The sequence below is a fragment of the Jeotgalibacillus marinus genome (assembly GCF_040801915.1).
In the GTDB taxonomy this organism is placed as follows: domain Bacteria; phylum Bacillota; class Bacilli; order Bacillales; family Jeotgalibacillaceae; genus Jeotgalibacillus; species Jeotgalibacillus marinus.
The window spans coordinates 230686-345749 of sequence record NZ_JBFMIA010000001.1; the positions used below are offsets into that span (position 1 = coordinate 230686).

At 39.1% G+C, this 115064-nt stretch carries 125 protein-coding genes and 1 other RNA gene (2 of these 126 only partly in view); 23 read left to right on the forward strand and 103 right to left on the reverse strand.

All coding sequences use genetic code 11. The annotated features are described in order from the left end of the window. Positions 1 to 474, reverse strand: the beginning of a protein-coding gene (gene comGA, locus AB1471_RS01205; protein WP_367777692.1) for a competence type IV pilus ATPase ComGA. It extends 597 nt beyond the left edge of the window; only the first 474 of its 1071 coding nucleotides appear in the window; it begins with the start codon at positions 472 to 474; its stop codon lies beyond the left edge, outside the window. Between the two features lie 335 nt (positions 475 to 809). On the opposite strand from comGA, the gene AB1471_RS01210 reads away from it, so the two are divergent. After that, on the forward strand, positions 810 to 1061 hold the full coding sequence (locus tag AB1471_RS01210; protein WP_367777693.1) for a DUF2626 domain-containing protein: 252 nt from the start codon (positions 810 to 812) through the stop codon (positions 1059 to 1061). A gap of 85 nt (positions 1062 to 1146) precedes the next feature. Here the strand turns inward: AB1471_RS01210 and AB1471_RS01215 are convergent, their stop codons facing one another. Beyond that, positions 1147 to 1782, reverse strand: coding sequence for an MBL fold metallo-hydrolase (locus AB1471_RS01215; RefSeq protein ID WP_367777695.1), 636 nt, complete (start codon positions 1780 to 1782; stop codon positions 1147 to 1149). A 197-nt stretch (positions 1783 to 1979) separates the two neighbouring features. On the opposite strand from AB1471_RS01215, the gene AB1471_RS01220 reads away from it, so the two are divergent. After that, the gene (locus AB1471_RS01220; protein ID WP_367777696.1) at positions 1980 to 2153 is read left to right on the forward strand and encodes a DUF2759 domain-containing protein; all 174 of its coding nucleotides are present in this window, start codon (positions 1980 to 1982) and stop codon (positions 2151 to 2153) included. 33 nt (positions 2154 to 2186) lie between these two features. Here AB1471_RS01220 and AB1471_RS01225 read toward each other — a convergent pair whose 3' ends face one another. The 9 genes from AB1471_RS01225 to rpmG all read right to left on the reverse strand — a co-directional run bounded on the left by AB1471_RS01225 (position 2187) and on the right by rpmG (position 11175). Continuing rightward, positions 2187 to 2513: an MTH1187 family thiamine-binding protein gene (locus AB1471_RS01225; RefSeq protein WP_367777697.1), complete on the reverse strand. Its 327-nt coding sequence runs from the start codon at positions 2511 to 2513 to the stop codon at positions 2187 to 2189. Then, positions 2514 to 3629 (reverse strand): YqgU-like beta propeller domain-containing protein, encoded by a 1116-nt coding sequence (locus AB1471_RS01230; protein WP_367777698.1) that lies wholly within the window; start codon positions 3627 to 3629, stop codon positions 2514 to 2516. It lies immediately after the preceding gene. 130 nt (positions 3630 to 3759) lie between these two features. Further along, the gene (locus AB1471_RS01235; RefSeq protein ID WP_367777700.1) at positions 3760 to 4959 is read right to left on the reverse strand and encodes a M14 family metallopeptidase; all 1200 of its coding nucleotides are present in this window, start codon (positions 4957 to 4959) and stop codon (positions 3760 to 3762) included. An 88-nt stretch (positions 4960 to 5047) separates the two neighbouring features. Beyond that, the gene (locus AB1471_RS01240; RefSeq protein WP_367777701.1) at positions 5048 to 6961 is read right to left on the reverse strand and encodes an LTA synthase family protein; all 1914 of its coding nucleotides are present in this window, start codon (positions 6959 to 6961) and stop codon (positions 5048 to 5050) included. Positions 6962 to 7399: 438 nt separating this feature from the next. After that, positions 7400 to 8368, reverse strand: a complete 969-nt coding sequence (locus tag AB1471_RS01245) for an ROK family glucokinase (RefSeq protein ID WP_367777702.1) — start codon at positions 8366 to 8368, stop codon at positions 7400 to 7402. Positions 8369 to 8384: 16 nt separating this feature from the next. Continuing rightward, a complete protein-coding gene (locus AB1471_RS01250; RefSeq protein ID WP_367777703.1) occupies positions 8385 to 8588 on the reverse strand; it encodes a YqgQ family protein in 204 nt (67 codons plus the stop codon). A gap of 143 nt (positions 8589 to 8731) precedes the next feature. Next, positions 8732 to 10267, reverse strand: coding sequence for a rhomboid family intramembrane serine protease (locus AB1471_RS01255; protein ID WP_367777704.1), 1536 nt, complete (start codon positions 10265 to 10267; stop codon positions 8732 to 8734). 102 nt (positions 10268 to 10369) lie between these two features. After that, complete coding sequence (locus AB1471_RS01260) at positions 10370 to 10930, reverse strand: 5-formyltetrahydrofolate cyclo-ligase (protein WP_367777705.1); 561 nt, start codon at positions 10928 to 10930, stop codon at positions 10370 to 10372. A gap of 95 nt (positions 10931 to 11025) precedes the next feature. After that, positions 11026 to 11175 (reverse strand): 50S ribosomal protein L33, encoded by a 150-nt coding sequence (gene rpmG, locus AB1471_RS01265; protein ID WP_041090274.1) that lies wholly within the window; start codon positions 11173 to 11175, stop codon positions 11026 to 11028. 227 nt (positions 11176 to 11402) lie between these two features. Here rpmG and AB1471_RS01270 point away from each other — a divergent pair, with 227 nt between their 5' ends. After that, a complete protein-coding gene (locus tag AB1471_RS01270) occupies positions 11403 to 11771 on the forward strand; it encodes a hypothetical protein (RefSeq protein ID WP_367777706.1) in 369 nt (122 codons plus the stop codon). 9 nt (positions 11772 to 11780) lie between these two features. Then, positions 11781 to 12227: a hypothetical protein gene (locus tag AB1471_RS01275; RefSeq protein ID WP_367777707.1), complete on the forward strand. Its 447-nt coding sequence runs from the start codon at positions 11781 to 11783 to the stop codon at positions 12225 to 12227. A gap of 26 nt (positions 12228 to 12253) precedes the next feature. On the opposite strand, the gene phoU is transcribed toward AB1471_RS01275, so the two are convergent. The 9 genes from phoU to AB1471_RS01320 form a co-directional block, all read right to left on the reverse strand. Further along, a complete protein-coding gene (phoU, locus tag AB1471_RS01280; RefSeq protein ID WP_367777708.1) occupies positions 12254 to 12913 on the reverse strand; it encodes a phosphate signaling complex protein PhoU in 660 nt (219 codons plus the stop codon). Positions 12914 to 12950: 37 nt separating this feature from the next. Beyond that, entirely contained in the window at positions 12951 to 13766 is an 816-nt protein-coding gene (gene pstB, locus AB1471_RS01285; RefSeq protein ID WP_367777710.1) for a phosphate ABC transporter ATP-binding protein PstB, read from the reverse strand. A gap of 28 nt (positions 13767 to 13794) precedes the next feature. Further along, entirely contained in the window at positions 13795 to 14673 is an 879-nt protein-coding gene (pstA, locus tag AB1471_RS01290; protein WP_367777711.1) for a phosphate ABC transporter permease PstA, read from the reverse strand. 2 nt (positions 14674 to 14675) lie between these two features. Then, positions 14676 to 15620, reverse strand: coding sequence for a phosphate ABC transporter permease subunit PstC (pstC, locus tag AB1471_RS01295; RefSeq protein ID WP_367777712.1), 945 nt, complete (start codon positions 15618 to 15620; stop codon positions 14676 to 14678). An 84-nt stretch (positions 15621 to 15704) separates the two neighbouring features. Further along, positions 15705 to 16667, reverse strand: a complete 963-nt coding sequence (locus AB1471_RS01300) for a PstS family phosphate ABC transporter substrate-binding protein (protein WP_367777713.1) — start codon at positions 16665 to 16667, stop codon at positions 15705 to 15707. A 301-nt stretch (positions 16668 to 16968) separates the two neighbouring features. Continuing rightward, positions 16969 to 19050 (reverse strand): peptidoglycan D,D-transpeptidase FtsI family protein, encoded by a 2082-nt coding sequence (locus AB1471_RS01305; RefSeq protein WP_437342318.1) that lies wholly within the window; start codon positions 19048 to 19050, stop codon positions 16969 to 16971. Between the two features lie 342 nt (positions 19051 to 19392). Continuing rightward, positions 19393 to 20001: a superoxide dismutase gene (locus AB1471_RS01310; protein WP_367777715.1), complete on the reverse strand. Its 609-nt coding sequence runs from the start codon at positions 19999 to 20001 to the stop codon at positions 19393 to 19395. 156 nt (positions 20002 to 20157) lie between these two features. Beyond that, positions 20158 to 20640 carry a DUF456 domain-containing protein gene (locus AB1471_RS01315; RefSeq protein WP_367777717.1) on the reverse strand — a complete coding sequence of 161 codons (483 nt, stop codon included), beginning with the start codon at positions 20638 to 20640 and terminating at the stop codon, positions 20158 to 20160. A gap of 122 nt (positions 20641 to 20762) precedes the next feature. Continuing rightward, positions 20763 to 22394, reverse strand: coding sequence for a Na/Pi cotransporter family protein (locus tag AB1471_RS01320; RefSeq protein ID WP_367777718.1), 1632 nt, complete (start codon positions 22392 to 22394; stop codon positions 20763 to 20765). Positions 22395 to 22653: 259 nt separating this feature from the next. Between AB1471_RS01320 and AB1471_RS01325 the strand changes: the two genes are divergently transcribed. The 3 genes from AB1471_RS01325 to ispG all read left to right on the forward strand — a co-directional run bounded on the left by AB1471_RS01325 (position 22654) and on the right by ispG (position 25230). After that, on the forward strand, positions 22654 to 23424 hold the full coding sequence (locus tag AB1471_RS01325) for a DUF1189 domain-containing protein (RefSeq protein ID WP_367777719.1): 771 nt from the start codon (positions 22654 to 22656) through the stop codon (positions 23422 to 23424). 272 nt (positions 23425 to 23696) lie between these two features. Then, positions 23697 to 23999, forward strand: coding sequence for a protein YqfZ (yqfZ, locus tag AB1471_RS01330; RefSeq protein WP_367777720.1), 303 nt, complete (start codon positions 23697 to 23699; stop codon positions 23997 to 23999). Positions 24000 to 24123: 124 nt separating this feature from the next. Continuing rightward, positions 24124 to 25230, forward strand: coding sequence for a flavodoxin-dependent (E)-4-hydroxy-3-methylbut-2-enyl-diphosphate synthase (gene ispG / locus AB1471_RS01335; protein ID WP_367778105.1), 1107 nt, complete (start codon positions 24124 to 24126; stop codon positions 25228 to 25230). A 53-nt stretch (positions 25231 to 25283) separates the two neighbouring features. Here ispG and AB1471_RS01340 read toward each other — a convergent pair whose 3' ends face one another. Next, positions 25284 to 25640 carry a hypothetical protein gene (locus AB1471_RS01340; RefSeq protein ID WP_367777721.1) on the reverse strand — a complete coding sequence of 119 codons (357 nt, stop codon included), beginning with the start codon at positions 25638 to 25640 and terminating at the stop codon, positions 25284 to 25286. Between the two features lie 131 nt (positions 25641 to 25771). Here AB1471_RS01340 and AB1471_RS01345 point away from each other — a divergent pair, with 131 nt between their 5' ends. Beyond that, positions 25772 to 26347, forward strand: a complete 576-nt coding sequence (locus AB1471_RS01345) for a hypothetical protein (protein WP_367777722.1) — start codon at positions 25772 to 25774, stop codon at positions 26345 to 26347. Between the two features lie 32 nt (positions 26348 to 26379). Here AB1471_RS01345 and AB1471_RS01350 read toward each other — a convergent pair whose 3' ends face one another. From AB1471_RS01350 to AB1471_RS01360, 3 genes are read right to left on the reverse strand one after another with little or no spacing between them, the layout of a single operon-like run. Next, the gene (locus AB1471_RS01350) at positions 26380 to 26793 is read right to left on the reverse strand and encodes a Fur family transcriptional regulator (protein WP_367777723.1); all 414 of its coding nucleotides are present in this window, start codon (positions 26791 to 26793) and stop codon (positions 26380 to 26382) included. An 18-nt stretch (positions 26794 to 26811) separates the two neighbouring features. Further along, complete coding sequence (locus AB1471_RS01355) at positions 26812 to 27651, reverse strand: metal ABC transporter permease (protein WP_367777724.1); 840 nt, start codon at positions 27649 to 27651, stop codon at positions 26812 to 26814. Positions 27652 to 27672: 21 nt separating this feature from the next. Next, positions 27673 to 28440 carry a metal ABC transporter ATP-binding protein gene (locus AB1471_RS01360; RefSeq protein ID WP_367777726.1) on the reverse strand — a complete coding sequence of 256 codons (768 nt, stop codon included), beginning with the start codon at positions 28438 to 28440 and terminating at the stop codon, positions 27673 to 27675. 131 nt (positions 28441 to 28571) lie between these two features. Here AB1471_RS01360 and AB1471_RS01365 point away from each other — a divergent pair, with 131 nt between their 5' ends. Continuing rightward, positions 28572 to 28838 carry a DUF2624 family protein gene (locus tag AB1471_RS01365; protein WP_367777727.1) on the forward strand — a complete coding sequence of 89 codons (267 nt, stop codon included), beginning with the start codon at positions 28572 to 28574 and terminating at the stop codon, positions 28836 to 28838. A 176-nt stretch (positions 28839 to 29014) separates the two neighbouring features. Here AB1471_RS01365 and AB1471_RS01370 read toward each other — a convergent pair whose 3' ends face one another. After that, the gene (locus AB1471_RS01370; protein ID WP_367777728.1) at positions 29015 to 29908 is read right to left on the reverse strand and encodes a deoxyribonuclease IV; all 894 of its coding nucleotides are present in this window, start codon (positions 29906 to 29908) and stop codon (positions 29015 to 29017) included. A gap of 32 nt (positions 29909 to 29940) precedes the next feature. Continuing rightward, on the reverse strand, positions 29941 to 31251 hold the full coding sequence (locus AB1471_RS01375) for a DEAD/DEAH box helicase (RefSeq protein WP_367777729.1): 1311 nt from the start codon (positions 31249 to 31251) through the stop codon (positions 29941 to 29943). Between the two features lie 188 nt (positions 31252 to 31439). Between AB1471_RS01375 and vrrA the strand changes: the two genes are divergently transcribed. Then, positions 31440 to 32213: a VrrA/YqfQ family protein gene (vrrA, locus tag AB1471_RS01380; protein WP_367777730.1), complete on the forward strand. Its 774-nt coding sequence runs from the start codon at positions 31440 to 31442 to the stop codon at positions 32211 to 32213. Positions 32214 to 32295: 82 nt separating this feature from the next. After that, the gene (locus AB1471_RS01385; protein WP_367777731.1) at positions 32296 to 33276 is read left to right on the forward strand and encodes a 4-hydroxy-3-methylbut-2-enyl diphosphate reductase; all 981 of its coding nucleotides are present in this window, start codon (positions 32296 to 32298) and stop codon (positions 33274 to 33276) included. A gap of 33 nt (positions 33277 to 33309) precedes the next feature. On the opposite strand, the gene AB1471_RS01390 is transcribed toward AB1471_RS01385, so the two are convergent. The 9 genes from AB1471_RS01390 to ccpN form a co-directional block, all read right to left on the reverse strand. Beyond that, on the reverse strand, positions 33310 to 34431 hold the full coding sequence (locus AB1471_RS01390) for a Nif3-like dinuclear metal center hexameric protein (protein WP_367777732.1): 1122 nt from the start codon (positions 34429 to 34431) through the stop codon (positions 33310 to 33312). After that, positions 34416 to 35126, reverse strand: a complete 711-nt coding sequence (locus AB1471_RS01395; RefSeq protein ID WP_367777734.1) for a tRNA (adenine(22)-N(1))-methyltransferase — start codon at positions 35124 to 35126, stop codon at positions 34416 to 34418. Before AB1471_RS01395 ends, AB1471_RS01390 begins: the two co-directional genes overlap by 16 nt. 99 nt (positions 35127 to 35225) lie before the next feature. After that, entirely contained in the window at positions 35226 to 35612 is a 387-nt protein-coding gene (gene cccA, locus AB1471_RS01400) for a cytochrome c550 (protein WP_367777735.1), read from the reverse strand. Between the two features lie 187 nt (positions 35613 to 35799). Continuing rightward, a complete protein-coding gene (locus tag AB1471_RS01405) occupies positions 35800 to 36942 on the reverse strand; it encodes an acyl-CoA dehydrogenase family protein (protein ID WP_367777736.1) in 1143 nt (380 codons plus the stop codon). A gap of 704 nt (positions 36943 to 37646) precedes the next feature. Further along, a complete protein-coding gene (gene rpoD, locus AB1471_RS01410; RefSeq protein ID WP_367777737.1) occupies positions 37647 to 38777 on the reverse strand; it encodes an RNA polymerase sigma factor RpoD in 1131 nt (376 codons plus the stop codon). A 33-nt stretch (positions 38778 to 38810) separates the two neighbouring features. Beyond that, positions 38811 to 40622 (reverse strand): DNA primase, encoded by a 1812-nt coding sequence (dnaG, locus tag AB1471_RS01415; protein WP_367777738.1) that lies wholly within the window; start codon positions 40620 to 40622, stop codon positions 38811 to 38813. A gap of 44 nt (positions 40623 to 40666) precedes the next feature. Beyond that, on the reverse strand, positions 40667 to 41119 hold the full coding sequence (locus AB1471_RS01420) for a YaiI/YqxD family protein (RefSeq protein ID WP_367777739.1): 453 nt from the start codon (positions 41117 to 41119) through the stop codon (positions 40667 to 40669). 340 nt (positions 41120 to 41459) lie between these two features. Next, complete coding sequence (locus AB1471_RS01425; protein ID WP_367777740.1) at positions 41460 to 42266, reverse strand: pyruvate, water dikinase regulatory protein; 807 nt, start codon at positions 42264 to 42266, stop codon at positions 41460 to 41462. 18 nt (positions 42267 to 42284) lie between these two features. Further along, positions 42285 to 42920: a transcriptional regulator CcpN gene (gene ccpN / locus AB1471_RS01430; protein ID WP_367777741.1), complete on the reverse strand. Its 636-nt coding sequence runs from the start codon at positions 42918 to 42920 to the stop codon at positions 42285 to 42287. Positions 42921 to 43448: 528 nt separating this feature from the next. Between ccpN and AB1471_RS01435 the strand changes: the two genes are divergently transcribed. Next, positions 43449 to 44825, forward strand: coding sequence for a glycine--tRNA ligase (locus AB1471_RS01435; protein WP_367777742.1), 1377 nt, complete (start codon positions 43449 to 43451; stop codon positions 44823 to 44825). A gap of 53 nt (positions 44826 to 44878) precedes the next feature. On the opposite strand, the gene recO is transcribed toward AB1471_RS01435, so the two are convergent. The 28 genes from recO to AB1471_RS01575 all read right to left on the reverse strand — a co-directional run bounded on the left by recO (position 44879) and on the right by AB1471_RS01575 (position 70524). Further along, entirely contained in the window at positions 44879 to 45667 is a 789-nt protein-coding gene (recO, locus tag AB1471_RS01440; protein WP_367777743.1) for a DNA repair protein RecO, read from the reverse strand. A gap of 49 nt (positions 45668 to 45716) precedes the next feature. Next, entirely contained in the window at positions 45717 to 45866 is a 150-nt protein-coding gene (locus tag AB1471_RS01445; RefSeq protein ID WP_367777744.1) for a YqzL family protein, read from the reverse strand. A 136-nt stretch (positions 45867 to 46002) separates the two neighbouring features. Continuing rightward, on the reverse strand, positions 46003 to 46911 hold the full coding sequence (gene era / locus AB1471_RS01450) for a GTPase Era (protein ID WP_367777745.1): 909 nt from the start codon (positions 46909 to 46911) through the stop codon (positions 46003 to 46005). Then, positions 46901 to 47302 (reverse strand): cytidine deaminase, encoded by a 402-nt coding sequence (locus tag AB1471_RS01455; protein ID WP_496350325.1) that lies wholly within the window; start codon positions 47300 to 47302, stop codon positions 46901 to 46903. Before AB1471_RS01455 ends, era begins: the two co-directional genes overlap by 11 nt. 158 nt (positions 47303 to 47460) lie before the next feature. Continuing rightward, on the reverse strand, positions 47461 to 47826 hold the full coding sequence (locus AB1471_RS01460) for a diacylglycerol kinase (protein WP_367777746.1): 366 nt from the start codon (positions 47824 to 47826) through the stop codon (positions 47461 to 47463). Positions 47827 to 47828: 2 nt separating this feature from the next. After that, complete coding sequence (ybeY, locus tag AB1471_RS01465; RefSeq protein WP_367777748.1) at positions 47829 to 48302, reverse strand: rRNA maturation RNase YbeY; 474 nt, start codon at positions 48300 to 48302, stop codon at positions 47829 to 47831. Further along, positions 48299 to 50389, reverse strand: coding sequence for an HD family phosphohydrolase (locus AB1471_RS01470; RefSeq protein ID WP_367777749.1), 2091 nt, complete (start codon positions 50387 to 50389; stop codon positions 48299 to 48301). The genes ybeY and AB1471_RS01470 overlap by 4 nt, the downstream gene beginning before the upstream one ends. A gap of 266 nt (positions 50390 to 50655) precedes the next feature. Next, a complete protein-coding gene (locus AB1471_RS01475; RefSeq protein WP_367777750.1) occupies positions 50656 to 51621 on the reverse strand; it encodes a PhoH family protein in 966 nt (321 codons plus the stop codon). Continuing rightward, positions 51618 to 52799, reverse strand: a complete 1182-nt coding sequence (locus tag AB1471_RS01480; protein WP_367777751.1) for a sporulation protein YqfD — start codon at positions 52797 to 52799, stop codon at positions 51618 to 51620. Before AB1471_RS01480 ends, AB1471_RS01475 begins: the two co-directional genes overlap by 4 nt. After that, the gene (gene yqfC / locus AB1471_RS01485) at positions 52796 to 53095 is read right to left on the reverse strand and encodes a sporulation protein YqfC (protein ID WP_367777752.1); all 300 of its coding nucleotides are present in this window, start codon (positions 53093 to 53095) and stop codon (positions 52796 to 52798) included. Before yqfC ends, AB1471_RS01480 begins: the two co-directional genes overlap by 4 nt. Positions 53096 to 53152: 57 nt before the next feature. After that, positions 53153 to 53632, reverse strand: a complete 480-nt coding sequence (locus AB1471_RS01490; RefSeq protein ID WP_367777753.1) for a YqfB family membrane protein — start codon at positions 53630 to 53632, stop codon at positions 53153 to 53155. Positions 53633 to 53684: 52 nt separating this feature from the next. After that, on the reverse strand, positions 53685 to 54668 hold the full coding sequence (gene floA, locus AB1471_RS01495; RefSeq protein ID WP_367777754.1) for a flotillin-like protein FloA: 984 nt from the start codon (positions 54666 to 54668) through the stop codon (positions 53685 to 53687). 20 nt (positions 54669 to 54688) lie between these two features. Then, the gene (locus tag AB1471_RS01500; protein ID WP_437342313.1) at positions 54689 to 56005 is read right to left on the reverse strand and encodes an NfeD family protein; all 1317 of its coding nucleotides are present in this window, start codon (positions 56003 to 56005) and stop codon (positions 54689 to 54691) included. A gap of 248 nt (positions 56006 to 56253) precedes the next feature. Continuing rightward, entirely contained in the window at positions 56254 to 56700 is a 447-nt protein-coding gene (locus tag AB1471_RS01505) for a GatB/YqeY domain-containing protein (protein WP_367777755.1), read from the reverse strand. Between the two features lie 22 nt (positions 56701 to 56722). Beyond that, complete coding sequence (gene rpsU, locus AB1471_RS01510; RefSeq protein ID WP_039809800.1) at positions 56723 to 56896, reverse strand: 30S ribosomal protein S21; 174 nt, start codon at positions 56894 to 56896, stop codon at positions 56723 to 56725. Between the two features lie 319 nt (positions 56897 to 57215). Then, the gene (gene deoC / locus AB1471_RS01515) at positions 57216 to 57887 is read right to left on the reverse strand and encodes a deoxyribose-phosphate aldolase (RefSeq protein WP_367777757.1); all 672 of its coding nucleotides are present in this window, start codon (positions 57885 to 57887) and stop codon (positions 57216 to 57218) included. Between the two features lie 164 nt (positions 57888 to 58051). Then, on the reverse strand, positions 58052 to 59392 hold the full coding sequence (mtaB, locus tag AB1471_RS01520; protein WP_367777758.1) for a tRNA (N(6)-L-threonylcarbamoyladenosine(37)-C(2))-methylthiotransferase MtaB: 1341 nt from the start codon (positions 59390 to 59392) through the stop codon (positions 58052 to 58054). Between the two features lie 4 nt (positions 59393 to 59396). Further along, the gene (locus tag AB1471_RS01525; RefSeq protein WP_367777759.1) at positions 59397 to 60149 is read right to left on the reverse strand and encodes a 16S rRNA (uracil(1498)-N(3))-methyltransferase; all 753 of its coding nucleotides are present in this window, start codon (positions 60147 to 60149) and stop codon (positions 59397 to 59399) included. 2 nt (positions 60150 to 60151) lie between these two features. Next, positions 60152 to 61108 (reverse strand): 50S ribosomal protein L11 methyltransferase, encoded by a 957-nt coding sequence (prmA, locus tag AB1471_RS01530; RefSeq protein WP_367777760.1) that lies wholly within the window; start codon positions 61106 to 61108, stop codon positions 60152 to 60154. Between the two features lie 20 nt (positions 61109 to 61128). Continuing rightward, positions 61129 to 62247, reverse strand: coding sequence for a molecular chaperone DnaJ (gene dnaJ / locus AB1471_RS01535; RefSeq protein WP_367777761.1), 1119 nt, complete (start codon positions 62245 to 62247; stop codon positions 61129 to 61131). 157 nt (positions 62248 to 62404) lie between these two features. Beyond that, positions 62405 to 64240, reverse strand: a complete 1836-nt coding sequence (gene dnaK, locus AB1471_RS01540) for a molecular chaperone DnaK (protein ID WP_367777763.1) — start codon at positions 64238 to 64240, stop codon at positions 62405 to 62407. A 31-nt stretch (positions 64241 to 64271) separates the two neighbouring features. After that, on the reverse strand, positions 64272 to 64823 hold the full coding sequence (gene grpE, locus AB1471_RS01545) for a nucleotide exchange factor GrpE (RefSeq protein ID WP_367777764.1): 552 nt from the start codon (positions 64821 to 64823) through the stop codon (positions 64272 to 64274). 183 nt (positions 64824 to 65006) lie between these two features. Next, positions 65007 to 66056 carry a heat-inducible transcriptional repressor HrcA gene (gene hrcA / locus AB1471_RS01550; RefSeq protein ID WP_367777765.1) on the reverse strand — a complete coding sequence of 350 codons (1050 nt, stop codon included), beginning with the start codon at positions 66054 to 66056 and terminating at the stop codon, positions 65007 to 65009. 70 nt (positions 66057 to 66126) lie between these two features. After that, the gene (gene hemW, locus AB1471_RS01555; RefSeq protein WP_437342320.1) at positions 66127 to 67278 is read right to left on the reverse strand and encodes a radical SAM family heme chaperone HemW; all 1152 of its coding nucleotides are present in this window, start codon (positions 67276 to 67278) and stop codon (positions 66127 to 66129) included. A gap of 466 nt (positions 67279 to 67744) precedes the next feature. Beyond that, entirely contained in the window at positions 67745 to 69421 is a 1677-nt protein-coding gene (locus AB1471_RS01560) for a sodium:solute symporter family protein (protein WP_367777767.1), read from the reverse strand. A 44-nt stretch (positions 69422 to 69465) separates the two neighbouring features. Further along, positions 69466 to 69768: a DUF4212 domain-containing protein gene (locus AB1471_RS01565; RefSeq protein WP_367777768.1), complete on the reverse strand. Its 303-nt coding sequence runs from the start codon at positions 69766 to 69768 to the stop codon at positions 69466 to 69468. 22 nt (positions 69769 to 69790) lie between these two features. Then, positions 69791 to 69976, reverse strand: a complete 186-nt coding sequence (locus AB1471_RS01570; protein ID WP_367777769.1) for a hypothetical protein — start codon at positions 69974 to 69976, stop codon at positions 69791 to 69793. Positions 69977 to 70251: 275 nt separating this feature from the next. Then, positions 70252 to 70524, reverse strand: coding sequence for a hypothetical protein (locus tag AB1471_RS01575; RefSeq protein WP_367777770.1), 273 nt, complete (start codon positions 70522 to 70524; stop codon positions 70252 to 70254). A gap of 150 nt (positions 70525 to 70674) precedes the next feature. Between AB1471_RS01575 and AB1471_RS01580 the strand changes: the two genes are divergently transcribed. From AB1471_RS01580 to AB1471_RS01595, 4 genes are all read left to right on the forward strand, one after another. Continuing rightward, on the forward strand, positions 70675 to 70824 hold the full coding sequence (locus AB1471_RS01580) for a hypothetical protein (RefSeq protein ID WP_367777772.1): 150 nt from the start codon (positions 70675 to 70677) through the stop codon (positions 70822 to 70824). Between the two features lie 174 nt (positions 70825 to 70998). After that, on the forward strand, positions 70999 to 71667 hold the full coding sequence (locus AB1471_RS01585; RefSeq protein ID WP_367777773.1) for an Ltp family lipoprotein: 669 nt from the start codon (positions 70999 to 71001) through the stop codon (positions 71665 to 71667). A gap of 70 nt (positions 71668 to 71737) precedes the next feature. Further along, entirely contained in the window at positions 71738 to 72520 is a 783-nt protein-coding gene (locus AB1471_RS01590) for a tyrosine-type recombinase/integrase (RefSeq protein ID WP_367777774.1), read from the forward strand. Positions 72521 to 72553: 33 nt separating this feature from the next. Beyond that, a complete protein-coding gene (locus AB1471_RS01595; protein WP_367778108.1) occupies positions 72554 to 72916 on the forward strand; it encodes a tyrosine-type recombinase/integrase in 363 nt (120 codons plus the stop codon). Between the two features lie 69 nt (positions 72917 to 72985). On the opposite strand, the gene lepA is transcribed toward AB1471_RS01595, so the two are convergent. The 3 genes from lepA to gpr all read right to left on the reverse strand — a co-directional run bounded on the left by lepA (position 72986) and on the right by gpr (position 77169). Next, positions 72986 to 74815, reverse strand: coding sequence for a translation elongation factor 4 (gene lepA / locus AB1471_RS01600; RefSeq protein ID WP_367777775.1), 1830 nt, complete (start codon positions 74813 to 74815; stop codon positions 72986 to 72988). Between the two features lie 90 nt (positions 74816 to 74905). Further along, on the reverse strand, positions 74906 to 76009 hold the full coding sequence (spoIIP, locus tag AB1471_RS01605) for a stage II sporulation protein P (RefSeq protein WP_367777777.1): 1104 nt from the start codon (positions 76007 to 76009) through the stop codon (positions 74906 to 74908). Between the two features lie 86 nt (positions 76010 to 76095). After that, the gene (gene gpr / locus AB1471_RS01610) at positions 76096 to 77169 is read right to left on the reverse strand and encodes a GPR endopeptidase (protein WP_367777778.1); all 1074 of its coding nucleotides are present in this window, start codon (positions 77167 to 77169) and stop codon (positions 76096 to 76098) included. A 304-nt stretch (positions 77170 to 77473) separates the two neighbouring features. Here gpr and rpsT point away from each other — a divergent pair, with 304 nt between their 5' ends. Then, entirely contained in the window at positions 77474 to 77728 is a 255-nt protein-coding gene (rpsT, locus tag AB1471_RS01615) for a 30S ribosomal protein S20 (RefSeq protein WP_367777779.1), read from the forward strand. A 184-nt stretch (positions 77729 to 77912) separates the two neighbouring features. On the opposite strand, the gene holA is transcribed toward rpsT, so the two are convergent. Next, entirely contained in the window at positions 77913 to 78941 is a 1029-nt protein-coding gene (gene holA, locus AB1471_RS01620) for a DNA polymerase III subunit delta (protein ID WP_367777780.1), read from the reverse strand. A 318-nt stretch (positions 78942 to 79259) separates the two neighbouring features. Here holA and AB1471_RS01625 point away from each other — a divergent pair, with 318 nt between their 5' ends. Further along, the gene (locus tag AB1471_RS01625; protein ID WP_367777781.1) at positions 79260 to 79394 is read left to right on the forward strand and encodes a YqzM family protein; all 135 of its coding nucleotides are present in this window, start codon (positions 79260 to 79262) and stop codon (positions 79392 to 79394) included. A gap of 95 nt (positions 79395 to 79489) precedes the next feature. Here the strand turns inward: AB1471_RS01625 and AB1471_RS01630 are convergent, their stop codons facing one another. The 11 genes from AB1471_RS01630 to AB1471_RS01680 form a co-directional block, all read right to left on the reverse strand. Next, complete coding sequence (locus AB1471_RS01630) at positions 79490 to 81760, reverse strand: DNA internalization-related competence protein ComEC/Rec2 (RefSeq protein ID WP_367777782.1); 2271 nt, start codon at positions 81758 to 81760, stop codon at positions 79490 to 79492. Beyond that, the gene (locus AB1471_RS01635; protein ID WP_367777783.1) at positions 81757 to 82239 is read right to left on the reverse strand and encodes a ComE operon protein 2; all 483 of its coding nucleotides are present in this window, start codon (positions 82237 to 82239) and stop codon (positions 81757 to 81759) included. Before AB1471_RS01635 ends, AB1471_RS01630 begins: the two co-directional genes overlap by 4 nt. Before the next feature lie 52 nt (positions 82240 to 82291). After that, positions 82292 to 82915 (reverse strand): helix-hairpin-helix domain-containing protein, encoded by a 624-nt coding sequence (locus AB1471_RS01640; protein WP_367777784.1) that lies wholly within the window; start codon positions 82913 to 82915, stop codon positions 82292 to 82294. A 187-nt stretch (positions 82916 to 83102) separates the two neighbouring features. Continuing rightward, the gene (locus AB1471_RS01645; RefSeq protein ID WP_367777785.1) at positions 83103 to 83852 is read right to left on the reverse strand and encodes a class I SAM-dependent DNA methyltransferase; all 750 of its coding nucleotides are present in this window, start codon (positions 83850 to 83852) and stop codon (positions 83103 to 83105) included. Next, complete coding sequence (rsfS, locus tag AB1471_RS01650; RefSeq protein WP_367777786.1) at positions 83849 to 84205, reverse strand: ribosome silencing factor; 357 nt, start codon at positions 84203 to 84205, stop codon at positions 83849 to 83851. The genes AB1471_RS01645 and rsfS overlap by 4 nt, the downstream gene beginning before the upstream one ends. Beyond that, on the reverse strand, positions 84198 to 84776 hold the full coding sequence (yqeK, locus tag AB1471_RS01655; protein WP_367777787.1) for a bis(5'-nucleosyl)-tetraphosphatase (symmetrical) YqeK: 579 nt from the start codon (positions 84774 to 84776) through the stop codon (positions 84198 to 84200). Before yqeK ends, rsfS begins: the two co-directional genes overlap by 8 nt. Next, positions 84766 to 85341 (reverse strand): nicotinate-nucleotide adenylyltransferase, encoded by a 576-nt coding sequence (locus AB1471_RS01660; RefSeq protein WP_367777789.1) that lies wholly within the window; start codon positions 85339 to 85341, stop codon positions 84766 to 84768. Before AB1471_RS01660 ends, yqeK begins: the two co-directional genes overlap by 11 nt. Next, on the reverse strand, positions 85341 to 85640 hold the full coding sequence (gene yhbY, locus AB1471_RS01665; protein WP_367777791.1) for a ribosome assembly RNA-binding protein YhbY: 300 nt from the start codon (positions 85638 to 85640) through the stop codon (positions 85341 to 85343). The genes AB1471_RS01660 and yhbY overlap by 1 nt, the downstream gene beginning before the upstream one ends. After that, positions 85634 to 86479 (reverse strand): shikimate dehydrogenase, encoded by an 846-nt coding sequence (gene aroE / locus AB1471_RS01670; RefSeq protein ID WP_367777792.1) that lies wholly within the window; start codon positions 86477 to 86479, stop codon positions 85634 to 85636. The genes yhbY and aroE overlap by 7 nt, the downstream gene beginning before the upstream one ends. A gap of 18 nt (positions 86480 to 86497) precedes the next feature. Next, entirely contained in the window at positions 86498 to 87595 is a 1098-nt protein-coding gene (yqeH, locus tag AB1471_RS01675) for a ribosome biogenesis GTPase YqeH (RefSeq protein ID WP_437342321.1), read from the reverse strand. 5 nt (positions 87596 to 87600) lie between these two features. Further along, positions 87601 to 88122, reverse strand: a complete 522-nt coding sequence (locus AB1471_RS01680) for a YqeG family HAD IIIA-type phosphatase (RefSeq protein ID WP_367777795.1) — start codon at positions 88120 to 88122, stop codon at positions 87601 to 87603. A gap of 303 nt (positions 88123 to 88425) precedes the next feature. On the opposite strand from AB1471_RS01680, the gene sda reads away from it, so the two are divergent. Further along, positions 88426 to 88560, forward strand: coding sequence for a sporulation histidine kinase inhibitor Sda (gene sda / locus AB1471_RS01685; RefSeq protein ID WP_367777796.1), 135 nt, complete (start codon positions 88426 to 88428; stop codon positions 88558 to 88560). Here the strand turns inward: sda and AB1471_RS01690 are convergent, their stop codons facing one another. Next, positions 88561 to 89340 (reverse strand): phosphatidylserine decarboxylase, encoded by a 780-nt coding sequence (locus tag AB1471_RS01690; RefSeq protein ID WP_367777797.1) that lies wholly within the window; start codon positions 89338 to 89340, stop codon positions 88561 to 88563. 69 nt (positions 89341 to 89409) lie between these two features. Between AB1471_RS01690 and pssA the strand changes: the two genes are divergently transcribed. Together pssA and sigK are read left to right on the forward strand one after the other, a co-directional pair. After that, positions 89410 to 89976 (forward strand): CDP-diacylglycerol--serine O-phosphatidyltransferase, encoded by a 567-nt coding sequence (gene pssA, locus AB1471_RS01695; protein ID WP_367777798.1) that lies wholly within the window; start codon positions 89410 to 89412, stop codon positions 89974 to 89976. A 362-nt stretch (positions 89977 to 90338) separates the two neighbouring features. Further along, positions 90339 to 91049 (forward strand): RNA polymerase sporulation sigma factor SigK, encoded by a 711-nt coding sequence (gene sigK, locus AB1471_RS01700; protein WP_367777799.1) that lies wholly within the window; start codon positions 90339 to 90341, stop codon positions 91047 to 91049. 19 nt (positions 91050 to 91068) lie between these two features. Here sigK and mtnN read toward each other — a convergent pair whose 3' ends face one another. Then, positions 91069 to 91776 carry a 5'-methylthioadenosine/S-adenosylhomocysteine nucleosidase gene (gene mtnN, locus AB1471_RS01705; RefSeq protein ID WP_367777800.1) on the reverse strand — a complete coding sequence of 236 codons (708 nt, stop codon included), beginning with the start codon at positions 91774 to 91776 and terminating at the stop codon, positions 91069 to 91071. A 131-nt stretch (positions 91777 to 91907) separates the two neighbouring features. Here mtnN and AB1471_RS01710 point away from each other — a divergent pair, with 131 nt between their 5' ends. Next, the gene (locus tag AB1471_RS01710; protein ID WP_367777801.1) at positions 91908 to 92111 is read left to right on the forward strand and encodes a DUF2536 family protein; all 204 of its coding nucleotides are present in this window, start codon (positions 91908 to 91910) and stop codon (positions 92109 to 92111) included. Positions 92112 to 92169: 58 nt separating this feature from the next. Here the strand turns inward: AB1471_RS01710 and AB1471_RS01715 are convergent, their stop codons facing one another. The 18 genes from AB1471_RS01715 to cymR form a co-directional block, all read right to left on the reverse strand. Continuing rightward, positions 92170 to 92793: a YrrS family protein gene (locus AB1471_RS01715; protein WP_367777802.1), complete on the reverse strand. Its 624-nt coding sequence runs from the start codon at positions 92791 to 92793 to the stop codon at positions 92170 to 92172. Between the two features lie 231 nt (positions 92794 to 93024). After that, entirely contained in the window at positions 93025 to 93501 is a 477-nt protein-coding gene (greA, locus tag AB1471_RS01720) for a transcription elongation factor GreA (protein ID WP_367777804.1), read from the reverse strand. A gap of 131 nt (positions 93502 to 93632) precedes the next feature. Then, positions 93633 to 94268: a uridine kinase gene (udk, locus tag AB1471_RS01725; RefSeq protein WP_367777805.1), complete on the reverse strand. Its 636-nt coding sequence runs from the start codon at positions 94266 to 94268 to the stop codon at positions 93633 to 93635. Next, on the reverse strand, positions 94265 to 95545 hold the full coding sequence (locus AB1471_RS01730) for a peptidase U32 family protein (RefSeq protein ID WP_367777806.1): 1281 nt from the start codon (positions 95543 to 95545) through the stop codon (positions 94265 to 94267). Before AB1471_RS01730 ends, udk begins: the two co-directional genes overlap by 4 nt. Positions 95546 to 95561: 16 nt before the next feature. After that, positions 95562 to 96491: a peptidase U32 family protein gene (locus AB1471_RS01735; protein WP_367777807.1), complete on the reverse strand. Its 930-nt coding sequence runs from the start codon at positions 96489 to 96491 to the stop codon at positions 95562 to 95564. 4 nt (positions 96492 to 96495) lie between these two features. Beyond that, positions 96496 to 97134, reverse strand: coding sequence for an O-methyltransferase (locus tag AB1471_RS01740; protein ID WP_367777808.1), 639 nt, complete (start codon positions 97132 to 97134; stop codon positions 96496 to 96498). Between the two features lie 206 nt (positions 97135 to 97340). Next, complete coding sequence (gene mltG, locus AB1471_RS01745; RefSeq protein WP_367777810.1) at positions 97341 to 98492, reverse strand: endolytic transglycosylase MltG; 1152 nt, start codon at positions 98490 to 98492, stop codon at positions 97341 to 97343. A gap of 241 nt (positions 98493 to 98733) precedes the next feature. Beyond that, entirely contained in the window at positions 98734 to 99021 is a 288-nt protein-coding gene (locus AB1471_RS01750; protein WP_367777812.1) for a DUF1292 domain-containing protein, read from the reverse strand. 13 nt (positions 99022 to 99034) lie between these two features. Continuing rightward, positions 99035 to 99451, reverse strand: a complete 417-nt coding sequence (gene ruvX / locus AB1471_RS01755; RefSeq protein ID WP_367777813.1) for a Holliday junction resolvase RuvX — start codon at positions 99449 to 99451, stop codon at positions 99035 to 99037. 1 nt (position 99452) lies between these two features. Next, positions 99453 to 99722, reverse strand: coding sequence for an IreB family regulatory phosphoprotein (locus AB1471_RS01760; protein ID WP_367777815.1), 270 nt, complete (start codon positions 99720 to 99722; stop codon positions 99453 to 99455). A gap of 80 nt (positions 99723 to 99802) precedes the next feature. Next, positions 99803 to 102436 carry an alanine--tRNA ligase gene (alaS, locus tag AB1471_RS01765; protein WP_367777816.1) on the reverse strand — a complete coding sequence of 878 codons (2634 nt, stop codon included), beginning with the start codon at positions 102434 to 102436 and terminating at the stop codon, positions 99803 to 99805. Positions 102437 to 102755: 319 nt separating this feature from the next. Beyond that, positions 102756 to 103829 carry an AI-2E family transporter gene (locus AB1471_RS01770; RefSeq protein WP_367777817.1) on the reverse strand — a complete coding sequence of 358 codons (1074 nt, stop codon included), beginning with the start codon at positions 103827 to 103829 and terminating at the stop codon, positions 102756 to 102758. Then, on the reverse strand, positions 103817 to 104017 hold the full coding sequence (locus tag AB1471_RS01775; protein WP_367777818.1) for a YrzR-like zinc ribbon domain: 201 nt from the start codon (positions 104015 to 104017) through the stop codon (positions 103817 to 103819). Before AB1471_RS01775 ends, AB1471_RS01770 begins: the two co-directional genes overlap by 13 nt. 58 nt (positions 104018 to 104075) lie before the next feature. Then, positions 104076 to 106487 carry an SF1B family DNA helicase RecD2 gene (gene recD2 / locus AB1471_RS01780; protein WP_367777819.1) on the reverse strand — a complete coding sequence of 804 codons (2412 nt, stop codon included), beginning with the start codon at positions 106485 to 106487 and terminating at the stop codon, positions 104076 to 104078. Between the two features lie 21 nt (positions 106488 to 106508). Further along, positions 106509 to 107180: a tetratricopeptide repeat protein gene (locus tag AB1471_RS01785; RefSeq protein ID WP_367777821.1), complete on the reverse strand. Its 672-nt coding sequence runs from the start codon at positions 107178 to 107180 to the stop codon at positions 106509 to 106511. Positions 107181 to 107350: 170 nt separating this feature from the next. After that, positions 107351 to 108466, reverse strand: coding sequence for a tRNA 2-thiouridine(34) synthase MnmA (gene mnmA, locus AB1471_RS01790; protein ID WP_367777822.1), 1116 nt, complete (start codon positions 108464 to 108466; stop codon positions 107351 to 107353). 41 nt (positions 108467 to 108507) lie between these two features. Beyond that, positions 108508 to 109650: a cysteine desulfurase family protein gene (locus AB1471_RS01795; RefSeq protein ID WP_367777824.1), complete on the reverse strand. Its 1143-nt coding sequence runs from the start codon at positions 109648 to 109650 to the stop codon at positions 108508 to 108510. An 18-nt stretch (positions 109651 to 109668) separates the two neighbouring features. Then, on the reverse strand, positions 109669 to 110088 hold the full coding sequence (gene cymR / locus AB1471_RS01800) for a cysteine metabolism transcriptional regulator CymR (protein WP_367777826.1): 420 nt from the start codon (positions 110086 to 110088) through the stop codon (positions 109669 to 109671). A gap of 127 nt (positions 110089 to 110215) precedes the next feature. On the opposite strand from cymR, the gene AB1471_RS01805 reads away from it, so the two are divergent. After that, positions 110216 to 111496 carry a replication-associated recombination protein A gene (locus AB1471_RS01805; protein WP_367777828.1) on the forward strand — a complete coding sequence of 427 codons (1281 nt, stop codon included), beginning with the start codon at positions 110216 to 110218 and terminating at the stop codon, positions 111494 to 111496. A 21-nt stretch (positions 111497 to 111517) separates the two neighbouring features. Here AB1471_RS01805 and AB1471_RS01810 read toward each other — a convergent pair whose 3' ends face one another. The 5 genes from AB1471_RS01810 to aspS form a co-directional block, all read right to left on the reverse strand. Continuing rightward, a complete protein-coding gene (locus AB1471_RS01810) occupies positions 111518 to 112462 on the reverse strand; it encodes an ABC transporter permease (protein WP_367777829.1) in 945 nt (314 codons plus the stop codon). Beyond that, on the reverse strand, positions 112455 to 113387 hold the full coding sequence (locus AB1471_RS01815) for an ABC transporter ATP-binding protein (RefSeq protein WP_367777830.1): 933 nt from the start codon (positions 113385 to 113387) through the stop codon (positions 112455 to 112457). Before AB1471_RS01815 ends, AB1471_RS01810 begins: the two co-directional genes overlap by 8 nt. A gap of 141 nt (positions 113388 to 113528) precedes the next feature. Further along, the gene (locus AB1471_RS01820; protein ID WP_367777831.1) at positions 113529 to 114287 is read right to left on the reverse strand and encodes a tRNA threonylcarbamoyladenosine dehydratase; all 759 of its coding nucleotides are present in this window, start codon (positions 114285 to 114287) and stop codon (positions 113529 to 113531) included. 215 nt (positions 114288 to 114502) lie between these two features. Further along, positions 114503 to 114688, reverse strand: a non-coding RNA gene (gene ssrS / locus AB1471_RS01825) — 6S RNA. A 61-nt stretch (positions 114689 to 114749) separates the two neighbouring features. Then, positions 114750 to 115064, reverse strand: the final stretch of a protein-coding gene (aspS, locus tag AB1471_RS01830; protein ID WP_367777832.1) for an aspartate--tRNA ligase. Its footprint extends 1458 nt past the window's final position; 315 of the gene's 1773 nt are visible here — the last part of the coding sequence; its start codon lies off the right edge, out of view; its stop codon occupies positions 114750 to 114752.

Consider the following 115064-nt stretch of genomic DNA (forward strand, 5'->3'; position numbering starts at 1 on the left):
GGAATACAAAGTTGTGGATTTCCCACTTCCAGTCGGCCCTGTAAACAGGAGCAACCCGTGAGAATAACGAACAAGAGATAATAGTTGTTTGGCTGAGCGGGAGAACAATGAAAGCTTTTCAATTGGAATTGATAAAGATTGTGGAAGTAGTCGTAATACGAGGCTTTCTTTGAATGAGGCTGCTGGAAGTGTGGAAATACGGAGTGACATAACTTCTTCATTAACGATTGTATCAAATGAACCACTTTGAGGCTTACGCTTATCACCAATGTCTAAAGATGCTTTAAATTTATAATGTGAGACTAACCTTTCACCGGTGACCGCTGACAGGGAACGATAATGAACTAACTCTCCTTGAATCCTAAATTGAATGAGCATCTCCTCTCCTCTTGGAATTAAATGAATATCTGAGCAATTTCGTTTGTGAGCTTCTGCAAGTAAACGGCTTGCATACCGCTCTGCTCCAAATGACATAAATCGTTTCACATCCTTTCTATAACAGTTCTCCTTTAGTATTCTCCTCCACTCCTCAATTCTCCTTCTTCTTTTTTAAAAACTTTTGGAACAAAAAAGAAAGACATTCAGGCCTTCAGAGTTAAAATCAACAGCTAAATTATCTTCATTCGTTAAAATCGGACATTTTAAAAATCATGGCTCTTAGATAATTAGTAACTACTTCATATAGTCCCACCAGTTTTTTTAAAAAATCACCTAATCGTCACAATCAAAAAAGATGAGTTATTTACTTTCTATTGTGGTATCCTATATAATAGGTTCGATGGAATTGTTCGTATAAAGGAGGGATTTGGATGGATAAGATGTATCGAGTTTTGGGGTTCTGGACTGGAATTTTTTCGATTTTCTTTTATATAGGACACATGCCCAAAACATCATTGCTTTTCCTTGCCCAGACAGGATTTTTCATCCTATTAGGGTATTTGAAATTATCTGAGCGTATGTATGTTTATGTTTTCTTCGTATACTTAACTGTTTTCTTTGCAGGATTTACTTATTGGACAACCTTCATGATGCCACTCGGAGGTCCTCTTGCTTCTCAGTAATATTAAAACCCCTCAGCTATGAACTGAGGGGCTTTTTATTTGTTTCTAATTGGGCTGAACGAGCCGCTTTCGTTCGCTTTTAATACTAAAATCCATTTAAGAACGGGTTTGTATTCATTTCTTGTGAGATTGTTGTCACTGGGCCGTGTCCCGGAAGAACGTATGTATCCTCAGGTAAAGTCAATAGTTTTTGGTGAATACTCTTGATTAGCACATCATGATTTCCTCTTGGAAGATCTGTTCGACCAATACTTCCTTGAAACAACGTATCTCCAGCAATGACAACTCCAGATTGTTTAAAGTAAAAACTTACGCTTCCTGGGGAGTGACCTGGCGTGTTAAACAACTGAAATGAGAAGCCACCGATCGTGCATTCACCTTGTGTGTCGTATAAATAATCCGCATCCCTCGCAGTGATTGGTTGAATACCTTGAAAAAAAGAGGAACCGTTCTTTGAAGAGTCAGACAACCACTTTTTCTCCTCTTCGTGAACATACACAGGGATTTTATAATGATCACGAATCGGATCGACTGCACCAATATGGTCAAAATGAGCATGTGTTAAAATGATTGCTGTAGGTGTTAACTTCTTTTGTTCAATAAATTGTCGTAATTTAGTTTCTTCTTCACCCGGATCAATGATTAGGCAGTTTTGTTCATCATTGTAAACAATATATGCATTCGTTTGAAGGGGACCGAGTGGTATTTGGATCCATTCCATTTCATCACCTCAACGTTAGTGTAGCATGAGTTATATCATATTTGTTCCGAAAAATATCGGATCCTCACGAAAGTGGCACTAATAGTTCTCGACAATGATCTAAAAAAAATATAAACTAATAAAAGAGTACGTATATAAGTAGCACTAATCTCGAACATACTTAACATGAACAACTGTAATGAAAGGAGTGTATAAAGATGAATGGACTAACAATTATTTTATCATTAGTCACTATATTAGCTGCGATCGGTACGCTTTCTTCTTTTAAAGGCAAAAACATTATGGGTATTTTGTTTGGTCTCGCAACATTAGGTGTATTTGGATGGTTTACGATCATGACAATTGTATATGAAGGTTATCCAGTTCTTTAAAAAAAAGAGTTGACGACTATCGTCAACTCTTTTTTATGGCTCCAGCTTCATTAGCTGTTGTTTTACGGAAGCTAGTTTATTTTTCATCGAATGATTGTTGCGATCTCGTCGATCATCTATTCGGATATTCGTCGCGACTCGCTCAATACCATTCTTAAATGGAGACTCATGCATTTCTTGAACAACTTCTAACAACGCCGGGAGCTCACCTTCGATCAACGTGCTCATAGGAGTTAACTCGTAGGTTATTTTTCCTTCTTCAGCCCAGTTCGCTAAAATACGCTGAATGTCCGCTACATAGCGACTTACACTAGGTGTGTCAGTGCCAATTGGTATAACCGTTACATCAATGATAGCCATCTATTGAATTTCCTCCTCAAAAATTAAAAATCGCTCAAGATCCCCATCTATCATATCAATGATCGATGTATACTGAAACCCCATCAAACAATAGGCTCCATCCGGTGAGCATGAGAGTGGTTCATTGTTTACATAGTCTTTAATTACCGTCTCTGCTGACGCTTCTACATCCCACGACACCAGTGCAAACTGATTCTCTTCAGTATTATATTCACCGTCTTTATACGGCTTAAACGTAATAAACGTATTCTCACTTTTGATAAAATCATACTTAGGTATGACCCAATCAGAATACATTTGTACACTAGGAGCTGTAAATGTAGAAATAATCTCACCCTCTCGATCAAATGTATAAGAGAATTCTTTTTCCTCTTTCCCTAATTCAACTGTCATAAAAAAAGGTTGTAATAAATCAAATGCAAGGACAGCCTCTTTTACCTGATTGCTATAATCAATATCAAAAAAATGTTCATAAACAGGTGCTTCAGGAACATTTATTTCAGATGACCATTGCTGATACACAAATTTGTCTAAAGAGGACCATGCAATAAAAGGAGGTGTTCCTGTTATTTCTTCCCACTCTTTTTTATTGATGTCTGCTAACCAAACTTTATATGTCCAATCTGACTCAAAAGCAGTAAATAAAATCTTAGATTCGTCATGTTCATTCCACTCATACAGAAGCTCATACGATTCAATCACATGAGACCATACCTTTTCTTTTGTTTGTAAATTAAAAACAGATACTTCTGCGTTTAAAGTGGAATCAGCCTTATGAAGCAATAAAGACTGTTTACTTGGACTTAGAGAAGCTTGTGTTAACGAACCTTGCTCTGATAGGACGATTTTTGTTTGAGCAGTACAGATGTTATAGGAAATAATGTGATATTCAAGTTGGTCTATTTGAGCAGCATATAAAATTTCATGATTATTAAGCCAACCGATGTAACTATGAAAAGAGGAGGATGGCAAAATAAGCGGATTTAAACTAGCTAGACTTTTGTCGTTTTCATTGTTCGATCTTACAGCAGCTTCTGACTCGTCAAAATGCTGGCTATATCCAACTGAGATCATGCAAATTAAGGTATACAGTACAATAAATCCTACTTTTTTCAACCAACGTCCTCCTCTCCATAAACTTTTATCCACTTCATCCAATCTTATTTCTCGCTATTATAAGGATATACTATATTGACGTTTGTGAAAGGTAAAAGTTTCTTTTTTGGACATTTTTTGAAATTGTTTTTTAGTCACTACCTAACAACTCTACACTTTGAATAAAAACTGGTGCCATCGCAGCGTAAATCTCTGGGAATTGATCTAAATGAAGCGGATTAACCCCACTTCCTAATTCAAACGTAAAGCCTGGTTTTCGAAATTCGTAGATAAACCAGTCTTTATAGCCAGCATGACTATCAACGTAGCGAACAGAGCGATATCCACTCGAGGCGCTAAAAAGAGACGCATAACGCTGCGAAATGGGTGGTTCTAAACCTTCATATCCCCAATAAAATTCCTCACCTTGTGTATGAAGAGCAATCACTAAGTTAAATGGAATTTGTCTTGCTAATTCCGCCATTGCCTGTGATTCTGGTTGATTCAATGGTGCTACGCCGGGATAATCTCGAGGTGCAGGAGCAGATACGTTGTTACTCTCTTTTTCAATCTCCCAACCTGCGGGAAATTGATCATTTAAATCAACCCCTTCAATATTTGCTTTCCATCCTGTAAAATCATGCGATCCATTATTAATTGCTACTACTTTTTGCTCATTATCTTCACTTGGTCCATTGATGACAAGTTCTACCCCATCAGGATTAACCATAGGGATGACGTAAAGTGACGTTTGCTCATAGGTTGCCATTCTCCTTTGGTGCTCACTAGAATCACTATTCGTTAGGTGCCATAGATGGTCATCTAGCAAAGAAACAAGAATAGGAGTAGTAATCCATTCATTCGCATGAAACGATGCATTCCATTGTACTCGATTTGACCCTGTACCTATCTTAATCATGGTTAACTGTCTTCCTTCCACACTCCTACCAACTTCAGACACTGTCATAAATGGATATTTTGATTTTAACTCTTCAATATCCCTTTCTAGCTCCGCATATGAGTAATTCATCGCACGAGAATTTGGTTGATTTTCCACTCGACTTGGAATTCGAATCATCATACCAGCTGTAAGTTGATTAGGTTGAATAAGTGGGTTTATAAAAAGTAGCGCATCAAGTGGTACATTAAATCTACGATGAATCGTCCAATAAGTATCACCTTGCTGTACAGTGTAGGTCCATGCAACGTATCCTGGAATTTTAACTACTTGACCAATGTTTAATTGATTAGGATTTACATTTGGATTCGAATCAACGATTAACAATAAAGGTACTGAAAAAAGTTTTGAATAACGATTAAAGGTATCATTTTGACGCACGAGTATGTCCATCGTCTCCCCCCCTCAACAAACAGTATTCCAGTATCATAGATTTCATGAAAAAAGATCGAGCACCCACTGGGCACTCGATCTTTTTTGTTTATTCTACGTCTACAGGTTCAGTCGTGTCTTCTTTTAGGCGACCATTTTTAGCATCATAAAAACGCAATAAGTCACCATAAATAATTTCGTCATTATAAGCTAACTCTTCGTTTACTCGTTCCATATAAGGAAGACATATTTCACTGTCAATCGCTTCGCCTGTTTCTTTGTCCCAGCACGTTTCACCTGCATAAACAATGTCCTCAGTGATAAATCGACCATCACGTAGGATAACAAAATTATCATTATCCTCTGAGAAAATGTCTTGCCCGAACTGAATCGCGTTGCCTGTCTCAATTCCAACTAAGTTTTCTATCGTTGGTTTTAAATCAATTTGTCCAGCAAGAGTATGGTTTACCTCTCCAACACCTGAATCTGGAATATGAATGAACAGAGGAACGCGTTGTAGCTGCGCCGATTCAAACGGTGTTATCTCACGTTCTAAATATTTACTCATGGCCACATTATGGTTTTCTGAAATACCATAGTGGTCTCCATACATAATGATAATTGAGTTTTCATATAGCCCGGATTCTTTTAAAGATGCAAAAAATTCTTTAATTGCTTCATCTTGATAGCGAACGGTTTGGAAATACCGGTTCAATGTACGTGAGTTCGAATCATACTCACCAATAAACTTATCCTCCTCATCCAAAGTGAAAGGATAATGGTTTGTTAAAGTAATCACTTTCGAGAAAAATGGTTGTTCCATTTCTTTCATATGATCAACTGATTGTTGAAGGAATGGAATATCTTTCATTCCCCAGTTAACATCTTCGCCTTCTCCAACTGTGTAATCTGGCAGTGAATAAAATCGATCATATCCAAAGTTTTCATAGACGGTATTACGATTCCAGAAACTTCCATTATTTGCGTGTAGCGCCGTCGTATAATAGCCATTATCATTAAAGTTTTCGGTAAGAGTCTGGTACTCATTCCCACTATGTGTAAAGAACACGGCACCACGACCGAGTGGATAAAGCGAGTTATCTAAAAGAAACTCTGAATCGGATGTTTTCCCTTGTTCTGTTTGATGATAAAAATTATCCATGTAAACCGTATCTTCATCTTTTGTTAACTCATTTAAAAACGGTGTAATTTCTTCACCATTCATTTCATTGTTGATAACAAAGTTCTGTGTTGACTCTAATTTTACAACAATGACATTACGCCCTTCGGCAATTCCATGCATTTCATCTGATGGATCTGTTTGCTTTGCTTTAATATAGTTATTTACGGCAACGAGATCGTTACTGTCTGCAAGTGCACGTTGAGCTGATTGTCTAGTTTGTAAATAAATATCATAAATGTGGTAGTTATACGTACCAATATTTTTCACTAGCATTTCACGGTCAAACGTTCTCGTTAAAAGCTGCGGACGCTCTGTTTCTGCTAATCCTAAGTTAAAAAAGAATGTTGCTATCGCTACTAAAAAATAAGCTCTTCTGTTAATTTTAGTTGTCTCTCTGAATATGACAAATGATGGTTTTACCTTTGCAAGTACGATTAAGATAACAATGTCTAGAAAATATAAAGGATCTGTCCACCAATTAATATTTCCTATCGCACTTCCACCAAGATCCCCAAAATTACTCGTTTGGAATAACACAGGCACGGTGATGAAATCATTAAAAAATCGATAGAATACCATGTTAGAAAATAAAATGATCGTTAAAATTAAACTCGTTAGAATCACGTATGTGTTTCTCGTTTTCTCTTTCTTAATGAAAAAAGCAAACCCAAAAATGATCAATAAAAAGCTAAGTGGGTTAATAAACAAGATGATTGCTTGCATCATATTTTCAGCTTCGATACTAAAGCTTGCGAAATAAGACACAACCGTCTTTATCCATAAGAACACAATGGCAAGCGTGACAAGTGAAAGCTTTGGCATCACCCATTTTTTGTTCATAATGTTTCCTCCTCTGAAGCTAAAAAGTTAGCATATTTCTCTATTTATTAGAAATTTGTGGATATCAACTTAAGTTCAGTGACTATCTTAACCCGTTTAAATTTAAAAAGCAAACGATTCTTTTTCACAACTTTAGATCATATTTACAAATCCCTTATAATAGACGTATCAAAACAAAAAAAGTTTCTTTATTTCTTAAACTTATAAAAACACGACTAAAGTAACATGTTTTGAGTTTTATTGATTTCCAATAGCTATAACAAAGAATGATAAACTTTAAGCTGCCATGTATAGGGTGGCAGCTTAAATTTATCATCATTAGTCAGCTGCGTGCTGCAAGCCCCTCTATAGTTCAGGTCACTGACTAATGAAAAAAAGATTCATCTTTCAGCGCGCCTTATGATTGCCTTGACGGAACGAGCCGTTTACGCTTTTGTTTTAATGTTTCTCCTTGATTAACCAGGCAGCGCCGATCACGCCTGCATCGTTTCCTAAAGTAGCAACCTCGATTGTTGTCGATTCAGCGACTGTTGAAAAAGCAAACTGCTTAAACTTTTCTCGTAGAGGATTCAACAATGTATCTCCCGATTGTGATACACCTCCACCAATGACAATTTTCTCAGGATTTAAAGCACCTCCGAGGTTGGCTAACGCAAGACCTAAATAGAATGATAGCTTTTGAACCACTTGAGTAGCAACAAGATCTCCCATAGTTGCTGCATCAAAAATCTCTTTTGATGATAGCTGTCCTGTTACTGCTAGAACTTCTCTTAATGTAGAAGGTGCATTACTTTCTTTTAAAGCATCCATCGCCAATCGAATGACTCCAGTAGCTGATGCAACGGTTTCTAAACAACCATATTTCCCGCAATTACAATAATAGCCATTTTCAGGAACAGCCGTGATATGACCAATCTCACCAGCAGCACCTTTGACTCCATGTGCAATATCACCATTTACGATGACACCACCACCAACACCTGTGCCGAGTGTAACACAAACCACATCACGCGCTCCGTCGCCTGCACCCTTCCACATCTCTCCGATGGCAGCAACATTGGCATCGTTTTCAATGACCACTGGAAGCCCTGTTAATTGCTGTAGTTCGTCACGTAATGCGACTGGTTCGTCCCAACCAATGTTCACCCCTGTGTACAGGATTCCAGTTTGCCTATTCACAGGTCCTGGCGCACCTACTCCAATACCTAACACAGTTTCCTTTTTAATTGAATATTGGACCATTTTTAATTTAATCGATGCTGCAATATCTGGAATGATACTGACCCCTTTATTACTCTTATTCGTCGGAATCTCCCATTTTTCCACAATTTCACCTTGATCTAACACGAACGCAATTTTAATGGTAGTTCCACCAATATCAACACCAATAATCAAGTTTTCGTTCATCTTCTCACCTATCCATCTATTTTTGTTTTTCTTCTCCGATTTCTCTTCTCAAAAGTAGAATAGCTGTTTGATATTCGATTGAATCGATCAATTGCGACTGATAAAGATCTCTTATTTCAAGCTCCATCATGTCCAAATTTGTTGCACGGTCACCTACATAGACAAATATACCAAAGCGCTTTAATAATTGCTGAACATCAAAAACTGTTGTTAATGTCATGTCAGATGACCTCCAATTTACTATACATATCTTTTTACAAGTATAAGTGAATTAAGTTCCATGCTCAAGAACAAGTGGCTCGTTCAGCTAAGGCATAAGACGACCTGCACTTCGTTGACCCTTAGAGGTTAGATTCCTATCCATTATTGAGCATCCAGTTCCTGAACAAGTTGTTGGTATGGTTCGTTATCTTGATCAAGTTCGAGCGCTTTTTCTGCGTGTTTTTTCGCTTCTTCTATGTTCCCTATCTCTATATATACGAGTGCTAAGTTAAAATGTGCTTCATGAAAGTCTTCACGTATTTCAATCGCTTTTTCTAGATTTAATTTACCTTCGTCATACCGCAGTTCATTGATTTCAATAAACGATAAAAGAAAATAGGTTTCTTCTGTGGCTTCTCCGTTTTCATTTAACTCAGTCAAGAGATCATAAGCTATATCGTACTCACCATTTTGAATCGATTCTTGCGCGACTGTATTAACAGCCATTGGGTTCGTACTATCAAATCCTCCGTTGAAACCAAAAAATAGTGAGAGAACAACAAAACAGATAGCAACGAGTGAAAATGATAACTGTTTAACAGATCCTTTTTGCTTTGGAAAAGAAACAATACCCGCAGCCAAAAAGCCCCCAGCAAGTCCACCCAAATGCCCAGCATTATCAATTCCGGGAACTGAAAAACCAAACACGACATTGATTCCTATGACAACAAGTACATTCATTCCCATCGTTCTGAAAAACAGCTTAGGATATCGTACACCAAAATATAAGAGGGCACCAAAACAACCAAAGATCGCACCACTCGCTCCAGCTGAAATATTGTATGTAAAAACAAAACTCATTAACGAACCCACAAAACCTGCAAATAAATAAATGAATAAAAATCTACTACGCCCGAATATTCGTTCAATTAAAGGGCCTAAATAGAAGAGGGCAAATGTGTTCATGAATAAATGTAGGAACCCAATGTGGAGCACCATTGGAGTGAAAAAACGCCACCATTCCCCCGCTTCAATCCCCGGGTTGTATTTTGCACCATATTCTATAAGTACTTGTGGATCTGTACTGCCACCATTTTTTTCAAGCACGTAAAACATAGCAAGTTGGATGACGATAAATACATAGGTAAAAAAAGGTGTAGCTGCATTAAATAGTTGCTGTTCCTTTTTATTCGATTCATTTGCATGTGACAGCGCACGTCGTTTACGCTCTTCAATCTCTTCTTCGTTATAAATGTCACTGAGTGGTTCGTTCATAGTAATAGATACGAACGGATGATTGGGATCTAATCGATTCCAATCCGTCTGATCTTCAATCAATGTCGAATGAATGACTGTTTGTTTATTCTTGCCAGAGTGGATTGGCTTTTCTAATAGAAATTCATAATCATCGACTGGAGCGTTTGTAGAAAAATAAATATTCTCTATCGTTAGGTGACGTTTTTGCACTTTTTTCCTTAACTGATCCCCAATTGATGCAATACGATCCAAATCTCGTTGCATGTGATTGCCCCAATCAAGATCTACCCGAACTAGTCTGATCACCTTCTGATTTTTTTTTGTACCACCTTCAAGCCACATTTCATTATGAGATGGTGAAAGTTTAAACAAACGATAATCTCTATGTACAATTAAATCGTGAGCAACTGCCCAATATAAATAATCTACTCGAGTCGTCATCACGTTCACTTCTTTCTATATTAACTTTGTCATTAGTAACTATAGCGAAAAACCTAAAATGAAGTCCAGTCGAATGGTTGAATCGTTCCGCTTATTTTAACCTTATATGATTTCAAGAAGCCATCCTTCACCAATGATATGATGAACAGCAATATCAAAAGTGTCAGTGGGAACGTTTTCAACTAGTTGCTCATCAAAGCAGAGTGAAAGAGTTACACCAGAATAATGAGCTAAATAGCGATCATAATAACCTCCACCAAAGCCTATACGGTAGCCATTCTTTGAATAAAGAAGACCTGGTACGATCATTAAATCAATGTCGTTTGGTGAAATTTTTGCAAGTGACTCTAATGGTTCTAAAAGACCAAAAAAAGACTCTTCTACATCATTAAATGAATGGATCTCATAAAACTCCATATGGTGATTTTGTGGAATACAACGTGGTACCACTACCTTTTTCCCTTCATCCCATGCTCGTTCGATAATTTTGTGTGTATCAACCTCTGGAAATCGAGAAACAGTCACTCCAACGACAGTTGATTGCTTCCACTGCTCCGAAGTAAAAAGCATGTGTTGAATGTTTGAAGATTTTTCAATCATCTGGCGTTCGCTCAATTCGTTTAAAACAAGATGAATTTTTTTACGATATTCTTTTTTATTCAAGCTATTCAACCGCCTTTATATGAAGTATTTTATGTATACACGTTAAAATAAAAATGCCAGAAACGTTGAACACAACATTTCTGGCGATTAAAACATTATTTAGTCTCGCGGTGAAGAGTCACTTTCTTCAAACGTGGACAATATTTTTTTAATTCAATACGGTCTGGGTTATTACGCTTGTTCTTAGTAGTGATATAGTTACGATCACCAGTCTCAGTGCAAGCAAGTGTAATGTTTACACGCATGTCTTATCCCTCCAAACATTCAAATACAAATTAGCTATTCGACTTCATACGACTTTTCAATAATACCATTACTTCAATAAAAAATCTATACTGAAATGATTGATCTTACATTTTTTTTACGATCTCGTTCTACCCTGGTTTCACGTGTAGTTTTACTTTTCCAATCATTCTTCTATAGCAGTCAACATGGTACAATAAATGAACGTATCATGTAGGAGGTGATTATAGTGGAATTAGCAGCAATGATCGTTAGCGGATTAGCAATTTTTCTTTTTATCTTGTCTTTCTTTTTTAAAGATCGTTCCAAAGTGAATCAGCAAGAAATTGAAGATGTATCGATGGATTTATATCAAGAGCTTTACCAGCTTAAAAAGCGTGTAAAAATTGTAGAAGAAGAAATAATGGTTGATACACCATTATTGACTTCACATAAAATAGGTACGAACGTGAAGCCCAAAAGCAAAAAACCTGTTAATGAAATTATTTTAAATCAAGTTCTGTCTTTACATAAACAAGGTTTTTCCATTGATCAAATCGTCACACGATCTTCGTTATCAAAAGAAGACGTGAACAATATCATTAAAACACGATCGTGAGGGATGTAAATGGATCGACGCACATTACGCGCGCTAGCAGCCGGTATGGTTTTATCAGCACTAGTTATGCTGACGGTGGATCATTTCACCTCTAAAAGCACGGGCACAGCAGATCAAGACCAGGATTCAGACCTGGTCACACAAATAAGAAAAGAACGTGATGAGCTACAAGCCAGTATAGATCAATGGGAAAATAATTCAGCACAACAGGTTTCGGGCGTAGCAGATCACACTGAAACAGAGATCATGACACGATTCATCTTGGTCATCGAACCAGGCATGACCTCCCCCGAAATTAGCGAACAACTCGTTCAAAAAGATATTATCACAGATGCAAATGCGTTGAATAATTACCTTGCTGACCAAGGATTAACCAATAACATTCAAACGGGAGAATATGACCTTAATTCTACTCAGAGCATTGAAGAAATCGCTGCCTTGATTACAAGACAATAAAAAAGAGCTGACGACAGCTCTTTTTCTTATTTATTCATATCGTAACGCGTTCCTTTAACGAGATAGAAAATATTCTCAGAGATGTTTGTTACATGATCTGCTGCTCGCTCTAGGTAGCGGCAAATAAACGAAAGCTGTGTAATTTGAGATAACTTATCTGGACTTTTTGCACTTATGCTCAATAGTTCTTGAATGGTTTGTCCATAAATAGCATCAATCGTATCATCAAGTTCAGCGATTCTTTTTGCTTTCACTACATCTTCATCGGTGAAAGCCTCAAGAACAAGCCCAATCATTTCGGATGTTTTCGTATGCATCAATTTAATGTTTTTAATTGATTTTACAAAAGGATCATTGCCTATTCGTATGGTTGATTTTGCAATGTTAACAGCAAAATCAGCAATTCTTTCTAAATCAGCTGCTATTTTGATCGCCACAATGACACGCCTTAAGTCCATTGCCACTGGTTGCTGTTTGGCAATTAACAAGATTGCTTGATCATTGATCTCTTCTTCTAAACGATTTGCTTTAATATCTTCATCCATAATCGCTAATGAATCATTTATATTTTGATTTTCAAGTGCTTGTAGTGAACGATCGAACGCTCCCTGTGTAAACTCACCAAGCTCAATCAGCTTGTCATTTAATCCTTGTAAATCCGCTTCATACTTTTCACGTACTGACATTCGTTTCCCCTCCTACTTCGTCTCAACAACTAGTTTATTATCCGAATCGTCCAGAAATGTAATCTTCCGTACGCTTATCTGATGGATTTGAAAAAATTTTGTCTGTCGTGTCATACTCCACTACTTCTCCGTGTAAAAAGAATGCCGTTTTGTCTGAAATACGTGCGGCTTGCTGCATGTTATGTGTCACGATAATGATGCTGTACGATGATTTAAGTTCCTGCACAAGCTCTTCTACTTTAAGTGTTGAGATTGGGTCAAGAGCTGACGTCGGTTCATCCATCAAAATGACATCTGGCTCAATCGCTAAACAGCGTGCGATACAAATACGTTGCTGTTGTCCTCCTGAAAGACCATAAGCATTTTCATTTAGGCGATCTTTTACTTCTTCCCAAATCGCTGCTCCTCGCAAACTCTTTTCAACAATTTGATCTAAAATCTTCTTGTTTTTAACGCCATGGATTCTTGGACCATAAGCAACGTTGTCATAAATAGATTTTGGAAATGGGTTCGGTTTTTGAAATACCATCCCTACCTTTGTACGTAGCTCTTCCACTTGATAATCCTTATTGAAGATATTGCGTCCACGGTAGTTAATTTCTCCTGAAGTTTTAACAGAAGGAATGGTTTCAATCATTCGATTCAATGTTTTAATATACGTTGATTTTCCACAACCAGATGGTCCAATGATCGCTGTTACTTCATTTTCTTTTATATCAAGATCGATATTTTTTAAAGCGTGATTCGTACCGTACCATAGGTTGAGCTGATTTGTTTTATAGACGGACGATTTTTCAGTCGTTTGTGTTTGTTGTGCTGGAATTTCGACTTTATTTAGAACAGTAGTTGTCATAATGAAAAACTCCCTTCAGCATTAAACGTTACCATCTCTTTTGATATTTATTGCGAATAAATACAGCAATTGAATTCATGAAAATTAGCAGTGCCATCAATACAATGATCCCCGCGGCGGCTGCATGATGAAAAGCAACCTGTGGACGTAATGTCCAATCATAGATTTGCATTGGTAATGCGGTAAATGTACTCAAAAACCCGTCCGGAGTAAACATTAGTACGGTTGGAATTCCAAGCACGACAAGCGGTGCAGTTTCACCAATCGCACGCGATAGCGCTAAGATACTCCCTGTTAAAATGCCTGGAATAGATGCTGGTAGCACGACACGTAGAATGGTTTGCCATTTTGTTGCGCCCATTGCATAAGATGCTTCACGCAATTCTTTCGGTACAGCACGAACTGCTTCTTGTGATGCAACAATAATAATAGGCAAAATAAGCAGGCTCATCGTTAAACCAGCAGCTAAAATAGAAATTCCCAATCCAAAATAACGAACAAAAATGGTTAATCCAAGTAACCCAAACACCACAGATGGTACCCCTGCTAAATTGGAAATATTGATTTTAATAAACGTTGACCCTTTGCTTTTCTTTGCGTATTCTTCTAAATAAATGGCCGTGCCAACACCTAAAAAAATGGATACAGGTGCAACAACCAACATTAGATAAATCGAGCCGACAATCGCTGCTTTAATACCAGATTGCTCTGGAATACGTGAAGCAAAGTTTAAAAAGAACTCAACACTTAAATAGCCACTTCCTTGAGTGATGACACGATAAAGCAAAATGGCCAGTACAATCAACCCAAACATCGTCGCGGCAAAAAATACCCCTTTTAAGACTAGGTTTTTCGCGATTCTAGACTTTGTATTGGCCGCGACAGATTGGTGATCTATATATTTCATCTCTAGTACTCCTCTCTAAAGCGCTTGGAAATATATTGTGCAAACATATTCATAACAAGCGTGAATAGGAACAAGGTGAATCCGACAGCATAAATGCTGTAGTAATTGGTTGTTCCATATCCGGCATCACCGGTGGTTGCTTGAACAATATAAGCTGTCATCGTCTGAATGGAACCCGTCATGTCCCAATCAAAACCTGGAGTCGATCCAGCAGCAACAGCCACAATCATGGTTTCTCCAATGGCTCGTGAAATCGCAAGTACGGTAGATGCAACAATCCCAGATATAGCAGCAGGTAAAACAATTTTCAACGCTACTTCAAACTTCGTTGCCCCTAATGCATAAGCTCCTTCTCTCATTGAACTAGGAACAGAAGTCATGGCATCTTCAGATAATGATGCGATCATTGGAATAATCATTATTCCCACGACGATTCCAGGGCTCAACGCATTAAATATACTTATTTCAGGAAATACAGATCTCAATATCGGTGTAACAAACGTTAAGGCAAAAAATCCGTAAACGATTGTAGGAACACCTGCTAATACTTCAAGTACAGGCTTGATTATCCTTCTCATTCGTTCACTCGCATACTCACTCAAATAAATGGCTGTTCCAATTCCGACTGGTACTGCCACTGCAATGGCAATCCCGGTTATTTTCAAAGTACCTACAACGAGTGGTAAGACCCCATAAGATGGTGAATTCGCAAAAGGATACCATTCGGTTCCAAAAATATATTCAAACACAGATACGTGTGTAAAAAAGATATACGTTTCAACGACCAATGTTGCCAAGATTCCAATCGTCGTTAACACAGATACTGCTGCAATAGCGAAAAGTATTTTGGGCATCCATTTGTCTAAAAAAGCCAAGAGACCGCGATTGCTTTTTTTAGCAATCAACTCTTGTACTGATACTGTTCCTTTTGGTTCCGTCATAGACATTGCAAAAACCCTCCCTTAATCCACAAACATAATGAGAGCAGAAGCGTAATCTACACGCTCCCCTCTCACTACCAAACGATTCCCTTATTTTAATGCGTCAATTTTTTCCATATCATTGTCATAAACAGCTTGAGGAGCTCGTACGTAACCAACTGCTTCAGATAAATCACCTGCATTTGTAATTGCGAAAGTGATAAAGTCAGCCATCGCTGCATTTTCCCCAATTGCGTCATTTCTTACGTAAGTGAACATCGGACGTGAAAGTGGTGCATATTCTCCAGATTCGATTGTTTCTTTATTTGGTTCAATCGGACCTTCGCCGTCATCAATCGGAATCACTTTCAATGTGCCTTGGTTTTCAACGTAGTATGCATAACCAAAGTAGCCAATTGCATTAGGAGAACCCATTACGCCTTGAACAAGAACGTTATTTTCAGAAAGTGTTGCTGAGCGGACGATGTCTTCATCTTCAAGAATGACTTCATTGAAGTAGTCATACGTTCCATGATCTGTAGTTGGGGAGTAATACTCGATTGGTTCTTCAGGCCATCCGTCACGAATGTCAGCCCATGTTTTCTCAGAACCATCTTCTATCCACATTGCTTTTAATTCATCAACAGTTAAGTAATCAACCCAGTCATTTTCTTTACTGACAACAACGGAAAGTCCGTCATAACCAAGTTCAAGTTCTGTGTACTCGATCCCTGCCTCTGTAAGCGCAGCTGCTTCTTCTTCTTTTATGGGACGAGATGCATTTGAGAAATCCGTCTCACCAGCGATGAACTTTTCAAATCCACCCCCTGTTCCAGACACACCATTTGAAACTTGAACTTTAGGCTGTACACCATTATATTCTTCAACAATTGCTTCCATAATTGGTGCCACAGTCGCGGAACCGTCTCCTCGTACTTGACCTTCAAGTGTAGATGAACGATCTGTCCCCTCTGCATTTGATCCATTCGCAGATTCGTCACCTCCACCACAAGCTGCTAAAAATAGTGCGGATCCAAGCATCGTGGTCATTGCCAAGTACTTAACACTTCTCATTCTGTCATTCCTCCTAAAGAGTTGGTTGATTTGTCTTACAGCTATAAGGTTACACAGAGACTATTAACCTCATATAAATAACGTGTAAAGGTTTTGTAAATCATGCCATGTGGGTGATCAAAATGTCTTGGTGAGGGAGATTCTTCAACGGACTTCTTAGTTTAGACCGTTTCATGGTGTGGTGAAAACGTCTACTTTGACAAATAAAACCATTTATAGAACAAAAAACCTAAATGAAAAGTCATTTTTAGACTAAAAAAAGCTAGATTCCGTGGTGGAATCTAGCTTTTTTCTACTATTTTTAGTTTCCTGCATCCTCTTCAACGTCTGCTGCTTCATCTTCATTCATGCGTTTTTCACGTAGTTCGAAATACTTGTCGACTACTAGTTCTCCAATATTTTGACCTGCGTCATCACGTCCACTTTGAGATGCTTCGTCCATATATGCCGCAGGAACTAATACGGAAAAAGCTACTTCTGGTTGTGAAGCTGGTGCATATCCAACCGCAGAAGAATTAATCACCTCATACACATTACCATCTTTAACTATAACAGCCTCTGCCGTTCCCGTCTTACCAGCAGCTACATAGTCTTTGTCTCTAAAATTTCTTGACCCCGTACCATCTGAACCATGAAAAACATCATAAAAACCTTGCTTCACATGATCGATTTCTTCTTTCGTATTGTCCACCTTGTTTAACACTTCAGGTTTCATATCTTGTAACAAGGGACCCAACGTATCTTTGTCTTTACTTGGTTCTCTAATTTCCTTTACGATTGTTGGCGCGATGCGATACCCTCCATTGGCAATGGTAGATACATATTGAGCCAGTTGCATGGTTGTGTACGTATCAAACTGACCGATAGATAAATCGAGAAGCTTACCTGGTATTAGTCGATCTACATCATTGGTTTGAACCCCTATGCTTTCTCTAGGTAGATCGATTTGCGTTTCAACACCTAATCCAAACTGACCGAAGTAATTTCTCATTTTGTTAAATGCGGAAGTTGGGATATCAATTGGTTTTTCACGTTCATATGTTGCACCGGCCATATCTATTGCAATCTTAAACATAAATCCGTTTGAGGATTTTTCTAATGCCTTCAAATCAGTATACATTTTGGGAGACTCCCCAGGATAAAACCATGAACTTTTTTCTGGAGTTTCTGCTATCTTTATGGGTTCGTCATATAACGACCCACCAACCTTAATAATCTCATCCTGGTATCCAGATAAGACCGTTGCTCCTTTAACAGAAGAACCTGCTTCATAAGCATCTGTAAATGCACCGATAGTATAATCAAGGATTTCAGGTCCATTCTCCTCATTAACATATTGTTTACCAACCATCGATAAAACTTCTCCAGTTTTCGGATCCATCATCACAACAAATGCCCGGTCAAGTAATGGACGAGAACCACTTCCAGAACCGGTCTTCAGATCCCACAAATAGCCTTCTACGATTTCTTCAACCTCAGCCTGTAATTCCATATCAATAGAAAGAACTAAATCATTTCCACGCTCACCTTCTGCGATTGTCTCTTGATCGATTACATTCCCAGCTTTATCAGTGATCGTTTTATCTTTAGATTTTTGACCTTGCAAGATGGGTTCATATTGAAGCTCTAAGAAGCTCGTCCCCACTCGATCATCTCTCGAATAGCCTTTTGAAAGATACGCGTCAATTTGTTCTTCAGGAATGGAACCGACTTTACCTAACGCTGATTTGAATACACCCTCATAGCGATAGTCGCGTTTCCAATCAACCATGGTATTGACACCTGGAAGAGAATCTAACCGTTCATCTACTTTTGCAATTTCTTCGTCTGTAACATTTTCGTTTTTAATCATTTGAGGGGACAAATTGGAACCTTTTTGCATTTCGCTGTAGATCGCTAGAGTTTCTAGATCTAGAGTATTAAGTTCTTCTTCAGTAATACGCTCACGAATTCGGTCACGGATTTCGTCATCGTATTCTTCTTCCTCAAGTTCTCCTTTTAGGTCTTCTTTCTCTTCATCTGTTATCTTCTCTTGTGCCAGGTCTTCATTTAGTAGTCTCCAAAAGTCCTGTTTATCACGGTCCCTCAGCTTCTCAGTGTCCATTGTAATAAGATCAGCCAACTTTTCTGCTAGGTCTACCATATCTTCTGGTGTGTCTTGTTGTGTCCTAGTATAAATAATGGCATTAACTGGCTCATTATCGACAACGATATTCCCATTACGATCAAATATCTTACCTCGAGGAATACTTGTATTTACGACTACTTCTTCCGTTCGCTCGACCTCTCTTGCATGTGTTTCTCCATCTACAATTTGAACAAATCCTAACCTCAAAATAAGGGATGAGAACAATAAAAATATGGCAAAAAAGAGCACGTTCATTCTTGATGACACATGATTCTTTTTTGATTTTTTTTCTTTTTTGGAGCGTACTGCGTTTTTATTCAATCGCGTTCTTCCTTTCTAGACGTAAGAATTCTTATACTCGATACTATAGAACATTAACGATGGTTTCTATAGTAGAATGGTCCTTTTTCACACTAGCGTTTTTTCCATGCTACTTTTACAAAGTTTCTTCTATCTTAATTATACAGGAAAATAGTTCTCTTACAAAATATGAAATAATGAAAGTCATTTTTACTTCTTCTCGATTAATAAAAATCCAACCGTATCACGTAAAAAAGAGCCCACGCACAATTGTACATGGGCTCTTAAGAACGGGAGTTATTTAGCTCCAACGTAAAGCTTTTCAACTACATTCCAGTCAACAACGCTCCAAAAAGCATTGATATAATCTGGACGTTTGTTTTGATATTTAAGGTAATAAGCGTGCTCCCAAACATCAAGACCCACAATTGGCGTTTTACCTTCTGTTATTGGAGAATCTTGGTTTGGCGTGCTTGTAATTTCAAGCTGACCGTTGTTAACAACTAGCCATGCCCAACCAGAACCGAATCGACCTGCTCCAGCTGCAGCAAATTCTTCTTTGAATTTTTCAAAGCTACCGAATTTATCGTTGATTGCCGTAGCAAGCTCGCCGCTTGGCTCTCCACCACCGTTTGGTGAAAGGATGTTCCAGAAAAATGAATGGTTCGCATGTCCACCGCCATTGTTACGAACGGCTGGACGAATTGATTCTGGTACGCTGTTTAAGCCAGCTACTAGCTCATCGATTGTTTTAGATTGAAGACCGTCATGACCTTGAAGCGCGTCATTTAATTTCGTGACATATGTGTTGTGATGTTTCGTGTGGTGGATATTCATGGTGTCCTTGTCGAAATGCGGTTCTAGTGCGTCATATGAATACGGTAGTTCTGGTAAAGTAAATCCCATGATTAAATTCCTCCCTATGTAAGTTTGTTTGAATCGACGATTTAACGATTCATCATTTCTATAGTAGCGTACCAAATACTCAGCAAAGCATCAATAGATTTGTTTGCTAGCTTGATAAATTTAGATTCGTATTAATTTACTGGAATCATGAATCATTTAAAATACAAAGAACAAAAAGATTACGATCATAACAAGCTGGACTGCACCTTTCGTAATAATCGAGGTGACAAACCCGAGGAGAGAACCAAAGCCAATTTTAATTGCTTGCTTAATAGGTGTACGGTTAACGAGCCATTCTCCGATCACAGCACCAAGAAAAGGACCAAGAAGGATACCAAAAAGCGGAATCACAAACGGACCAACTAATAAGCCAATGGTGCTTCCCACTATACCAGCGTTGGATCCTCCGAAGCGCTTTACACCAAATAAATTAGATACATAATCAGCGCCAAATAGAAGGATAACCAAGAGGATTTGCACCATCCAAAAAAACCAATTGAAAGGATCGAAAGAAAAAAGAACTCCATACAATAAAAACCCAACAATAATAAATAATACACTTGGGATAATCGGATAAATCAATCCGATGAATGCGATAAGAAAAACAATTGAAATAACAATCCAGTAAAATGTCTCCACAGTTCCCTTTCCTACTCCCCACTTTTTTCCTCATCATACCAAAAATTATTCACCTTATCTATCTACATCTCATCTTAAGTTATACAAAAAGAGAGGCACCCAAAAGGTCCCTCTCCCATTTATTATTTTCGTAACCCTAATACTGCCTCAGCAATATTTACTGCATGGTCACCAATTCGCTCAAGGTTGCTGACAATATCTACGAACACGATTCCAGATTGTGCCGTGCATTGTCCTTCGTTCAAACGAATAATATGCCTTTTACGGAATTTACGTTCCAATTTATCAATTAAATCTTCTTTTTGTGCAACGTCCCTGGCAATTTCCTGATCATTTTGATCAAGTGCTTCAATCGATTTTGATACAGCGTCAATTGCTAACGTGAACATTTCGGTTAAATCGTCCATTGCCTCACTTGTCATCTTAACTTTATTGGCAAGCTGATAATCAACAAGCTCAATAATGTTTTCAAAATGATCTCCAATTCGTTCAATGTCACGAACCGTGTCCATCAAATTTGAATGGCGTTCGGATTCAATCGCAGATAGGGAAGATCCTGAAAGCGTCACAAGGTAATCGGTGATTTTACTATCAAGATTATTTATTGCGTCTTCTACTTGATACCCTAATTCAGCTTTTTTTGTATTCTTCGTTTTTAAATAGTCAAATGTCTCATTCAATCCTTGGACGGCAAATGAACCCATACGTAGTACTTCTTCTTTTGCTTGCCCAAGCGCGATTGATGGTGATTGTTCAATAAAATGCGGATCCAAATGCTTAGGCTTAAATTCAAGCACAACATCTTTTCCCGGTACCAATTTCGTAACAACAACCGCTAATACTGCGATGAACGGAAATTGAATGATGGTATTTGAAATGTTAAACGTACCGTGTGCAAAAGCGATTTGCATGGCCGGTTCTAAATTTAGAAATTGATCAAACCAAACAATTAATCGTGTAAATGGAACAAGTAGAATGACAAAGATGAGTGTTCCAATTATATTAAACAAAACATGGACTGCTGCCGCTCTTTTCGCAGCAACTGAAGCTCCAATCGCAGCTAATACTGCTGTAATGGTTGTACCAATGTTATCTCCAAATAACACCGGAATCGCTGCCTGTAGCGTGATTAAATCTTCAGAATATAACCCTTGGAGTACCCCAATCGTTGCACTGGAACTCTGTACGATCATGGTGAAAAGCGTCCCAACAATTACACCTAACACAGGAATGTCACTCATGCTTTGCGTTAGATCAATGAAAGATTGTAGTTCTCGAAGTGGCTTCATCCCATCACTCATAAGTTCTAAACCATAAAATAATAAACCGAAGCCAAAAATAATTTGACCGAAATTATTTATTTTATTCTTTTTAATAAAAAATAAAAGGAATGCGCCTAAAGCGGCAATCGGCAAAGCGTATTCTCCAATATTAATACCGATAATAAAAGCTGTAACAGTTGTACCAATATTAGCACCCATAATGACACCAATTGCTTGTCTAAGTGTCATAAACCCCGCACTTACTAATCCTATAGTAATAACAGTCGTACCTGTACTTGTTTGTAAAAGAACCGTTACAAATATACCTGCTAAAACTCCCATGAACGGATTGGTCGTGAAGCGATCAAGAATCTCTCTTAAACGATCACCCGCAGACTTTTGGAGACCATCTCCCATATATTTAAGACCGAAGAGAAAGATTCCGAGTCCTCCAATAAATTGAAAGAACACTTCCTGCCAGTTAACTTCCATTATTTCAACCCCTGTTAAACAAATTTAGACACATTTCGTGAAAACCCTCTACAATTATTAAATCTTTCTATCGTTAAGTAAAGAGTTAAATGCGAAATTTTACAATCGGTTAATATTCAGTGCGTTATGTTACAAACAGATGACAAAAGATTAAATATTCAGCTCATTAATCCATGCGTTTTCCTTGTCTGTTAGCTGATTAGAGAAGTACAATGAAAGAGGAAAGTAAATTTATTGTTCTTAGGAGGATTCACGCTGCATGGACGTATTTAAACAGTTGTGGAAAAGCTTGTACTCACCAAAAGATATTGCCCGTTTTCGATTTCAGGGAATCGGTAAAACCATACTCTTTCTATTTATATTAATACTTCTTTCACTCATCCCAACTGCTATTAAAGTGACACAAATAGGTAATTCTATTTTCACTCAAGGTCAAGAAATTATACAAAGTAAACTGCCCACTTTCGAGGTTCAAGATGGTGCACTCATTTCTTCAAGTAATGAACCTGTAAAAGTAAATCATTCAGATTTCACAGTAATTGTAGATGACAGTGGAGAACTACAACCAGAAAATTTTAGAAATCAATTCAATACCGTTGCACTTCTTCAAAATGAAGTGGTGGTGGCAGGTCAACAATACCCTTATTCCATGTTCAGTAGTGCGACTTTTAACTCAGACGATATTTCATCTTTACTTGCCTCTCTTAATGGTGCTAAGGTGATCATCTTTACCCTTATCTTTTTTGTCATGTACGTTTTTTCATCTGCATTGATGTTTTTGAAGGTGGCGATCTTTGCCGCTATTGGTTTATTATTTGCCAACTTGCTTGAAAAAAAACTCACCTATCGTCATAGCTTCCGTATAGCAGCCTACAGTGTGGTCCTATCAACGGTGTTCTTTATGATTGTTGGTATTATTGGTTCAACCATTCCAGCTGCAAACTTTGTAAATTGGCTGGTCACAAGCATCATGCTTCACTTAGCTATTAAAGAAATTCCTTCGAGAAAACCTCGAACAAACGCATCTTGAAATTGAAATCAGGATGCGTTCTTTAATGAACAAAAACCACTTTAACTAGCTAGCTCCATTAGTTAATTTTAACTGAACTGAACTCAGCACCCATCCAAACCACCCAACAAGAAAGCATCCTGAACCCAACAGGATGCTTTTCTTGTTAAAAATGAAGGAACAAAACGCGTCCAGCAGAAAGTTTTATTATTTTTATGTGGAAAGATTCATGTAAAAAACATTCTAATGTTGATTTTCTTCGCATATGCTCACGGAAGATTTCTTTTTAAGAGGTGATTAAAATTAAAAAATTAGTCTGTCTTTTCCTAATTGCGTTCTTTTCTTTTATTTTTTATATGGATATTACACAAGGAACCATCGATCAAGTAGTTCCTGTTCAATCACAAACCATTACAGGTGTTGAAGCGATCGCAAGGCCAGGTGATTCATTATTAACGATGTTAAAACGACATGATCTACTCCCTTCATCTGTTAATGTTGATCAATTATCCAATGAATTCTCAGCACTTAACCAAGGAATAGCCCCCCACAAAATTATTACTGGTGAACGCTATTTGCTTCCAATTCCAAATTAAACGACTTCCCGTGTTCTATTCCTTGTCAAGTACAATTCAACACTGTTAAAATGAATGAGGAACCTTTACAATGGACAAGCAAAGCAAGTACACACAAAAAGGGAGCGAATGACACTTGGGTGACATTATACATCGTTCAAACACACGACCAGTCAAAGTTGGCGACCTAACAATTGGTGGAAGTGATGAACTATTTATTCAAAGTATGACAACAACCAAAACACACGACGTTGAGGCAACAGTTGCTGAAATTCATCGTTTAGAAGAAGCAGGATGCCAAATTGTGCGTGTTGCCTGCCCAGATGAGCGTGCGGCTGATGCGATTGCAGATATAAAAAAACAAATTAACATTCCTCTTGTGGTGGATATTCATTTTGATTACAAGCTTGCTTTAAAAGCGATCGAAGGCGGTGCTGATAAAATCAGGATCAACCCCGGAAACATCGGTCGTCGTGAAAAAGTGGAAGCTGTTGTAAACGCAGCAAAAGCTAAAAATATACCGATCCGTATCGGTGTGAACGCTGGTAGCTTAGAGCGTAAAATCGTTGAAAAATATGGTTATCCAACTGCTGACGGCATGGTTGAAAGCGCCTTGCATCATATTAAGATTTTAGAGGATCTAAATTTTCACGATATAATCGTGTCAATGAAAGCTTCTGACGTTAATTTAGCCATTGAGGCGTATGAAAAAGCGTCCAAAGCGTTTGATTATCCTCTTCACTTAGGGATTACTGAATCAGGTACTCTCTTTGCAGGTACTGTTAAAAGTGCTGCGGGTCTAGGTGCCATACTTAGTCAAGGAATCGGAAACACACTTCGTATCTCATTAAGTGCCGATCCCGTTGAAGAAGTGAAAGTAGCAAGAGAATTGTTAAAATCATTCAGTCTTTCATCAAATGCCGCTACACTTATTTCTTGCCCTACTTGTGGACGCATCGAGATTGATTTGATTTCAATTGCCAACGAAGTGGAAGAGTACATCTCAACAATTAAAGCACCGCTTAAAGTTGCTGTTCTAGGTTGTGCAGTAAACGGTCCTGGTGAAGCACGTGAAGCGGATATCGGTATCGCGGGAGCTCGCGGTGAAGGCTTGCTCTTTATGAAAGGTAAGACGGTCCGCAAAGTCCCTGAAGAAACAATGGTCGATGAATTAAAAATTGAAATCGACAAGCTTGCAGAAGAACACTACCGTAAACAACGCGAAGAAGCAGAAACAGCAACATCGTCATAAAACTTTTTCTAACACAAAAATCGGACTCACACCATGTGAGTCCGATTTTTGTGTTAGAAGAACGGGAACACGATCAAACCTAGAACAACTGACAAAATACCAAGTCCAATTCCCCAACTTCCAGCTTTTGAACTTTCTGATTTACGTGCAATGAAACCTAAGATAATTGCTATCGCTCCAAAAAGCACTGGAGAGGTAAACAATGCAATAATCCCAACAATTAAAGACGCAAAACCCATCCACACGCCACGATTAGTGTTGTCAATTTTCCCATCTCGTTCAGGCTCGTCGTATGTGTTGTAGGCATCGTTCGCATTTATTTGAGCCAGCTCGCTGCCCGTTTCTTCATCATAGGAAGATCTTTCACCATTCTTTTCCAAGCCCGTTTGATTGTTTTTCTCTTCATACATCAACGTCGACTCCTTTCTTGCCATAGTGGCATACTTAGTATGTACGCAATTCAAATTCAATACATATGGTAATTTTTTTGCTCATCGGTTGTGATACAATAATAGCAACACACTAAAGGAGCTTTGTAACGATGATGAAACGTTTTGGAATTGATATAGATGGCACAGTTACGTGTCCAACATCTATACTCCCTTATATAAATAAAGCTTTCAACCGTTCTTTGTCACTTCAGCATGTAACGGAGTATGATCTAACAAAGGCTTTACCAGATATTTCACCCACCGCTTTTTCCGAGTGGTTTTTACAAGCAGAGCCAGCTATTTATTCTTCCTCTCCTGTCGTTGAGCATGCAGACAAGATTCTTAGGGAGTGGAAAACTGAACATGAATTATTTTTTATTAGCGCTCGAAGCGAAAAGCACCTGGATTTAACGGCAGAGTGGTTTAAGCAAAAAAACATTGATTATGATCATATCGAGCTCATTGGCTCACATGACAAAGTCACAGCTGTAAAAAAATATAAAGTTGATATTTTCTTCGAAGACAAACACGACAACGCAGTCATGATCCACGAGCAATGCGGAATCCCTGTCATTCTTTTCGACACACCCTATAACCAAGAAACCATCCCAAACGGAGTTATTAGAGTAAACAACTGGTTAGAAGCGAGAAACTGGGTAAATAATTGGCTTTCAAACAAAGAATAAAACGATCCCCTACGAAAAGGTAGGGGATCGTTTTATTCTTGACATGACGGGCATGTACCATAGATTTCAAATTTATGTCCAGAAACATCATAGCCTTTTAAGTTTTCATTTAAATCAATCATCGGACATGTGTGGATTTTCTTTGTCTTACCACAATCCATACAAATAAAGTGATGATGGTGTTGGTTCCTTTCACAAGTGAAACGGAAATGGCGTTCACCAGACAGCTCTGTCTCCTCCAAAATATCCAGCTCTACAAATAAGGCTAAATTTCGGTAAATTGTATCAAAGCTCAATCCTTTAAAATCATTACTCATAGCATCTAGTACTTCTCTTGCAGTCATATATCGATCATGCTTTGAAAAAAAATCTAGCATGAATTCACGCTTTCCTGTATGTTTATATCCGCTTTCTTTTAACAACTGCATTGCGTTCGTAAGATTCACTTCTCGATCACTCCAACATTATTTTCGTATGCTTTGCCACTTTTTAAAAGCTATGGCCACTAACAATATGAGAATAGACGACATAACAATTGTGCCACCCGGAGCTAAGTCTAAATAAAATGCGCTGAATAATCCAACGACCACTGCAAGCTCTCCAAATAGAATAGAAAAGAGAATGGTTTGTTTAAATCCTCTAGCAATCCTCATTGCTGCAGCAACTGGCAATGTCATTAAGGATGACACTAACAATATCCCGACAATACGCATTGATGCTGCAATGACCAATGCGACCATCACCATAAAGATTAGATGAAGCGCCTTTGTAGAAAGCCCAGATGCTTTGCCATACTCTTCATCAAATGATAATAAAAACAGCTCTTTATAAAGTAACACGACAAGTGCGATAACAATTATTGCAATCACTAAAATAAGCCATAGATCACTTCTGCTAACAGCACTCACACTACCAAACAAATAACTGAACAAATCAGTATTAAATCCATCTGCTAACGAGATGAAGATCACACCGATACCGATTCCTCCAGATAAAATAATTGGAATCGCAAGTTCTTGATAATGCTTGTACACTGCACGCAACCGCTCGATAAACAAAGAACCAATAACCGAGAAGGTCATTCCAAGCCATAATGGATTTAGCCCATTAAACATGACGACCGTTTTACTTAGTAACAAACTTGCTGCGATCCCTGATAAGGTCACATGGCTGAGTGCATCAGCAATAAGTGATAAGCGCCTCACTACGATAAAAGCGCCAAGTAATGGCGCGATCACACCAATAATCATTCCAGTTAAAAACGCATTTTGTAAAAATTCATACTGAAAAATTGCTTCTATCATTTTGACCCCTCGTCTCCATGATCATGTTCTTACGTGATCATGGTGCAATCTGTGAACATCATGTCCATAAAATTGTGAAAGATCACTATCTTTCACTTTTTCAAAATCCTCGGTGCTACCGTGAAAATGCATCGTATTGTTTAAACAAGCAACATGAGTTACTTTGTTTGTGATTGTTCCAATATCATGCGTAACTAGCACAAGCGTTATCGCTAGATCTTTATTTAAACGATCAAGCATATCATAAAAAGTTTGAACATTTTTCGAATCTACTCCCACAGTCGGTTCGTCAAGAATGAGAATTTCAGGTTCACTTACAATCGCTCGTGCAATGAAGACACGCTGCTGTTGACCACCAGAGAGTTCCCCGATATTGCGATCCATAAATGATTCCATACTAACTGCACGAATTGCTTTCTCAACTTGTTGACGACCTTTTTTCCCAATGATTCGCAATAAACCCGTCTTTTTGGTTAAGCCACTGGCAACCACTTCATACACGGTTGCTGGAAAGCCCGTATTGAATGCGTTAGCTTTTTGCGAAACATATCCAATCCTTTCCCATTCTCGAAACTTTGATTGTTGCTCTCCAAAAAGGACGACGCTTCCTTCCTTTGGCTTGAGTAGTCCTAAAATAATTTTTAGCATTGTGGACTTTCCTGAACCATTGGGACCAACAATACCTAGAAATGCCCCTTTAGGGATCGCAAGGTTAATATTACTTAAGACAAATTCACGATCATAACGATAGTGAACATTTTTCAATTCAATTACATTGGATGATGACATAAAAACATCCCTCCTGAACAAGAATCATTCCGATTTAACAAATATTAAGTATACATAATTTGAACGTGAATGTAAATGAACTTGCACCACCTTCATAAAATACGCATACATTGACGTAGGAGGCGAACGCTATGAAATGGCTACAGGCGATGGTCAATACAAAGATCCATCAGATAACACCAGAAGAATTAGAACGTTATGCAAAACCATTTGATCTTTCCCTTACACACCGGGAAAGTGAGACATTAGCAAGAATTCTTAAACAGGATAAAATCAATTTTTTCAACAAAAAAGAACGTGCAGTTATGTTAAAACGTGTTGAAAAAGTTATAGGCTCTAGCCGAGCGAACAAATTAGATATGATCGTTCAGACTTTTTTACATGAAAATAAGCTGTGAGTCGAAACTCACAGCTTATCTATCGGCTTGTCAGAGAGAAAGAGCCACTGTATCGTCTAGTTAAGCGGCTAGCCCCTCGAGTCATAAGTCGTTTCCCTGTGGTGGTACAGAACGCCCTCCTCGGGAACCGCCTTATGCTTGTCGGGGCTTAGCAAACCACTTACTTCCACTTTTCTTTAAAAAAGTAAGATTTCTTCGCGTATGTTCTTATTAAATGTTTTTGCACGTAGCATTTCTATTTCGTGTTTGTAAGGTGGTTTTTTGTTTTTCTTGTCTTCCCCTACATATGGTGTCTCTAAAATTTTTGGAATATCTTTCAATGCCTCATGATGCACAATATCGTTTAGTACGTCAAAACCGATGTGACCAAAGCCAATGTTTTCATGGCGGTCTTTCGATGCACCTTGGATATTTTTGCTGTCATTTACGTGAACAACTTTGATACGGTCGATCCCGACAATTTTATCAAACTCATCAAGGACACCGTCAAAATCGTTGACAAGATCGTAGCCGGCATCATGAGTGTGACACGTATCAAAGCAAACCGACAATTTTTCATTGTGGGTAACGCCATCAATAATACGAGCGATTTCATCAAAACTACGACCACATTCTGTCCCTTTGCCTGCCATCGTTTCGAGGGCAATTTGAACTTCTTGGTCTTTAGTAATGACTTCATTTAATCCTTCGATAATTTTTTCGATTCCTTTATCAACGCCCGCGCCGACATGCGCGCCAGGGTGCAAGACGATTTGTTTTGCACCTAAGGCAGCTGTACGTTCTGTTTCAGAACGAAGAAAATTAACACCTAGCTCAAATGTTTCAGGTTTTGTGGTATTTCCAATATTGATGATGTAAGGTGCGTGAACAACAATGTCTACTATTCCATTGTCGTTCATGTGTAGCGTACCCGCTTCAATATTCAAGTCTTCAATCGGCTTACGACGCGTATTTTGAGGCGCACCTGTATAGATCATAAAAGTCGTTGATCCATATGAAGCTGCTTCTTCGCTTGCTGCGAGGAGCATCTTTTTTCCCCCCATAGAGACATGAGAACCTATTTTCAACATGGTGATTCCCCCTTATCCTTCCTATTTGAAAATTAGTCGTTATTGCGCCTTTTCACACGACGCTCTCTCTTTTTAATTTTATCCATCTTGTATTTCATTTTTTTCTTGTACATCGGCTTAACCTTTTTAGGTTTACGAACCAGCGATTTTGCTTTTGCGTCAATCTCATTTTCAACAGGTTTACGATTTGAACGTTTGTGACGCTCAGTTAAGTCCACCCATTCACCATTTCTGACTTCTCTATGGCTAAAACTAATGCCTTTTTTCTCTACTTGGTTTAACGCATCTTCATCTGTTGGTTCATAGATCGTTAATGCAACACCTGAATGACCCGCTCGAGCCGTTCGACCAACACGGTGAATGAAAAAATCTAAATCTGATGGCAATTCAAAATTGATTACATGACTTACACCAGGAATATCAATGCCACGCGCTGCTAGATCAGTTGCAACAATGTATTGATACTCTAAATCACGAATTTGCTTCATCATTCGCGTACGTTCACGAGCTGCTAATCCACCATGAACACGTCCAACTTTAAGCCCTTTAGTTAAAAGTGCATCCGCAACTTCATCCGCTTTAGCTTTTGTGTTTGTAAAAACGATTGCTAGATACGGATTATAAGCTGTCAATACATCATAAAGTACTTCTATTTTGCTACGGCTTTTTTTAGGTACAAGGACAAATTCAATGTTTTCCGCTTGAACTTGTTTTGGTTCAATATGAGCATATTGAGGATTTTCCATATATTTCTTCAAAAACGGTTTAAGCTTTTCTGGAATCGTCGCAGAGAATACGAGGATTTGTAAATTTTCAGGCATGCGGGCAGCAATTCGATCCACATCTTCTATAAAACCCATTTCTAACATCAAATCAGCTTCATCAATCACGATAGCCTTGGCTGTGTGAACCAAAAGTGCTTTTTCTTTTACAAGGTCGTTAATACGACCTGGAGTACCAACGACAACTTGCGGCTGTGCTTTTAACTTGTCGATCGTACGCTGTTTATCTGTTCCCCCAACAAAGCATTTACTAGACAATTGTAATCTTGAATGTTCGCCTATTTTTGCAACCTCGTGGTGAATTTGTTTTGCAAGTTCACGGGTCGGTGCAGTGATTACGAGTTGAACCTCTTGCTCGTCCAATTTAAGTTGATTCAGTAAAGGCAACAAGTACGCATGCGTTTTTCCTGTACCTGTTTGGGATTGACCAATAGCACTTTGACCCTTTTTAATCATTGGGATCATTTTTTCTTGTATAGGTGTAGGTTCATGAAAACCTAACGTTTCAATGGCTTCTTGTATAAATGGTTGAAATTCATAACGTTTAAAAACTGAAGACATCTGTCGATCACTCCTTTTCTTTATCCTCGATCGATCAGATCTTGGATTCGTCCAAAACATTATTATAATCAAATTTCTATCAAAACGCTAGAAACGTTTTTATTTAATTGAATTATGTGCAATTCTTCCCTCTTTTTTTCCTTATGCATATACTGAAATTAGCGAATGAATTTAAGTGAGGCGATAACATGAACCGTAGGCAAAACATTCCACGTATGGGCTTTCAAATGCCGACAGGATTACGATCTGTACCAAGACCGTCGAACTCATTTTTTTCAAGAACAATGAACCCTAACCTAGGAAACTTATCACCATTATCCAGACTACAACAACCCTTCAACACAAGAGGCCTTTTTTCTGCTTTCACCCGTGGTGGTAATAGTTTAGCACAAACTGGTATAAACGAACTTTCCCAAGGCGCTCCACAAGCTGCGTCAAGAGGAGGATTTTCTTCTTTAATGTCATCTCTTACAGGCGGAGGTGGCTCAGGTGGTGCTGCAGGTAGTGCCGCAAGTAGCGCTGCAAGTAGTGCTGCAGGTAGTGCTGCAGGTAGTGCTGCAGGTGGTGGTGCAGGTGGTGGTGCAGGTGGTGGTCTTTCAGGATTACTCTCAATGAGTAACATTCAAAAATGGGCTGGAGGCACGCAAAAAGTAATCAGTACTGCACAACAAACGCTACCCAAGGTTCAACAATATGCTCCTCTCGTTCGAAATTTTCCAGCGATGTGGAAATTATATCGAAGCATGAAGACCGAAGACTCAGATGAAACAGAATCAGATGAAACAACTTCAGTTGAAACAGTCGAAACAGATGAAACAGCTTCAGATGAAACTAAATCAAGTGAAGCAATTGAGAATAAAGAGGACGATTCTTTAAGTAATGGTGAGAAGTCCACGAGTATAAAACAAGATCAACCAAAGCCTTTACGCGAAAAACCGTCCACTCCTCGTCTCTACGTATAGCTTAAACTGATTTTATTTGAGACCTTCGTCTAACTCCTTTATAATGAACGTATACAAGATCGCTCATTTGGGAGGATTTGGAATGAATACAATTAAAATTACACCAAGAGGATACTGTTACGGTGTTGTTGACGCTATGGTTATCGCTCGAAATGCGGCGCTGGATAAAAGTCTTCCACGCCCAATTTATATACTCGGTATGATTGTGCACAATAAACATGTTACAGATGCATTTGAAGCAGAAGGGATCATTACACTAGATGGTGAAAACCGGAAAGACATTTTAGAACAAGTCACTGAAGGTACCGTTATTTTTACAGCTCATGGTGTCTCACCTGAAGTACGTGAACTTGCTAGACGTAAAGGGCTTACATCCATAGACGCGACATGTCCTGATGTAACGCGCACACATGACCTTATCCGTGAAAAGGAAGCTCAAGGTTATGACGTCGTTTATATCGGTAAAAAAGGACATCCAGAGCCTGAGGGCGCCGTTGGTGTTGCACCATCCATTGTTCATTTAATTGAAAAGCCATCAGATGTTGATGACCTTGAGATCAATAACGATAAAATTATTGTGACGAACCAAACAACAATGAGTCAATGGGATGTCCTTGAAGTCATTGAAAAAGTGAAAATCAAGTATCCTCAAGCAGAAGAACATAAAGAAATTTGTCTAGCAACTCAAGTGCGACAAGAAGCTGTAGCTGAGCAAGCGGGTGCAGCTGACCTTCTTATCGTTGTTGGCGATCCAATGAGTAACAACTCAAATCGCCTTGCACAAGTTTCAAAAGAAATAGCTGATACTCCTGCTCACAGGGTTGCAGATGTTTCGGAAATTAAAGCGGAATGGCTAATCAACGCAGAAACAGTAGCTGTAACAGCGGGTGCATCAACACCAACACCAATCGTTAAAGAAGTGATGATGTATATTAATCAGTTTGACCCAGCAGATCAATCCACTTGGTTAAACGAGAACAAAGTTCCACTTTCAAAAATCTTACCAAGAATCAAAACACCAACAAAACCGATTACCGTTCTTCCTTATACAAACGAACCTTGATTCTAAAAATAGCCAGCGCGCAGCTGGCTATTTTTAGTTAAATGAGAATGGATCTGTGTGGATATTAGATGCAATAAACGTAACATCAAAGCCACGTTCTTTCGTTCTTTTAGCCATCTCTTTCACCGTTCCATGTTTCATGACTTTTTCCACATTATGTCCAGGGTCTACAATGTTTAGTCCCATCATCATCGCGTCATGTGCAATATGATAATCAACGTCCCCTGTTACATAAACATCCGCTCCACTAAACTTTGCAGCTTTCATATACTTATTTCCCGTTCCGCCCAGAACAGCTACTTTTTTTACTTGATCGGCTGGATTACCAACGAACCTAAGCGCTGGTACATCAAACTTGTTTTTCACGTGTTCAGTAAATTGGCCCAATGTCATACTTTCATTTAACACACCAACTCGACCTAGCCCTAGTTGGTTCCCAGGACGATCTTCTTCATATAGATCATAAGCAACTTCTTCATATGGGTGAGCTGTCTTCATAGCACTTACTACCTTTGACTGAAAAGACTCGTACATAACAGTCTCAATTCGGACTTCCTCAACCTGTTCAATGTGATTTGCATGACCAATGAACGGTGTAGCATTTTCCTTAGGCATAAAACGTCCTGTGCCAAGAGATGTAAATGTACAATGTGCATAATCGCTAATATGACCTGCACCTGCATTCGTCATCGCTTGACGCACATTATCCGCATGCTGTACAGGTACAAACACAACCATTTTTTTTAACCGATCTTCCGTTGTAGGAGAGAGAACCGACGTATTTTTTAATTCCAATGCTTCTGCAAGCCAGTCATTCACACCGCCTTCAGTTACATCTAGGTTTGTATGAGCAACATAAACAGCAATGTCATGCTTAATTAACTTTGCAATGATTCTTCCTGATGGCTGATCTGTTTGAAGTGACCTTAATGGACGATAGATAATCGGATGGTGTGCGATAATAAGCTTTGCATTTCGTTCAATCGCTTCATCCACCACTTCCTCTAACACATCAAGAGCGACTAATACCTTCTCAACAGGCTGATTAAGTCTACCAATTTGCAGACCAATGGGATCACCTTCTACGGCTAGTTTTTTCGGGGAGAATTGTTCGAAAAGTTGGATGATCTCATGACCATTTACCTTTTTTCCCATTGTAAAACCTCCTGTACAATTTTCATTTTATTATGCAATTCTTTTTTCTTTTCATCAACACCTACCGTTTTTCCCGCTTGATCAATCTGATGTTTAATACGATCCCATTGTTTATATTCCTGTTGCCATTTTAGTTGAAACACAGATGATTTTTCTTGTATTAAGTACGGACCAAGCAAACGTTCTGAATAAGTAAGACTTACAGGATGTTCGGATTGCTCTGCGACTAGTACTTCGTAAATCTTCCCGTCTTCTTGTAAAATGGCTTCTTGGATTAAAGACCAACCATTGGCAATTAACCAATCACGAATGGAAATAGCACTAACATTAGGCTGCAGAATTAAGCGTTTCACACCATTTAATTTGTCTTTACCTTCCTCTAAAATTTGAGCGATGAGTGGGCCACCCATTCCTGCGATCGTCACAACTTCTACTTCTCCTGTATCGATGACCGCCAGTCCATTGCCTTTTCTTACTTCGATCAAATGATCCAATCCATCTTCTATCACTTGCCTTCTAGCCGATTGATAAGGACCTTCCACTATTTCACCTGCAATGGCTCTTGTTGCTACTTGACAATGAATAAGAAAACAAGGCAAATAAGCATGATCGGATCCAATGTCTGCTACAGTTGACCCTTTTGGCACAAATGTTGCAACCGTATGTAATCGTTTAGATAATTGATTGCTATTCATGTTTTCACCTCCATTTATCTCATGATAAAGGGGCGTACCAGCTGCTGGTCGCCCCTTTGTTTAGAAAGTTGTTTGATAAAGACATATTATTTATGCGTCTTACTCAGTGTCTTCTTCTGTTCCGATTGCTGCGACCCACTCAGCCATTGCATCTGCATTAGCTTCATCCACTTGACCCGCAGGCATTGCACCTATCCCGTTTACAAGAATATCTCTAATTTCTTCAACACTTAGTTCTTCTCCAACTCCTAATAGAGATGGACCCGCACCACCGGCTTCATCGTATGCATCACCGTGACAGGCGATACATGTTTGTTCGTAATATCCTTCAGGATCAAAGTCTGTGCCTCCAGCTTCTTCGCCAGCACCGTCTTCTTCACCTGCAATGTCTTCATTGTCGCCAAGACCTTTAATCGACATAAAAAACACAACCCCAAATCCTAATACCATAATGAGCACAAACGGAATAATTGGATTTTTAGTCATCATTAACCCTCCCCTATAGAAAACGTATGTAGCAATCATCTTTTATGAATGCAAGACCGAACACTTCACATTTTACTTTACTTTTCGATAATCGGAAAGACCTATTACTCAACTTTCCCTTTTTTGTCGCATTTTAGACACAAAGTGCTCAGTTACATTTTACCAAGAAGGAATGAGAGCCTAAAAGTTACATGCAACCAATTTCCCGCGAGATAACCATGCGTTGAACTTCAGATGTTCCTTCTCCAATTTCAAGAAGTTTTGCATCACGCATCAAGCGTTCAACGTGATATTCTCTCATATAACCATATCCACCATGAATTTGGATCGCCTGGTCACATACTTCCATGCAGATTTCTGAGGCATATAGCTTTGCCATTGAGGCCTCTTTTGTAAATTTTCGACCTTGATCTTTTAGCCATGCTGCTTTGTACACCATTGTCCGTGCAAGCTCAATTTTCATTGCCATATCCGCAAGCTTGAATTGAGTAATTTGGAATGCAGAAAGTGGTTTACCGAACTGTTGGCGCTCTTTTGAGTAACTGAGCGCTCGCTCGTAAGCAGCCTGCGCAATTCCAACTGCCATTGCCCCTATTCCAATGCGACCACCGTCAAGTGTCATTAAGAACTGTCTAAAGCCTTCGCCACGTTTTCCGAGAAGGTTTTCCTGTGGTACGCGTACGTCTTCTAGAACAAGCTCTGTTGTATTTGAGGAATGAAGACCCATTTTTTCATAATTATCAATTACTTTAAACCCTGGTGCATCTGTTGGAACAATAATTGCACTGATTTCTTTTTGACCATTTTTTATATCTGTAATTGCCGTTAGAGCTAAATATTTTGCATAGCTCGCGTTTGTAATATAGCTCTTATTGCCGTTTATCACATAATCATCGCCGACTTGTTTTGCAGTTGTTTGCGTACCACCTGCATCAGATCCTGCATTAGGTTCAGTTAATCCAAATGCTCCGAACGATTCGCCTGAACAAATTTGCGGCATATATTTTTCTTTTTGTTCATGTGTACCAAAAGCATGAATTGGGGCACCGCCCAATGAAATGTGTGCTGAGTATGTGATCCCTGTTGAGCCACAGGCACGACTTAACTCTTCTGTCACAATTGCAAAGCTTGTAGTATCTGCGCCTGCTCCCCCATATTCTTCCGAAAAAGGCAAACCCATCATGCCTAATTCAGCTAGCTGCTTGAATTCATCCTTTGGAAAAGTTTTTGAGCGATCGCGATCGAGGGCACCCGGTGCCACTACCTCTTGAGCAAATTCACGAATCGTACGTTGAATCATTTGTTGTTCTTGCGTTAAATCAAAATCCATGTCCATCCCCCTTATGTTGTATCCGCTTACAATTCTATTATAAAAGAATATAATAAAAACTCATACTATTATCTTTATTAAATCATTTCAAACTAGATTACTATGTTAAGTGAACACCAAGTACGTTCCCAGTAATACCTGGAACGGTAAAATGGTAAGGGTTAAGAAAGACGCCCGTTGTGATCTAGCAAAATAAGATTTCCAATAGAATTAAAATCATAAAAGCAGCTGAGAATGAAATAGCTAATCATTTGTTTATTCCTCTTTTTAAGTCCAATACAATAAACTCAACGACAAAAATCGCTAAAATCGCTGTTTGCAAATCGATTGATAATTCAGTAAAATATAAAACAAATATAACGAAAACTGAAAGCAAGATATATGAAGACAAAAATGACTTTAGTGTTTTGTGTGAAGTACAACTGCTCCTTTATGCTTTGATCGCTTCTCTTCTAGTTCTTCTCTTTGTTGAACAAAGCTAATAAGGGTCACAATAGTAGTCTAGTAAAACTTCATTTTGCTATCCATAAAAAAATTTCATTTATGTCAAAGTTGCAGTTGAATAGACTCACGAATGGTGGTCTACCATGATTCAATTATCTATCGCATAACAATCTAACGCTATATGTAAAATCCTGCTTGAAGTAAAATACAGAAAAAAACCAATTTCCTTTTCTGCAATAAAGGAAATTGGCATAACCATTTTATTCTAAAAAATCTTTTAAACGCTTGCTTCTACTTGGATGACGAAGTTTGCGCAGTGCTTTCGCTTCTATTTGACGAATACGTTCACGCGTCACACCAAAGACCTTACCAACCTCTTCTAACGTGCGTGTACGCCCATCATCGAGTCCGAAGCGGAGTCTTAATACATTTTCCTCACGATCGGTTAATGTGTCTAAAACATCCTCTAGTTGTTCTTTCAAAAGCTCGTATGCAGCATGCTCTGAAGGAGATTGTGCTTCTGAATCTTCGATAAAGTCACCAAGATGAGAATCGTCCTCTTCACCAATTGGGGTTTCAAGTGACACAGGCTCTTGAGCAATTTTTAAAATTTCTCTAACTTTTTCAGGTGTTAAGTCCATCTCTTCAGAAATTTCTTCCGGTGAAGGCTCACGACCTAAATCCTGAAGAAGTTGGCGCTGAACGCGAATCAGTTTATTGATCGTTTCAACCATATGAACAGGAATACGAATGGTTCTTGCTTGGTCAGCAATCGCACGTGTGATCGCTTGACGAATCCACCATGTAGCATAGGTACTGAACTTAAACCCTTTGCTGTGATCGAACTTTTCAACTGCTTTGATCAGCCCCATGTTTCCTTCTTGAATCAAATCAAGAAACAGCATGCCACGACCTACATATCGTTTTGCAATACTCACAACAAGGCGTAAGTTCGCTTCTGCTAGTCGACGTTTCGCTTCCTCGTCACCTTCTTCAATACGAGTAGCAAGTGAAATTTCTTCTTGTGCAGACAATAAATTCACACGACCGATTTCTTTTAGATACATTCGTACAGGGTCATTTATTTTAACCCCAGGAGGAACGCTTAAATCGTTTAAGTCAAATTCCTCTTCATCTTCCTTACCAAGCTCTGTTACACTAGGGTCACCCTCTGTACCCTCTTTTACGACATCGATCTCTTGTTCGCGTAGCTGTTCATAAAATTCATCCATTTGATCGCTATCTAACTCAAAGCTAGCCAATTTTTCAGCTATATCCTCGAAGGTGATTTCACCATTTTTTTTACCTGCTTCTAACAGCTGTGCTTTAACGACAGCTATCGTTACTACTTCAGTCTCTGATTGTTTGGAACGTGTTGACTTCTCAGCCATTTGTCCCCCTCCTTCCAGCTTGCTTGCACTTCTTTAGCTTTTCAAAGCTTTACGCAACGCGATGATTTCCATACCTATCTCAGCAGCTCGTCGAATATCATTTTGGCGTTCAGCTTCCTTTTCCTCTATTTCTTTTTCCTTTATTTTCAACATCTTTTGATATTTTAACACTTCTGATACATAATCATTCAGTTCTTCTCTTCCAACTTCCGGATTTATCTCCATCATATTGATCTCTGTTACCACTGCTCGCAAATGCCGATCTGGCAATATTTGGACAAAAGCACCAGGATCTGATCGATTACCGTCTTCATAAAAAGCAAGAAGATACGTAAAAATAGCTTGATGTTCATCTTTATTTAAAATTTCTCCGTTTAAAAGGGTTTGCACAGTATAAGCAGTCTCATCATTGGTCATCATATGAGCTATAAGATGTCTTTCAGCCGTGTGGTATGCAGGCTTCAATGTTGACTTGCTACGAAAGGCACCTATATTTTGTTTGACTGGGGACTGTTCTTGGTTATTTACCATTTGTGGTGGAGAAATGCTTGTCAATTGTTGTTTCAGTGAATCAATTGAAAGATCGAATTCATCTGACAGCTGTTTCAAGTACATTTCCTTCTCTACAGCACCAGACAATGCAGTAATTTCTGTCAATACTGACTGAATATAACGGATTCGTCCGTCTTCATTCTGTAGGTTTTTTCCAACACGGAAGTAGCGCATTTTAAATGCCATGAGTGACACACTGCTATCGATTACTTCTTGACGAAACGCTTTTCCACCGTTTTTTTGAATGTAATCATCTGGATCAAGACTGTTTGGGATCATAGAAACTTTAACAGTAAGCCCTGATGCTACTATTTCATTTGCTGCTTTATAGGCTGCTTCAATTCCGGCGTTGTCGCCATCATAGCAAATGATCACTTGATTGGTTAGACGCTTAATCATTCCAATATGCTGACTTGATAATGAAGTTCCCATTGTTGCAACCCCATGACCAACAAAATCATTTGATGAGATAACATCTGCAAAACCTTCAAAAAGAACAACGGATTGTTCCCTTCTAATTGACCCTCTTGCACGATGGTAATTAAATAATATTTTATTTTTTTGAAAAAGAGGGGTTTCAGGACTATTTAAGTATTTGGGTTCATCTTTTGTTGAATGAATCACTCGCCCAGAAAACCCAACGACTTGTCCTCGATCATTGTTAATCGGAAACATAATGCGTCCTCTAAACCGATCAAAATAAGAGCCATCATCTCGTTTTATGACGAGTCCAGCCTGTTCCATTGATGACAGGTCAAATTTTCTTTTTTTCAATAGCTCAGAGCTAAAGTCCCAGCTTGGTAAGGCAAAGCCAACGCGAAACGTTTTAAGTTGCTCTTCTGTGAAGCCTCGCGCATACATATATTCCAATGCTTCTTGCCCTTCATTCGTATTCAACAATAAATGATGATAAAATTTCGCCAGTAACTCATGCGCCTCTAGTTGGTCACTATGAGCTTCGGATTGTTCTCGGTGTCCAAAGGAATCGCTAGGTGTTGCGTCAAGCTCTACACCTATCCGAAAACCTAACTGAGATACAGCCTCCTGAAAAGAAATGCCATCATGGTCCATCAAAAAACTATAGACATTCCCTCCAGCTCCACACCCAAAACAATGAAATATTTGTTTTTCAGGAGACACGGAAAAAGACGGTGATTTTTCACCATGAAAAGGACACAATCCAAAATAATTTCTGCCCTGTTTCTTCAACTGAACATAGTCGCTGATTACATCGACTATGTCTGTTTTCCGACGAATTTCATCAACTGTCTCTTCTGGAATTCGTTCAGACATAGAAACACCACCATCTAACGTGATAATAGTCATTTCGCCATAAATTAATTATTTCCTGCATGAAGCGTTAAAAATTTTGATAGGTGGTAGGAAAAATGGTCGAGATCCTCAGTTGTCATTTTTTTGGGACCACCTCCATAACGGCCTTTCTTACGCTCTACTTGATACAGGTAACGAAATGACAAGCTTGTATCAATCGTGTCTTCTTTATATTCTTTTCCTCTGGTAGAAAAGGCATAAACGCCTTTCGACAATGCCAAGGATGCAAGTCCAATATCCTGCGTAATAACCATGTCTCCTTTACGGACGTGATTTAAAATAAATAGATCTACAGCTTCTTTGCCATCATCAATAAATGTCCAAAATTCTTGATCCGCAAGAGGGCTATAGTGTTGGAATGAGGCAACAAACTGATAATCGATTCCGTGCAATTTCGCCTGTTCTTCGATAATCAACTTCATTTCCTTGGGGCAAGCATCTGCATCAACATAGATCATGACATGTTCTCTTTGTTTATCCATGAACACTCTATTCTACACAAATTGAAGAACTCCTTTTTAATTTAAAGAAATTTTATCAATGTTTTTCTCACAATATTTTATTATAGTATAGTGTTGCTTATTTCGCCATCTTTTTTATTTGGCTAAGTTTTTCTTCTTCGACACATTAACCGACTACTTATAATACATTGTGATGAGATCCAAATGATCATTCACACTTCCTAGTCCCCATTGTCTCTTGCCCTCTTATCTAAAGAAGCTGCACTAGGTTTTCCTCCATAACGAAAATAAGAAGATGCTGCTTTAGCAGCATCTTCTTCTTCACCTTCTCCACTCACTAATTTAAAACGTCATTTAGTATTATATTAGCCGTCTCTTCTACAGCTTTGTTGGTAACGTCTATAACCGGGCACTTAATTTTGCTCACGACATTCTCAAAATGACTTAATTCCTCTTTAATGCGGTCCATTCTAGCGTAGGTAGCATCATCGTTAAGCCCCAGCGCAATCAATCTTTCTTTACGAATATGATTTAACTTATCAGGGCTTATTTTTAAGCCGTAGCATTTTGAAGGATCAACTTTAAATAATTCGCTTGGTGGGTCGACTTCTGGGACGAGTGGTACATTTGCTACCTTCAATCGTTTATGTGCTAAATACTGTGATAAAGGCGTTTTGGAAGTTCTTGAGACACCAACCAACACGATGTCCGCTTTTAAAATCCCTCTCGGATCACGTCCATCGTCGTATTTCACTGCGAATTCAATTGCCTCAATTTTCTTGAAATAATCTTCATCTAAATCATGTACCATCCCTGGTTCATTAATTGGATCTTCTTCACAAGATAGTTGCAGTGAAGATACAATCGGCCCAACAACATCGTGTCCTTTAATCCCGTGAATCTTTATTTGTCGTTCAATATATGAGCGAATTTCTGGTTTGACCAGTGTGTAGACAATAATACCTTGATCATCTTTAGCTAAAGAGATTACTTCATCTATGTTTGACGTATCTTCTACGTATGGAAATCGCTTAACGTTAATCGAGTTTCTTGACTGTCTAAATTGGCTGACACATGCTTTCGCAACGAGCTCGGCAGTTTCACCAACTGAATCTGACAAGACGTACACACTTACCTCTTTCATTCTAGCACCACCTCTAACCTACATCTCGTCCTTTGATAAACTCACAAAGGCCTTCGTTATATTCGTTTTTGTAATTCGTCCAAATACTTCATAACCCTCGTCCATTTGTCGAACAACAGGTAATGAATCAATTTGTTTATCAATGAGTTTTGTTGCAACATTGACGAGTAAATCATCTTTTTCACAAAACGTAACATTTGGCATTCTCGTCATAATAACGTTCACTGGCAAACTCGTTAAGTCTTGTTGACCGATGCTTGCTCGAAGTAAATCTTTCCTTGAAAGAACACCAGTTAATCTTGATTTTAGATCAACCACAAAAAGCGTGCCTACATCTTCTAAGAACATGTGGCAGATGGCATCGTAGACTGATAAATTTTCATGTACAACAACCGGTAAAGAATGATAATCCCGGACATATAGCTTTTTTAAATTTTCGGTTAATAGTTGTGTGCCTGATTTTCCTGTATAAAAATAACCAACACGTGGTCTTGCATCTAAAAATCCCGCCATCGTTAAAATGGCCAAATCAGGTCGCAGAGTTGCTCTCGTTAAATGTAGTCGTTCTGCGATTTGTTCACCCGTTATCGGGCCATTTCCTTTAACAATCTGCAAAATTTCTGTTTGTCTTTTGTTCAGTTCGATCTTTGTCACCACCTAGTAGCAATGAATTGTGTCATACTGTTTTTTAATATTATATACTAAAAGAGCAGATTTTTCGATAAAGAAAATATAACTCATGAAAGCTTATTTAAATAAAGTAAACTATGTAAGTTTCCAATGCAACTTATTTGCCCTTTTTTCACAAGCAAGGATTGTGATTTTAAATGAACCGTGGTAAGATATAGGGCATAAACATTCATAGAATGCGCGAAGACGGAGTAATAAGTACTTGCACAAAGAGCGACTAGGGACGGTGAAAGCCTAGAATGCAAGGAAACGGCCCTCCCGAGCAATATACTGTCGAAAGTGAATGCGAACGTTGCATTAACTAGGGTGGAACCGCGGACGTTAAGCTCCGTCCCTAGGCTTATTTAAAGCCTAGGGACGGAGCTTTTTTATTAATAAAGCGCGGTTCGGTTTGTCAAAGCAAGCATCAGGCTCACAACAAACGAATTAAGATAGGTTCGGTATCCAAACCTACCTGAAAAATTATTTACTTTTTAAAAAGGAGTGCTGTTTATGTCATCAATGGACGAAATTGTACAATTAGCAAAACATCGTGGGTTCGTATTTCCTGGCTCAGAGATTTATGGAGGACTCGCAAACACGTGGGATTATGGCCCACTTGGGATTGAGTTGAAAAACAATATTAAAAAGGCTTGGTGGAAAAAGTTCATCCAAGAGTCCCCACATAACGTTGGTTTAGATGCAGCCATTTTAATGAATCCAAAAACGTGGGAAGCCTCTGGCCACATTGGTAATTTCAATGATCCAATGATTGATTGTAAAAGCTGTAAATCAAGACATCGTGCAGACAAATTGATTGAAGAAGCAATCGAAGCAAAAGGCGAAGAACTAATCGTCGATGGACTTCCATTTGCTAAAATGCAAGAGCTGATCGCAGAACACAAAATTGTTTGTCCTAACTGCGGCAAAAATGATTTTACGGATATTCGTCAATTTAACCTTATGTTCAAAACATTCCAAGGGGTAACAGAATCTTCGACTAATGAAATATTTCTACGCCCTGAAACGGCACAAGGTATTTTTGTAAACTTTAAAAACGTACAACGTACAATGAGAAAGCGTGTTCCTTTTGGTATTGGTCAAATTGGTAAAAGTTTCCGTAATGAAATTACACCTGGTAACTTTACTTTCCGCACACGTGAATTCGAACAAATGGAAATGGAATTTTTCTGTAAACCTGGTGAAGATCTAAAATGGCACAGTTATTGGCGCGAATTCTGTAAAAACTGGTTATTAAATCTAGGTATGAAAGATGACAGCATGCGTCTTCGAGACCATGATGAAGACGAGTTATCTCACTACAGTAATGCAACCACTGACATTGAATACCGTTTCCCATTTGGCTGGGGTGAGCTTTGGGGAATCTCAGACCGTACTGACTTTGACTTGAAACGTCATATGGAGCATTCAAACGAAGATTTCACCTATTTAGACCAACAAACAAATGAGCGCTACGTTCCCTATTGCATTGAGCCATCACTTGGAGCGGATCGTGTCACTCTTGCCTTTTTATGTGATGCTTATGAACAAGAGGAGCTAGAAAACGAAAATCGTACAGTTCTTCGCTTCCACCCTGCATTAGCGCCTTTTAAAGCAGCTGTATTGCCACTTTCTAAAAAGCTAAGTGAAGAAGCGTCTAAAGTGTACCAAGAGCTTGCAGAAGACTTTATGGTTGATTTTGATGAATCTCAGTCAATCGGTAAACGTTACCGTCGTCAAGATGAAATCGGTACTCCTTATTGCATTACATTCGATTTCGATTCACTTGAAGATAAACAAGTTACTGTGCGTAACCGCGACACAATGAAACAAGTTAGAATGCCTATTGAAAACCTAAAAGCATTTCTGACAGATGCAATTAAGTTTTAATTTAACATAGAAACCAAAAAAGGAAGCAACCATAGCATGGTTCGCTTCCTTTTTTATGTGTCGGGATTTGTTTGGTCTTCTTTTTTCTCTTGAAGCATATCTTTCATTCTGTCTAATTGTTCAAGGAATGACCTTGATTTTGCATAAACACCAACATATTCATCATAATAAGTACGGATAACTAATCGAAGTTCATGCTTCGTTTTTTCTTGAAGACAGATCGTACCTAAACGACTTAAATCCAAATAAAAAAACAAGCGCAAAAGCCGAATGGTTTTAGCGGAAACAGACATTCGATAAGTATCAACATGGCTACAACGATGGCATAGCAAGCCATTTTCTCTTATTGAAAATGAAAAATTCCCTTCAGTTTGCCCACAGCATGCACAGCTATCAAGTACTGGCTGAACACCATATACAGGTAATAACTTCATTTCAAAAATAAAACAAATCACCTCTTCATCGTGACCCTCATTTAAATAAGATAAGCATTGCGACAAAAGCTCAAATAAAAATGGGTTCGATTGAAGATCTTCAACAGCTTTATCTAAAAGCTCAACCATATACGATGCATGAGCAGATTTAAATAAATCTTCCTTAATCGCTCGTTGTGATGCAACAAGATCGCCTTGTTGTAAAGTGCCCATCCCTGATCCTTTATGAAACAAGAAATTAGCATAGGTAAAGGGCTGCGAAATGCTTGAAAGTCGACTATTTGTTTTTTTCGCACCACGCGCCATTACAGCAAACTTGCCAAATTCTCTTGAATAAATAGTGACAATTTTATTGGACTCTCCATAATCATTTGTTCGAACAACAATGCCTTCACATTTTTGGAGCATATGGAATCCTCCTCCCTGCTACTGCACATGATTCGATGATTATTGGCTGTTATACGAAAGGATCGGTTGCTTCTTCTTTTTCATCCATCAAATTCGGTACCGTAAAATGCACAAAATCTTGTTCTTCTATTTCTTTTAACAGAAGATACAATTCAACATTCCCAGTCTGACTAAACACCTTCCAAGTAAAATCAAGCATTTGTCTCACACCTTTCATGTTATTCCATGAATGTACACGACTTTTATGACTTTTCTACTTTAGTGTTCCACCAATAGGGCTGAACATGGCTCGAAACTTTTCCCAATCCTTCCGACAGCAACCAGCCAGTTAAGGTTTAATAATCATCGTTAAATCCAAAATCTCGAAGATTGCTCATTTTATTTCGCCAATCCTTTTGAACTTTAACCCATAGCTCTAGATATACTTTGGAACCAAGTAAATTCTCAATATCTTCTCTGGCGCGTTGGCCAATTTCTTTCATCATTGCGCCTCGTTTTCCGATAACAATTCCTTTTTGAGAATCTCGCTCAACGATAATTGTGGCCATTACATTGATTAGTTCTTTGCCTTCTTCTTTATTGATTTTTTCAATGGATACTGCGATCGAATGCGGCACTTCTTCACGCGTTAAATGAAGAGCCTTCTCTCGAATCAACTCAGAAATAATAAAGCGTTCTGGGTGATCAGTAATTTGATCTGCTGGATAATATTGTGGACCTTCAGGTATATATGAATGAACCTGTTCAAGCAAAGTCTCAACATTATTTCCTTCTAATGCTGAAATAGGAACCACTTCTTTAAATGGTAGACGGGTACGATAATCTTCAATCATTGGAAGCAATTCATCTGGATGAAGGGTATCTATTTTATTGAGCACTAAAAAAACTGGTGTTTTCACGTCTTTTAGTAGCTCCATGATGTACTCATCCCCACGGCCTAGACCTTCATCAACATTGACCATAAACAAGATCAAGTCAACCTCACGAAACGTATTAGTCGCCGCTTTGATCATAAAATCACCAAGCTTATGCTTTGGTTTATGAATACCTGGTGTATCGATAAAAATCATTTGGCTTTCATTTGTTGTTAATACACCTTGAACTTTATTGCGTGTTGTTTGAGGCTTATCGCTCATAATGGCAATCTTTTGCCCAATGACACGATTTAAAAATGTTGATTTTCCGACATTCGGGCGTCCGACGATTGAGATAAACCCTGATTTATGCTTTGTTTCATTTCCCATGTAAATCCTCCTGTGAAAAAGCGCCAGGAAGTAAGTCACCTACTGTTAGCTCCTGTACGTCTCCATTTAAGTTTGTTAGGTAAACAATCATCGACTGATCGCAAAGCTCCGAAATGACTTGTCTACACGCCCCACATGGTGGCACTGGGCGAACGGTATCCGCAACAACGGCGATCGATTTAAACGTGACATCTCCTTCTGCATATGCTTTAAATATAGCCGTACGTTCAGCACAGTTACACATGCTATAAGCAGCGTTTTCAATATTACAACCATGATGGACACGTCCGTCTGTTGTTAGCAGCGCAGCGCCTACCTTAAATTTAGAATAAGGTACGTAAGCTTTTTCACGTGCTACTTTAGCTTCTTCAATCAATTGTTCAATCTTCAATATGCAGCTCTCCTTTAGATCAGTTCCACCATTTGTTGTGTCTGTAAGATAAAGGCGATCGATTTTTCTTTGAACCGTATTCCTTGTACCTATATTCTACTACATTTTCATCTAAAATAAATATTGTATCGTCAAACAAAATTCTTCTTTTTATGCGCTTAAAAAAACCATTCAAGTAGCTTAGGAATAAAAATGACCCCTCCGACGACTACAGCTGAAAGGGCAAAGGTCAGTACAGCAGCAGCGGATGCATCTTTTGCACGCATAGCTAAAGGATGTTTCTCCTGAGTAATAAGATCAACCGAACGTTCGATGGCCGTGTTCATAAGCTCAAAAGCAAGTACACCTGTGATCACAAAGATCAGAAACAACCATTCAACTTGAGATAAATCAAAGACAAATCCGAGAAAAATCATCACGCTGGCAACGACAACATGAATGCGAAAATTTTGCTCATTTCTCCACACGTCCGAAACACCCTTCCAAGCAAATCGAAATGAGGCGATTAGTTTGCGAGTATCCATTGTTAAGACCTTGGCAATCCAAATTCCTCAAGAAGGGATTTTTGTCGACTGAACATAACTTCTTCATCCGTCTCATTCATATGGTCATACCCCAATAAATGGAGAAAACCATGAAGAGCCAAAAAACCAAGCTCTCGATCAAATGAATGTCCATAATCCTCTGCTTGTTCGTTTGCAAACGGAACAGAAATAATGATGTCTCCAAGTATTCTTGGCAATCCCTCTCCACCAACAATATTTATTTCTCCATCTCCCTCTTCTTCCATGGCAAATGAAATCACATCGGTTGGTTGATCTTTCTGGCGATAATCACGGTTGATCTCTTGAATCCGGTCATTGTTAACAAAAGTAATCGAGCATTCTCCTTTCTTCACATCTTCTTTTTGAGCCGTAAAAGTAAGTAATTGCTCGATCAATTCCATATCTGCTGGTTTAATTGTTGTTGTTTCATCTAAGAAATCGATGTGTAACGTCATGCTTGTTTCTTCCTTTCTCGTTCTTTGGTGAATTCGGGGTATTCAATTCTTGAATGGAAAATCCCATTTAGTGTCTCACAAAAAACGCGTTTTATCGTTTCTAATTCTTTCAACGTCAAATCACATTCATTAAAATGACCGTCTTGTAAGCGGTCTTGAACAATGGATTGCACGAGCCCTTTAATTTTATCCGACGTTGGATCCTTCATCGATCGAACCGCTGCTTCAACACTATCCGCGATAGAAATAACAGCCGTTTCCTTCGTTTGAGGTTTCGGTCCTGGATAGCGATAATCTTCTTCGTGTGCCTCAATGCCATTTTCTTTTGCTTTATAATAAAAGAATTTTAATAAAGTTGTACCATGGTGCTGTTCAGCAATATCAACAAACTCTTTTGGTAATTTATATTTTCTAAGCATTTCAGCCCCATCTAAAGCGTGAGAGATAATAATATCCCTTGAAGCTTCTGGGGAAAGTCTGTCGTGTGGATTTTGATCACTCAATTGGTTTTCAATAAAAAAATGTGGTCGTTTCGTTTTTCCAATATCATGATAATAACAACCAACTCGTGCTAACAACCCATTTGCCCCTATTTCCTCACATGCTGCTTCTGCTAAGTTTGCGACCATTACACTATGATGATACGTGCCAGGTGCTTCCGTTAAAATACGTTTTAGTAAAGGATGATTTGGATTTGATAGCTCCACAAGCTTAATTGTAGACAAAATGCCAAAACCTGCTTCGAATAAAGGCAATAAACCGATTGTTAAAATAGATGCCAATACACCTGAGACACTTGCAAAAATGAGATAAAACATGTAATCCATCGCACTATATTGGCCGCTTTCCATCAAAGTAATAGACAGCAGCACCAATACATTTGCAACCGCTACAAATAAACCGGCTCGCAATAAATAAGTCCGTCGTTTTGAATGGGACAAAAATAAAATTCCAGCAAGTCCACTAAATAAGAAATAAATCGCAATTTCCACATTCACTGAACCTGTTATGCTGTCGTTAAAAACAATACTACCGCACGCTGCTAAAAGAATTGTCACGACTAAAGCGAGTTTAGTATTAATCATACTTCTAATTAACATTGGTGCCATTGCTGCTGGAAATAAATAGCCTATTTGCGAGATATCTAATCCTCGGACAAGCTCTGTCACCTTCATTAACCCGAGGGATAACAGGAAAATCATACTGACAAGTGTTAAATAATTTTGTTTTTTCTCTTCTTTGATTTTCCAAGAAGAAAATTGAAAGTATAAAACGAATAAAACGATCAATGAAAATAACACCAGACCTACATAAGGTGCCATAGTCTGATCATTCGTCGTTAAACCGAGGGCTTCTAATTGACGAAAAATCTCACGATCAATTAGATACCCTTCTTGTACGATTACTTGACCCTCTAATATATGAACTGGTTCAACCGATTCTCTCGCTTGTTTAATACTAGCTTGCGTTTGCTCTTTGTCGAATATATTCGTTTCGATTATTGCAAACCGACCAAGTGCAATCACTGCGTCTTTTAAGTCTTGTTGGATAGAGGATACTTGCAATTGCTCCTCAATTAAATCTTTATTTATTGTTACTTCTTCTTCCTTGATCGGGTCTGCCATTACCGATTCAATTTGAGTAATCGTAATGTTCCTTGCACGTTCTAATTCAGCGTCACTCGAGGATAATAGTTGTTCAAATACATCATCATCAATGGACGTCGTTACATCTTCTGATACGTCTGCTGTCAAAGCTTTCTTCAACTCAGAAAGATTTTCCTCCGGCACTGAAACTTCTTCATCTGTTTCTGGATCTTCAGCTTGCTCTTCAGTATAGTTATACTCTTTTGCGAAATCAAATATCGATCCAACTAATGACGTTCGATTATCGACGATCTCTGGACGAAACGCAAACGCCTGAGAAACTTCAGCAACTTCTGCAGCTACACGTTCTCGTTCAAGGTCAGTTCTATGCTCATCTACTATGGTTTTTGGAGAACGAATTGTTTGCTCAGCGACTGAGAACAATCGAATATCATACGTCTCTGTTCGTACATAACTAAACAATAGCAAAAAAGTTAACATGGCGACTACACCCAATAAAAGCCATGTAAATAATCGAAAACTAAGTAATGTTCGTACACGTCTTATCCAATATTCCATCTTTTCTCACGCTCCAATAAGAGAAAGCTCCTAGTAATCCAATCCTTAAAAAGGTTTATATATATGTATGCTTGGACAATTGATACGTTCGCTTAAATAAAATCAGGTCCTTCTTAAGTATAGCAGAAAATCAAATGATGAAAATGAAAAATCTGTCCCTCTTTAGTAAACGAAGGACAGACACTTATTTACTTATTTTCTTTTTGATCATATGCTCCAATAATTTTCCCAACTAGCGGATGTCGTACAACATCTGCTTGCTCAAGATAATTAAAAGCAATACCCGGTACTCTCTTTAGAACCGTTTGTGCCCCAACCAATCCTGATTCCATCCCTTTAGGTAAATCCACTTGGGTTTGATCACCAGTAATGACCATTTTCGAGCCGAACCCAAGTCGAGTTAGGAACATTTTCATTTGCGCACGAGTTGTGTTTTGAGCTTCATCCAAAATGACGAAAGCATCATCCAATGTTCGTCCTCTCATATACGCTAGAGGGGCAATTTCAATGATCCCACGTTCGATTAAGCGCTGTGTATGATCCGCACCTAATACATCGTTTAGCGCATCATAAAGAGGTCTAAGGTAGGGGTCAACCTTTTCTTTTAAGTCCCCTGGTAAAAAGCCCAAGCTTTCCCCTGCTTCAACAGCTGGACGAGTTAAAATAATTCGTTTCACTTTATTATTTTTAAGTGCATGGACCGCCATCACTACAGCCAAATATGTTTTACCTGTACCCGCAGGACCTATTCCAAATACTAGATCCTTATTTCGAATTTCCGTAACATATTGGCGTTGTCCCATCGTTTTTGCACGAATTACTTTACCTTTTGCACTTTTAGTAATTTCTTCATCATACAATTCATCAAAATATTCAAGAGTTCCTTTGATTACCATTTGAAGCGCATACATGACATCACGCTGGCTAATTTGAATCCCTTTACGAATTACTTTTAATAATTGATTAAGCACTTGCTGAGCTTGTTTTGTTTTTTCAGGCTCACCTGTAATTCGAATCGTTTCGCCACGTGACAAAATTGCAACGTCTAATTCAGTTTCAATCGTTTTTAAATGCGTGTCCGATGTACCAAAAAGCGAGATCGCTTCGTTTGGGTCTTCTAATGGTAAATCGATTGTTATACGTTCATCTGTCATTCGCGTGTCTCCTCGGTATAAGGTTGTACTTCTGCAATGTCTTCAATCGCTTGGATGTAGAGTGTTAGCTTAACTTTACCATTCTCAATTTGTTCATGCAAAATTTTTTCATGTTGAATGCTCCCTCCACCACCAATCAGTGAAAGAACTTCTTCCCTAGCGACCTCTTTTGCAATATCAATTGCTTGAGATGGTTCTAACTTCTCTTTGGATCGATTAATTTCTGAAAACTGTACGCTTTTCCTTTTTAGAGGAATCTCTTTACCAAAAAGTTCATACGTGTGAATCGTTTCTTCCTCAGTGGCAAGTGAAAAGGCATTCTTCTTAAAATGTATGGGTGGTGACTCCCACCCGAACAATTCAAAAGATGTTCTTGATTCCATGTTTCCAGTCAATGTTTCGACGGTGAGCGTTTGCGGGATGGTTACATTCACTTCATACCAAGTTTCTGCCATTACAATACCTTTAGATGGGACCAATTGCTTGTCTTCTTCTCTACCAACAAGACCTGTCACCAAAAGCTGACCTTTCTTAACGACACTATTCACGTTCTCAACTGCTTGTCCCGATTCAATCAACATGGATTGAATCGTTCCAGCTTTCGATGCAATGATCTGAGAAGACGAGAGTTGTTCATCCATCTCTATGCCTTGCTTTTCCTTTAATCGGACAATTAGTTTTGTTCCTTGCCATTCCATCCCCATCCAGGAAAGATTATCTATTTTGTCATAAAGAAGAGGTGCCATTTTATCTTCAGAAGTTAATGATCGTTGAAGTCGTCCTATCTGAAATCCCTCTTTCTTTAGTACTTCATTAACTTCTTGTTGAATTTCTGGTGTTGCACCCGTGAATTCAATTGACCATACAAATTGCGATCCACCTATAACTATGGCAATCGCAACAACTAACCACAACATAAATGATCGTACAAGAACGACATTTTCAACATCATACGCGAGTCCTTTTCCCCTGTGTAAAGAGATCGTGCAACCTGAACGGAATACAGCTTTACGAAGGGCAGACAATGATTGATACGAAATATAAAACTCTACCTCGTGTTCTCCGATTGATTTTAATTGATGTAATGAGACTGAATCCCTATGTAGTCGATGAATGACAGTGGCATAAGCTTTTCCTTTTAAGGTGACGCGAACCGTTCCAGGTAATACGTTTTTCATGCCTTCTCTCCACCTTGCTGCCGTTTGTACTCCACTTGATCAATTTCTCCTTGAATCACCATTTCATCTGCAACCATGGATTGAATTTGCAACGCCTTCCCATTGACTTCAATGTGACCCTCAAATACCTTAATCCAAATACAACCCTTTTCAACACGAATTAAGCCCTTATGGTTTTCAATATGTAACAGAAAGGACCCAATCCATGTCATTCTTGGTAGATCAAACAACAGATCTTCTGGAAGCTGTAAGGTAGTTCCGATCCATTGCTTTGTCCTCATGAACCAGTTAGACATAAAAAAGACCCCCTCTCACCTCATTTATATGAGGGAGAGGGGGCTTTCATAACCTTTTTAACGAGTCATCTGTCTAGCATGAGGTTTTTTTGAACGTGGAGGTCCAAGTATCTCGGCTAAAACGATTCCATTGACAAGGTCTTTTTTCTGCAAACCATCTTTTATTGAAAGTTTTTTAATCTTGGATGGTTCGAAAGCTTTCGATGTGTTAGGTCTCGTTTGTAAGCGGCTAGATCTCGGATTCTCTATAGTTCTAGAGAGCTCAACAACCGGCACCGGCTTAATGACAGGCGGTTGTATGCTCCTTGGTTTTGATTGTTCAATCTCAGCTTTTTGTCTATCGTATTCTGTGGCAAGGTCCTTCGCCCTACGATCAAATGCTTGTCTAGCATTTTTTACACGTTCTTGCATTGCTGATTGTTCAGGGGAAACAGGAGCTGTTGGCCTTGTTTTAGGCTCCTGCTTTCCTTCTTTTTTCTTTTGATTGTTAAGCATACTGATAATACCTGCAATAATTGCCATAATGATTAATTCCATGGAGGGACCCTCCCTTCTGGATCATTCTTGCTTTTATACTTCTTTGAGGAATTTAATTTTCTTCTTTATTATCAGATATTTTACCGATTGAATCACGCATATCTGTATCTGCATCGATATTTTTAATGTTCATGTAATCCATCACACCAATGTTTCCTTCACGGAGCGCTTCAGCCATCGCAAGCGGTACTTCTGCTTCTGCTTCAACCACTTTCGCTCTCATTTCTTCTACGCGTGCTGTCATTTCTTGCTCATGTGCTACAGCCATTGCACGACGTTCTTCCGCTTTTGCTTGAGCAATATTTTTATCTGCTTCAGCTTGTTCGATTTGAAGTGAGGCACCGATGTTTTTACCGATATCAACGTCTGCGATATCGATCGAGAGAATTTCAAATGCAGTACCAGAGTCTAACCCTTTACCAAGAACGGTTTGAGAAATTAAATCTGGGTTTTCAAGAACTTTTTTGTGGTTGTCGCTTGAACCGATTGTACTAACAATCCCTTCACCTACACGAGCAACGATAGTATCTTCACCCGCACCACCGACAAGACGCTCGATGTTTGCACGAACTGTAATACGTGCTTTCGCTTTCACTTCAATTCCATCCATCGCAACACCGGCAATAAATGGTGTCTCAATTACTCTAGGATTTACACTCATTTGAACCGCTTGTAGTACGTCACGACCTGCTAGATCGATTGCAGCACAACGTTCAAAGGCAAGCTCAATATTTGCACGTTGTGCTGCGATTAGCGCATTCACAACGCGGTCTACGTTACCACCAGCTAGGTAATGACTTTCAAGTTGGTTAATTGATACATCAACACCTGCTTTTGATGCTTTAATCATCGGGTTAATTACACGGCTAGGAATAACACGTCTTAAGCGCATACCCACCAATGTAAAGATACTTACTTTTACACCTGCAGCTAATGCTGAAATCCATAGCATAACAGGAACAAATGTGAATAATACACTTAGTGCAATAACTACTGCTGCGATAATAACGAGTAACATAATTGCTTCTGGACCCATTTACTCTTCCACTCCTCTTTTTATTCAGCTTCTCGAACAATAATACGAGAACCTTCTACTTTGACTACTCTCACTTTTTTTTCTTTATTAATATAGCCACCTTCAGTGACTGCATCAATCCGTTCCTCATCAATAATGATTGTTCCGGACGGACGAAGTGGTGTTCTCGTTAAACCAATTTTCCCAACCAATTCATGCCGGTGAACATTAGAAACGAAACCACTTTCCGCGTTTGTCGAATCCCTCAAGATGATCTTTTTTAACAAATCAAGATTTTTACCAAGAAATTTCACCATGATCACCATCCCGATCACTGCTACGAGCAATGCAATAGATATGGAAATACCCATAAAGACGATATTATTGCCCGCAAGCAAGATACTTACAAAAACTGCGGCCAAACCAAGTATACCCAAAATGCCTCCAGCAACAAAAAACTCAGCAATAATCAGAGCCACACCGATTAAGAAAAGAATCATTACTTCAAAGCCTGCCAACCCTGCGACAAGATGACCGAAAAAGAACATCATAAGCGCAATCAGCCCCATTGTACCTGCTACACCAAAGCCAGGAGAGTATAATTCAACAACTAGCCCTAAACTCGCGACGGAAAGTAATATCGGTACAATGATCGGGTTTGTTATAAATCGTGCTAAGTTTTCTAAGAAGCTCGGTTCAATCGTACGAACTTCAGCATTTTGAAATCCTAACTCCACTAAAAGAGCATCCAAATTATCGACCGTTCCTTCAGAGTAACCAACTTCAAATGCTTGGCTATGCGTAAGCGTTAACAACTCACCTTCAGGAGCCCAGTCTTCAATATCGATTGATGCATCCGCCATCGCTCGTGCATACTTAGGATCACGGTTATGTTCAGATGACTCAGCAGCCACTGTCATAGCAGCTAGCCAATTGCTTTGCGCCTTCTTGTCTGCATCGCTGCCCGAAGAAGTAATAACAGCTGCTGCACCCATTTTACCTGAATTCGTCATGTAAATTTCATCGGCGTACAATGCGATAAAGGCACCTGCAGAGATCGCGTTTGGATTGACAAATGCGATGGTTCTCAAATCAGTTTTTTCAAAAGCTTGTGCGATCTCATCAGCCGCGTCAACTGCTCCGCCGGGTGTATCGATGTCGAAAATAATGGCAGCTGCACTTGCTTCCTCTGCTTCTTCAATCGATCGTTCAAGAAAAGAGGCAAGCCCTCGTTCTACTTCTTTTTCTAGTGGCGCTACATATACAACTTCATCAGCAGCCTTCACTGGTTGAAACGTAAATATAAGTGAGAATAAGAAAGCAGCGGCTAAAAATAATACTGTCCCCTTACGGATCACAGAAATCCCTCCTCTTAAACGTTACTTCTCACTACCTTCATTACGTTTTAAATTAGAAAAGGTTTCATTCTTTTAAAAAACATAAATAGTTTTTTAAGTACTGTCAATCATAAAATGGTTAGCAGTATGTAAAAAAACTGATCCTCTACATTGTGAACAGACAATCAGCCAAAAATCAAGCCGTGATGAGTAAATCACCACAGCTTGATTGGTAACTGATTGATACACATGTATGTGATCAGCTATTTTTATGATAAGTGCTGTTGAACGATTGCATTTACTCGTCCACCATCTGCTTTGCCTTTTACTTTTGGCATCAATGCACTCATAACCTTACCCATATCAGCTTTAGAAGAAGCATTGACATCGCTAATCGTTTGGATAACGATCGACTTAAGCTCTTCGTCTGATAATTGACGAGGCATATAGGTTTCAATTAACGCAATTTCGGATACAAGCTTATCAGCTAAGTCATCACGACCAGCATTTTTAAACTCTTGATATGAGTCTTTCCGTTGCTTTAATTCACGAGAAAGAACGGTCAATGCTTCGTCATCTGTCAATTCTTGTCTTCCGAGTTTGTAACCCTCATTTTGTAAAGAAGATTTGACCATACGAATAACCGAAAGATTATCTCTTTCTTTGTTTTTCATCGCTTTTTTCATGTCTTGGTTAAGACGCTCAAGAAGACTCAATTATAGCACCCTCTATTCCGATTTAGAACTTACGCTTTCTTGCTGCTTCAGACTTTTTCTTACGCTTCACACTTGGCTTTTCATAGAATTCACGTTTTCTGAATTCTTGTAAAGTTCCAGCCTTTGATGTAGTCTTTTTGAAGCGGCGAAGAGCATCTTCAAGCGATTCGTTTTTGCGAACAACCGTTTTTGACATCTCTCTTTCCCTCCCTCCGAACACACTACACTTACAAGTTCAAGCAAAGAGAACAACGAGAAGTCATTCTTCATTGCATGCAGTAAGATAGGGATACTTACTGACATTCATGGGATCAAGCCCCATGTACTTATCTAGTATAATATATCGTTCTGTATGGGTCAACCTTATTTACAACAAAAGCGCTAGCGGCTCGTTTGATCCGACAAACATGACAGATTGACTCCCTTTGCCAACTACTCAGTGCATTTTAAAGAAGCTTGCATTACAGTATTGATAGACAACACCACTGTGAATTTTTCAAATACTATTTAATTGACTAATAATCGCTATCTGCCACTAGTCCTTGAAGGATTTTCACACCAGAACTAGCACCTATTCTTGTTGCTCCTGCCTCGATCATTTGGTTAGCGTCTTCAGTAGAACGAACGCCTCCCGATGCTTTTACTCCAATCTCGGCTCCCACTGTTTTTCTCATCAATTGGATATCTTCTACTGTTGCTCCACCAGTTGAGAACCCTGTAGATGTCTTAACATAGTCTGTTCCCGCTGCAACGGCCAGCTCACAAGCACGAACTTTTTCTTCCTCAGTTAGTAGAGAAGTTTCGATGATCACTTTTGTTAACGCATTTCCTTTAGCAGCATCAACAACCGCTTGGATATCTTGTTGTACAACATCAAATTGCATGCTTTTTAATGCCCCTATGTTAATAACCATATCAACTTCCGTTGCGCCATCTTCAATTGCTTGCTTCGTTTCGAATGCTTTTGTTTCTGTGGCAGAAGCACCTAAAGGAAAGCCAATAACAGTACAAACTTTGACATCCGTACCTTCTAAAAGTTTACTTGCAAGACTTACCCAAGTAGGATTCACACAGACAGACATAAATCCGTGTTCACTTGCTTCCTGACATAGTTCAGTAATTTGTTCATTTGTTGCTTCTGGTTTCAATAATGTGTGATCGATCATTTTAGCAATATTTACAGACATAATCATTCTCCTTTTTTTAGATGTATGTACCTACCATAGCATCTTGTATATGATTTGGCGAGATGATTGGTGATGTTTCAAAAAAAGAACGTGCCTCTGAGATCCTTGTTCTCCCGAATAATCTACCATGCGGGAAAAGCCTCTAAGCACGTTCAGTATTTTATTTATGAGCTAACTTCTTCATGCTCAAGCACACGAACAAATTCACCTTTGTTAAATGGATAGCCAGCTGCAGTAATTTTTACTTTCACAAGTTTGCCCACCATCTCTTCACTAGCAGGGAATACGACTTTCAAGTAATTATCTGTGTACCCAACATACTGTTTTCCTGTTGGATCTTCTTTATATTTTTCTTCAGGAATCACTTCAAGCACGCCGTTTTCAAAAAGGGATGCGTACTCTTTTGCCAATTGGTCTGACAAAGTAATTAAACGATGCACACGTTCGTTTTTCTTTTCTTCGCCCACTTGATCATCCATTCGTGCAGCAGGTGTGCCGGTTCGTTGTGAATAAGGGAATACGTGCAGTTCAGAAAACTTTTGATCTTTAATGAATTGAAAAGTTTCCATAAACTCTTCTTCAGTCTCACCTGGAAAACCAACAATCACATCAGACGTCACCGCTAGACCAGGTAAGGCTTTTTTTAGCTTTTCCAGTCTTTCAGCGAAAAACTCCATCGTGTATTTGCGGCGCATTCTTTTTAAAACGGCATTTGATCCTGATTGAAGTGGAATGTGTAAATGACGAACGACCACGTTTGAGCGATCAATCACGTCAATGACTTCATCCGTGAGTTGACTTGCTTCGATGGAAGAAATGCGAATTCGCTTAAGACCTTTAACTTGCTTTTCCAAATCTGTTAGCAACATAGCAAGGTTATAATCTTTCATGTCTTCTCCGTACCCACCTGTATGAATTCCAGTTAAAACAATTTCTTTGTAACCTGCATCAACAAGCTGTTGTGCTTGGTAAAGAACATCCTTTGGATCCCGTGAACGCATAAGTCCTCTGGCCCAAGGAATGATACAGAAAGTACAGAAGTTGTTACAACCTTCTTGAATCTTAAGTGAAGCACGTGTTCTGTCTGCAAATGCTGGAACATCTAATTCCTCATACACACGATTTTTCATAATGTTTGTCACACCATTAATTGGTTGTCTTTCAACTTTATATTGCTCAATATACTCAAGCATTTTCGTTCGATCCTGTGTGCCAACTACCACGTCAACACCAGGAATCGCCATAATTTCTGCTGGAGATGTTTGAGCGTAACATCCGGTAACGCAAATGACTGCATCAGGATTTTTCCGTATGGCACGACGAATGACCTGACGGCTTTTTTTATCACCAGTATTTGTTACTGTGCACGTATTGATAACATATACATCGGATGTTTGGTCATAGTCTACTCGTTCATAGCCATTGGATTTAAACAGTTGCCATATTGCCTCTGTTTCGTAATGATTAACCTTGCATCCAAGTGTATGAAATGCGACTGTTGCCATTTTTTCACCCCATTAATTCAAAATGATATGAGATTGCTGCCAATGCATAGAGTGGAGCTGTCTCAGTTCGTAGTATTCTTGGTCCAAAACCACAGCTGATTGCACCGACTTCTTGTAATTGTGTAACCTCTTTTTCGGATAAGCCACCTTCAGGTCCGACAACAACAAGAATGGACTGGTGTGCTAAAACATTCGAAAGTGCCCGCGCAAAAAGAGACCTCTCTCCCTGTTTGGCTTGCTCTTCATAAGCAACAATGATCCAGTCAAACGATAATGCAGATGTAAGCAACTCCTTAAATGAAACAGGAGCAGTTACATCTGGCAGATGGTATCGGTGCGATTGTTCAGCTGCTTCTTTCGCAATTTTAGACCATCTATCCACTTTTTTTGCACCTTTTTTATGTTCCCATTTTACAATAGACCGCGAAGCGGTAAATGGTAAAAACGAATAAGCGCCAAGTTCTGTCGCTTTTTGGATGACAAGTTCTAACTTGTCACCTTTTGGTAAGCCGTGTGCAATCGTAACCTTAACGGGTAGTTCTGGAGATTGGTCTTCGAAAAATTCAACAACACATTGCACACCATGTTCAGTTATTTTTTCAATCCTACACACTGCACTTAATTCGTTTGAAAAAACACTGATGAGTTGATCGTCTTGTTTCATCCTCATTACTCGAGTAATGTGGTGTCCATCATCGCCCGTAATGAAAAAACGGTTATCTTCATCTGGCTGCTGATCAATAAAATAACGCTGCATGACTATTCTCCTGCATGGTCTGTTGGTTTTTTGGCAATAATTGCAACCCAGTCTTCCATTGCAATGACTTCCTCAATGACAAACCCAGCTGTGATCAACTCGTCTTTCACTTGTTTTTTCTTTTGCTGAATAATCCCTGATGTAATAAATGTTCCACCTGGTAGGACGAGTTTATACGCATCCTCTACAAATAGCATAATTACTTCCGCTAAAATATTTGCAACAATCACTTCAGCTTGTTCTGTTTGTTCAGTTAATAAATTCCCTTGTTGTACAGAAACCTTATGACTGACATTGTTTAGTTTAATATTTTCTCGTGCAGAAGTAACTGCAACTTCATCCAAATCAAGCGCACGAATATCTTTTGCTTGGAGTAAAGCTGAAGCAATACTTAAAACACCTGAGCCTGTTCCTACATCAATGATGCGGTCTCCCTCTTTCACCATTCGTTCAAGCGCTTGAATACACATCACGGTTGTTGGGTGTGTTCCTGTTCCAAACGCCATTCCTGGATCAAGTTCGATGATAAGTTCATCACTTGACACTGGGGTATAGTCTTCCCATGTTGGAACAATCGTGAATGTTGAAGATATTTTCACTGGATGGTAGTACTTTTTCCAAGCAGTTGCCCAATCTTCTTCATTTACTTCACTAATCTCCACCATATTCGCCCCAATATCAATATCAAAGGCTTTCAGATTAGTAATGGCTTGCTTAATCCCATCAACCGTTTCAGCTAAAAAGCTATTGACTGAAATGTACGCTTTAACGTTTACACCTGTATCTGGGTAATCGTCAGGATCGAGTTGGTAGATTTCACCAAACTTATCTACTCTTTCTTTAGTAAGTTCTTTGGGATCTTCGATGACAACACCACTGGCCCCCGCTTCATGCAAAATGTTGGATATCGGCTCAATCGCCTCGTTTGTTGTATGAATGCTTATCTCGGACCAATTCATTCTACCAACTCCATTCCCTTTTACTCACCCTTGAAAGCGCGTTTAACTTTATCAAAAAAACCATCATGCTGTTCGTCTGGATGTTCACCACTGATGTCAGCATAGTCACGTAGTAATTGCTTTTGCTTATCGGTTAATTTCTTAGGTGTGATGACTTTCACGCGAATATGCTGATCGCCTGTGCCATAACCATGAACATTTTGTACACCTTTTCCTTTTAAGCGGAATGCAGTCCCAGATTGCGTTCCTGCTGGTAACTTCCATTTTACTTTTCCATGAATAGTTGGTACTTCAAGCTCGTCTCCAAGTGCAGCTTGTACAAACGTAATCGGCATATCTAAATGGATGTCATCTTCTTCACGTGTGAAAATCTCATGTGCCCTTACGCGGAATACAACGTACAAGTCACCAGTTGGTCCGCCGTTTACACCCGGTTCACCTTGACCACTTACACGCATTTGCTGACCATCGTCAATTCCAGCAGGAATCTTCACATGAATTTTTTTGCGTTTTTGAACTTTTCCATCGCCGCGACATGTCGTACATTTATCTTTAACGAGTTTACCTGTACCCTCACAGTAATGACAAACACGTCGGTTAACAATACGTCCAAATGGTGTTTGTTGCTCAACATTTAGCTGACCAGCACCGTTACAGTGAGAGCATGTATCTGGTTTTGTACCAGGCTTCGCTCCGCTGCCATCACATGTTTCACACGTTTCTTCACGCGGAATTTCAATGTCTGTTTCTTTACCAAAAACAGCTTCATTAAAAGTAATTGTCATCGTGTATTGTAAGTCATTCCCCGCTCGAGGCGCGTTTGGATCATGACGTCTACCGCCTCCTCCACCACCAAAGAACGAACTGAAAATATCTTCAAAACCACCGAAGCCTGCTCCACCGCCACCAAAGCCTTGGTTAGGATCTGTATGACCAAACTGATCATAATGAGCTCTTTTCTGATCATCGCTTAATGTTTCATATGCTTCTTTAATTTCAATAAATTTCTCTCCAGCATCTTTTTCTTTATTAATATCTGGATGGTGTTTCTTAGATAAACGTCTGTACGCTTTTTTAATGTCTTCTTTTGAAGCTCCCTCAGAAACTCCTAAAACTTCGTAAAAATCTCGTTTACTCATTATCTACACTCCTGGGTCCTTTTACATGAAGGTTATTTTATCATTATAAGAGGTTTAAGTACAATGAACAAAATATAGTTTTTTCGTATGGACAAAAGAAAAAGCCAAAGCCATTCAAAACGTGACTTTGACTTTTTCTTTAGCAACTTTCGCTTATTTATTTCTTGTCCTCTGCTACTTCTTCAAACTCAGCGTCGACAACATTGTCATCTTTCGAGCCAGCTTCTCCGTTTTCTGCTTGTTCTGCAGCCTGAGCTTGCTGGGCAGCTTCTTCATACATCTTCATCGTTAGCGCTTGGATGATTTCTTGAAGTGCATCTTTTTTCGTTCTAATTTCTTCAAGTTCATTTTTCTCGATCGCTTCTTTTAATTCCTCACGAGCCTCTTCTGCTTTTTTCTTTTCTTCTTCATCAACTTTATCACCAAGATCAGTCAATGTTTTTTCTGTTTGGAATACAAGTTGGTCTGCTTCGTTGCGAAGTTCTGCTTCTTCTTTAAGTGTTTTGTCAGCTTCAGCATTTTCTTCTGCTTCTTGAACCATACGTTCGATTTCATCATCAGAAAGTCCAGTTGATGATTTGATCGTGATTTGTTGTTCTTTGCCAGTACCCATATCCTTCGCACTAACATTTACGATACCATTTTTATCGATATCAAATGTTACTTCGATTTGAGGCACTCCACGTGGTGCTGGTGGAATATCACCGAGTTGGAAACGACCAAGTGTTTTATTGTCCGCAGCCATTGGGCGTTCACCTTGAAGCACGTGAATGTCAACAGCATTTTGGTTATCTGCAGCTGTAGAGAATGTTTGTGATTTTGATGTTGGAATCGTTGTGTTACGCTCGATCAATTTTGTCGATACGCCACCCATGGTTTCAATTCCAAGTGATAATGGTGTTACGTCAAGAAGAACAACATCTTTCACGTCACCAGTTAGAACGCCACCTTGAACTGCAGCACCCATCGCTACTACTTCATCAGGGTTAACGCCTTGTGATGGTTCTTTGCCCGTTTCTTTGCGGATTGCTTCTTGAACAGCAGGAATACGTGTTGATCCACCAACAAGAATAACTTTATCGATTTCAGAAGCAGAAATTCCTGCATCTTTTATCGCTTGACGAGTAGGTCCCATAGTACGCTCTACTAAACTTTGTGACAGCTCTTCGAATTTCGCACGAGAAAGAGTTAATTCTAAGTGCAATGGTCCAGCTTCTCCAGCTGTAATAAATGGCAATGAAATCTGTGTAGATGTTACGCCAGAAAGATCTTTTTTTGCTTTTTCAGCAGCATCTTTTAGACGCTGTAACGCCATTTTATCTTTTGAAAGATCAATGCCATTGTCTTTTTTAAATTCAGCAACCAAATGGTCAATGATAACTTGGTCAAAGTCATCTCCACCTAAACGGTTGTCACCAGCAGTTGAACGTACTTCAAATACGCCATCTCCTAGCTCAAGTAAAGACACGTCAAACGTACCGCCACCAAGGTCATAAACAAGGATCGTTTGGTCTTGGTCCATTTTATCAAGCCCATACGCTAGTGCAGCAGCTGTTGGCTCGTTTATAATACGTTCTACTTCAAGTCCAGCAATTTTCCCAGCGTCTTTTGTTGCTTGACGCTCAGCATCGTTAAAGTATGCAGGAACGGTAACAACTGCTTTCGTTACTTCTTCCCCTAGATAGCTTTCAGCGTATGATTTCATATATTGAAGAATCATTGCTGAAATTTCTTGTGGTGAATATTCTTTGCCTTCAACTTCTACTTTATGGCTTGTGCCCATATGTCTTTTGATCGACATGATTGTGTTTGGATTTGTGATTGCTTGACGTTTCGCTACTTCCCCTACTTGCTTTTCTCCATTTTTAAATGCAACCACTGATGGAGATGTACGATTACCCTCAGGGTTTGCAATTACTTTTGGCTCTCCACCTTCGAGAACCGAGACACAAGAGTTTGTTGTACCTAAGTCAATACCAATAATTTTACTCATTTTTTAAAAACCTCCTAATATAAGTATGTAATTATTCATTTACTTTAACCATCGATGGACGGATGACGCGATCTTTCAAACGATATCCTTTTTGAAATTCTTCTATTACGGTGTTAGATTCGACACCTTCTTCTGAAACTTGAATCACGGCTTGGTGAAGATGAGGATCAAATGATTGTTCAACCGCTTCAATCACTTCTAGTCCTTCGCCTTTTAATGCTTCTAGCAGACTTGAATGAACCATCTGCATTCCTTTAAGAAGTGATCCTGTTTGATCATCTGATACTTCTATATTAAGCGCGCGTTCAAAATTATCAAGGGCAGGAAGAATGTTTGAGATCAAGCTTTGCGCTCGATACTTTTCCTTCGTTTCCCCTTCCATTTGAATACGACGGCGGTAGTTGTCAAAATCAGCACGAAGACGTAAATAACGATTTTCTGCTTCTTCAGCCTTCGCTTCCCAGTTTTCAGTCGTAGCCTCTTCTGTTAAGTCTTCTTGTACTACTTCTTTGTCCACAGCTTCTGATGCTTGTTCAGATGCTATGTCTTCCAAAGTTTCTTTTGTCATATCTTTCTCTGACATTGGTTTCACCTCCTTGAAATACTTGTGCGTTTTATTGCAAAATTTCTTTTCCCCAACCTAGTATAGACAAAACACTCTTTTTTGTCTCATAAAAAGCGTGGCAATCCCTTCGCTTCGACTTGGTCAGCTATCTAGAGAAGCCCAGCCAAAAACCGAAGCAAACGATTGTTAACCTTCGTTTGACTATGTCCATTCGTCGGGTGATTTTTCGTATAAACTTGATAAAGCTTTTGAAAGATCAGTACTTATTACATTTAACAAGCTAATTACGCGTGAGTATTCCATACGTGTAGGCCCAAGAATGGCAAGAGTACCTTTTTGACCACCAGCTATGGGGAAGGTCGCAGTAATCAAGCTGCAATTTTCCATGGCAATATTCTCGTTCTCCTTGCCAATTTTAACTTGAATCCCGCCCCCATCATTTGGACGAATAAGCTTGTATAAACTTTCTTCACGGTCGATCATATCCATCAATATACGCAGCTTTTCAATATCGCTAAATTCAGGCTGATTGATCATGTTCATTTTGCCGCCAAAAAAGAGCTTATCATGAACCGGTACGTTCATAATTTCAGCAAATACTTTAAGGATCGAATCATAATTAGCTATATGACGTCGTAAAAGAATAGCTATCTCCTGATGCAAACGATCATGAAGGTTGATTAGTGGTGTGCCTACAAGTCGATCATTTAACACTCGAACCATTTGCTCAAGGTCCTCGGCGTTCATTCCTTTTGGCAATGAAAAGCGTCTGCTTTCAACATGGCCTGTATCAGTCACGATAATGGCTATCGCAGATTCCTCTGATAATGGAACCATTTGAATCTTTTTCACACGGTTTTCTTGCAAGTTTGGACCTAATACAATGGATGTATAATTAGTTAGTTCCGAAAGAATTTTCGCAGAGCGTTGTACGATATTTTCCATTTCATAAATTCTTTCTGCAAAAACCGATTGGATCTGTGAAATATCCTGTTGCTGCAAAATTTGTGGAGATAATAAATGATCCACATAAAAACGATAGCCTTTTTCAGATGGTACACGACCTGAAGAAGTATGCGTTTTTTCGATAAAACCCATTTCTTCTAAATCAGACATCTCGTTTCGGATTGTAGCAGAACTGATTTGAATTTCTTCCTTCTTAGACAGGCTTCTCGATCCAACAGGCTGGGCAGAACGAATAAAGTCGTCAATGATTACTTGCAAGATAAGTAATTGTCGATTGGTTAACACCGTTCATCACCTCTGTTAGCACTCTGTTTAACTGAGTGCTAAATCTATACTTAATTTATCAAATCCTCGTTTAGCTGTCAATCAGTTCGATCACACCAATAAAGGATTGAAATACTTCATTTCCAAGAAAGCGTCCTTGCTGCGTTAAACGGATTCGATCCCCCGTTTTTTCGAGCAGATTCTTTTGGATCATTTGATGTATCGAATGACGGAAAATATCATCCATTTGGACATTATATCTCTCATAAAATCGTGTAATGGAGACACCTTCCGTTTTTCTTAACCCTAAAAACATCTCTTCTTCCATTTTTTCATTTTTTGAAACAGCATGAGCAGTCATGGTAGGCTCATCTCCGTTTACAATTGATTCCATGTATTTATTGACAGGTCCGATATTTGAGTAACGAACGCCATCAACATAGCCGTGAGCGCCTGCACCGAAACCAAAATATTCCACATTATCCCAATACACGATATTATGTTTACTTTCGTGTCCAGGGGTCGCAAAGTTACTTATCTCATATTGTTTCAAGCCTTTTCGCTCCATTTTATCCATCAAAAGCTTGTACATTTCAGCTTCTGTTTCTTCACCTGGAAGAGGTAGCTTCCCTTTTCGTAATAAATTATAAAATACGGTCTTTGGCTCAACAATAAGTGAGTAAGCTGAATAATGTGGAAGATTAAGCGCCAAAGCTTTATCAATCGTTTCTTCAAAATCCTCTATTGTTTGCGTTGGCAACGAATAAATAAGATCAATACTTATGTTGGAAAAACCTGCTTCCTGAGCTTCCTCAATTGAACGATAAACATCTTGTGAACGATGATTTCGTCCGATCTTTTGAAGCAACTCATCACTAAAGGATTGCACACCAAAACTTAGTCGATTCACGCCAAACTTTAGAAGCACATCGATTTTATCTCGGGTTAAATCACCTGGGTTTGCTTCAAATGTGTACTCGATATTATCACTAAAAGGCAATGTCTCCGCTATTCCAGAGCACAATCGTTCTAGTTGTTCCTTATTTAAAGCTGTTGGTGTCCCTCCACCCACAAAAATACTTGTAAATGGGTGTTGTGGTTTAAGTACTCGTTGTTTCATCTCTTGTATCAGTCGCTCAATATATAAATCAACTGGCTGATTTTTCATAAACACTTTATTAAAATCACAATAATGACAAATGTGGTGACAAAAAGGAATATGAATGTAAGCTGCTGTTGTTATCATGTCTCCACCCTCTTTTCATGCAAAAAAGGGATGAGTTTAACTTCATAAAGAAGCTCTCTCCCCTTTCGCATGTTCATATGAACTAATCCTAAATTGTAGTTCCTCAATTTTTCCGAATCGTCCATTTGCAGTACCGCCATGAACGCCTCTTCTAGGTATACTAAATTAGTTTTCATCTTACACTATCTTAAGATATTTTAAAAGCCTTGATATTATTGACAGCCACAGTGTCGTAATATTAAATAATTCTTAACGCATTTGACAAACGTCCTTTAGTATAGAAGAAAAACATCAACATGATTGGCATTAATGATAGTATCACAAATTTAAAATAAGTGAATCATTTTCTCTTACATTAGGTATACTTAATTGCGTTCTTCGCAGCAGTGATAAAGCAGATCAAACTCTTCATGATTTATTTATAAAACGATGTGCTTTTCACTAATTCTTAATCGACTCTCCCCTACTTGGTTGGCGGAAAATCTTCCCCATCATCCAACCACACCTCTCCATCTCGATACGTCATCTGCTCTGGATAGCGAAGATCCTGAACTTCTTCTTGAATTTTCTTAGAAGGTGGTTTAGTAGCAAGAGACACAAGGATGTTTGTTAATAATGCTGCAGCAGCTCCGAATACCCCTGCTCCTGTATCGATTATTCCTAAAATCGTAAAACCTCCGTATTTGGCAACTAAGATGTAACCGAATGTCACAGATAGGCCAACGATCATACCTGAAATAACCCCCGCCGCATTCGAGCGCTTCCACCACACCCCGAGTAACAGCGCTGGGAAGAAGGAGCCAGATGCAAAAGCGAATGCCCACGCAACGATTTGTGTAATCGCACCAGGTGGGTTAAGTGCCATAATGCCTGCAGCTAGTGAAGCTAAAACAATTGACCAACGACCAACTGACAACCGTTTTTTTTCTGTGGCTTGTGGATTTATTGAACGGAAATAAATATCATGTGATAACGAGGCTGAGATGGCAATCATTAGTCCACCAGCAGTAGACAGTGCTGCTGCCATTGCTCCAGCGGCCATCAATCCAATAACAAAGACTCCTAGATTCGCAATTTCTGGCGTTGCCATAACAACAATATCATTCGCAACTTGTAATTCTGTCCATTGCAGGATTCCATCACCATTTGTATCCGCGACTTTTAGCATGCCTGTATCTATCCATGATTGTGTCCATGCAGGCAATTCATCAATTGGAGAATTCACCACTTGCGTCATCAAAATGAAACGAGAGAATGCAGCGTATGCTGGTGCTGACAGGTAAAGAAGTCCAATAAATAGAAGCGCCCAAGCACCACTCCAACGGGCAGCTTTCATTGTTGAAACCGTATAAAAACGTACAATTACGTGAGGTAAACCTGCTGTACCAGCCATCAACGTAAACATCAGCGCTAAAAATTGCCACTTAGTTCCTTCTGTAAATGGCACTACATATTCGGATATTCCAAAATCCTGATCGAGTGCTTTCATTTGTTCCAACACTTGACCATAGGACACCCAAGGAAGTGGATTACTTGTTAATTGCAGAGACATGAAAATTACTGGAATTAAATAAGCTGTGATCAACACAACATATTGAGCTACCTGAGTCCAAGTAATCCCTTTCATTCCGCCAAGCGCAGCATAAAATGCGATTAGAACTGCACCAATAAGTGTACCGATCCGATAATCCACTTCTAGAAGCCGGCCAATGACAACACCCGATCCGGACATTTGTCCAATGGAATACGTAAAACTGATAATTATGGTGGCAAATGCCGCAATCAATCTTGCCGCGTTACTACTATAACGGTCTCCAATAAACTCAGGTACCGTATAACGACCGTATTTTCGAAGTTGAGGAGCTAACAGAAATGTTAGTAACAAATAACCGCCTGTCCACCCCATAATGTAGCCAAGACCGTCATAACCCATGATCATAACGGTACCAGCCATCCCAATGAATGAGGCCGCACTCATCCAGTCTGCTCCAATGGCCATCCCGTTAAATATCGGTGGAACGCCTCGACCTGCAACATAAAAATCAGAAGTTACCTTCGCTCGGTTGTAAATAGCGATTCCTATGTATAATCCAAACGTTGCTAGTATGAATGCTAATGACACAATAAACTGTGTATCCACCATCTTCCCCCCTTTAATGTTCTGATTTCCACGATTACACCATTTTAATGATCAATTGATTTACCCGATCCAATTGATTCATTTCGTGCATCGTCAATGCCATATTTTTTATCAACACGATCACAAACGATGGCACTGACAAATAATAAGATTATGAATATTACTACCGCTCCTTGAGCCCCCATGTAATAGTGAAGCGGGAATCCATTAAACGTAATTTTAGATAAAGGTTCAGCGAACAATACAACACCAAATGAAGCAACAAATCCAATCACTAAATAAATGATAATGAGGGTCGTACGTGTTCGGAAATAAGCATCTGCCACTTTTTTATCAATTTTCTTCACTACATCATCTCCCCTTTCATCTCTAGCCTTTTAAATCAAAGATAAATTTAATCGTTTCCCCAAATGGCAAGGGAACTTTTATAATTTCTATTAACATGAAACACCCAACCGCTAAAAGCGGTAATGTAAATAACCATTTTTTCCGAAGTTTTAATGCTAGAAATACAGATGCGATTGTAATCATTGCGAACACCCAAACCAAAACCATTTCAGCCTCCTTTTAATTGTAAGCGTTATCATTATTGATTTTAAATATGACGAAAATTCAATCTTTTTGTCTATTATTCCTTTATTAAGCACTTATGTCAACAACAGCGAGGCGAAGAGAAATAAAATCTTAAACCTATATTCCTTGGTTTTTATAAAAATGATCCTTACAAAAATCTCTTTTTAATTTACTTTTCACTCCCAAACCTAATTAACTAGAAAAAAGATTAAATTTTTTTCGCTGATAATCCTTTTATTGCCTATAGAAAAAGACACCTATTCTTGTACGATAGGGAGCGTAAAAGCTCCATCCTGTACAAGATAGGTGCCTACTATTTTTCCACCATTTTTATAACTACGGCGGCAAATCACTACTTCTTTTTGTCTCTTACTTTTCGTCACTGTCCATTTGCAGGACCGCCATGCAGGCTTCATATGGACAAGAATATACGGATTGTATAATAGCGTACCGTATCGTACTTCGCAATACATTGGCATCATTGGGGTTGATGCCGATTCCATACAGATGAATATAAAATTGTAACTCATCGTATTTTATCATATCCCACCATAACGGTGGCTAAATGGTGGCAACTATTATAGAAGAAAGCAGGATCTTTAAAAGGTTGACCCAAAAATGACATACCCTTGTGAATATGACAAAACATCAAAATAACTTACTTAATAGAGGGAAATGAAATGACTTACCAAAAAGAACTGGATCGGGTCCACGAATTATTGTTTGAGTTTTTGGGAGAGGAAGAAGGTACGGATTTAAGAGATGAAACAGTCATTGCGATGGCTTTGACTAAGTACGAAGAGTTTCTACTTAAAGAATTAAATAAGTAAATTGACGTTAGTGCAAAATTATATTTTTAGTTTAAATTATTACTAATCATCATTATCATCAGTTCTAAATGCTCAAATAGTGTAAACATATACTACAATTCTTGTAACTTTAGTCATATTTGTATGCTATAGTATCAGAGTAACACTATCCAACAAATATGGGGGTAATTGTACATGGCAGATGTAACAACTAAGAAAAAGAAGCCGTTCTATAAGAAGTGGTGGGTATGGTTAATTGCGCTTGTAATCGTAGCAGCTGCAGTCGGGGGCGGAGACGAAGAAGTAGCTGACGAGATAAAAGAAGAGGCTACAACAGAGGAAGCTGTAGCAGCTGAATCGGAAGAATCATCTGATGAAGAGGCAGCAGAAGAAGCTGTTGAAGATGATGTTTCATCTGAATTCAAATCAGCCTTAAAGAAATCACAAACGTACTCTGATACAATGTATATGTCAAAAGCCGGACTTTTTGACCAACTTACTTCTGAGTATGGCGAGCAATTCCCTGAAGATGCTGGGCAATATGCGGTCGACAATGTAGATGCAGATTGGAACGAAAATGCTTTAAAGAAAGCTGAGAGTTATTCTGACACAATGTACATGTCGAAAGCCGGAATCTACGATCAACTAACTTCTGAAGCTGGTGAGCAATTTACAGCAGAGGAAGCTCAGTATGCAATTGATAATATTGAAGCTGATTGGAATGAAAATGCACTCCAAAAAGCAAAAACATACCAAGAAAGCATGAGCATGTCCAAGGAAGCAATTCGCGATCAGTTGGTTTCTGAATACGGTGAGCAATTCACCCAAGAAGAAGCAGACTATGCAGTAAATAACTTAGAATAAAAAAAACCACTATCGCTTTAAGTGATAGTGGTTTCTTAATGTTATTATCCACACGATAGGAGGTTTCAAAATGCGTGGTGGTGTTAGAAAAAGAGGAAGCACATGGTATTACTACTTTGAGATAGCTAAAATTGACGGGAAAAGACAGAAGATTGAAAGAACAGCTGAAGGTGCAGCAACAAAAAGTGAGGCTGAGAGGGTTTTAAGAAGAAAGATCATGGAGTATGAGAATATCGGCTCGATCACAAAGCCGAGTGAAATGTCAGTACACGATTTTTTAATGTTTTGGCAGAAAGAATATGTACAGTTAAAGCTGAAACCTAACACTCAATACAACTACGAGAGCATTATACGAATTCACATCTTACCTCACCTGGGGAAGTACAAACTCAAATCACTGAGCCCCCATGTTATGCAACAATTTGTGAATTTGAAGGTCAGAGAAGGTTGGGCTAGAAAAACGATTGAGATCATGATCGGTGTTTTGAACAAGTCACTGAAGCAAGCTGTTTACCCGTATAAGTACATCAACGAGAATCCAATGCAGTACGTCGAATTGTTGATCGAAACGTCCAGAAAGCCTACAAGAGAGGATTTAAAAATCCAGTCTCGCGAAAACTTCAAAATATTAAGCGAAAATGTTAGGGAAGGGCACCCATTCTATTTACCGTATATGATCGGCTTAAATGCCGCTTTACGTGTAGGTGAGACTTGTGGTCTCGAATGGAAGCACATTGATTTTGAAGATGGTGTAATAAATGTAGAGCAGCAACTCGTTGGTAAGAAGACAGAGATTGAAGGAAAAACTAAATTACAGTGGGAGATCGGGCCGCCGAAAAGTAAAGCAGGATAACGATCAATACCGGTTGGCAATAACCTACTGTCTATCCTAAAAAAGGAGAAAAAGAAACAGTTAGAAAACCGATTAAAATATGGTGAGCATTATATCAACTACCAGGACCATGATTATGTATGTAGAAAAGATAGTGGCGAGCGCTATACACCAAGCGTTATTAAATATCAAACGCGCGAACTGATTCAGAAGAAGCTTAAAATAGACTTCAATTATCACTCGTTGCATCACACTCATGCTACCATGCTGATTGAGGCTGGACAGCCTACCAAAACAGTACAACGCAGGCTAGGCCATAGCAGAGCAGCAGTAACTGAAGATCGGTACGTGCATTTAACAAAGAAAATGGCAAGAGATGCCGCCGATATTTTTGATTCAATCACCAGCCAATTATAAGTTGGTGGCATATCGGTGGCAAACTCCACCATTACACAGATTGAGCAAGCATCTAACCCCTGATACTACTTACTTTTCTCCTTCGTCCATCTGCAGAACCGCCATGAAGGCTTCTTGAGGAACTTCAACTGAGCCTACCATTTTCATGCGTTTTTTACCTGCTTTTTGCTTTTCGAGAAGTTTACGCTTACGGGAAATATCGCCCCCATAACATTTAGCTAAAACGTTCTTACGCATTGCTTTAATGGTTGAACGTGCAACAATTTTCTGACCAACTGCCGCTTGGATTGGTACTTCGAACTGTTGTCTTGGAATTAAATCTTTCAATTTTTCAACGATAATCTTACCACGTTCATAGGCAAAGTCATTGTGAACAATAAAACTTAATGCATCGACTTTTTCAGCATTCAATAAGATGTCCATCTTCACAAGCTTTGACTCACGGTAACCAATCAACTCATAGTCAAATGACGCATAGCCTTTTGTACTTGATTTTAACTGATCAAAAAAGTCATAGACAATTTCAGCTAAGGGAATTTCATATACGACATTCACACGAGAATCATCCATGTACTTCATGTCGATGAAGTTACCTCGTTTTACTTGAGAAAGTTCCATAACAGCTCCTACGTAATCATTCGGCACCATGATTGTGGCCTTTACGTAAGGTTCTTCTACGTGACCTATCGACTGAGCATTAGGCATCATAGAAGGATTATCAACCTTCATTTGTGATCCATCTTCAAGATGGACGTCGTATATTACACTTGGTGCAGTCGTTATTAGGTCAATTTTAAATTCTCGTTCAATGCGTTCTTGAATGATTTCCATGTGTAGCAACCCAAGGAACCCACAGCGGAAACCAAAACCTAACGCTTGAGAGGTCTCAGGCTCAAATTGTAGCGCTGAATCATTTAATTCAAGTTTTTCAAGCGCCTCTCTTAAATCAACATAGCGTGCTGTATCAATCGGGTACATTCCGCAATAAACCATTGGATTGAGCTTGCGGTAGCCAGGTAGAGGATCTGCGGTTGGATTAATAGCACTTGTAATCGTATCACCTACACGAGTATCTCCTACATTTTTAATGGCTGCCGTTAAGTATCCTACATCACCAACCGTTAACTCGTCACGAGAAGTTGCTTGAGGAGTGAATACACCAAGGTCATTTACTTCAAACTCTTTTCCTGTAGCAACCATTCGTATTTTATCTCCTGGCTTTACAGTACCTTCAACGATACGTATATACGTAACAACACCACGGTATGGATCGTATAAAGAGTCGAAAATAAGTGCTTTTAATGATCCGTTTGGATCTCCAGTTGGTGCTGGAACCTTTTCTACTATTTGTTCAAGAATTTCTTCTATGCCGATCCCTGCTTTTGCAGATGCGAGTACAGCCTCCGAAGCATCGAGTCCAATCACATCTTCTACTTCTTGTCGAACACGTTCTGGATCAGCTGCTGGCAAGTCAATTTTATTGATAACAGGTAATATTTCAAGATCATTATCTAAAGCCAAATAAACATTGGCTAGTGTTTGGGCTTCAATTCCTTGAGCTGCATCCACAACAAGAATTGCTCCTTCACATGCAGCTAGGCTTCTAGACACTTCGTACGTGAAATCCACGTGTCCAGGCGTATCGATTAAGTGGAAAATGTATTCTTTCCCATCTTTTGCTTGGTACGTTAATTGAACAGCATTGAGTTTTATGGTAATGCCACGCTCTCGTTCAAGATCCATTGAATCAAGCAACTGTGCTTTCATCTCTCTCGATGTTAATGCTTCCGTTTTTTCAAGGATTCGGTCTGCTAATGTAGATTTCCCATGATCAATATGGGCAATAATAGAAAAATTTCGTATGTTTTTTTGTCTGTTCAGTCGTTGCTCTTGATTCATTCAATGTCCACCCCTGTTTTTTCGACACAATTCTACTAACTTTCAGTATAACAGGTTGGAGTCAACGTTTCAATGCAACGTATCACCACATTAAGGTTGGTTCACCGCTTCAGCTTCTTCTTCTAAGATAATTTCTGATAAAACTTCTGCAAACAGTTCGGAGGATCTTTCTAATTCATCAAATGTATTATCAACCCCACCCAATTCCAACAACAGTGATTTTGTGGAAAGGTCTTGATTGAACTTACCATCCGTAGCTGAACCTTCTTTTATAATCACATCTCGAGATATCCCTGGAACTAAATCGTTCAACTTTTCATGGACTTCATTTGCAAGTGCTAAGTTTTCATCTTTTTGATCGTTTCCTCCTCCAACAACAAAAGACATCTTAGCATATACTTTTTCATTATGTTCTAGCGTTGTTTCCTCTCTTCTAAGAGAGTCACGATGGAGATCAACAAAATAAGTTAACTCAGGTATACTCCCCATTGCCTCCTGAACAACTTTTCTTGATTCATCATAAGAATCTGCATAAGCAAGACCCTGTTCTTTTAAGCGAGCTGCAATATCCGTGTCATCCAATACAACGCCTATTCCATTATTTTGGAAGGCTGTCTGAAGGAACGGTCCCATGTCAGAAATATTTACTTTTGAATGATTAGCCAGATCCGAGTTTTCCGTTTCCAGGTATGGAAGAAACGATTCAGTTGGATGTGTAAAATAAAGAAATAACTTATTCGGATGGTCTGCAGTACTTGCCGTTGATTCTTGAAGTATAGGCTGTATCGCATCAGCTTCATCATTTAGAGATGGCGGCGTAGATTCTGAATGTTCCGGAAAACCCGTCGCTTCAGAAGACTGTGCAAAAGCCGAGGAATCGTTAAAAAACACCCCTTCCATCGTCAACCATTTTGACGGGTCGGATGCATGTACTTGCAACTGAGCAAGCAGTTCTTTTATAACAGGAGTTTCTCCCTCCATGATTGAAGATGTTTCCATCTGAACAAAAGCCTTTGCCCACCAATCAGGAATTTCTTGAGGCCACATGATTGAATTATCTTTGGCCCACATCATAAAAGAAGGCATACACACCGCAGTGAGTACCAACGACAGTAGTAGAAATATTGTTCGTAAGATCGAATACACCGTTTGGGATAAAACTGGTTCGATTAAAGTTATTTTAGTTCGTTTCATCGTTTTTCCTCACCTCACATATAGACTTATTTAAAATCTATGCGAGGGGCATAATGAAAGAACCCAAATTCACCATTACCTTGTTGTTAATGTGTAACAGTCGCCCCTTGTCCATTTGAGAGGCTAGCATGAAGTGCACTATTAATGGACATAGCGACAACATTTGCTGCCTGTTCCATAAACAAGTCTGTATCTTTTGGTGTAACAATTAAATTTTGACCGAGTGGAGACAATACTTCTTCAAGCAATTGTCTTTTTTCATCCTCGTCTAGTTCTCCCATCATTCCTAAATACATTTTTTGTTCGTCATCAGTTGGTTCGTCTTTTTCGGTTAAACGTCTTGCCCCTGGAAGTGCACCTGTTATTAACGAATTAGAAGGCTTGTCTTTCTCTCGTTTTTTTTGACCTAACGTCTTTAAAAAATAATTCAATGTGTCCTGGGTTATTGTGACTGCATCTACCACGGTAGGAATTCCGATCGAAACAACCGGAACTCCGAGTGTCTCCACACTAATTTCTTTCCTCTTATTCCCAACTCCTGCTCCTGGTTGTATACCGGTTGACGAGATTTGGATTGTCGCGTGAATACGCTCAACGGCCCGAGCAGCTAATGCATCAATGACAATTACCGCATCAGGTTGTATTTTTTCAACGATGCCGTGAATAATATCGCTCGTCTCCATCCCTGTTAACCCCATAACACCTGGCGCGATGGCTGAAACTTTTCTGTAACCATCTTGCACAGCATGCGGTTCATGGAGGAACAAGTGATTTGTAATAAAAACGTTTTCACATACAAGTGGACCAAGTGAATCAGGCGTTATTTGCCAATTCCCGAGACCAACGATTAAGATATGTGCATCTTGAGAAATATGAGAAAGATTTAAAAACTGATGAATGGTTTTTTCAAGTGCTGTCGAAATCGTTTTTTGCCACTTTTCGTTCTGCGTTCGAAGCTGAGGTACTTCAAGCGTCCAGTAATGACCTTCCTTCTTTCCAAGTCGTTGCTCGCCTGTTTTTGAAACAGTCACTTTACTAACAGTGAATTCATTAATCATTTCTTCCGTAATTTCAACACCTTCTATTGCTTTTTTTTCAACCAATTCTTCTACTGCTGTTTCAAAAGCTTCGATCACAAGATCTGTACGCATTGAAATCATGATTAATCCCCTTCTTTCTTTTTTTTTAGCGTGTGCATACGAGAGTCAATCCATACAAATATTATTTTTAGGATACATAAGAGCATAAACATCAATTTTCTTTTTTGTAATCCACTTCTTTTTATTCTCTCCTATTGCAATATACTTCCCCATTTGATAAAATATCCTTTGTTCTTATGTAAATTTAATGCTACGTTCTAAGCTGGTGATCTGCGATGTGGGTCCACTAGTTCCCACGTTTGTGGGTTATGAATTGCTAAATCGAGTCATATAGAACCTCGATCCAATTTGGGAGGTGACATGAATGCCAAATATTAAATCTGCTATTAAGCGCACGAAAACAAGCGAAGCACGTAAAGCAAAGAATATTCAGCAAAAATCTGCTATGCGTACAGCTGTTAAGGTTTTTGAAACAGCTGCAGAAACAAACGCAGAAAACAAAACTGAACTTCTTTCAAACGCAATTAGAAAAGTGGATAAAGCTGCTCAAAAAGGCTTGATCCACAAAAACAACGCTAACCGCAAAAAAGCTAGCCTAATGAAAAAAGCTAACGCATAATATGTTGGTTACTTAAAAAAGACCCTACTTCGTAGGGTCTTTTTGCGTTGCTGAGCGTAAACTATCTATACGGCTGTTTATGTCGGTTTCTTCAACGGACATTTTGAGTTCCAACCTCCAAGTTGTTGCCCATTCCTATTTAGAACGTTTGTTGAAGAAAAACGAATTTGTCGACGACAAGTTTTCATCTTTGATTGAGAAGACGGGTTAAAAATAACTCGATTACCATTTCTTTATTAAAACTAGAGGACTTCATTTCAAGATCACATTCTGCAAGTGACAACATAATTGTTGCTAAATGTTGATCAGAAAACAATTGAGCATGTTTAGCAGCAAGCTTTATCCGGAATGGATGAACCTTTAATTGCGTTGCGATTTGTTGCTGGCCATACCCTTTTGACGTTAAACTTTTCACCTGATAAATCAAGCGGAACTGCCCAGCTAAGAGCGCTAGGATTTTTAGTGGTTCTTCTTTTTGTTTTAACAAATCATAATAGAGCCTGAGGGCTTCTTCGATACGATTATTAACAGCACGGTCAATAAGTTCGAATACGTTTTGTTCAATTGAGCGAGCTGTTAGTTGCTCGACCATTTCAACCGTGATCGCGCTCGTTCCAAGCGCATAAAGAGCCAGCTTTTCAATTTCACTTGCTAGCATAAAGAGGTTCATGCCAGCAAGTTCAATGACCTTTTTTATCGCTTGGTCTTCAATTTGAACACCCTCTTTTCCGACCCTCTGTCGTATCCAAGTTTCAATGTCATTTCCCTTTAACTTTTTTGCCTCTATTACGTTTGAATTTTTTTTCAATAGCTTCGTTATTTTTTTACGCTCATCTAACTTTTCATACGGAGCAACAAACACTAAGATAGTATATGGCGATGGTGAAGCAAGGTATCTTTCAAGCGATGAGACGTTATGTTCGACTTTCTCTTTCTTCTTTTCAGACGTTAAAAAAGATGGATTATGTATAAAGATAAGCCTACGTTCTCCCATAAACGGAACCATCTCAGCCTCTTCCATTGCTTGTTCAAGCGTAACTCCATCTTCTAAGTCATGCGAGGAAAAATTAAAATCCATTTCTTCTTCTGAGATGACATGTTTAAGTAGTAATTGTTTTGTTTCTTTTATTAAAAATGGTTCGTCTCCATATACTAAGTATACTGGAGCAAACTGTTGCTTTTTAATCGCTGTCCATTCTTTTACAATCAACATTCTCCGCTCCATTTCTTTACATATCATCTATTATGGTAAGGAATTTATGGAGTTTTTACAAGTGGCAATGAACAGTAATGTTGATAAAAGGAAACCACTCGCCAAAAGGACATCCTTTTAACGAGCGGGTATTTAAACGCTTTGTATAGGGCCTAGGAATCCTTACACAAAGCGGAACACACACATCTCTTTTGATATTATCACCCCAAAATCATGAACTATTTGTGATAACCTGTGCCATGACAGGAAAATTATTTTGTAAGTATGGATTTTTTTTTAGTCATCCTCTATACTAAAATAGAAATAGGAGGGGTACTTATGCACGAATTCGAAAACAATGTTCAGTCGAAACGTAATGACGCCGTCGACTCTGGTGTAGGTTTCGTTGTATCATTCGGCTTCTTTGCAGCGATATTTGCACTTGGAACGATCATTTCTATCGTAGGATCATAATGAAGTTGTAAAAGGGCCCGCAGATGCTGGCTCTTTTTTTCATATAAATCGTACAAACCAGCGAGCCGCTCGCGCTTTTATTGTTATTCGATATCTTATGGAATCATCCATTGAAAGGTTCCCTTATCTCCTCTAAAGCGATATTCAATCGCACCATGGGAATACGTGCCCAACATTACTGCGCCTTGCTCAGTGATTCGCTGCGTTACTTCTGGATGCGGATGATTATAACGATTGTTTACGCCAGCTGAAATAATCGCATAAGTTGGACTCACTTTCGTTAAAAACTCCTGAGACGTGGACGTATGACTACCGTGATGTCCAACTTTTAAAACGTCTGATTTAAGCGAATACCTTGATAAAAGCTCTTGCTCACCTTTTTCTTCTACATCCCCTGTAAATAACCATGTTAGCCCGCCGAATTTTGCCCAAATCACTAATGAGTCATCATTTCCTTCATAATCACGATCGTGCGGATACAACAATTCAAAGTAGGCATTGCCAGCGGCCCATGAAAATGGAGCGAGTTTTTCCTGTACTGGAATAAATTTGTTTTGTAACTTCATTACTAGCTCTTCCATCGTTTCTTTTTCATAGGAGCTAGGAGAAATCCATACTTCACCAATTTCTATATAGTCAATTAAATCCAGTGTACCTCCTATATGATCCCAATCGCCATGTGTTAATATAACTGCATCAACAGCCGTAATCCCCCTCGCTTTTAAAACCGGCCAAACGATGTCCTTTCCAACAGAGAATTGATTTTCTTGTGGTCCAAACTGAACAGCACCACCCGTGTCAATTAAATACGTACCATTTCCCCAAGGTAAATCAATCAAAATACTGTCTCCTTGACCAACATCGATAAATAAAACCGATCCAAAGGGATTAAATCTGCTGGAAAACCAATCAAAACAAAGCACAATGAGCAAGAATATTATCGCTTTGAAAGGAGCCCTACTTTCCCACCGACTGAACATATAAAAGAGAGCGATGATATAAAAGAATGACAACACATGAGATGGTTTTCCAAATACAACTGTGGCAAACGGAAATGTGGATAAAAACATAGAAAACGTATCAAGAAGAAGGACACTTTTTTCTAGCATTCCAGCAAGGAGGAATGTGACATTTGGAAGAAAAAAGGAAAATAGGTAAAGAAGAAAAAGCGAAGGTAAAAGAAAAAGCGTAAAAATCGGAATGTACAGTAGGTTTGTCACAAAAGCCATAAAGGATACTTCATGAAAGTGCCACAATAATATGGGTAGGGCACCTAATTGCGCGACTACTGTGACTATAAATACAGACTCTAACCATGACTTTGCTGATAAAATTCTTGCAGCGGATAATACGAGTGATAAGCTTATTGCATAACTAAGCTGGAATCCAACATGTAATAAAAGAACAGGGTTGATCATCAATTGAACAATAATACTTAAGCAAAGAGCTTGAATCAAAGTTATCCGCTTTACTATCATCGTACAAGCGATTACGGCCATCACGACACTAACTGCGCGTACTACGGGTGGTGAGGCACCTGTCATAATTGCATAAAGCGGCATTAATACTAATATTACAATGCGAACCTTCTCTTTTGTTAAGCCAATGCGAAGCAAACACCACCAAAGTAGACCAACCATCAACCCTACATGCATTCCTGAAATGGCAAGCAGATGAATGACACCAAGCTGCTGATAGGACTCTAATAACTCGCCTTCTATATCAGAACGATCACCAAATAAAAGTGACTTAGCAATTGGCTGCAGCTTTTCTGGAAATACAACTTTGAGATGATTCATTCCCTGTTGTCGTATTTGATCAAGCTTTTCTCTTATCGTTAATTGAATGGGCTGACATTGTGTGAAATCGTCGGCATTCGAGAGAGTGAATATCCAATGGGTGTTTTGATTCCAAAGATATGTACGGTAGTTAAAAGAATGGGGATTTCGTGCAGTGGAAGGACGTTCCAGTTCACCTTTCCAATAACACCATGCTGGAGAATTTGAGGCAATGAGTTGAGGAATGTGCTCATCTTGTAAATATACTTTCACTAGAATAGATTCACCCTTAACTGTTGTTGCTGTGGTCGTAGCTGTTTGTCCTTTTATTTTAAAAGGTTGTGCTAGTCGTAATGGCAGGCGCTGTTCTTCCCCTGTTAAATGACTCTCATGACCAGACAGAGCGACACTAGTTAACGCCATGAAAATTGCACAGACCCCAACACAAATGGCTATTATTTTCATTGATGGTCGGTATCGTACCCACGCAAAAATAAAAAATGGACAAATCAGCGCTCCCCACACGAGGGAGTGCGCTATGGTCACACCTAAAACCGCCATAAACGCACTAGGAACAAGCCACTTCATCCACCCTTCTCCTTTGGTCCTAGAGAACCTAGGAGAGGCTCTAGTGAACGTGATTCAAACGGCACGTGTTCAAGCTGTACCTTGGCTTGTTGAAATAAATCGATTGCATAAGGATGATTCTTATAATCGGTTGCATAATATATTTTTTTAATACCCGATTGAATAATAGCTTTGGAACAAGGTAGACATGGAAAATGTGTCACAAACATTTCTGCACCTTCAGTCGGCACTCCAAACTTAGCACATTGCAAAAGTGCATTCATTTCAGCATGAATCGTTCGAACACAATGATTATCAATGACATAACAACCATCATCAATGCAATGTGTTCCACCTGCTATCGAACCGTTGTATCCACCTGCCATCATTCTGTTTTCTCGTACGATCATTGCTCCAACGGCAAGTCTTGTACATGTACTTCTAAGCGCTAGCAGATGACTTTGTGCCATAAAATATTGATTCCATGAAATTCTTTCCATTTAAAACCGCTCCTTCATTTAACATTCATCGCTACTATTTTCGCTGAAAATACTACTTTGTATCAATCAATTCTTCCATTTTATCAAACGTTTTGTCCCCGATGCCCGAGATTTTTTTAATATCTTCAATGGATTCAAATCGCCCAACTGTATCACGAAAGTCTATGATCGCCTGGGCCTTAGCTTGTCCTATTCCTGGAATTGTCTGAAGAGTTGTTGAATCAGCTTCATTGAGATTGATCTTACCATTTTGACTTTCCCCACTTTCCCTTTCTGGTGATTGGGTAGTATGAATTACACTCGGAATTTCCTCTCCAACTGCAGGGATGTAGACAACCATTTCATCATGAATTTTCTGCGCAAGATTAACGGAAGTCATTTCAGCTTCGTCTGTTGTACCTCCAGCAAGCTGAATTAAATCAACCACACGGTCTCCATCATTTACTTGATAGACGCCTGGGAGATTAACCATTCCTTTTATATCTACTTGCACTAGGATCGATTCTGATTTTGGGGCTTCTTCGACAGCTGGGGTTACGGGTTCTTGAGCTGGAACGAGAGGTGTTGGGATTTCTGTTGAGGCATTTTTGAAAGGATTAAACAGTAGAAAACAAACAAGCAAAAGGGGAATTATGATCAGCAACGTTCGTTGGTTTGAGCGCAACCACTCATGCATTCTTTTCACCTCCATTTGGCAATGAAGAAAAAGAAAGGAGCGTACTTGTTAGTATTCTATAGCACGATGAAAATTCCTGCAAGTAATAAAAAGATGAGAATAAATCTCATCCTTTATTTTTACTGTAGCCCTGGCTAGCCCTGAAGGTGTCGGGGCTGATTGAGCCGCTTATTACACTTTGAACTTATCACTTAATACACGTAAAGAAGATTCGCTCACTGTTTTCTTCTAGTGATAATACAGGTGAGAAGTCGGCGGTCACAGATTCAATTGTGAATCCGGCGTCTTCTAGCCAAATACGGTATTGTTCGATTGAAAATGTACGTTGTTTATGGAGTTCGTCAAAACGAACGTACTGATCTCGATCCGCGTCTTCCATCACAAAAAATGAAAGTTCGTTTTCAGCGCTATGAGGATGTTCACCTTCAAATGAATTCCAAATATAAGCAACGTTACCATCATCATAAGTAAACGTTTGATCAACAAAAAGATGCTCAATTTTAAAGATAGAATGCACATCAAATAAAAACAGTCCCCCTGAGCTTAGCTGACGATACATATTATCGAATGTTCTCTTAAAGTCTTCTTCACGTTCTAGATAATTTAACGAATCACAAAAAATCGTGATAATATCAAAGGGTTCGAAACCTTCCACTTTTGCCATATTTTGCTTAAAAAGTTGAAGTGGAACTCCTGCGTTTTGCGCTTTGTTAGAAGCAACCGCAAGCATCGACTCAGACAGATCAATCCCCGTTACCTCAAAACCTTCTTGTGCAATTTGCAGGGTCCACTCTCCCGTTCCACATCCAACATCAAGTAGTCTGCGTCCAGTGCTCCCGAATTGCGCCTGTTTCTCTAACACAAAACGCGTCCATAGATCGTAAGGCATATCACTCATTAGCTGATCATAAATCTCAGCAAAGCGGCCGTAGCTCATCCCTTTATGCTACTCGAAACATCTTGAATCGGAGCATCGCCCCAAAGTTTTTCAAGCTTATAGTAGTCTCGTTCTTCGCGGTGGAATACATGTACAACAACGTCTCCTAAGTCAACTAGCACCCAACGAGCTTCGTCATACCCTTCCATACGCTTAATTGAATAACCTTCTTCTTCCGCACGATCTTTCACTTCTTTCGCGATTGCTTGAACTTGTTTATCCGAGTTACCGTGACAAATAATGAAGAAATCTGCAATGAGTGAAATGCCTTTCATATTAAGAGCTACGATATCCTCTGCGCGCTTGTCATCTACTGCTGTATAAGCAATCTTTAATAAATCAATTTCATTCATATTTACTTTTCTCCTTTTGTAGCATCACATCGTTATAACACTCAAGTGTATCTGGAAAGATGCGCTGTTTTTTTTCAATTAAAAATAAGATTGATTGCTTAACAGCCCGGCTAAGCGCTCTGTCAATGTCTTCATAAGCAACCTCTCTTACTTTTTCAACACCTGTAAATTTTCGACTAGGCTCTATGTAATCTGCAACATAGATGATTTTTTCAAGCAAACTCATCTTCGCACGTCCTGTTGTATGGAAACGAATCGCATTCAAGACATCTTGAGACTCAATACCGATCGTTACTTTTGCAAGGTACGCTCCAACTGGTGCATGCCAAAGCTCATGATGAAATTGCATCAGTCGTTGATCCATGTCTTCTTTTTGCAATAAATTTTTCATATCATCTCGGTCATGATGCTTGGCTGCATCATGTAAAATAGCTGCCATCTCTGCATGCTCAACGTTTGCCCCGTGCTTCTCTGCTAATTCTTTGGCTGTTTCAACCACACCAAGTGTATGCATATACCTTCTTTCTGGCAACACCTTTTGGACATACGTTAAAGCTTCTTCACGATTCATATAATTCCTCCTTGGTTATATAGTCATAAACCTTTTGTGGAAGCAAAAAAGTGACATCGATTCCGTTTCTTATACGCTGTCTTAATAAGGTTGAGGAAAGGTCAATCATAGGCGTTTGAATCATTTGAACTGGATAATCTGTTTCTCCAGATGACCCATGCCTTCTCACGCCAACAAATTGAACTTCCCCTGCGAGCTCAGTAATCCTTGACCACCTAGGTAAATAATCAATCATGTCTCCACCAATGATAAAATAAAACTGGACACCAGGATCTCTTTTTTTTAACCTTATAATTGTATCATACGTGTATGAAGGGCCTGATCGTTCAAATTCAATAAGTTCCAGTCGAAAATAAGGTATTTCTTCAATCGCCATTTCTACCATTTTAATTCGATGCTCATCTGATGCGCCACCAGATGTATTTTTATGCGGTGGTCGTCCGCTAGGCATGAATCGTACCTCATCTAATGATAAAGCATGGTACACTTCATTTGCTATCAATAAGTGGCCAACGTGAAGCGGGTCAAATGTACCGCCTAGAATTCCTACCTTTTTCGCTGTCATTATTTCACCTTTGGTAATTCCAGCTTCTTATTCTCACGTGATTCTTTGTAAACAACAACAATGTTACCGATTATTTGAACAAGTTCAGCACGTGTTCCTTTTGTAATCATTGTTGCAACATCGTCTTTGTCTTGTTCACAGTTTTGAAGAACACTTATTTTAAGCAGTTCTCTTGCTTCTAACGCTTCTCGAACTTGTTTAATCATATTATCATTTACTCCACCTTTTCCAACTTGAAAAATAGGTGATAAATGGTGTGCTTCCGCACGTAAATACCTTTTTTGCTTACCTGTTAACATGTTGATCCTCCTTGATCTTTTACGATCATTTTAATTGCTTTTTCTGTATTTGGCTTCTTACCTGTCCACTCTTTAAACGCTAATGCACCTTGATGGACAAACATTCCGACTCCATTTAGCGTGTCCGCGCCATTTTCGCTTGCTTTTCTTAAAAAACGGGTTTTCAGCGGGTTGTAGATAATATCAACGGCAAGCGCCCCTTGTTTGATTTCTGAAACATCGATTGGCAGGTGATCGATTTCTGGGAACATCCCTACAGAAGTTGTATTGATAATAATATCGAAATGAGAAAGCTTCTGTTGTGCTTCTTGCGTGGTGATCGCAACGTTTAATTCATTGTTATTCATGTTTTCAACTAATGACGCAGCTCGTTCGAATGTACGATTTGTGACTCTAATCGTCATTGGTGAAAGCTGAGATAACGCATAATAGATTCCTTTTGCAGCACCACCAGCACCGATGATTAAAATAGAGGACTGCTTAATTTGTTGTATAGATCGTTTTTCAATCAATGACTGAACAAATCCAAGACCATCTGTATTTTTCCCAATCAACTGCCCGCCTTGTACCACGACCGTATTAACAGCACCTATCGCTTTTGCAGCTGGATCAATTTGATCTAATAATGGAATAATCGCTTCTTTAAAAGGAATGGTTACGTTCCAGCCTGAGAGACCTAGCACTTTCATTCCTGTTACTGCCTCTTTCAATTCTAGGGGTTGAACTTCAAAAGCTTGATAATGCCCATCAATTGCTTGATCCTTTAACCAATAATTGTGCATGAGTGGTGATTTTGATTGCTCGATTGGATAACCAATCACACCTAATAATATTTTCAAACGATTCACCTCTTACTCTTAAATGAGGGATTTTCTGATGAGTACGCTAACTCCTTTTGGAGCGTATGCTGCAATCTTGGCTCCAGGTTCATTGATCGTAATCCAACCTAAACCGGAGAAAACCACATCCATTTTTTCATCCTTTATGGAAAATTCATGACGGACTAATTCTGGAAAGCTCTCTAAGTCCTCTAAGCGTGGAGGCGATAACATCTCACCGCGATGACGATCATATAAATCGTCCGCTTTTTCTAATTTTGTCCTGTGAAGTTCAAGTTCATTTGAAAAATAGCAGGTAAATGACTTTCTTCCTCCACTGATATAATCAAATCGAGCCAACCCACCAATGAATAATGATTGTTCTTCATTTAATTGAAAAATCTTTGGTTTCATTTCTTTTCTTGGCATCACATGTTTCAAATCTTTCTTGTTTACAACATGGGCCATTTGGTCACGATTAATAATACCAGGTGTATCGATAATGGCTTGTCCGTCATCGAGTGGAATTTCTATCATATCAAGTGTGGTGCCAGGGAATTGAGACGTTGTAATGACATCACCTTCACCCGTAACCTCTTTAATAATACGATTGATAAATGTCGATTTCCCAACATTCGTACAACCAACAATATAAACATCTCGACCTTTACGATATTTTTCAATCGTGGCAAGCGCTTCTGTAATATGATGACCTTTTTCAGCGCTACAAAGAAGAACATCGACAGGCTTAAGCCCTAGCTGCTTTGCTTCATACTTCATCCAATTAATCAACTTATTTGGCTTCACTGACTTTGGTAAAATGTCGGATTTGTTTCCAATTAACAAGACAGGGTTTTTGCCTACAAAACGGTGTAATCCATTTAAAAAGCTTCCGTTGAAATCAACAATATCAACCACCTTTACAATAAGTGCATCGACTTGTCCCAATCCATTTAAAATTTTCAAGAAGTCATCATCTGTCAACGCGACATCTTGCACCTCGTTGTAATGTTTTAATCGGAAACAACGCTGACAAATCACTTGTTCTTTTTCTAAGCTTGATGGTGGAGCATAGCCAATACCTTCTTTATCAACTGTTTGAATCATAACTCCGCAACCAATACAGGTAACGTTCATTTCACTCACTGTTTATCCTCCCATTGGATCATATTCTTTCGCTTGAAAAATTTTAGCAATCTTCGTTCTATCATGCGATTTATTCGAGTAAAAAACCCATCTGTTTTCGCAACAGGTACTACTAAAATGGTATAAAGATTATTCCGATTTCCACCTAATACATCAGTCAATAGCTGATCACCAATAACAACGGTTTCTTCCGTTTTAACCTTCATATCTTTAATCGCTCGTCTAAAGGCACGACCCATAGGCTTTCTTGCATTATAGATAAACGGTACACCAATTGGGTCCGAGAAGGCCGCTACACGAAGCTGATTATTATTTGACACAATGGTGACAAGGATTTCATTTTTTTGCATTGATTCGATCCATTCCATCAAACGAGGTGTAGCATTTTTACGATCCCATTCAACCAATGTATTATCTAAGTCTGTAATTATGGCTTTTATACCCTGATTTTTAAGTTTCTCAGGAGAAATGTCAAAAATACTGTCGACATATTCATTTGGCAAAAATAATTTAATCAACTTGACTCACCTCATTTAGTTTTAAATACTAATAATACAGTATCCTACAAAGGATATCAAAACACAATTAAATAATAAGAAAGGTGATAATCGTTCGACAAATTTAGTCATTCTCCCAATCTGTGGATAACTCCATAATCCCCCAATCCTTTGAGGCATATAGGCTGATGAGAGATATCTACAGGTTTCACACAGAATATCCACCGACCGCTGTGGATAACAGAACGCTTGTTCTTTGAATAACGGTCTGATAATCTAAATGTACATTCTTTGAAACAATTATAAGTAAAAGGAGATCTAACAATGGACAACCTACCATTACACTTACTAATTGAAGCACTAAATGAAGCAGAGAAACTAAATCTATCAGCCGATTTTATTAACTTGATAAAAGATTCGATTGATAGAAAAAACATACCAATATCAGGATCAGTTTAATTATTCATCATTTCTGAAGCGAGCAATTTCCTCACCCATTCGAATTAAACCTGATTTTTTTGTCAGCTCGATTGTATCTTTTTCGACTACCATAATAACAGTGGAGCCAAAACGAAATAAGCCAACCTCTTCTCCCTGTTTCCACCGATCACCTGTGTTTGTCAAATGAATAGAATTGACAAACATTGCCCCAACCTTTACAAATGCCATTTTCCCTCTTTTTGTGAAGAGCTCGGTTATCATTCGGTAGTTTTTAGATAGCGGTCTGTCTCCTAATGAGAGTCCGAATTTATTCACAGGGTATGAGGTACGTCCAAAAATCCACTGCCTACCTACTTCCGCATTCACTGGACTGTGGATTCGATGATAGTTCGCCGGGCTTAAATACAAGATAAACACAGCGCCACCTGTAAAAACTTCTGCGTATTCTTTACTTCCTAGCAGCTCCTCTAACTTGTAACGAAGGCCTTTTACGATGTATTCATCTTCTGCAGAGATCTTACCTGCATACTCAATGGTACCGTCAACTGGACTAGTAAGGACATTGGGATCTGTATTGATTGGTCTACTCTCTTTTACTACTTGGCGCGTAAAAAAATCTTGTAGTGATTGAAAGCCATTTTGCGGTGTAATCCATTCATTATCTGAAATCGAAAAAACCTTTTTATACGAATGAATCACGTGTTTGCTTAAGGAAGAGGTAGTAAAACTCTTTAATAGCAATGAGCTCGCCTTTCCATTAGTCAATTCAATTAATTTTTGGTAAACAAAACGTTTCACTTAATGAACCTCCAATAATCTTGTAATAAATGGACTTAACAACATGTAACAAAAAGGGTACAATGGTGTATGATAACTGTTATAAGGAGGACCCCCGTGTCATTTTTGCAAGTAATTGATGTTACCTTTAAAAAGATTAAATCCCAAACAGCGAATGTACTCACGCTATCAAACTTAGCGCTGGGTGGATTTGCAGCATTATATACAACATCAGGTCAACTTTCCTTAGCAGCTCTTCTTATTTTCATTGCTGCATTTATGGACCGTTTTGACGGCATGGCTGCTAGAAAATTAGGAATTGAGTCTGATTTAGGGAAACAGCTTGATTCAATGAGCGACCTAGTTTCATTTGGAGTCGCGCCAGCACTACTTATTTATCATGGTCTCTTACATGACTTTGGTGCAAGTGGAATGATTCTTACTATTTTTTATATCGGTTGTGGCGCCTATCGACTTGCACGCTTTAATACGAAACAGAACTCTTCTTATTTTGAAGGATTACCGATTACTGCTGCGGGTTGCCTATTAACCTTGAGTTTTTTGGCACAATCACTATTACCAATAACCACACACATCACGATTATTTTCATTTTATCCTTGATGATGGTAAGTCCTTTAAAAGTTAAAAAAATGTAATCTAGTCAGTAGCCAATTCACTCAGAATTGGCTACTGTTATGATAACTTTTAGATTCAGAATAATCTAACGGCGCGATAACCAATGAAAATCATGTAATTTATTCTCCATGTAAAAGTTAAGGTGTCATTAAGCGTTTTAGATTCATTCGTGGTCAAAAGTATTCAAATTATAAAACCACTGCTCAAAAACTAGGACGCTTTCTCAATACAAGCAGATTTAACAAACCCTCTCCAAATGACTAATTTCTCCCTTTATGAATCCCTGTTGCTCCAAAACGCCACACGCTGATTTCATGTGGACTAGCAAGTATTAACGACCCTTCTCATATAGTTTAATAAACAAGAGAAGGAGGGTCAAACATTGTCAAGTATACTGTTCGCTTTACTCATGGCACTTGGAGACAGCACCTCGTTAATGGGCTATTTCAAGCAAAACGCGTTTCCTCAACCTCTTTCAAAGGAAAAAGAAAAAGAAATGATCCAACGAACATTAGACGGCGATGACGAAGCTAGAAAAGTGTTAATTGAACATAATTTGCGTCTTGTTGCTCACATTGTGAAAAAGTTTGAAAACACAGGAGAGTCAAACGAAGATTTAATTTCTATCGGCACCATCGGATTGATTAAAGCGATTGAAAGCTACTCGTTTGAAAAAGGAACAAAGCTTGCAACGTATGCCGCAAGATGCATCGAAAATGAAATCCTAATGTTTTTACGCTCACTCAAAAAAGTTAAAAAAGATGTGTCGTTAAATGATCCTATCGGTGAAGACAAAGACGGCAATGCCATCAGCCTCATCGATGTATTGCGCGGCGAGGAAGATGAACTTGATCAACTTATTCATAATAAAATGAATCAAGAAAAAGTAAGAACGTTTATTCAATCACTTGATCCGAGAGAAAAAGATGTTATCACACAGCGCTTCGGATTGAATGGATTAGAAGAAAAAACGCAGCGGGAAATAGCCAAAGAGCTAGGCATTTCAAGGAGCTACGTTTCAAGAATTGAAAAAAGAGCATTAATGAAGCTTTTCCAAGAATTTTCTCAATCCGAACGCACAAATGGTGAATAAAACGATTGTCATTTCATTCTTAGATTGTTGTTTCCGTTAATCCCTCAATAATTGATAAAACGAGATTTGCTGAATTTACTGCTGCTTTTTCTAGGTATTGATCAAATGAAAGATCTGATTCCTTTCCAGCGATATCCGACAATGAACGAATGATGACAAATGGTTTGTTATATTGATAAGCGACTTGTGCAATTGCCGCGGCTTCCATTTCAAGCGCTTGAAGATTGGTAAATTTATCACGCAGTACTTCTACTTTCACAGGGTCATTCATAAACGAATCTCCTGTTGCGATGAGTCCACTAACGACCCTAATTCCTTCAATACTTGCTGCTTGGTGAACGGCAAGCTGTTGCAAAGAAGAATGCGCAAGAAACGCTGCAGGAAGCTGTGGCACCTGTCCATATTCATAACCAAATGCGGTTACATCGACGTCATGATGGCGAACTTCAGTAGAAATCACGATATCCCCTACATTCAATGATGGCTCAAATCCTCCAGCAGAACCCGTATTAATAATAAGATCAGGTTGGTAACGTTCCATTAAAATAGTTGACGTCATTGCAGCATTAACTTTTCCTATCCCACTTTTCAGAAGAACTACTTCGAACCCCTTCAGTTTTCCAACAGTGAATTCACTGTTTGCAACCTTTTCTGTTTGGGCGTCTTCAATCGTAGAACGTAAAAGTGCAACCTCTTCTTCCATCGCACCAATAATAGCAACTTTCATGGTAATCCCTCATTTCATCAAATTCGTCAAAACTTCTTTGACTTTATCATAGCAATCTCAAAATTTCAATTTTTCCTTTTGCAACTACATGGTACAATGAATCCGTAAACGTATAGAGGAGGAATTGTTTCATGTCATTTCAAGTTGAAATGCTACAAGATAAAGTAGAATTTTATGACGCTCATACATTAAAAGACCTTGAAAAAAAGATCCAAACTCAAATCGAACATAATCAAGCCATTTTACTGCGTGTGCATTCTGTTTCACATAACGTAACCATCGACGATAATGGAAGACCTTACTTCACTGCGGTTGTACATTATAAAGCAAAATAACAGGGTTGGCATCTGAGCCAACCCTGTTATTTGATAAACTATGACTACGCACCAGGTTCTAATTCTTTTCCACCTTTACTGGTTTCCATCCTTTTTGATCAACCCATTCAAGGTACACTTTATATTCAGTATCTAGATCATCAAAACTAGAGACGGTACCAACAGATTTGTGAGGACTGTTTTCATGATTCCCAATAAACAGAATCAACATATTGCTCTCTTCAATTCCAGTTGCGTATGAAATCGCCTTCACTTTTTCTTCCCAATCCACTGAATTTTCGTCATAGGATGATACGTGTTCGCCAGTTTGGGTTGTTCCGATTGGTTCCCATGATCCATTTACGGACTCATCTTCACCTGTTGCAGAATCATTAGCTGCTTCTTGAGCTTCTCGTTCTTCTTTATCAACTTCATTGTCAGTCAAAGAATTTGCCTCTTCACCATCGCTATCTTTACCTTCTAAAGCCTCATCTGGTTCTAAAGAAGCTAGATGTTGTTCAGCAAGTGTTTGCTCATCATCATTGTCTGATGATCCTATATTTGTTTTATCATTATTAAAAAAGATTATTGAACCGACAATGACGATTAGACCTAAAACAACTGCAATCGATGAATTAAGAACTAAATTCGCTTTACGTTTCTTATTTCGAGACTTAAGTCTTGAATGTTGATCTTTTGCCATCTTTCATCTCTCCTATTAAAGGTTGTCAGCGTACAACAACAGAATCTCAACTAGCATATCAGATCACTCCCCAAGTTGCACAAGTGACTTCAATCCTTTTAAAAACTAGGTAAGGAGACCTGCATACCTAAATAGACGTATGATGACTACTATAAGTTTCAAAAAGCTCCAGGTGGTTTTTTCACCTAGAGCCTTGGGAAGGGCTACATAAACCCACTATCCATTTTTGTATTATGTTATTGATACAATCTTTACATCCATGTCGCCACCTGGAGTTTGAACTTTAACTTGATCGCCAACTATTTTACCTAATAGGCTTTTTGCGATTGGTGAGTCGTTTGAGATCCGTCCTTCAAATGGATCTGCTTCAGCACTACCAACGATTGTGTACTCCTCTTCATCACCGTTAGGTAGCTCTTGGAATGTAACCGTTTTACCAAGTCCCACTACGCCATCCATCGAACCATCTTCTTCAATAATTTTCGCATTGCGTACCATTGCATCTAAAGTCGAAATACGTCCTTCAACGAATGCTTGCTCTTCTTTTGCAGAATCGTATTCAGAGTTCTCTGACAAATCACCGAAACTTCGAGCAATCTTAATACGCTCTACTACTTCTTTACGTTTTACAGATTTAAGTTGTTCTAGTTCGTGCTCTAGCTTCTCTTTCCCAGCTTTGGTCATTGGAAATACTTTTTCTTTAGCCAAAATCCTTCACTCCTTTGAATGCATGAGAACCAAATCACTTCTTAGTCATGCTATGTGTTCATTACCCCTTTTATGAAGTAAGTTAAAAAAAGGATACGCATGTAATCCTCTTTATTGTCTTTGCTATCATATTACACAATTGACTTTTGTTCAAGAATCGTTTGAATTTTCGTTACCATCAAGTCGATAGCGACATGATTTTGTCCACCTTCTGGGATGATGATGTCAGCATATCGTTTCGTCGGTTCAATAAACTGATTATGCATTGGGCGTACGACGTTTATATATTGATCTACAACAGAATCAATTGTGCGTCCGCGTTCGTTAATATCTCGTAACAAACGGCGAATAATACGTAAATCCGAATCAGTGTCTACATAAAGCTTAATATCCATTAGGTTACGCAAGCGCTCATCTTCTAACACAAGAATACCTTCTAGGATAATAACATCTTTCGGTTCTACTGGAATTGTCTGTTGTGCTCGTGTATGAACCGTATAGTCATAAACGGGCTTATCAATTGCCTTGCGCTCTTTAAGCGTCAAAATGTGTTCGATAAGAAGATCGTTATCGAACGCCAAAGGATGATCGTAATTCGTTGCTAATCTCTCTTCATACGGAATATTACTTTGGTCTTTATAATAATAATCCTGTTCGATCATTGCGATTGAGTGGCCTTGAAAAAAGTCATAAATCGCTTTTGTTACAGATGTTTTTCCGGATCCTGATCCACCGGTTACCCCAATCACTACTGGTTTTTTTCTCATGGTCTAGAGACGAGCTCCTTCCTCATCATGTTGTTCGGACGCAATGGATGATCCACTTTAAACTGAATGATTTGTAATGGATGACGTGCAGCATCTAATTCGTTACCGTCTTCATCCCATATTTCTCCAATGATTTGAGTGAAATTTTCCATACCTGGACCAAAAAATTCAACTTCTTGACCTGGTTTAAAATGATTACGCTGTTGTAGTGTAACCATTTGTGTTTCTTTATTGTAATCAAGCACAAGACCAGCGAAATCAAATGTTGTTTTCTTCCCATGAATACCAAACATTTGCTGCTTGTAACCTGGTTTACCTTCAAAAAACGCAGTAGCCGTATCTCGGTTTGCACATTTATCAAGCTCATCTAGCCATTCTTGCTTAATTTTAAAGTTTTCCGGATCAGCGCAGTAAGCATCGATAACTTTACGGTATACACTCACAACGGTTGCTACGTAATGAATCGATTTCATTCGTCCTTCTACTTTTAAGCTGTCAATTCCAACTTCGATCATACGTGGTATGGATTCAATTAGTTTTAAATCTTTCGGGCTCATGGCGAATGGTGCATCTTCATCGCTGTATAAAGCTTTTTCTTCTTCACCGTCAACTTCATACAAATCATAATCCCAACGGCAAGATTGACAACAGCCTCCACGGTTTGAATCACGTGCAGTCATATGATTGCTTAAGACACAGCGACCGCTATAAGCAATACACATCGCGCCGTGTATAAAAGACTCTATCTCGATGTCTACTTTTTCTTTCATTTCTTGAATTTCGTCACCACTCGTTTCACGAGCTAAAACCACACGGTGGAGACCCTCTTCTTTCCAGAACTTTACTGCTTTCCAGTTTGACAGGGATTGTTGTGTGCTTAAATGAACTTCAACACCAGGTGCTACACGTTGGCATGTTTCAATAATTAGTGGATCTGCTACGATAATACCGGCTACACCAGCAGATGCGATTCCTCGTAAATATTCTTCTAAACCGTCGATATTCTCATTGTGCGCAAAAATATTTGTTGTTACATATATTTTCGCTCCATACTTTTTAGCAAAGTCTACTCCTGCTTTCATTTCTTCCCATGTGAAATTTCCAGCATTTGAACGCAGACCATATTCTTGTCCACCAATAAAAACGGCATCGGCTCCGTAATGAACTGCTATTTTTAGCTTTTCAAGGTTACCGGCTGGCGCTAATAATTCAGGCTTCTTCACGATTACGCGTTTGCCATCTATGATTTTTGAAATTTTATCATTCATTGTTGTCATCATCGTTCCTCCTTTCTTAATAGACGGTTTCTTTAAAGAAAAATCCTGTATCGAGTGGACGATGCGGCTGTTGAAGTTCTTCAATTTTTTCAAGCCATTGATCTTTTTGATCCTCATACGTATCTGGATCTTCGACACACACATCGATCGCTTTTCGGTAAAGTTCCGTTACAGTTGTAACATATTCAGGCGTTTGAAGAATCCCTTCAATTTTAAAGGAATCTACACCCGCTTCAATCATTTCTTGAAGTTCATCAATGATGCACATGTCATTCGGGCTCATAATATGAGTGCCATTTTCATCCTCAAAAATAGGATATTTATTACTGCGTTCAACATCATGCAAAAGCATATTTTTTTGAACTTTACGATTTTCAATTTCAAGAGCTTTACCTTGGTAAAGGAAATAGTTCCCAAGTAATGCCCGCTTTGATTGGAACATACATGTCATGCCATGTACTTGAATTTCAATTTCCACCTCTGCATTTTCTTTCATATCAATGATTGACTCCATGGAAAGTTCTCTTGCTAGCACAGCACGTCTTGCACCACGGCGCCCCCAGTAATTACATGTGTAGTAATTTGTGGCTGTTGTTTCAGTATTCCAGTGTAGCGGAAGATCTGGAGTTGATTCACGTGCTGCCATTAAAACGGCTGGATCACCAAATATCACGGCATCAGCTCCTGCTTCTTCGCAAAACAATAAATAGTCATTTAATTCATTTACTTTATCATTGTGAAAAACGGCATTTACTGCGATATAAACTTTCTTTCCGTATCCATGAGCTATTTCAATCGCTTGTTTGCACTCGTCTCTCGTAAATTCTCCCGCCAAACGAAGTCCATACCGTTGTTCTCCGATCAAAAATGCATCGGCACCAGAGATTGAAAGTTCTTTGACATGCGCTACAGAAAATGGTGTTACGAGTAATTCTGGTTTCTTCATCCTGTCACCTCTTTTTACTAATAGCCAAACCGTCGCCAACTGGCAAAATAACGGTTTGATAATTTTTATTGTTCATCAACCATTGATTATATCGATCTAATTTACGTAAAAGCTGCTTAACGTTACGGCTCAGTTCTGGCGTTGGATCTGCAACTAATCCTTTAAATAAAACATTGTCTGTGTAAATGACCCCATTCTTTGTAAGTAATGATTCATAGAGCTCAAAAAATCGACCGTATTGGCTTTTGGCTGCATCGATAAAAATGGCATCGTATTGACCAAATGCTTCTACTTGTTCTTTGACATCGAGCGCATCCCCGTAAATCACATGTACTCGGTCTTTAAAAACTGAGCGCCCGATAAACGATTTAGCTTGATTTAATCGATTTTCATCTCTATCAATTGTCACAATTTCAGTATGAGGAAGTGCATCCGCCATACGTAATGCAGAATAGCCTATCGCCGTTCCCACTTCTAATATACGTGCAGGTTGTTGAAACCTGAGCCATTGTAATAAAACTTCTATCCCGTCTAGCTCCATAATCGGAACATTTTCATCTTTCGCAAAAAGTTCCATCTCCATCAATAATGCTGGGCGGTCATCATACAACTTCTCTATATAATCATGAAGCTTACCGTTCATCTTAGATCCCGCCTTTTTATCGTTACGAGTTGCATAAAAAAGAGCGCCCACATCGTAGCCGCCTGACATGAAAAGAAGAAAGCTTAAATTAGCTTTCCACTACGACCCACTTTATGAAGTACGCATAAAAATACTTGTCCTATTTTAACATAAATGAAGGAGGAAAGTGAACAATCTTTCCTCCAAACACCATTTCTACTTCATTTTTATTCTTCACTATCTGCTTTTTCTTCATTTTTACTGTAAATATAGAGTTCTGCTTTACGCTCATGCTCTTCCAGTGATTCAGAGTAGTAAACCTCTCCGTCTTCCGCACCAGCTAAGAAATAGAGATAGTCTGATCCTTTAGGATCAAGCGTAGCCTCAATGGACTCCAGTCCTGGAGCAGAGATCGGTCCTGGCGGTAATCCAGTATGCTTATACGTATTGTAAGGATGATCGATTTCTAAATCTTCATAAACTACACGGTCTTTCCATTCACCTAGCGCGTATAACACCGTTGGATCTGTTTGCAAGGGCATTTCCTCCTCTAGACGATTATAAAAAACACCTGCAATCATTCGACGATCAGTTGATGCGGTTGCTTCTACTTCTAAAAGCGAAGCGAATGTCAATACTTCATGAACGTTTAATTCTTTCATCGAATCTAAAAAAGGAGTAACTTCATTATTCATTTCATCGACCATTTGACTGATCATATCCTGAAGGGACGGATTCTCTTCATAAAAAGGATAAGTCTTTGGGAACAAATAACCTTCCAAAGGATAGCGGACGTTTTCCTGTACTACTTCATCTGTGATCAATTCAGGATATGTTTGCTGTAAAGAAGCAATAAAATCAGCATCTGATACTGTCTCCATAAATTGTTCTTCTGTATAGTCTGTTTTATCTGCAACAAGCTCACCGATTTTTTCGAGCCTTAGCCCTTCCGGAATGGTTATACTAAAAAGTGGTTCATGGTACGCCTTTCCTGATTTAAGACTTTCCGTGATTTCTTCCAGAGTCATAGATTGAGTAAGCTCATAAATACCCGCTTGGAAATCTGATTCATTGTTAAATTTTAAATAATATTTAAACACTCGCGCATCCTTAACAATATCATGTTCCGCTAATGTCGAAGTTATTGAATCTACGGATGATCCAACAGGAATTTCCACAGTCACAGGTGTATCATTTTTAGCATCCACTGGTTTTAAAGCAGATGAGATATACCAGTATCCTCCTACACTAATGCCAATAAATAAAAATACTACTACCATCATGGATACAAATACAATTTTTCTCACAAGTTTAGCTTCCTTTTTTCGTTCTTGTAAATTGTGAATCCATTGCTCAAATCTAGATCGGTTCTCGTTCAAACAATTTCCCTCCACTATAAAACAGCAACCTCAAGTAGCCGAATTTCTACAATATTTCTTATATAGATACATTATACAACAAAAAGACGTACAGGCAACCTTCACCTGTACGTCTTATGTTAAGGAAAAGTATGTCATTTAGCCTCAGTAGCCTCGATGGTTTAGGTACCATGACCAGTAGACAAAAAGTCAAATTTGTGCCTTATTGTCGTGGCTCGTCAAGACACTTTCGCTTTAGTGATTACTCTTGTCCTTCTTCCTCTTCATCTAAGAAAGTATTCAACATTTCCTCGATCATATCCCATTCTTCTTCTGATTCAATCGGCTTAAGTTCGCCTTCTGCATTTTCCTCGTTTTGTTCAAAAGAAGATGCGTGAATTTCGATTTCTTCCTCTTCAGATTCACCAACTGGGAAGTAAAGTACGTATGATTTTTTAAATTCGTCTGAGTCGAATGTAAAAAGAACCTCACACAACACTTCGTTTCCTTGTTCATCAACTACTGTAATATTTTTTTCACCATGTTCCATTTTAGTCACCTCATCATTTCTGGCTATCTAAATAGCCTTGTAAAATCATTACTGCAGCCAGTTTATCAATGACTTTTTTTCGTTTACCGCGGCTGACGTCGGCTTCTAACAGCACACGTTCTGCTGCCATTGTGCTTAGGCGCTCATCCCATAGTTTTACGTTAACTTGAAGTTTTTTATACAACTTGTCCGCATAAAGCTGACAAGCTTCACCACGGGGACCTATTGTGTTGTTCATATTCTTTGGTAAGCCGACAACGATTGTTGTAACTTCATGCTGATCAACTAACTCCTTAATTCGCTTAAATCCTAATTGACCGCCTTTCTCGTCAATTTTGATTATTTCGATTCCTTGAGCAGTCCAGCCTAAAGCATCACTGATCGCTACACCAACCGTTTTCGTGCCGACATCCAATCCCATTACGCGCATGTTAGTTTTCCTCTTTGTGTTGTTGTAAATAAAACTTCACAAGCTCCTCAATGATTTCATCACGCTCAAGCTTACGAACAATATTCCGTGCATCTTGATGTCGCGGAATGTAGGCAGGGTCGCCAGATAAAAGATACCCTACAATTTGGTTGATAGGATTGTACCCTTTCCCCTCCAAGGCTTCAAATAATTGGATAAGAACATGTTGTACTTCTTTATCCATCGATTCATCCCCGAAGTCGAATCGCATCGTTTTGTCAAATGAGCTCATCTTCAACACCTCACTCCGGAACAGTTTACCTATTCCTGTTGTCCATCACACTTTTTATTGTACACCAGTTTTCGTAAGAATCAAACGGATTTAACCCATTCTGGCACAAAACGGAGTGCTTCTTCTACTTTCTGAGGATCTTTTCCGCCCGCCTGTGCCATATCCGGGCGACCACCGCCACCGCCACCGCAGCGTATTGCTACTTCTTTGACTAGTTTCCCCGCATGGAACCCTCTATCAATTAAGTCTTTTGTTACACCTGCAATGATTTGAACTTTATCACCTTGGACAGCGATAAGAACAAGTACTCCTGAGCCTAATTTATTCTTGATATCGTCCGCCATCGTGCGAAGACCGTTCATATCTGCCACCTGTACTTTTTCTGCTAATACAGATACTCCATCAATAATCTGTACGCGGTCAATGATACTGCTAGCCTCAATGTTTGACATTTTTGCGTGCAAGGATTCATTTTCACGTTGAACATCTTTTACTTCAGCCTGCAATGCTTGTATACGTGCTACGATTTCGCGTGGGTTTGTTTTTAGCGATTGAGCTGATTGACGAAGAAGATTAACTTGCTCATTCATATAGCGATAAGCCGCCTCTCCTGTTACAGCTTCAATACGACGAGTCCCTGCTCCGATTCCTGCTTCTGAGACGATACGGAACAAACCAATAGCAGCTGTATTATTGACATGGCAACCACCACATAGTTCTAGACTGTAACCGCCAATTGAGACAACGCGAACTTCAGATCCATATTTTTCACCAAATAATGCCATTGCACCCATTGCCTTTGCTTCATCAATCGATTTGATTGCAGTATCGACTGAGAAACTGTTCCAAATCTTTTCGTTGACGATTTCTTCGATTCTTTCAAGTTCTTCAGGTTGAACTTGTCCAAAATGAGTAAAGTCAAAGCGTAAGCGATCTTTTTGAACTAATGATCCGGCTTGGTTTACATGGTCGCCTAAAACATCTTTTAGCGCTTGATGTAATAAATGAGTAGCAGTGTGGTTTTTTGTAATCTGGTTACGAGAGGCAGATTCAACGCTTGCAGTAATCACATCTCCTCTTTTTAACAAACCTGATTCAACAGTAGCTGTATGAATATTTTGACCGTTTGGCGCTTTTTTCACATCAGTAACGGTCAACTTCACACCATTATTAATCAGCGTTCCTTTATCACCAATTTGTCCGCCGCTTTCAGCATAAAAAGGTGTTTCGGATAAAATCAGTTGTACTTCGTCACCAGCCGTTACTTCTTCAACCATCGCTTGATTGCGAATCAATACGTCAACCATCGTATCATGTGATAATTGGTCATATCCGACAAATTTACTTTCAACTTTGATGTCGCCAAGAAAACCACCTTGTACTTGCATCGAACCACTCTCTTGTCTTGCAGCACGAGCACGCGTTCTTTGTGCGTTCATTTCTTCTTCAAAGCCAGCATGATCAACTGTTAAGCCCTTCTCATCTGCATACTCTTCGGTAAGCTCTACTGGGAAGCCAAACGTATCGTATAAACGGAACACATCTTTTCCTGCAACAGTTCCAGTACCGTCTTCTTTTGCTTTTGTCATCAGCGCAGACAAAATGGTCAGACCATCGTTCAATGTTTCATGAAAACGTTCTTCTTCTGTTTTAATGACTTTACGAATGAAGTCTTCTTTCTTTTTAACTTCAGGATAAAAGTCAATCATAATATTTGCTACAACCGGAACTAGATCATGCATAAACGGGCGGTCGATTCCAATTTGTTTTGCATAACGAACAGCTCGGCGTAACAATCTTCTAAGTACATAACCTCGTCCTTCGTTTGATGGCAAAGCACCATCGCCAATCGCAAATGACACCGTACGTACGTGGTCAGCGATTACTTTAAAAGCGATATCTTTATCTGGTGACTGTTGGTAACGGTGACCTGAGATCTCTTCTGTGGATTGAATAATTGGCATAAATAAATCGGTTTCAAAGTTTGTTGGCACATCTTGAACCACACATGTCATACGTTCAAGACCCATACCTGTATCAATGTTTTTCTTCGGTAGAGGTGTGTATGTGTGATCTGCATTGTGATTGAACTGTGAAAAGACTAGGTTCCAGATTTCTAAATAACGGTCATTTTCTCCTCCTGGATAAAGTTCAGAATCAGTGATATCTGAACCATATTCGCTCCCACGATCATAAAAGATTTCTGAGTTTGGTCCACTCGGGCCTTCACCGATATCCCAGAAGTTTCCTTCCAAACGAATAATACGTTCTTCAGGCACGCCCACTTTATCTTTCCAAATAGAAAATGCTTCATGGTCTTCAGGATGAATGGTTACTGAAAGCTTATCCGCTTCAAATCCAATCCATTTAGGAGAGGTAAGAAATTCCCATGCCCATTCAATCGCCTCTTCTTTAAAATAATCACCGATCGAAAAGTTTCCAAGCATTTCGAAGAATGTGTGATGGCGAGCTGTTTTTCCGACGTTTTCAATATCATTTGTTCGAATTGATTTTTGTGCATTTACGATCCTTGGGTTTTGAGGGATGACACGCCCATCAAAATATTTTTTCAGTGTTGCAACCCCACTATTAATCCAAAGTAATGATGGGTCTTCATGCGGGACTAACGAAGCACTAGGCTCCACATCATGCCCTTTGTCTTTAAAGAAATCCAAAAACATTTGTCTGATTTCTGCGCCTGTCCATTTTTGCATATCATTTCCTCCTTCATGTTAACTCTTTTATGGGTCCAAGAAAACACAAAAAAGCCCTCATCCCCATACAGGGACGAGAGCTAACTCGCGGTACCACCCTGGTTATGAGTAAAAACGTTCTACCCATCACTTTGAGCGCCTTAACGCGGCGTACGGCAGAGTTTATCTGCACTCCGGACTAGCTTTCCATTACCCTTCATCCAAACTCCATTTCAGCCATGTGGAATTCTCTCTTTGCAAAAACGCGAATGGGTGTAATGTACTCTTTCCATCTTCGAGTTACACTTTTTTTCCTACAGAAATTATAGAAAGGAATGTGTTATTTGTCAATTCGTTGTTGACGTGGTTCGACTAAAAATACATGAATGACAATCGACGCAACCATATATAAAGGAACCACTAAGATTAAACCAGCCATTCCAGCTATTTCTCCACCTATAAGCAGTAAAATCATGATCATGACAGGATGAATATGGACGCTGTTCCCCAAAATCCACGGCGATAACAAGTGGCTTTCTACCATCTGTATTACAAACGCTACAACAATCACCCACACAATCATGTTTCCCGAAATAGTACTTGCAACGAGAACAGCCGGTAGCGAACCAATAACAGGTCCAATATATGGGATAACATTAAATATCCCCATAATACCTGCTAGTGGAAAAGCGTATGGAATGTTGATTAAAAATAATGCAACAAACGATAGCACAGCAACCGACAAGCTCAACCATAACTGTCCGCGGATATAGCCTCCTAAACGTTGATCTAATTCATGTGAAAACTCCAACGCTTGTTTTTTTCGTCTGGCAGGTACAAATCGCATGAATACACGTCCGATTATCAGGCGGTCTTTTACCAAATAAAATGCCATAAAAGGGGTCAGTGATAAAGCAATAATCCATTTAAATGAACCATCAAGCCCTCCCATCGCGTTCTCCACACGTTTTTCCAACTTGTATGAAAATCGTTCGATTGATTCTATGATCATTTCTCTTAGTGGTGCTGGCATTTGTGACAGCCAACCATTCACCATATGGTTCCAATCGGAAAATTGCTCAGTCAACGTGGGAAGGTGCTGCATAAAATGTCGCCACTCTTTAATTAAAGCTGGTACTCCCCATTGAACAAGCGCTCCTAGTAGGCCAAATAAGACGATAAATACAATCCATACGGCTAAACGATTGGAGCACTTTGCTTTAATTAATAAATGAATAAATGGGAGCAGTAAATAAGCTAGCAATACGCTGAAAAAAAGTGGAACTGCAGCTAGCCAAACTCCTCCCAAAAGTGGTTTTATTACTGGCCAAAGTAAATAAACAAACCACCCACTTGCGAGCAACAATAAAAGCATTACAAATCGTATCAACCATTTTTTTGTTACAGAATCCATTTTCGTTCGCCCGAAAGCTCTGTTTCATAAAATAAGTCATTTAAACAGTCGATTGAACCGTCTTCTGCAATTTCATATAATGTGAGCTTTCCACGGTACACTAAAAATTCGATGCAACAATGGCGACAGTAATAATGCTTTGTGCCAATTTTTCCGATATCACGATGGTTACAGCATGGGCAATTCATCGAGACGCCTCCAATACACATTGTCGTGTTTTGTTTTATCTCAATCGTTGCCCATTATTCATCTTCTTATTCGCCTACCTTGATCTTCCATGAAATCATAAGGGGTGATGCCTTCCATGCCGATCATTGGATCAACAGACACCAAAGAAACCGTTTCATTTAAAGGCTCTATCGATTCAACTCCCCCATCACCCTCAACTACTTGCTCCAATTTTTGACGAAGGGTTGTCAAGCGCATTAAATCATCTTTTCTCTCCACACCAAACCGAAAAGCATCTTCTTCCCCACACATAATTAAAAAGCGTTTACTACGAGTGATTGCCGTATACAATAAGTTCCGACGTAGCATGCGATAATAGCTTTTTACGACAGGTAATATAACAATCGGAAATTCACTACCTTGTGATTTATGTATTGAACAGCAAAAAGCATGGGTCACTTGATGTAAATCTTGTCTAGTATAAGTCACTTCAACCCCATCATACGATACAAGGAGCATATCTTGTTTTTCCGTATTTTCTTTTGCATAAAAAATCGAAATAACTTCCCCCATATCACCATTAAAAACATGACTCTCTGGTTGATTCACAAGTTGGAGAATTTTGTCCCCAATTCGATATGTGACATCTCCCCATTTAAGTTCCTTTCTGGATCCATCTTTATTCGGGTTCATCAACTCTTGTAAGAGTTGATTTAACCGATCAATGCCCGCTGGACCTCGGTACATCGGTGCAAGCACCTGAATGTCTTTTGATGAATAGCCTTTGGCGATGGCGTTGTTGACAATTTTGCCCACCACTTCTTCCATTTGGTCTGCTCGACAAGGAAAAAAAGATCGATCTGGTCGCTTCTGGCGTAAATTTTGAGGCAGTTGACCTTGTTTCATTTGGTGGGCAAGCTCAATAATCGAGGATCCTTCTTCTTGACGATAAATATCTGTTAAATGAACGGTAGGTACTACTTTTGAGTTAAGTAGATCCTGTAACACTTGCCCAGGTCCAACCGATGGCAACTGGTCTTGGTCGCCTACTAAGATTACCTGCATCGTCTCTGGAACGGCTTGTAAGAGTTGATGGGCAAGCCATGTATCGACCATCGACATTTCATCAATAATGAGTAGCCTTCCTTTAATTAAACGTTCATCATCATCTTCCATTTCTTCCTGGCCTGTGAACCCTAATAAACGATGAATTGTCATCGCTTTTAAGCCAGTTGATTCTGACATTCGTTTAGCTGCTCTTCCAGTCGGAGCCGCGAGGACGATCGGAAACGGTTCTTCATTGCTATATTGATCAAGATCTAGCGAAAGTCCATGCAGCTCTGCATATAACTCAACAATTCCTTTAATAACTGTCGTTTTACCCGTACCAGGCCCTCCTGTGAGAATCATTAAAGGTGATGTGAGCGCTTTTTGAATGGCTTCTTTTTGAGAAGGTGCATAGGACACATCAATTCTCTCTTCAAGATCACCAAGCGCAAGCAAAAATTCCGATTCTGGAAATTGATCTTCATATTCTTTATGTGATAACAGGTGCTGTATATTTGTTACAAGTCCTTTTTCAGAAAAATAAAGGGACGGCATGTATATCCGCTTGTCTTCTCCAATAATCTTGCCTTCTTCATCGAGTTTTAAGAGCTGACTAGCAATATCGCTGTACTCAATGTTTTCTGCCTGATGCTTTAGTAGAAGCTCTTTTACTTTTACTAGTAAATCCTTGGAGTCTGCATATACATGTCCTTCTTGAAGAGAAGTTTGCTGGAGGCAATAAAGACAGGCTGCTTTGATTCGATCTGGATGTTTTCCAGACAATCCGAGGTGTCGGCCTAATTCATCCGCTTTTCCAAAGCCTACTCCTTCAACTTCATACACAAGCTGATAAGGATTTTTCTGCAAAATTTCAAGTGTTGTTTCTTGATACAGTTGATAGATTTTCATCGAAAGCTGCGGTCCAAATCCCCAATCGCTTAAATGAACCATTACCCGCTCAAGCCCCTGATGTTCAATCAACACATCATAGATATGCTTCGCTTTGTCACTTGAAAGCTTCGGCACATTCTGTAATACCGTTTCATTTTCCATGATTTTCGAAATGGCTTTTTCTCCAAGCGTATCAACAATCTTCTCGGCTGTTTTCTTTCCAACACCTTGAAAGAGATCGCTGGACAAATAATGAACGATGCCTTGTTTTGTTTGAGGAATATCTTTTTTAAAACGAGTGGCGAGAAATTGCATCCCAAACCGAGGATGTTCTTTAAAGTTCCCGTGAAAAACATAGGTGTCTTCTTCTTGCATTTTTGGAAAATGACCGGTCACAACGGCTTCTTTCTCCTCGTTAGTCGTATTCGTTTCTTCCACACGAACACGCACGACAGAATACATATTGTCTTCGTTATGAAAGATTGTGACGATATGACGACCTTTGATATACGGTTCTTCTTCGTTAAATAAATCCATCGATTCGGTAGCCATCCATGCGCTCCTCCTTCACAATCAACTGTTGGAATCTAACGCTTGTTTCATAATCTCTTTGCCGTTTAGCGCTAAGTAATGGTCTGGTTGCGCCAAAATAGCTTGTTCAAAACATGCGAGTGCTTTCGTAGCATTTTCTTCAAACCCTGCGTAAGCAACACCTAAATTGTATAAAGCATCCGCATGATTTGGTTGAAGATCTACAGCTTTTTGAAGTTGTTCAATTGCTTCTTCACCGATTTCAAGGTGTGCGAGTGCAAGTCCGTATTGAAAATAGGCTTCTGCATCTTCCTCAGATAGTTCTACTGCTCGCTGTAAATACGGCAGTGCCAACTTTACTTTGTCTTCATTCATAAAAGACAGCCCAAGCATGAAATATGCATCGGACTCTGTCACACCTTTTGAGATTGATTTTTCATATAAAGTGGCACTTTCACTGAAACGTTCAGCATTGTAATACAAGTTAGCCAAAGCGTAATAAGCAAGTCCGGCTTCTTCATCTAAGGTAATCGCTTTTTGGAAAAATCGCTCTGCTTTTTCAGTTTCGTTAAATTGCGCAAGCACATTTCCGAAATTAATATACGCCGCTGTGTCAGTTGGATTTTCTTCAATTGCTTTATTTAATAGATCAACAGCTTCTTCGTACTGTCCATCTTGAAGTTTTTGGATTGCTTGTTCGTTTAAATTTGTCATAAATACCACTCCTATAGTTGGTTCTATATTAATAGTTGATTCAAAGTATACCATAGCTTCACTTCAAATTAGACAGCAAAAAACCGGAACAAGCAAGCATTTATTCATCATCGTCACACCTATTTCTATAAGTGTGACGACCGAAAATAAATACCACTTATTCCGATTAGTTAGCCAACATATAAAAGTTGTTTTTGATCTTTGTAAATTTTATCAATGGTTGCTCCACCTAAGCACTCGTCACCATTGTAAAAAACAACAGCTTGTCCAGGTGTCACAGCACGTATTGGTTGATCAAAGACCACTTCGACTTCTCCACTTTCTTTCACGTGTACCGTCACATTGTCGTCTGGTTGACGATAGCGGAACTTTGCTGTGCATGTGAATGTTGTCGGGACTGGTTTATTTGACGTCCAGCTAATGTCAGTCGCTGTAATAGAATCCGAGTAAAGTGCTTCGTGATCAAACCCCTGTCCGACAAACAACTCGTTTTTCTCAAGATCTTTACCGAGAACAAACCATGGTTCCCCTGAGCCGCCGATTCCAAGACCATGTCGTTGACCAATTGTGTAATACATTAGTCCATCATGATTACCGACTTTTTTACCATCCATCGTTACCATCATTCCAGGTTGTGCTGGCAAGTATTGACCAAGGAATTCTTTAAAATTACGTTCACCGATAAAGCATATGCCTGTGCTGTCTTTTTTCGTTGCGGTAGCGAGACCAGCTTCTTGTGCAATTTTACGCACTTCTTTTTTTTCAATATTGCCTATTGGGAACATGACTTTGGACAACTGATCTTGTGTCAGTTGATTCAAGAAGTACGTTTGATCCTTGTTGTCATCTATTCCACGAAGCATTTTCACCTCACCATCGCGTTCTACAACTTGTGCATAGTGACCTGTCGCAAGATAATCTGCACCAAGCTTTAGGGCATGATCTAAAAACGCATTAAACTTAATTTCTTTATTACACATCACATCAGGATTTGGTGTTCTACCTGCTTTGTATTCTTCTAAAAAGTAGGTGAACACTTTATCCCAATATTGTTTTTCGAAATTCACTGCATAATACGGGATACCGATTTGATTACACACGCGAATGACATCATTGTAATCTTCAGTAGCTGTACACATTCCCGTATCATCCGTGTCATCCCAGTTTTTCATAAAAATCCCGATCACGTCATAGCCTTGCTGTTTCAGCAATAACGCTGCAACAGAAGAATCAACGCCACCAGACATCCCTACAACCACACGTGTTTCTTCCGGTGATTTTTTCATTTATTTCCACCACTTTATCTTATTATTTCACTGGCTTTATGCTAATGTACGAGTCGTTTCACAATCTTAGCTAGTTCGTCAGCAATTTTGTGAGCGTCCTCAATCGTATTCCCGCGACCAAAGCTAATCCGAATCGAATTCCGTAAACGTTCATCTCCTTGCCCAAACATAGCAACAAGGACATGAGACGGCTCGATTGAACCAGCAGTACATGCGGAACCACTTGATACTGCTATTCCTGCCATGTCAAGGTTCACGAGCATTGCTTCAACATCGACACCAAAGATGCTTAAGTTTAGCACATGGGGAAGCCCATGCTCAAGTGAACCGTTTATGCGATACATCACACCTCGTTCATCCAAACGACCGAGAAGATTATTTCTTATTTCTAAAAGTTCTTCTCGCTTTTTTTTACGCCCTGTTTGCGCTAGCTCAGTTGCTTTTGCAAGTGCCGCGATAGATGCAATGTTTTCGGTTCCCGCTCGACGTTTTCGTTCTTGTTCACCACCTAATAGATGTGGAGACAATAAGGTACCTTTTTTCACATAAAGAAAACCAACACCTTTAGGTCCGTTAATTTTATGCGCTGATACCGATAACAAATCCGCACCGATTTCTTGTACATTTACGTCCTCATAACCAAACGCTTGAACAGCATCTGTATGAAAGTATGCTTGATGAGATTTCAAACGATTGCCTATTTCATAAACCGGCTGAATCGAACCAACCTCATTGTTTGCAAACATAATCGTCACCAAAATCGTGTCATCTGTGAGCGCTTGTTCAAAATCATCCATCGAAATGCGCCCTGATTCGTCAACATCTAAAAACGTTACATTGAATCCCCTTTTCACAAGCTCTTCACACGGATGTAACACAGCATGATGTTCGATTTTCGTGGTAATAATATGGTTGCCTTTTTGTTTCATCGCTTCCACAACACCTGCTATCGCAAGGTTGTTTGCTTCTGTGCCGCCACTTGTAAATATAATCTCATTAAAGTGTGCGCCGATACTTTTGGCAATAGATGTTCTTGCTTCATCTAAAAACTGGCGTGATCTACGACCGACTGCATGAATACTCGATGCATTTCCAAAGTGATCGGTCAAAATGTCGGTCATGACCTGAACCACTTGCGGATGCACAGGAGTAGTCGCTGCGTGGTCAGCATATAGTTGCTTCACAATAATTCCCTCCGCTTACTAAATATAAAACATATAGGCGTCTGATTCGCCTTCACTTGTATAGTTTGCTAAATCATCAATGGTTGTATGATCAAGTACATCTTTAACAGCATCACGGATTCGCATCCATAGTTCACGTTGTGGCGGTGCTTCATCCTCGATACCCTCAACTGGACTAATCGGGCCTTCTAACGCACGAATGATGTCACCAGCTGTAATTTCGTTTGGTTCTTTCGCTAGCACATAACCACCATAAGCACCTCTTATACTTTTCACGTAGCCCCCATTGCGAAGCGGTCCTATTAGCTGCTCTAAATAATGCTCGGATAAATCATGTGTCTTTGCGATTGCTTTTAACGACGTTGGACCTTCTCCATGTTGTTTTGCAAGCTCAATCATGATCGTTAATCCATAGCGTCCTTTTGTTGAAATTTTCATAAAGAATCCACCTCTAACCTCGACTATTGACTTTTGCCATTATAGCATAGAACCCATAAGATTGGCATTTCATAGCGGTTGATACTATGATAGATGCTAGAAACTTACTCGAATTAGGGGTGATCCTATGAGCATTAAACCATTGGCTTTCCGAATGAGGCCACGCACGATCAATGAAATGATTGGACAAAAGCATCTTGTTGGAGAGGGCAAAATAATAAGGAGAATGGTGCTGGCTAAGCAATTGTCATCAATGATTTTGTACGGTCCACCAGGGATTGGTAAAACATCAATTGCCTCAGCTATAGCAGGCAGTACTCAATATGCATTTCGTACATTAAATGCTGTTACAAATAATAAAAAAGATATGGAAATTGTCGTTCAAGAAGCCAAAATGTCCGGAAAAGTCATTTTACTATTGGATGAGGTTCACCGTTTAGATAAAACCAAACAAGATTTCTTGCTGCCATATTTAGAAAACGGCATGATCACCTTAATTGGTGCGACAACTAGTAATCCGTATCATGCCATTAATCCAGCGATACGTAGCAGGTGTCAGATCTTTGAGCTTCATCCTTTATCCATTGAAGATATAACCATTGCGATAAAGCGTGCGTTAACGGATGAAGAAAGAGGATTTGGAAAAATCCAAGTAGAGCTTGCCGATCAAGCATTAACTCATTTTGCCACGGGCAGTAACGGAGATGTAAGAAGTGCGTTAAATGCATTGGAACTAGCCGTGAAATCCACTGCGGGAAAAGACGACGGCATCATTGTGATCACAGTTGACATTGCCGAAGAATGTTTGCAGAAGAAAAGCTTTTCTCACGATAAAGACGGTGATGCTCATTATGATGTGATGAGCGCCTTTCAAAAATCAATTCGCGGCAGTGATGTGAACGCTTCTCTTCACTATTTAGGTAGATTGGTTGAAGCGGGCGATCTACCAACGATCGCTAGACGTCTAATCGTTATCGCTTATGAAGATGTAGGATTAGCAAGTCCACAAGCAGGTGCACGAACACTCGCTGCCATCGAATCAGCTGAGCGACTTGGATTTCCTGAAGGAAGAATTCCACTTGCCAATGCAGTGATTGAACTTTGTCTGTCCCCAAAATCAAACTCAAGCATATCAGCAATTGACGCTGCTCTTAGTGACATCCGCGCTGGCAAAAGCGGTGTTGTACCCGAGCATTTAAAAGATGCTCATTACAAAGGAGCAAAAGAACTCGGTCGCGGACTTGACTATCAATACCCACATAATTTTCCAAGCGGGTGGGTCAAACAGCAATACTTACCGGATACAATAAAAAACGCTCGTTATTATGAACCGAAAACGACAGGAAAGTTTGAACAAGCACTTAAGCAAATATACGATAAAATGAACGAAAAAACGCCAGCTACATAAAGACCTGTAGCTGGCGTTTCTTTAAGCTGAGATATCTCGTTTTGTAAAAACAGTAAACGCAAGTGTAACAAATAAAGTAAAGTAAATAAGAATCATAATGACAGAGAACGTCATGGTCATTCCTTCAACTACTGGCATACCCATTTCATAAAGTGAGAGGTTGGTGTTTGCAAACAAACTGTATTTTGCCCAGTCGTAGTACATTGCGATGAAACCCGTTGCTGATCCACCAACAAAATACAAGAATAAGCTAATTCCGATTGCCATCGAGCTGTTACGGAAAACAGCAGAAATCATAAAGGCCATCGTCGCTAATAAAATCACATCAATCGAGTTAAATATATATACTTTCACCAAATATGGAATCATGCTCCCTTCAACAACTGAACCATTCTCATAAATCAAACGGGTGGTCGTCCCTGAATCATAAAAAACAAATCCTAAAATCAATAATAGAATTACTAAAATTCCGCTCATAGCGAGAGCAAAAGTGGCAACAGTCATGAATTTTGAAAGAAGAATTTTCCATCGCGCAATTGGCCGAATCATGAGTAGCTTGATTGTTCCCCAAGAAAACTCGCCCGCTACGATTCCTGAAGCCATAATAATGGCAAACAATCCAACCAATGCAAGCATAAAAGAGTTATTTTCTAAGTATGTCCATATTGATTTTGCTGAGTTCGGAGGAAGGTCATTTGCTAAACGATATTCATTGATTGCAAGTGCTCCTTCTGCACTTGGTATATACGGATCGTACCCTCCTGTTTCGAGCGTCTCTTGTATTTGCTCATTATCCATTTCAAGCGATTGTTGCCACGTTATTTCTTCTCCTTCTCCAAAAGTGGAATCAATAAAAAGAAAAAGGACGGTTGAGATAATCACAGCAAGTATTAACAACCCAGCCATCACATACGTGCCAGGACGGTGTAAAATTTTCATCCATTCATTGCGAATTAAATTAAACATGTGTACCCGCTCCTTCCTGAGACGTTACTTCTAGGAATCGATCTTCCAGTGTTTTGGTTGCTGGTGAGACGCCATACACATCGATATCATTTGCCGCACACCAACGAACAAGGTCAGGAATTTGCTCTTTGGTCATATCAATGACAAGTGATCGCTCTACGACTTCAACTGTCCAATCAGAATTGTATTGGACAACTTTCTCTTTTACATCTTCTGGTTGAGAGACTTCAAGTTTAAATAACTGCCCTTTTGTCGAAACAAAATCACGCATCGTTTGAACATCAATTAATTTCCCTTTTTGAATGATTCCGATTCGATCACACATCATTTCCATTTCAGACAGCAAATGACTGGAGACGATTACCGCCATCCCACGTTCTTTGGCAAGCTTTCTTATGTAATCACGAATTTCCCTAATGCCAGCAGGATCTAGCCCGTTTGTAGGCTCATCTAAAATCAGCACTTTAGGATCATGCAGTAAACTTTGAGCGATCCCTAGACGTTGACGCATTCCGAGAGAATACGTTTTCACTTTTTCGTTAATTCGTTTTTCAAGCCCGACAAGTTTGACAACCTCATCTATTTTTTCTTTTGAAATACCTTTATACATTCTTGCGTAATGAACAAGGTTTTTGTAGCCAGAAAGAAATTTATACATTTCAGGATTTTCAACAATGGCACCAACGTGTTGAACAGCGTCCTCAAAATCCTTTTGGATGCTTTTCCCCTCGATAAGTACATCTCCGTCTGTTAACTTCATCAAACCGACGATCATCCGAATCGTCGTCGTTTTACCGGCTCCATTTGGTCCGAGGAAACCGAATACTTCCCCTCCATAAACGTCAAATGTAACCTTGTCAATAATCGTTTTCCCACGAATCGTTTTCGTGACATCTCTTAGTTGAACGATCGATTGCTGTGTCATGAATTGTTCTCTCCTTTCCATTTCAGCTCACCTTATATAACTAATTTAGAAGCTTCCTCCAGTTATACGTTGTCGATTGGGAAAAGTTTCAAAAAAAAAAAAAAAAACCGACTCTAGTTATAGAATCGGTTTTTATCGCCGTTATTGAACTCGTTGAATCATAATATCTTTAAGCATCTTATTAATGACATAGCTTGCTGCAATCAAACCAGCAACTGAAGGAACAAAAGCATTGGAAGATGGTGGCATCTTCGCTTTGCGAATGGCTGCCTGCTCGTTGCCAACCGTTTTACGTACTTCTTCACGAATAACAATCGGGCTCTCGTCAGAAAAAATAACTGGAACTCCTTTTGGAATCCGCTCTTTTCTTAGTTGCTTACGTATCACCTTAGCAATTGGGTCTGTATGAGTTTTAGAAATGTCTGCAATTTGAAAGCGTGTCGGATCCATTTTATTCGCAGCACCCATACTTGAAATAACAGGGATCTCACGTTTCAAACACTCTTTAATCAAATGAATTTTGAACGAAATCGTATCAGAAGCATCCACTACAAAATCAGGTTTGTAGCTAAAGAATTCTTCATACGTCTCTTCTGTATAAAACATTTTTAACGAAATTGCTTCGCACTCTGGGTTAATATCCGCAATGCGCTCTTTCATCAAATCCGCTTTCGGTTGTCCAACTGTAGACAACAATGCGATCACTTGACGATTCACATTCGTAATATCAACATCATCTTTATCAACAAGGATCAAACGACCTACGCCACTGCGAGCAAGCGCTTCAGCCGCAAAAGACCCAACGCCGCCAATCCCAAGTACCGCAACCGTCTTCCCCTTTAATAATTCGATCCCCTCTGACCCAATCGCCAGCTCATTACGTGAAAATTGGTGAAGCATTTAAATCAACTCCAAATTGGTTAGTTATGACGAAATTAAGAATAGCTTACTTTCATGTTTAAATCAATATTCGATTGGGCTGGATTGTCGGGTATACTCTTCCACAGACAACCTCACGACTATTTGATGGTTCAATATTACAAAAAAAATTAATGCCCTCTACTCATGATAAAAACCACCAGACCAAGTCTGGTGGTTCACTTATGTAGTGGGTGGTAAATCCCAATTGTGCCGTCTCGGTATATATCTATCGTTTTGAACCCGCTCTCAGCAGGTGGGTGCCCTGTTTCTTGATTGGTGTGTCCTCGCAAAAGGCATGCACGATGCAAGAAAACGCAGGCTCCCATTAATCCAATTGTTCGGTCAAAACTGATTGATGAAAACGAACACATCAGGACTTACCGTGTGAGTAAATAATAGCATAACCTGTTTAAAAGATCAATTCGTTTGTAGTTTTATTTATTAATTATTCTGAAGATTCAGTGACAGTCTCAAATCAGCAAGTTGAGCGCTACTTACTTCGCTTGGTGCTTCCGTTAACACACAGCTTGCGCTAGCTGTTTTCGGGAATGCGATCGTGTCGCGAAGGTTTGTGCGGCCTGCTAGAAGCATAACTAGACGGTCAAGACCTAACGCGATTCCACCGTGTGGAGGTGTACCGTATTCAAAGGCTTCAAGTAAGAACCCGAACTGACTTTGTGCCTCTTCTTGAGAGAAACCAAGAGCAGAAAACATTTTTTCTTGTATGTCGCGCTCGTAAATTCGAAGTGATCCCCC

What these genes read in the sequence shown, in the direction of transcription:
- AB1471_RS01210 (WP_367777693.1), top strand. Translation starts at nt 810, where the DNA reads ATGGATAAGATGTATCGAGTTTTGGGGTTCTGGACTGGAATTTTTTCG.
- AB1471_RS01215 (WP_367777695.1), bottom strand. Translation starts at nt 1,782, where the DNA reads ATGGAATGGATCCAAATACCACTCGGTCCCCTTCAAACGAATGCATAT.
- AB1471_RS01220 (WP_367777696.1), top strand. Translation starts at nt 1,980, where the DNA reads ATGAATGGACTAACAATTATTTTATCATTAGTCACTATATTAGCTGCG.
- AB1471_RS01225 (WP_367777697.1), bottom strand. Translation starts at nt 2,513, where the DNA reads ATGGCTATCATTGATGTAACGGTTATACCAATTGGCACTGACACACCT.
- AB1471_RS01235 (WP_367777700.1), bottom strand. Translation starts at nt 4,959, where the DNA reads ATGGACATACTCGTGCGTCAAAATGATACCTTTAATCGTTATTCAAAA.
- AB1471_RS01240 (WP_367777701.1), bottom strand. Translation starts at nt 6,961, where the DNA reads ATGAACAAAAAATGGGTGATGCCAAAGCTTTCACTTGTCACGCTTGCC.
- AB1471_RS01245 (WP_367777702.1), bottom strand. Translation starts at nt 8,368, where the DNA reads ATGAACGAAAACTTGATTATTGGTGTTGATATTGGTGGAACTACCATT.
- AB1471_RS01250 (WP_367777703.1), bottom strand. Translation starts at nt 8,588, where the DNA reads ATGACATTAACAACAGTTTTTGATGTTCAGCAATTATTAAAGCGCTTT.
- AB1471_RS01255 (WP_367777704.1), bottom strand. Translation starts at nt 10,267, where the DNA reads ATGACGACTCGAGTAGATTATTTATATTGGGCAGTTGCTCACGATTTA.
- rpmG (WP_041090274.1), bottom strand. Translation starts at nt 11,175, where the DNA reads ATGCGTGTAAACATTACACTTGCTTGCACTGAGACTGGTGATCGTAAC.
- AB1471_RS01275 (WP_367777707.1), top strand. Translation starts at nt 11,781, where the DNA reads ATGGATCGACGCACATTACGCGCGCTAGCAGCCGGTATGGTTTTATCA.
- phoU (WP_367777708.1), bottom strand. Translation starts at nt 12,913, where the DNA reads ATGTCAGTACGTGAAAAGTATGAAGCGGATTTACAAGGATTAAATGAC.
- pstB (WP_367777710.1), bottom strand. Translation starts at nt 13,766, where the DNA reads ATGACAACTACTGTTCTAAATAAAGTCGAAATTCCAGCACAACAAACA.
- pstA (WP_367777711.1), bottom strand. Translation starts at nt 14,673, where the DNA reads ATGAAATATATAGATCACCAATCTGTCGCGGCCAATACAAAGTCTAGA.
- pstC (WP_367777712.1), bottom strand. Translation starts at nt 15,620, where the DNA reads ATGTCTATGACGGAACCAAAAGGAACAGTATCAGTACAAGAGTTGATT.
- AB1471_RS01300 (WP_367777713.1), bottom strand. Translation starts at nt 16,667, where the DNA reads ATGAGAAGTGTTAAGTACTTGGCAATGACCACGATGCTTGGATCCGCA.
- AB1471_RS01305 (WP_437342318.1), bottom strand. Translation starts at nt 19,050, where the DNA reads ATGAACGTGCTCTTTTTTGCCATATTTTTATTGTTCTCATCCCTTATT.
- AB1471_RS01310 (WP_367777715.1), bottom strand. Translation starts at nt 20,001, where the DNA reads ATGGGATTTACTTTACCAGAACTACCGTATTCATATGACGCACTAGAA.
- AB1471_RS01320 (WP_367777718.1), bottom strand. Translation starts at nt 22,394, where the DNA reads ATGGAAGTTAACTGGCAGGAAGTGTTCTTTCAATTTATTGGAGGACTC.
- AB1471_RS01325 (WP_367777719.1), top strand. Translation starts at nt 22,654, where the DNA reads ATGGACGTATTTAAACAGTTGTGGAAAAGCTTGTACTCACCAAAAGAT.
- AB1471_RS01340 (WP_367777721.1), bottom strand. Translation starts at nt 25,640, where the DNA reads ATGTATGAAGAGAAAAACAATCAAACGGGCTTGGAAAAGAATGGTGAA.
- AB1471_RS01345 (WP_367777722.1), top strand. Translation starts at nt 25,772, where the DNA reads ATGATGAAACGTTTTGGAATTGATATAGATGGCACAGTTACGTGTCCA.
- AB1471_RS01355 (WP_367777724.1), bottom strand. Translation starts at nt 27,651, where the DNA reads ATGATAGAAGCAATTTTTCAGTATGAATTTTTACAAAATGCGTTTTTA.
- AB1471_RS01360 (WP_367777726.1), bottom strand. Translation starts at nt 28,440, where the DNA reads ATGTCATCATCCAATGTAATTGAATTGAAAAATGTTCACTATCGTTAT.
- AB1471_RS01365 (WP_367777727.1), top strand. Translation starts at nt 28,572, where the DNA reads ATGAAATGGCTACAGGCGATGGTCAATACAAAGATCCATCAGATAACA.
- AB1471_RS01370 (WP_367777728.1), bottom strand. Translation starts at nt 29,908, where the DNA reads ATGTTGAAAATAGGTTCTCATGTCTCTATGGGGGGAAAAAAGATGCTC.
- AB1471_RS01375 (WP_367777729.1), bottom strand. Translation starts at nt 31,251, where the DNA reads ATGTCTTCAGTTTTTAAACGTTATGAATTTCAACCATTTATACAAGAA.
- vrrA (WP_367777730.1), top strand. Translation starts at nt 31,440, where the DNA reads ATGAACCGTAGGCAAAACATTCCACGTATGGGCTTTCAAATGCCGACA.
- AB1471_RS01385 (WP_367777731.1), top strand. Translation starts at nt 32,296, where the DNA reads ATGAATACAATTAAAATTACACCAAGAGGATACTGTTACGGTGTTGTT.
- AB1471_RS01390 (WP_367777732.1), bottom strand. Translation starts at nt 34,431, where the DNA reads ATGGGAAAAAAGGTAAATGGTCATGAGATCATCCAACTTTTCGAACAA.
- AB1471_RS01395 (WP_367777734.1), bottom strand. Translation starts at nt 35,126, where the DNA reads ATGAATAGCAATCAATTATCTAAACGATTACATACGGTTGCAACATTT.
- cccA (WP_367777735.1), bottom strand. Translation starts at nt 35,612, where the DNA reads ATGACTAAAAATCCAATTATTCCGTTTGTGCTCATTATGGTATTAGGA.
- AB1471_RS01405 (WP_367777736.1), bottom strand. Translation starts at nt 36,942, where the DNA reads ATGGATTTTGATTTAACGCAAGAACAACAAATGATTCAACGTACGATT.
- rpoD (WP_367777737.1), bottom strand. Translation starts at nt 38,777, where the DNA reads ATGGCTGAGAAGTCAACACGTTCCAAACAATCAGAGACTGAAGTAGTA.
- dnaG (WP_367777738.1), bottom strand. Translation starts at nt 40,622, where the DNA reads ATGTCTGAACGAATTCCAGAAGAGACAGTTGATGAAATTCGTCGGAAA.
- AB1471_RS01420 (WP_367777739.1), bottom strand. Translation starts at nt 41,119, where the DNA reads ATGATCTATGTTGATGCAGATGCTTGCCCCAAGGAAATGAAGTTGATT.
- AB1471_RS01425 (WP_367777740.1), bottom strand. Translation starts at nt 42,266, where the DNA reads ATGAAAGAGGTAAGTGTGTACGTCTTGTCAGATTCAGTTGGTGAAACT.
- AB1471_RS01435 (WP_367777742.1), top strand. Translation starts at nt 43,449, where the DNA reads ATGTCATCAATGGACGAAATTGTACAATTAGCAAAACATCGTGGGTTC.
- recO (WP_367777743.1), bottom strand. Translation starts at nt 45,667, where the DNA reads ATGCTCCAAAAATGTGAAGGCATTGTTGTTCGAACAAATGATTATGGA.
- AB1471_RS01445 (WP_367777744.1), bottom strand. Translation starts at nt 45,866, where the DNA reads ATGCTTGATTTTACTTGGAAGGTGTTTAGTCAGACTGGGAATGTTGAA.
- era (WP_367777745.1), bottom strand. Translation starts at nt 46,911, where the DNA reads ATGGGAAATGAAACAAAGCATAAATCAGGGTTTATCTCAATCGTCGGA.
- AB1471_RS01460 (WP_367777746.1), bottom strand. Translation starts at nt 47,826, where the DNA reads ATGGATACTCGCAAACTAATCGCCTCATTTCGATTTGCTTGGAAGGGT.
- ybeY (WP_367777748.1), bottom strand. Translation starts at nt 48,302, where the DNA reads ATGACGTTACACATCGATTTCTTAGATGAAACAACAACAATTAAACCA.
- AB1471_RS01470 (WP_367777749.1), bottom strand. Translation starts at nt 50,389, where the DNA reads ATGTTAACTTTTTTGCTATTGTTTAGTTATGTACGAACAGAGACGTAT.
- AB1471_RS01475 (WP_367777750.1), bottom strand. Translation starts at nt 51,621, where the DNA reads ATGACAGATGAACGTATAACAATCGATTTACCATTAGAAGACCCAAAC.
- AB1471_RS01480 (WP_367777751.1), bottom strand. Translation starts at nt 52,799, where the DNA reads ATGAAAAACGTATTACCTGGAACGGTTCGCGTCACCTTAAAAGGAAAA.
- yqfC (WP_367777752.1), bottom strand. Translation starts at nt 53,095, where the DNA reads ATGTCTAACTGGTTCATGAGGACAAAGCAATGGATCGGAACTACCTTA.
- AB1471_RS01490 (WP_367777753.1), bottom strand. Translation starts at nt 53,632, where the DNA reads ATGGAATTAATCATTATGGCAATTATTGCAGGTATTATCAGTATGCTT.
- floA (WP_367777754.1), bottom strand. Translation starts at nt 54,668, where the DNA reads ATGGGTCCAGAAGCAATTATGTTACTCGTTATTATCGCAGCAGTAGTT.
- rpsU (WP_039809800.1), bottom strand. Translation starts at nt 56,896, where the DNA reads ATGTCAAAAACGGTTGTTCGCAAAAACGAATCGCTTGAAGATGCTCTT.
- deoC (WP_367777757.1), bottom strand. Translation starts at nt 57,887, where the DNA reads ATGTCTGTAAATATTGCTAAAATGATCGATCACACATTATTGAAACCA.
- mtaB (WP_367777758.1), bottom strand. Translation starts at nt 59,392, where the DNA reads ATGGCAACAGTCGCATTTCATACACTTGGATGCAAGGTTAATCATTAC.
- AB1471_RS01525 (WP_367777759.1), bottom strand. Translation starts at nt 60,149, where the DNA reads ATGCAGCGTTATTTTATTGATCAGCAGCCAGATGAAGATAACCGTTTT.
- prmA (WP_367777760.1), bottom strand. Translation starts at nt 61,108, where the DNA reads ATGAATTGGTCCGAGATAAGCATTCATACAACAAACGAGGCGATTGAG.
- dnaJ (WP_367777761.1), bottom strand. Translation starts at nt 62,247, where the DNA reads ATGAGTAAACGAGATTTTTACGAAGTTTTAGGAGTTTCTGAGGGAGCT.
- dnaK (WP_367777763.1), bottom strand. Translation starts at nt 64,240, where the DNA reads ATGAGTAAAATTATTGGTATTGACTTAGGTACAACAAACTCTTGTGTC.
- grpE (WP_367777764.1), bottom strand. Translation starts at nt 64,823, where the DNA reads ATGTCAGAGAAAGATATGACAAAAGAAACTTTGGAAGACATAGCATCT.
- AB1471_RS01570 (WP_367777769.1), bottom strand. Translation starts at nt 69,976, where the DNA reads ATGGTTTTGGTTTGGGTGTTCGCAATGATTACAATCGCATCTGTATTT.
- AB1471_RS01575 (WP_367777770.1), bottom strand. Translation starts at nt 70,524, where the DNA reads ATGAGTTACAATTTTATATTCATCTGTATGGAATCGGCATCAACCCCA.
- AB1471_RS01580 (WP_367777772.1), top strand. Translation starts at nt 70,675, where the DNA reads ATGACTTACCAAAAAGAACTGGATCGGGTCCACGAATTATTGTTTGAG.
- AB1471_RS01585 (WP_367777773.1), top strand. Translation starts at nt 70,999, where the DNA reads ATGGCAGATGTAACAACTAAGAAAAAGAAGCCGTTCTATAAGAAGTGG.
- AB1471_RS01590 (WP_367777774.1), top strand. Translation starts at nt 71,738, where the DNA reads ATGCGTGGTGGTGTTAGAAAAAGAGGAAGCACATGGTATTACTACTTT.
- lepA (WP_367777775.1), bottom strand. Translation starts at nt 74,815, where the DNA reads ATGAATCAAGAGCAACGACTGAACAGACAAAAAAACATACGAAATTTT.
- spoIIP (WP_367777777.1), bottom strand. Translation starts at nt 76,009, where the DNA reads ATGAAACGAACTAAAATAACTTTAATCGAACCAGTTTTATCCCAAACG.
- gpr (WP_367777778.1), bottom strand. Translation starts at nt 77,169, where the DNA reads ATGATTTCAATGCGTACAGATCTTGTGATCGAAGCTTTTGAAACAGCA.
- rpsT (WP_367777779.1), top strand. Translation starts at nt 77,474, where the DNA reads ATGCCAAATATTAAATCTGCTATTAAGCGCACGAAAACAAGCGAAGCA.
- holA (WP_367777780.1), bottom strand. Translation starts at nt 78,941, where the DNA reads ATGTTGATTGTAAAAGAATGGACAGCGATTAAAAAGCAACAGTTTGCT.
- AB1471_RS01625 (WP_367777781.1), top strand. Translation starts at nt 79,260, where the DNA reads ATGCACGAATTCGAAAACAATGTTCAGTCGAAACGTAATGACGCCGTC.
- AB1471_RS01630 (WP_367777782.1), bottom strand. Translation starts at nt 81,760, where the DNA reads ATGAAGTGGCTTGTTCCTAGTGCGTTTATGGCGGTTTTAGGTGTGACC.
- AB1471_RS01635 (WP_367777783.1), bottom strand. Translation starts at nt 82,239, where the DNA reads ATGGAAAGAATTTCATGGAATCAATATTTTATGGCACAAAGTCATCTG.
- AB1471_RS01640 (WP_367777784.1), bottom strand. Translation starts at nt 82,915, where the DNA reads ATGCATGAGTGGTTGCGCTCAAACCAACGAACGTTGCTGATCATAATT.
- AB1471_RS01645 (WP_367777785.1), bottom strand. Translation starts at nt 83,852, where the DNA reads ATGAGCTACGGCCGCTTTGCTGAGATTTATGATCAGCTAATGAGTGAT.
- rsfS (WP_367777786.1), bottom strand. Translation starts at nt 84,205, where the DNA reads ATGAATGAAATTGATTTATTAAAGATTGCTTATACAGCAGTAGATGAC.
- yqeK (WP_367777787.1), bottom strand. Translation starts at nt 84,776, where the DNA reads ATGAATCGTGAAGAAGCTTTAACGTATGTCCAAAAGGTGTTGCCAGAA.
- AB1471_RS01660 (WP_367777789.1), bottom strand. Translation starts at nt 85,341, where the DNA reads ATGACAGCGAAAAAGGTAGGAATTCTAGGCGGTACATTTGACCCGCTT.
- yhbY (WP_367777791.1), bottom strand. Translation starts at nt 85,640, where the DNA reads ATGTTAACAGGTAAGCAAAAAAGGTATTTACGTGCGGAAGCACACCAT.
- yqeH (WP_437342321.1), bottom strand. Translation starts at nt 87,595, where the DNA reads ATGAACGTTACCTGTATTGGTTGCGGAGTTATGATTCAAACAGTTGAT.
- sda (WP_367777796.1), top strand. Translation starts at nt 88,426, where the DNA reads ATGGACAACCTACCATTACACTTACTAATTGAAGCACTAAATGAAGCA.
- pssA (WP_367777798.1), top strand. Translation starts at nt 89,410, where the DNA reads ATGATAACTGTTATAAGGAGGACCCCCGTGTCATTTTTGCAAGTAATT.
- mtnN (WP_367777800.1), bottom strand. Translation starts at nt 91,776, where the DNA reads ATGAAAGTTGCTATTATTGGTGCGATGGAAGAAGAGGTTGCACTTTTA.
- AB1471_RS01710 (WP_367777801.1), top strand. Translation starts at nt 91,908, where the DNA reads ATGTCATTTCAAGTTGAAATGCTACAAGATAAAGTAGAATTTTATGAC.
- AB1471_RS01715 (WP_367777802.1), bottom strand. Translation starts at nt 92,793, where the DNA reads ATGGCAAAAGATCAACATTCAAGACTTAAGTCTCGAAATAAGAAACGT.
- udk (WP_367777805.1), bottom strand. Translation starts at nt 94,268, where the DNA reads ATGAGAAAAAAACCAGTAGTGATTGGGGTAACCGGTGGATCAGGATCC.
- AB1471_RS01730 (WP_367777806.1), bottom strand. Translation starts at nt 95,545, where the DNA reads ATGACAACAATGAATGATAAAATTTCAAAAATCATAGATGGCAAACGC.
- AB1471_RS01735 (WP_367777807.1), bottom strand. Translation starts at nt 96,491, where the DNA reads ATGAAGAAACCAGAATTACTCGTAACACCATTTTCTGTAGCGCATGTC.
- AB1471_RS01740 (WP_367777808.1), bottom strand. Translation starts at nt 97,134, where the DNA reads ATGAACGGTAAGCTTCATGATTATATAGAGAAGTTGTATGATGACCGC.
- AB1471_RS01750 (WP_367777812.1), bottom strand. Translation starts at nt 99,021, where the DNA reads ATGGAACATGGTGAAAAAAATATTACAGTAGTTGATGAACAAGGAAAC.
- ruvX (WP_367777813.1), bottom strand. Translation starts at nt 99,451, where the DNA reads ATGCGCGTAATGGGATTGGATGTCGGCACGAAAACGGTTGGTGTAGCG.
- AB1471_RS01760 (WP_367777815.1), bottom strand. Translation starts at nt 99,722, where the DNA reads ATGAGCTCATTTGACAAAACGATGCGATTCGACTTCGGGGATGAATCG.
- alaS (WP_367777816.1), bottom strand. Translation starts at nt 102,436, where the DNA reads ATGCAAAAATGGACAGGCGCAGAAATCAGACAAATGTTTTTGGATTTC.
- AB1471_RS01770 (WP_367777817.1), bottom strand. Translation starts at nt 103,829, where the DNA reads ATGGATTCTGTAACAAAAAAATGGTTGATACGATTTGTAATGCTTTTA.
- AB1471_RS01775 (WP_367777818.1), bottom strand. Translation starts at nt 104,017, where the DNA reads ATGAATTGCCCATGCTGTAACCATCGTGATATCGGAAAAATTGGCACA.
- recD2 (WP_367777819.1), bottom strand. Translation starts at nt 106,487, where the DNA reads ATGGCTACCGAATCGATGGATTTATTTAACGAAGAAGAACCGTATATC.
- AB1471_RS01785 (WP_367777821.1), bottom strand. Translation starts at nt 107,180, where the DNA reads ATGACAAATTTAAACGAACAAGCAATCCAAAAACTTCAAGATGGACAG.
- mnmA (WP_367777822.1), bottom strand. Translation starts at nt 108,466, where the DNA reads ATGAAAAAATCACCGGAAGAAACACGTGTGGTTGTAGGGATGTCTGGT.
- cymR (WP_367777826.1), bottom strand. Translation starts at nt 110,088, where the DNA reads ATGAAAATTTCAACAAAAGGACGCTATGGATTAACGATCATGATTGAG.
- AB1471_RS01805 (WP_367777828.1), top strand. Translation starts at nt 110,216, where the DNA reads ATGAGCATTAAACCATTGGCTTTCCGAATGAGGCCACGCACGATCAAT.
- AB1471_RS01810 (WP_367777829.1), bottom strand. Translation starts at nt 112,462, where the DNA reads ATGTTTAATTTAATTCGCAATGAATGGATGAAAATTTTACACCGTCCT.
- AB1471_RS01815 (WP_367777830.1), bottom strand. Translation starts at nt 113,387, where the DNA reads ATGACACAGCAATCGATCGTTCAACTAAGAGATGTCACGAAAACGATT.
- AB1471_RS01820 (WP_367777831.1), bottom strand. Translation starts at nt 114,287, where the DNA reads ATGCTTCACCAATTTTCACGTAATGAGCTGGCGATTGGGTCAGAGGGG.